Consider the following 112,374-nt stretch of genomic DNA (forward strand, 5'->3'; position numbering starts at 1 on the left):
CGGCAGCGACTTGGTCGACATCAGACGGATCGAGAAATCGATCACCCGTTTCGGCGAGAAGTTCACCGCCCGCTGCTTCACGGACGAGGAGCAGGCGCGCTCGAATGGCCGCAAGGACACCGCTGCCTCCTATGCCAAGCGTTTCGCCGCCAAGGAGGCCATGGCAAAAGCGCTTGGCACCGGAATTGCCGAAGGTGTCTTCTGGAAGGAAATGGGCGTCGTGAACCTGCCGAACGGCAAGCCGGGCCTGGAGCTGACCGGTGGCGCCGCCCGTTGCCTGGAACGGCTCCTGCCGGCCGGCCATCGTCCTGTCATCCATCTCACCATCACCGACGAATTCCCCTATGCCCAGGCATTCGTCATCGTCGAGGCCCTGCCGGAAAGCCGCTGAGTCGACTGGTCGCGCTGGTCCGGACGCCTGCGCGGTTGCCGCGCGGACGCGAACCGACTAGAGAGAGCAGGATTTTCGCAAGAAGGAAAAGATCCGCGTGAGCGAAGAAAAGAAGCAAAGTGCCCTCTGGGAAAACGTCAAGGTCATCATCCAGGCCCTGCTGTTGGCAATGGTGATCCGCACCGTGTTCTTTCAGCCCTTCACAATTCCGTCGGGCTCGATGATGCCGACGCTGCTTGTTGGCGACTACATCTTCGTCAACAAGTTCTCCTATGGCTATTCGAAGTACTCACTGCCCTTCTCGCCGGATCTCTTCGAAGGCCGGATCTTCGAAAGCGAACCGGAGCGCGGCGACATCGCCGTCTTCCGCTTCCCGCCGAACCCGAGCATCGACTACATCAAGCGCATCGTCGGCTTGCCGGGTGACCGGATCCAGATGATCGGCGGCGTACTGCAGGTCAACGGTCAGCCCGTGCCGAAGGTGCAGGACGGTGTCTTCACCTCCGATTACCGGATGGATCCCGGCACCGATGTTCCGGTCTTCCGCGAAACGCTCGACAATGGCGTGAGCTACGACACGCTCGACCAGGCGCAAGGCACCCGCGGAGATGACACGCGCGAATTCATCGTGCCGGAAGGCCATTATTTCGCGATGGGTGACAACCGCGACAATTCGCTCGACAGCCGTTTCGACGTCGGCTTCGTGCCGGCCGAGAACCTGATCGGAAAGGCCTCGCTGATCTTCTTCTCGCTTGGGAATGATACCTCCTTCCGCGAAGTCTGGAAGTGGCCGGCCAACATGCGCTGGGATCGCCTGTTCAAGGTGGTCGAATGACGAACAAGAGCGTGGTCGGCGAAAAGGATTGGGAGCAGCTCGAAGCTGCGATCGGCCACAAGTTCGCCGACCGCGACCGCCTGAAGCGGGCGCTGACACATGCCAGCGCCCAGGTCTCGCGGGGCAAGAAGGGCGACTACGAACGGCTGGAATTCCTCGGCGACCGCGTGCTTGGCCTCTGCGTCGCCGAAATGCTGTTCACGACCTTCCGCGACGCGGCCGAGGGCGAACTTTCGGTTCGCTTCAACCAGCTGGTCAGCGCCGAGGCCTGTGCCTCCGTCGCCGATGAGATCGAGCTTTACCGCTTCATCCGCACGGGCGCGGACGTGAAGAAAATCACGGCGAAGAACATGCTGAATGTCCGCGCCGACGTCGTTGAAAGCCTGATCGCCGCCATTTATCTCGAGGCAGGATTGGAGGCCGCGCGCGGCTTCATCCTGAAATACTGGGAGGGTCGTGCTGCCCGCGCCGATGGCGCCCGCCGCGATGCCAAGACCGAATTGCAGGAATGGACGCATGCCAGATTTGGCAAGCCGCCCACATACAAGGTTGCCGATCGCTCCGGACCGGATCATGATCCCCGCTTCACGGTGATCGTAGAGATCCCGGGCTTGAAGCCGGAGATAGGCATCGAACGTTCCAAGCGTGCCGCCGAACAGGTGGCCGCGACCAAGATACTCGAACGCGAAGGCGTCTGGGCCAAGGCCTCCGACGCGAATTGAATGGATGATATGACCGATACCGAAACGCATGACGGCGGCGAAGCCACCGTCAACACCCCGACCCGATCCGGCTTCGTCGCCTTGATCGGCCCGACCAATGCCGGCAAGTCGACGCTGGTCAACCGCTTCGTCGGCGCCAAGGTGTCGATCGTCAGCCACAAGGTGCAGACGACGCGCGCCGTCATGCGCGGCATCGCGATCCACAAGAACGCCCAGATCGTCTTCATGGACACGCCCGGAATCTTCAAGCCGCGCCGCAAGCTCGACCGCGCCATGGTGACCTCGGCCTGGGGCGGTGCCAAGGATGCCGATATCATCCTGCTCCTGATAGATAGCGAACGCGGTTTGCGCGGCGATGCCGAGGCGATCCTGGAAGCCCTGAAGGATGTGCCGCAGCCGAAGATCCTGGTCTTGAACAAGATTGACCGGGTCCGTCATGAGGAGCTGTTCACTCTTGCAGAGAAGGCGAACGAGTTCGTCAAATTCGATCGCACCTTCATGATTTCGGCCACGACCGGCTCCGGCTGTGACGACATCATGGACTACCTGGCAGAGACCTTCCCGGAAGGTCCCTGGTATTATCCGGAAGATCAGATCTCCGATTTGCCGATGCGCCAGCTCGCAGCCGAAATCACCCGCGAGAAGCTGTTCCTGCGCCTGCACCAGGAGCTTCCCTATTCCTCGCATGTAGAAACCGAGAGCTGGGAAGAGCGCAAGGACGGCTCGGTTCGTATCGAGCAGGTTATCTATGTTGAGCGCGACAGTCAGAAGAAGATCGTGCTGGGCAAGAACGGCGACGCGATCAAGGCGATTTCCACGGCTTCCCGCAAGGAGATGTCCGAGATCCTCGAACAGCCGGTCCACCTCTTCCTCTTCGTCAAGGTACGCGAGAACTGGGGCAACGATCCCGAACGCTTCCGCGAAATGGGCCTCGAGTTCCCCCGCGACTAAGCACATTCAAGCGAAGGGCGCTCAGTCCTTCGCCACGCGCCTTGCCACGAAGTCCGAAATCGTCGGTCCGATCAGGATGATGACGATCAGCCGCATGGTCTGCAGCGCCATGATGAAGGACATATCGACCGGCGTGGTCGCGGCAATGATCGCGATCGAATCGAGCCCGCCAGGGCTGGTCGCGAGATAGGCGGTCAGCGGGTCGATGCCATGCAGCGACCAGAGCAGGAAGGCAAGTCCGCCGCTGAAGGCCATCAATACAAGGATCGAGCCGACGATCTGGGGCAGGGCGCTTGCCGCATGCCTGAGGATCCGCCGCGTGAAGGACAGGCCGATCCGCCAGCCGATCACACCATAGCCGAGCGCCAACAGCCATTCGGGCAGTTGCAGGGTGATATAGCCCATGACATGCAGAACCGTCGTCGCGACCAGCGGCAGGAGCATGGTGCCAGCCGGTATCCGGAACCGTGCGCCGATCATCGCCGCCGCAAGGGCAGCGGCCAGCGTTAGGGACAGATCGAGCCAGTCCGTCTCCGGAAACCAGACGACCGGATGTGCTGCACCACCCTCGATGTTGAAGACAAAGGCCGCCACCAGCGACGCCCCGGTCGCGACGAAGGCCACGCGCAGATACTGCATGAAGGCGACCAGCCTCGCATCCCCGCCATGCGCTTCCGCCATCAGCACCATGGCCGAGGCGGCTCCCGCAGATGTCCCCCAGATTGCGGTTGTGCCCGGAAGGATTTCGGCTTTTGCCATGAAATAGCCGAGCAGGCTGCTCGCCGCGATGATCGCAAGCACGATGGACAGAAAGACCGGCCAGTCGTCTGCCACCGTCGACAGCGTTCCCAGATCGATCGAGCGGGCAATGATGCAGCCGATCAGCGAGTGGGCGAAGATGTAGGGGTAGCGGTGAACGGAAAGCCGTGCGCCGTTGGTGGCCACGAGAATGGCCGCGACCATGGGCCCGAGCAGCAGCGCGCCCGGGATATGCGCCAGGAAAAGCCTGCCGGAGATCGCAACGGATAGGCCAAGCAGTATAAGCCAGCGAAGGACCACCGGAAGCGGTGTCAGCAGGCCGGGTTGGGCAGGCGTCCCATGCTCTTTATCCAAGGACATGACTGTCTCCGTCCTTCGTCTGAGACACCTTTGCCGGAAAGGGCTGGACGAAAGCGCGTTTTCATCAAATAAATGAGGTAGACCTCACAAACGAGTTTTATGAGCATGGCCTCGCAAAAGTCAAGTTCGGCCACGACGCCGCAGGCGACTCCCGCGCCGACCGCCAAGGAGCCCAAGCGCAAGCGCGGCATTGCCCGGGTCGCAAAGCTTCTCGATGCCGGCGCCGCCGTTTTCGCCGAACAGGGCTACAGGGCCGCGACCATGACGGAGATCGCTGCCCGGGCCGAGGCACCGATCGGCTCACTCTACCAATTCTTTCCCAACAAGGATGTGCTCGCCGACGCACTCGTTGCCCGCTATGCCGAGCATGTCGAGGCAGCACTCGACCGAATCAGGGCGCAGGTCGCCGATCTCGACGGAAGCCAGCTCGCCGACCGCCTGCTCGACGTGCTTGTCGCCCATGCTGCCGAGCGCAGCCTGGCGCTCAGCCTGCTCGATGCCCGCTGGGAGCAGCCGGGTGTGCGCCCGGGCGTGCTTCGCGAAAGCCTGCGCAAGCGCATCACCGAGATCCTCACGCTCTGGCGCCCGCAATTGCCCGAGGAACAGGCCGAGGTCATGTCGGTTGTGCTCTTCCAGGCGATGAAGTCACTTGTGCAACTGCATGAAGAAAAACGCTATCCGGGAAAGCCCGAAGCGATTGCCCATTGGCGCGGCTGGGTCCAGCGCTATCTCGCGGACGTCTGACCGCTCGCGAAATCCCTCGCGCTTGCCCAGCCTCTGCGGTAAAACCTGATCATGCAATGGACAGACGAGGCAATCCTTCTCGGGGTGCGGCGGCATGGCGAAACAAGCGTCATCGCCGAGGTGATGACGGCCAGCCGCGGCCGGCATCTGGGCATGGTGCGCTCCGGGCGCTCGCGCACGATGCAGCCGGTGCTGCAGCCCGGCAATCGTCTGGAAGTCACCTGGCGTGCGCGCCTGGACGAGCATCTGGGCGAGTTTCGCATAGAACCTCTGATGCTGCGTGCGGGCCGGTTGATGGAAAGCGCGACCGCCGTCTACGGTGTGCAGGCGCTCGCGGCCCTGCTGCGGCTTTTGCCGGAGCGTGATCCCCATCCGCATCTCTTCCAGGCGCTGGATGTCATTCTCGACCATCTGGAGGATCCTGCGACGGCCGGCGAACTCTTCGTCCGCTTCGAGCTTGGGCTGCTGAATGATCTCGGCTTCGGGCTGGATCTGAGCGAATGTGCAGCGACGGGCACGCACCATGATCTGGCTTATGTCTCGCCGAAGTCGGGCAGGGCGGTCAGCCGCGAGGTGGGCGCGCCCTGGGCGGACAAGATGCTGGCGCTGCCGGATTTCCTAACCCCCGGCACGAACCGGGCGGCTGATCCGGACAGCCTCGCTGCCGCCTTTCGGCTGACATCCTATTTTCTGGATCGGCATGTCTACGGGCCGCGGGGGCTGGAGCCCGGCGCGGCACGCGAGGGGTTCTGTCAGGCGGCGTTGAAAACCTTGCGTTCGCTGGAAGCGCCCGGCGCATTGGCCGCGCCCAGGAACACGGCCTGATCTTCCGGCGCCGATTTCGCCATGTGATCGTGAATGGCGGCCTGCAGCTCGCTGATGTTGCGATAGCTACCGCCGTCGAGGTCGATGACCGGATACTTGACGGCGATGAACTTGACCCTGTCGCCGTCGGGTATGGTGATGCCAACCGGGATTCCGGCATATTCGATAACTTGCTTCTTCATAACGATATTCCCCGCCCATGCGCGCAGCACGGCGTTGTGTAAGGTGTCGATGAAATGGAATCAGTGCTTGCGCAGCGTCACATTCGACAGATGCAGTCGGGATGGCGTTTCACCATCACGAGGCGCGGGGTCGGCTGCCAGGATCGGATGGCATCAAGAAATACAACTTGCATTTCGCTGACCTCCTTCTTTGGCTGCGGCCTTCAATAGCGAGGCCGTACATGGTTCGTCGTCAGGATGCGAACCAACTCGCACAAGGTAGGTGCTGGCTCGGAATCCGTCAACGGGCGGCGCGGGAAAAATAAAATAATTTTCTGTGACAGTCGTGCTCAGCTGAAAACACAGGAATTTTGATCCGGCACGAGCGAAATGCCGAAATATGATCTCAGTTTGGGCAAAATTACGCCACGCCCATTGCCGGGCGTTCGACGGCTTGTTCGCGGATCGGCCAATGCACCACAGCCGCGAAGATGCCGAGTGCCACACCCAGCCACCAGACCTGGTCATAGGTTCCGAAGTGGTCGTAGAGATAGCCGCCCATCCACACGCCGAGGAAGGACCCGATCTGGTGGGAGAGGAAGACCAGGCCTCCGAGCAGGCCGAGGTGGCGCGTGCCGAACATGATCGCCACGAGCCCGTTGGTCGGCGGTACGGTGGAGAGCCAGAGCAGACCCATGACAGCGGCAAAGACAACGACCGAGGCCGGCGTCTGCGGCAGGAGCAGAAAGAGCGTCACCGTGATCGAGCGGCCGATATAGATAAAAGCGAGGAAATAGGGCTTGGAATAGCGCTGCCCGATCCAGCCTGCGGCGAGCGAGCCGATGATGTTGAAGAAGCCGATCAGCGCCATGGCGATCACCGCATAGCTCGCCTCGATGCCGATATCGCCGAGATAGGCGGGGAAATGCGCGGTGATGAACGCGACCTGGAAACCGCAGACGAAGAAGCCGGTCGTCAGCAGAAGATAGCTCTTGTGCGCAAAAGCCTCTTTGAGCGCCTCGGCGATCGTCTGTTGATACTGGTTGCCGGACTGCGTGCCCGACTGCGCATTGCCGCGCAGCGGAAAGGCGAGCAGCGGCACGACGAGCATCATGACCGCGATGATGACGAGGCTGTCCGACCACCCGAAGGCCGAGATGAAACCTTGGCTGAGCGGCGCAAACAGGAACATGCCGGCCGAACCCGCAGCCGTGCCGATACCGAAGGCCATCGAGCGTTGCTCAGGCGTCACGTTGCGGGCAAAGGCCGAAAGGATGACGCTGAATGAACCCGCGCCGATCGCAAGCCCGATCAGCGCGCCCCCGCCCATATGCAGCCAGATGGGTGCCGAGGCATTGGCCATCATCACGAGGCCAGCGGCATAGAGCACACCCGACATGACGAGCACGCGACCCGTACCGTATTTGTCGGCCAGCGCCCCGAAGAACGGCTGGCTCAAGCCCCAGAACAGGTTCTGGAAGGCCATGGCAAGCCCGAAGGTGGAGCGGTCCCAGCCCCGATCGGCGAGCATCGGCAGTTGGAAGAAGCCCATCGCCGACCGCGGCCCGAAGGTCATCACCGCAATCAGCGATCCCGCAAGAATGATAAGCCATGGCATGGCGGGACGGCTGATCGTGTTCATCGCGGATTCTCCTCTGTCGATCACACACTAGTGCAGTCGGATCATGAGCAGAAACGCCTTTTGATGAACTGGCCATCAGGGGATTTGATGGATGTCAGGGGGGGCGGGTCGGTCCGACCGAAGGGGACGCGGGATGTCGCGCCACCTCTCCCCCTTGTGGGAGAGATTACAAAATCGAAGGCTTAGCCCGATTAGGGCTAAACTTCGGATTTTGTTGGTGAGGGGATCAGTTCCGTTGCCACAACATAACGGCCCCCCTCACTTTCGATTTCGATGAATTAGGCGTGGCTTCCGCCATGCCTAATTCATCGAAATCGCTTTCTCCCCCACCAAGGGGGAGATTGGCGCCGCGCGTTTGGCAGCGACCTTTACCGCTGCTTGATCGCCCAAGCCTCCCGGCTGCCAAGCACCGTCACCGCGTCCCCGACCCGTACGAGACCCTCTCCCCGCGGTACCGCGTTCCAGCCGAAAAGCACGCCAGGCACGCGGCGGTCGGCAGACATGCGGATGCGGCCCATGGCCGGCATCGGGTTGGCGCCCTCGCGCGATCCGGTCTGCTGGTCCTGGGTGGTCATGATGCAGCGCGGGCAGGGTTTGACGAAATCGAAGCGGATGCCGCCGATCTCGAGGCCGGTTCAGGCATCTTCCGCCCAGGGCTCGTCGCAGTCGACGACGATGTTCGGGCGGAACCGATCCATGCCAACAGAACCTTCGCCGTGCCGCTCCATGTCCTCGTTCAGCGCGCGCAACGAGCCTGATGTCGTCACCAGGATCTGATAGCCGTCGGCAAAGCCCATCGGCGAGGCTTCTCCGGCCCATTCCGCGCTCGCCTCGCGACGGCTCTCCCCGTCGATGAAGGCAAGTTTCACCGGCCGGCCGAACCAGTCGGAAAGCTTGGCATTAACGCTGTCATGCGCCATCGCCGCGTTGACGGTCGAGCGCCAGATGGTGACATCCATGCGATTGTCGGGCTGCGGCGGCGCGACCATCATTTCACGCCCATCATCCAATCGAAGCGTCAGATAGGCGGCGGCCGGGAGCGCCGTGATACGAGCAAGGTCGGGCATTTCCCGCTGGGTGATGAACTGGCCATCAGGATCTACCAGCATCATGCGCCGGTCGCCGGAGAGGCCCATGGCATCGATGCGCGCCTGGGGAAGCGCAATGCCGCGCCCGCTCTTGAAGGGATAGATGGAGAGCCCGGTCACTTGCATGGTTTAGCGTCCTTCAGATTTCGTCGCGGAAGAGGGTCAGGAACAGGTTGAGCCGCTCGTGCCGCTCCTCAGCCAGCTTGCGGCCGGTCTCGGTCTGGAAGCCGTCGGAGAGCTTCAGGAGCTTGGCCGGAAAGTGGTCGATGGCAAAGCTGCGGTCGTCGAGCGGTCGATGTTCGGCGCCGGGGTCGCCGGGATGATAAAGGCCTGAACCCATGCGCCCGGCAATGTAGAAACAGCGAGCCACCCCGACCATGCCGATCGCATCCAGCCGGTCGGCATCCTGCAACATCTTCGCTTCCAGCGTCTCCGGCTTGATGTTGGCGGAAAAGCTGTGGGTGAGGATCGCATGCGCCACGGCCTCGATCCCCTCCTTCGGCCAGCCGAGTTCCGCCAGAATGCCGCTCGCCTTTTCCGCGGCGAGCCGCGAGGCCTGCGATCGGAGCGGCGAACTTTTCTCGACGGCGACACAGTCATGCAGCAGGACGGCGGCAGCGAGAATTTGGGCATCGCCGCCTTCGCCCGCCTCGATTTTCAAGGCGTTCCTGAAGACGCGATGGATATGGGCGAGGTCGTGAGAGCCATCATCGCCATCCGTTGCATGCGGCAGAAGGCGGGCGGCGAGCGTCTCATGGGGGGCGAAGTCGGCGGCGGTGAGAAGGGCGGTCAAGACAGTTTCCCTATTCTGGTCGGCCCGCATCTAGCCCTGCGAGCGCCCACTGTTCAACCGCCCCCAATCAGATCCCCGTCGGCGCCTCCTCGTCGTCCACATCGGGTGATCGGCTCGACTTGCCGCTCAGGATCCTCTGGTAGAAGAGCCCGATGCCGATCAGCACGAAGCCGAGGCCGATGAAGGACAGCGCGCGCAGCACGCCTTCGAGGTTCGCCATGTCGATCAGGAAGACCTTGGCGACCGTCAGCATCACGATGACGGCAGACGCAATGCGCAGGCTCCTGGCATCGAATCGCGAACCGAGCGCAAGCAGGCCGACGCCGATGGCGAGCCAGGCGACGGAATAGCTGTAGGTCTCCGCCTGTTCGAAGCCCTTCCAGTAGGCAATGAACTCGCCCTGCCAGAAGCGCCGGACCGTGAGCGTCACCCAGGCGAAACCGAGCAGGGCACCGGACAGCGCGAGCAGGATCACATAGGGTAGCGGGCGCTTGTCGCGGGCATAGAAGGCAAGGCCTGCATAGGCGAGACCGGGCAGGAGATAACCGATCAGCAGCAGGTTGATCAGCGGCCAGTTGCCGGTGCTCTCGCCCGAAAAATAGGGGTTGAGCACCCCGAGATGCAGGCTCACTGTCTGCAAGATGGCGATGCCGCCCGCCACCATCGAGCCGTAGCGGAAGACCGGGCTCGGCGATTTGACGTCGAGCGTCATCAGGATGCCGGAGAGGCCGACCACCAGCAGCGTGTAGATCGACTGTTCGCCAAGCGTCGGAGCGGACGCATTGAGCACGCCGCCATTCATCGCGTGGCGGACGAGGATCGCGACTGCGAGCAGGCCGAGAAGGCTTGCGAGGCCCTGCAGCGCGTTGCGAACCCGAAGGCCCGGCCAGTTCCGCATCTCATAGGCCGAGAGCAGGGCGAGCAGTGCCGGAATGCCATAGCCGGGCAGCAACTGGTTCAAGATAGGCGTCCGCGACAGGGCATCCGGCCCGACCAGCGTCGGATCCCAGAAAACGCGGAAGAGCACGCCGACAAGCGCTGCCGCCATCATCCAGGGCAGCCCGCTCCACGCCCGTTTGCGGGTCGCCATCAGATAGGCAAAGCCGAGGAGCGCGAGCAGGATCGTGGTCACAACGCCATCGGTGAGGCAATGCAGCATGAGCGCAAAGGCGGCGAAGCTGCCGAGAATCAGGACGTCGATCCCGCGTCGGAAGCCGGGCAGGACGCCTTGGCGATACAGATACTCGCAGGCCGCGAGCAGCACGGCCCCGAGGCCGAGCGCGAAGAGACCATGCGCCCAGTCCCGGGCATAGGTCCCGTAAAACACGAAGCTGATGGTTGTGAGCATCACCGGCAGCACCGCAACGATCACGGCCCAGACCGTTGCGAACAACGGGTCTTCGGCAAAGCGACGGCGGTTCTGGGCAAGGCCGATAAAGGCGAAGACGGCAGCAAGCCCCAGGAAGATCAGCATGACCGGACCGCCGAGGCTGACCACGGCCGTTTCGTCCCAGCCGAAACCGAGCAGGAGCACCTGCGCCTGGGCGATCAAGCCGGACTTCACCACGGCCCCGATCAGGGCACCCATGGCCGCGAGTGCCGTTGGCCAAAAGGCGCCGTGACGGGCGCTGCCGGCGGCGGCGAGCGCTGCGACCAAGGCCGCGAAGGCAAACAGCGGCAAGGACACCGTAGGGCCGCGATCCAGCATCACGAGGGCCGGCAAAAGGACCGCGAGCGACAGCGTGATGTCGAGCGCAAGCGGACCCGATGCCATCCGCCGTCCGAGCGCATCGAGCGACAGCGGGGTTTCGGGCGTCGCGGGGTCTTCACCCTTCGCGCCTGGCCAGATCAGCATCCAGCTGGCGATCATGGCGATCAGGGAGAGGGCGATCGGGGTTATGTCAGCCGAATCGATGAGTGCCACGAGCGCCCAGAGCCCGAGCAGTACCTGGGCGATCGCCGGCACGATCAGCCAGCCCTTGATCCGTGAGGCGAGCGCCGTCGCGAGCTGTGCGACGGTCAGATAGATGAACAGTGTCCAGAGGCTCGGCGCCGTGGTCGAGATCAGAAGCGGAGTCAGCATGGAGCCGACGAGCCCGAGCCCGGCCAGCGCCTGGCCATGCAGCAGCGAGAGGCCGAGCACACCGAAGGCAGTCAGCCCCAGAAGCAGGAAGGCGAGCGTCGGGCCGATGAATTCATAAATACCATGCGCCGCATAGATCGCGCCGAACAGCGAGACCGCGCCCGCTGCCGTGAGGATGCCGGGCACCATGGCATTGGCATAGAGGGCTTCGGCCTTCGGCAGTGCCTTGCGGCGAATGAGTTCGCCGGCGGCGATCAGGAGGAGGCCGAAGAGCGCGGCAAGCGTCAGTCGCACGCCAGGGCCGAGAAGGCCGCTTTCGATTGAATAACGGATGAGGAAGACCCCGCCGAGCGCCAGAGCCAGGCCGCCGGCCCAGACGGCCCAGCGCGCGCCGAGGAGATTTTCCAGGCTTTCCGCAGGTGCGGCGGCCGTGGCTTCGCCGCGAGCCGCCGTGGCGAGGAGTTCAGTGTTTTCCTCAGGCAGGGAGGCAGGCGCGCTTTGATACGGCGCGCCGTCGAGCGGCGGCTCCTCTGCGGTCACGGTCTCTGCGACCGTCTGTGGCTGGGCAACGTCGGCCGGCTCTTCCGTCTCCATCGGAATGGCAGACGGCGCTGCGGTGGCTCCGCTCACCCTGAGCAGCCGCTCGCGGACCTCTCCGAGTTCCCTCTCGAGGCGATCGATGCGCTTGGCAGCGCCTCGGTTGATGACAAAGAGAACGCCGATCAGGATCAGCGGCAACAGTTCGAACATTTGGCCTCGCAGAGCCTTGCCTCAAGGAGCAGCCAAACTAACGTTTTTCCCGATGAGGGAAAGCGCTTCTCGTCACGCTCCGGTCGTAGCCGAGCTCTAAGGGCCGCATCCGGGGCTAAAACCTCCCTTGCAATCGAGGGCGAAACTTTCTACATCGGCACTACCGGCGATCGCCGGTTTTCTTTGGCGCTTATTGTGCTCAGTTTGAGCATAAATAATGGAGGAGATGGCCATGGAAGCGCAGCATCTGGTGGAAGCCAACAGCACGTCCCGCACAGCAGCCGAGCGTTTCGGCGTCTTGGAGCGTCCGGATCTGACCTATTCGCCCGCCGTCGTCAAAGAGACCGCGCATCTCTATGAGCGCGTCCGCGACTTCATTCCTGCGATCGAATGGCCGGTCTTTGCGCCCTATATCCATGCCATCAACCGGCTGAAGAAGGAACGCGGCGCCGTTATTCTCGCCCACAACTACCAGACGCCGGAGATCTTCCATTGCGTCGCCGACATCAAGGGCGATTCGCTGCAGCTCGCCCGCGATGCCGTCAGCGTCGATGCCGAGATCATCGTCCAATGCGGCGTGCATTTCATGGCCGAGACCTCGAAACTGCTCAACCCGCAGAAGACGGTGCTGATCCCCGATGGCCGCGCTGGCTGCTCGCTGTCGGAATCGATCACCGGCGCCGATGTCCGTCTGCTGCGCGAGCGCTATCCCGGTGTGCCCGTCGTCACCTACGTCAACACGTCCGCCGACGTGAAGGCTGAAACCGACATCTGCTGCACCTCGGCCAATGCCGTCGATGTGGTCAACAGCTTCGACAGCGACACCGTGCTCTGCATCCCCGACGAATATCTGGCGATGAATGTCGCCAACCAGACGAGCAAAAAGATCCTCACCTGGAAAGGCCACTGCGAGGTGCATGAGCGCTTTACGGCCGACGAACTGCTGGAATACAAGAAGGCCGATCCGCGCATCGAGATCGTCGCCCATCCGGAATGCCATCCGAGCGTGCTGGCCGTCTCTGACTTTGCCGGCTCGACCAAGGGCATGATCGACTATGTCAAGACCAAGCGCCCGGCTCGTGTCCTGCTCGTCACCGAGTGCTCGATGGCCTCGAACATTCAGGTGGAAGTGCCCGAGGTCGATTTCGTCAAGCCCTGCAACCTCTGTCCGCATATGAAGCGCATCACTCTGCCGAAGATCCTCGACAGCCTGCTCTTCATGACAGAGGAAGTCACGGTTGATCCGGCAATTGCGGGCCGCGCACGGCTTGCCGTCGAACGGATGATCAATCTGAAGAATTGAAATACCGGCCGGCCGGGGAGGGCTGAATGGCGACCAATCTTGAATCCATGCGGCCGCAATCCTGGCAGGGCATCGACGATATAGTCATCGTCGGTGGCGGCCTGGCCGGCCTCTTCTGCGCCCTGAAGCTGGCGCCACGCCCCGTCACTGTGCTCGCCGCCGCCCCGATCGGGCAGGGCGCGTCCTCGGCTTGGGCGCAAGGCGGCATCGCCGCTGCCATGAGCCCCGGCGACAGCTTCGACAAACATCTGGCCGATACGGTGTCGGCCGGTGCCGGGCTCGTCGAGGAAAAGATGGCGCGGCTGATGATATCCGAAGGGCCGGACCGCGTGCATGACCTGCTGGCTTATGGCGTACCATTCGACCGCGATCTCGAAGGTCATCTTCTGCTGTCCCGTGAAGCGGCTCATTCCGAGCGGCGGATCGTGCGCGTGGCCGGTGACCGGGCGGGTGGCGCGATCATGGAGGCGCTGATCTCTGCCGTTCGTCGCACGCCGTCGATCCGGGTGATGGAAGGTTATGTGGTCGAGGAGTTGATCGCCGAGGGCCGTTTCGTCTCCGGTGTTATTGCGAGGCCCGATGCCGGCCAGTCGAAGACGCGCGTCGCCTTTCCGGCCCGCGCCGTCGTCCTCTGCTCCGGCGGTGTCGGCCATCTCTATTCTGTGACCACCAATCCTGCCGAAGCGCGCGGCACTGGCGTCGGCATGGCCGCCAAGGCCGGTGCAATGATCGCCGATCCGGAATTTGTCCAGTTCCATCCGACGGCCATCGATATCGGCCAGGACCCGGCGCCGCTCGCGACCGAGGCGCTGCGCGGCGACGGTGCTGTGCTCGTGAATGCGGCCGGCCACCGTTTCATGACCGATCTGCATGCCGACGCGGAACTTGCACCGCGCGACATCGTCGCCCGCGGCGTCTTCGCCGAGGTGGCAGCCGGTCGCGGCGCCTTTCTCGACTGCACCAAGGCGATCGGCAAGGAATTTTCGAAACGCTTCCCGACGGTCTTTGCCTCCTGCCTCGCCGCCGGCATCGATCCAGTCAGTCAGCCCATTCCGGTGGTCCCGGCGGTGCACTACCACATGGGCGGCGTGCTCGTGGATGCCGATGGCCGCACCTCGCTGGATGGCCTCTGGGCAGCGGGCGAGGTGACCTCGAGCGGTGTGCATGGCGCAAACCGTCTCGCCTCCAACTCGCTTCTCGAAGCCGTCGTCTTTGCCGGTCGGATCGCCGACTCGATCAAGGGCATGCTGCCGGAATCGGCCCTTTATGAATGGGGCACGAGCGCTGGCGAGAACGACGACCTTGTGACCGTCGAGGATAGTCCCGAGCTCAAGGACCTGCGCGGTCTGATGAGCCGCTATGCGGGCGTCATCAGAGACGAGGCGGGGCTGAAGGTGCTGATCCGTGAACTCGTGGCTCTGGAGCGCAAGCGCCCGCGCGTACGCTTCTCCAACATCACCGCCACCGCCAAGCTGATTGCCGTCGGCGCTTATCTCCGTACGGAAAGCCGTGGAGCCCATATGCGCGCCGACCATCCCAATCCGCAGGAAGCGCTGCGCCACCGCACCTATCTGACGCTGAAAGATGCCGACCGCATTGCCGCCGAACTGGCCGGCTGAGGAGACCACGCCGATGACCACGAGCCTTCGCCCGCAGCTTTCGCCCCTGATGATCGAGGACCTTGTCCGCAACGCGCTTCTGGAAGATCTCGGCCGGGCCGGTGACATCACCACCTATGCAACGATCGGGCGCGAGAAGACGGCGGTGGCCGATCTGAACAGCCGCGAAGACGGTGTCGTCGCCGGGCTGCCCTTGGCCGAAGCCGCCTTCCGTCTGATCGATCCGTCCTTGCGCTTCGAAGCCTTTGTTGCCGATGGTGACACGGTGGCGCCGGGGCAGGCGATCGCCCGCGTTTCAGGCAACGCCCGGTCTGTGCTGTCGGCCGAACGCGTCGCGCTGAACTTCCTCATGCATCTCTCGGGCGTGGCCAGCTACACGGCACGCTTTGCAGCCGAGATCACCCATACCAGGGCGCGGGTGACCTGCACGCGCAAGACACTGCCGGGGCTGAGGGCTGTGGAGAAGTACGCAGTGCGGCTGGGTGGCGGATCGAACCACCGCTTCGGCCTCGACGATGCGATCCTGATCAAGGACAACCACATTGCGGTTTCAGGCGGCGTCGCCTCCGCGATCCATGCCGCACGCGCCTATGCCGGCCATCTCGTGAAGATCGAAGTTGAGGTTGATGGTCTCGACCAGATGCGCGAAGCGCTTGGCGCGCGACCGGATGTGATCCTGCTCGACAATATGGGGCCGGATCTGTTGCGCGAGGCTGTGGCGGTCAATCGCGAGCATCATGACCTGAGCCCGGTCGACTACGCCACGGATGTCCGGCGTGTCGTCCTCGAAGCCTCGGGGAACGTCAACCTGAAGACGATTCGCGCGATCGCCGAGACGGGTGTCGACTATATCTCGACCTCGAAGATCACCATGGCCGCCCCGACGCTCGACATCGGCCTCGACATCTCGCTCCGCTGAACTCACGACAAAGTTTGCGGATTGTTTTGCGTTGCAGCATGCACGGGTACTCCGCGCGCATCGGAAAACCCATGTGTGCCAAGGTCTTGCTGATATATCAGCATTTGCTTCGCTAGTTATTACCCGTGATTCCTGGTTTTTGACCGGCAAAACCGAATCCCCTAGCCCTTTGTCATGCATACAGTTTGTATCGCATCGGGGTAATGCAGACGGAATGACGACTGTGTAAGGGGCAAGTATGACGACGACACTTTTGAAGCCGGACCGCGCACCCCAGGGCAGGGATGCCCGCCATGATGCTTCGATACCTGCATCTTTTACTGAAAATGATCTCGAAGCTGCCTGTGACGAACGTCACTCCGATACGATATCTGCTTGCGACGACATTTCAGCTGTGCGGTCAAGGCTTGTGACGCAAAAGTCCGCGTCCGGTTCTGAACAGGTGCAGGCTGATCAGGAAGCGGAGACCACTGCGGGCATGACCGAGGACGACACTGTCAGCGTTCTGGAAGTGCTCGCCGAAATGCAGCGCATCATCGACCGGCACCTCGAAAAGACTGCAGGGCAGCAGAGCGAAGGCTGACCCACTGCCTCTCATTTCAAAACCTGGGTTGCACCTGTGGCGGCAGGTGATGCTCAGGCTTCCTTCGCCCGAGCGTCGACGAAGCGTTCGGGTAGGGCGACTACTTGCGGCGAGCCGTGATAGGTCACCTGCGGGAACGGGATGGAAATCCCGTTCTCGTCGAAGGACTTCTTCACCTTCTTGATCATCTCGCGTGACGTCAGCCAGAAGTCGGAGGCCGCCGTCCAATACCAGAGCGTGATGACCACGGCGCTGTCACCCAGCTGGTCGACATGGGTGGAGACGGCGGGATCCTGCAAGACCCGCTTATCCGCCTCCGCATGATCGCGCATGATCTTCTCGGCCAGATCGATGTCGTCATTGTAATCGATGCCGATCTTCAGTTCGAAACGGCGGGTCGGCAAGCGGCTGAAACTGGTGATCGGCACATTCCACAGCGTCGAATTCGGAGCGAGCCGATAAAGGCCGTCAGGGGTCTTCAGCTCCGTGGCAAACAGTCCGATCTCGACGATAATCCCCGAAATCGAGCCTGTATCGATAAACTCGCCGACCCGGAAGGGGCGCAGCACCAGAAGCATGATGCCAGCGGCGATGTTCTGCAGCGTGCCTTGCAGCGCAAGGCCGATCGCGAGGCCGGCGGCACCCAACGCTGCGATGATCGAGGCGGTCTGGACTCCGAACTGGCCGAGGACAGTGACGAAGACGAGAATGAGTGCGCCGTAGCGTACGACATTGGCAAAGAAGCGCGCCAGCGTCTCGTCGATGCCGCGCACGCGCATGAGACCGGAATGGGTCCAGCGGCTGAGCAGGGCGGCAAGCCACCAGCCGATGCAGAGGAGAAGAAGCGCTCCGACGATCGAGAAGGAATACTGGACCGCAAGCTGGCTCGCCTGTTCGAGCGCCGCCTGTGTCGCGAGTATCGCTTCGTTCGTATCCAAGTCCATGCCGTGATTGCTCCCTGCTGTTGATATCCACGCCCTAGATGGGGCCGAGGCAGGCGAGGTCAACCGCTGGTCCGGCCTCCGACCTTGAGGCCCGGCGCCGGACGCTCTTCGAGCACCTGGCGACGGAAGCGGAAGAGGGCCGCCGGCCGGCCACCGGTGGCGGCCTGAGTCGATCCCGTCGGTTCGACCAGTTCGGCGCCGTCGACCAGGCGCCGGAAATTCTGTTTGTGTACGTGGTGCCCGGCAATCGCCTCGACCGTGCCCTGCAGCTCGGTGAGAGTGAACTCCGGCGGCATCAGTTCGAATATGACGGGTCGATACTTGATCTTGCTGCGCAACCGGGCAAGCGCCGTCGCGGCGATCCGCCGGTGGTCATGGCGCATCGGACGCCCCAGGGTCACGGTTGTGCGGCAGCGCTCGACCCGGCCGTCCTGCACGGCTTCCTCGACCAGTCCTGCTTCGTAGAGCAGCTCGTAGCGCTCCAGCACGTGTTCTTCGTCGAAGGGGAAGTCATCGAGACCAAAAGCAAGTCGCAGCCGTGAGCGGCGGGAGGAGGCCGATGTCTCTTCTGCCCATGAGGTCAGCGCCGGCAGGATGACACGGTCCAGGAGAGCCGGACGTCCCTGCCGCCAGTCCTCCCAGGGAAGATAGCCATACCAGTCACGCCATCGGGCTCCGGACAGTTCGAGCCGTGCATCGCCGTCGGTGTCGAGCCTCGTCAGCGCAAGATAGCCGACGGAGACGACATGGGGTCCCTGGTCGCCGGGCATCTTGTGGCGGCCGCGATCCCCGAAGGTGTAGAGTTGCTCGATGTAACCCAGTTCGAGCGCCGTTTGTGCTTCGACGGTATGCCGAAGCGACATCTCCATCGTCCGGTGCCGGTTCGGATCGAAGGGGCCGAAGGGCAGCGCATCAAGTGCGTTGCCGTCCTCTCCGACCGCGAGCAGGCGTGGGGTACGGGCGTTGATGGCGACGATCGCGGCATTGAGCCCGATCTCGATCTCCGCCGGTGCCGTCATGACTGGACCGGTTCCCGCGCGGGAAGCGGCAACACGAAGGGTGTGTTGCCGTCGGCATCGGCGCCGCGCCCGAGCGTCTTCACCGCCTTCACAAACCGGCCACCACGACCGAGCATTTCGTCGCCGATCTCCACCAGCCGCATATTGGGCGTGGCAAAGGGCGAGGCTTCCCGCAACCGTTTCGCCAGTGCATCGTCGTCATCGTCGGGAGCAATCGCAAGGCTCGCGATCATCGCAGCTGCCGGAGACCGCGACACGCCCATCCAGCAATGCACGACGAGAGGTGCGGCCTGATCCCACGCCTTTGCGAAACCGATGATCTCGGCGACATGTGCTTCCTGCGGCGCAATCAGATCGCCGGTGCCGGCAAAGCTGATGTCGTTCATCGAAAGCTTCAGATGCCGCTCGGCCTGGATGACCGCCGGCCGGTGAAAATCCTGATTGGCCGCGAGCAGGCTGATCATCTCGCGCGCCTTGTGACGCACGGCCATCTCGGCAATTCGGGCGAGCGGTGAAACGACGATGACGCTCATGCGCGGGCCCAGGTCGTCGACTGCCTGCCGGCCTCGATCTCTTCGAAGCGTTCGAGGAACTTTGCCTGGGCCTGATAGGCGGGCAGCGGTTCGATCAGGATCGTATCGCGGGTGAAGCCCTTGGGCTGGCCGAACAGCTTGCGGGCTTCGGCCTCGGCAAAGCCGGCGAGCACGGTTGCCTCGAAATAGGCAGAGATCATGTCGGCCTTCTTGATCAGGTCCTTCAGCACCGCTTTCGGATGGGCAGGCAGGCCGAAGCGCAGATGGATGGCCGCCTCCAGCCGTTTCTCGACGACCTTGTAGCCGCCACCGACAACGGCCTTGAACGGCGAGATCATGTCACCGATCACATATTCCGGCCCGTCATGCAGCAGCGCGACCATCAGCTCGTCTGCCGTGGCCTTCGTATTGGAGCGGCGGAAAATATCCTCGACGATCAGGCTGTGCTGGGCAACGGAGAAGGCATGATCGCCGGAGGTCTGGCCGTTCCAGCGGGCGACGCGGGCAAGCCCATGGGCAATATCGGTGATCTCGACATCAAGCGGCGAGGGGTCGAGCAGGTCGAGACGCCGACCGGAGAGCATGCGTTGCCAGGCGCGGGCGGAGGGCAGAGCGGCAGCCGAACCCATGTCAGGCCTCCTCGGCCGAGCTGGGGAAAGTCAGTCCCGTCCAGCCGGGAAGGGCAACCGATACCGGCACATCACCGGCTAGGATGGGCTCGCCGACTGCCATGGCTTCGCCGGCCTTGTCGATGCGGACAATCGCAAGCCCGCGCTCGCCAGCGACCGTGCCGAGCGCGCCGATCGCCTTGCCGCCGATGGTGATCTCTGAGCCGGACGCTGGAAGCGGCGCTTCGCCCGAGACGATCACCACGCGGCGCCGCGCGGTCGAGCGATGCTGCATGCGCGACACCACTTCCTGACCGACATAACATCCCTTGCGGAAGGAGACGCCACCCGACTTGTCGAAGAGAATGTCGTGCGGAAAGGCGTCCTGAAGCGCGTAGTCCTGCCCCGATTCCGGCACGCCGTGGAGAATGCGAAGCGCATCGTAAGCGCCCCGGTCGCCAGCACCATCGAACCGGCCGGGTTGGCGGCGAACCTCGGTTCCGGCGAGCGCGAATCGATGGTCGGCGGCGCCATCACTGGCCTCTCCCCAGATGACCGTCGCACCGGTTTCCGGCAGCGTCTCGATCGTCACGGCAGCGCGCAGCTTGTACATCGTCATACGCCTGACGAAGGCTTCCACCTGATCGGCGCGGATGTCGATCATGAAGCCGTCATCACGGTGGGAGATCAGGAAATCATAGAAGATCTTGCCCTGCGGCGTCAAAAGTGCGCCCGGCCGCCAATCATGGTCCGCAAGTGCCCCGAGATCGGTGGTGATCAGATTCTGCAGAAAGTGCTCGGCATCCGCCCCCGTTATTCGGACAAAGGCGCGATCGGGCAGGAAGGCTGAGGGCATGGGGTCCACCGGGCTGTTTCGATGCCGACTGAGTTAGGCGCTGCCAGTCTAGACGACAAGCAGTTCCGATCACAGCCCACAGTTTGCCCCACAATCTGGATCGTGGTCAGTCGCCGACGGAGAGGAACTTCCAGCGGCCGTCGGGTGTGATGCCGACGCGGAAGAAGTTGTAATTCCCGTATTCCTGCATCTCCGCGACGTCACCAGCCGTCACGATTCGCAGCAGTTCGACCTTCTCCTGCGGCGTCAGCAGGCCGAGCGACTTTCCGACGAAATAGGGCCACACATAGGCCTCGTCCGCCGTGCCCTTGTCGACTTGCACGAAGCCGGTGGAGAAAATGTCGAGCAGAATGGCCAGGATCTCGATTCCGTCGCTGTCGCCGGAGATCGCCATGAGCGCCTCGATCGGATCCTGGTCAGGCGTCTGGAGCGGCACCACAGTCTGGTCCGGTCCGGGGTTCATCAGCGGCTTCAGCTTCGAGATGTCGCCGGTCTTTGCGGCCTCAATGATCAGCTCGCGCATCCGCCGCACGGGTTCCGGCGCCTTCTCGATGTCATAGATGACTTCGGCCGGGGGACCGGCGGGCTCCATGTCTTCGATATCCCCGGCCTCTTCTTGCTCAGGAGAGCGGATCAACGGATCCGGGTCGGGGATCACCGGGATCGAATCCTCGATGACATCAAGTTCCTCGTTCGACGCTGGCTCCGATGATTCGGCGGCCGGCGGAGTGATATCCTTGATGTCGGATAGGGCAATGGCTGGCAGGGCCACCCCCGCAGAGGCAAGCATGAGCGTCAGCCCGCTCGTCAAGCGGAGGAGCCTGACCCGCGACGAGATCATCATTGTGTCCCTCGATTGATGTCTTATTGAAGCTGGCGTTCGGGCGAGAACTCGCCGGCGAGCAGCCGGGCCTTGAGCGCGTCGAGAACAGCCTCGGCGCCATGTTCGCCATGAATGCGGATGGTCTCGCGCATCGCGAGCGCAAAGGACGCCTCGGCGATGATCTCGGGCTCGATCCCATCGGCCATGCCATCGGCCCAGGCTTCGTTCTGGTATTCCAGCGCAGCCTGCATCTTCTCGTGAACGATCATCTCGTCGATTTCGTTGCGGCGCGGTTCCATGGGCATTCCTCGAAGCACTTACTCAGTCCTTAACGACCCTATCAGCCTTTTGCCAAAACGACACGGGGCCAGACTAAAAGAGGTGAATTTATCGTTAATTTCCGAAACGTGCGGTAATTTCTGTGGCAAGTGTTGCGCCTTCGATACGGTAATTCTGCTCTGCACGAACTGCGGCCGGCGTGCAAGAGGTGTAGACGGAGGCGAAAGAACGGTAGCCTCGGTTGTAGGCAGCCGTCATCCGTGCCCGGCGCTTCGGCTCGGCGCGTGTTTCGGCGTCCAGCAGTCCCTGCAACGATTGCCGCCATTCCGGTTCCCCATCCGCCTTGCAGAGATTGCGCAGGTAGTGAACCGCTCCGATGATCTCCGAAAGTCGCGCGAGACGGTCATCATAGGGCGTCGGCTTTTCGGTGTCTGCCACGGGCGGAACGATAGCCTCAGTGCTGCCCTGTGCGGCCACCGGACCGGCGATTGCGAGAAGAGCCGCGGCAAGGCAAAGGGGCTTTGTGATCTTGCTCATGCTTCGCCCCCGATCGTGGTCGCTGACGATAGGCGCAGGATGCAGTCGCGCACGCTCTCGGGGATGGGAAGCCCAAGCACTTCTTCGGGAAGAAACCAGCCTGCCTCGAGCGCGTCGCTTCTAGCTTCGGCTTCGCCCGTTCCGTCAGCCTCTACTCTGAAGACCGAAAGCAGGAAGTGGCTGCCCGCGACGCCAGCCTCGGGCAGAAGCTCGACCGTCTCGAAAAGTCGCGGATTGCGCCCGATGATCCCGGTTTCTTCGAACAGCTCCCTGAGCGCCGTCTCCTCCGGCGTTTCCCCCGGCTCGGCGCGCCCCCCGGGAAAGGCAAAGAGGTCCGCCGCCGGCGGATTGCCGCGCCGGACGAGGAGGTAGCGCCCGGCCCGCTCGACGATGGCGGAAGAGGCGAGGCGGGGCATGCTCATGAACAGGAAACTCCGGTCGGAAGATCGCAACGTGGCGACGAAGCAGTGTCGCCCGATTATCGCGAGCTTTGCCGCCCCCTGCAAGCATCGCGTCATGCCTTGACCCTGAAGGGTCGCACTGCCATCTACGTTCCATGTGCGGACGTTTTGCCCTGACTGCGAGCCCGGAAGAAGTGGCGGAGATCCTCGGCGTGATGGAGCTCGAGGGCTTTCCGCCACGCTACAATATCGCGCCGACGCAGCCGATCCTCGTGGCGGTGGCATCCCCGCCCGCCGAGCCCGGTTCGAACCGGCCCGATCGCATGGCGGTGCTGGTGCGCTGGGGGCTCATCCCGTCCTGGGTCAAGGATCCCAAGGAATTCACACTGCTGATCAATGCCCGTTCCGAGACGGCAAACGAGAAGGCGTCTTTTCGCGCGGCGATGCGGCACCGGCGTATTCTGGTTCCAGCCTCCGGTTTTTACGAGTGGCACCGGCCGCCAAAGGAGAGCGGCGAAAAGCTGCAGGCCTACTGGATCCGCCCGAAGAGTGGCGGGATCGTCTGCTTCGGCGGGCTAATGGAAACCTATATGTCGAAGGACGGCTCCGAGCTCGATACGGGCTGTATCCTGACGGTCGGGGCAAACAAGGCCATCGGCGAGATTCATGACCGCATGCCGGTGGTGATCCAGCCGCAGGATTTCAGCCGCTGGCTCGATTGCCGCCACGGCGAACCGCGCGATGTGGCGGATCTGCTGCGACCCGCAGCGGAGGACTATTTCGAGGCGATCCCGGTGTCCGACCTCGTCAACAAGGTCGCGAATGTCGGACCGGAACTGCAGACACCGGTCGCGCTTCCGCCGAAAAAGCAAAAGCCCACCGCGGACAAGTCCGGCGACGGGCAGATGAGCTTGTTCTAGGCAATGTCCGGAACAGGAGGTGAGCCTCTCCTCCGCCGAATCGCCGTCTTGCCGATGATCTTCAGGCGACCTTCGGTGCCGGCTTGGGCTTCAGCATCAGAGCTGCTGCGAGAACGGCCTTGAGGCCGAGCGGGCGGTAATTCGAGGCAAGATTCTCGTTTGCCGGCTTCTGCTGCTCGGCTTGATTCTCAGTCGTCATCATCATGTTCCTTGGAGTGTTTCCTGACCGGTGTTTTTTGTTTGCGGCTCTCTCTGCGGAGATCATGACAAAAGCGTGGCCGTTGCTGTGACTCAAATCAAATTTGAAGAAAAAGAGTAGATATGGAGAGCCCCGCGCAAGCTTTTCGGCTTGGCGGGGCTCAAAAATACTTCAAGCTTGAACGAAAACGCGGGTCAGACGCCCCGATCGATCTCCGACAGCCCCTTTTCGGCTGCTTCCTCGCCAATCGTCAGTGTACCGTAGCGGCGATGCCAGTTGCGGGCGCCGAACGGCAGCGAGCAGAGATAGAGAAGCACGCTGACAACAAGCACTTCCCAGGTAAAGCTCATCAGAAGTGCGACGTAGAGCACGACGCCGAGAATCATCGGAAACACAAGATCGCGGCGAACATGGCTGGTCTCCGACTTGCCGGACCACACCGGGAGGCGACTGACGAGGAGATAGCCGATGACGACGGTGTAGGCCGTGCTGGCATAGGCAAAGATGCCGACCGGTGCCACGCCGAGAAAGCCGAGATAGATCGGCAGCATGACGAGTGCCGCACCCGCGGGTGCCGGCACGCCGACGAAAAACTCCGACTGCCACGGTGCCTTGGTCTCGCGCTCATCCATCACGTTGAACCGCGCGAGCCGCAGGCCGGCCGCGATCGCATAGATCAGCGCTGCAATCCAGCCGAGCGAACGGGCCTGGTCGAGCACGAAGACATAGAGAACGAGGGCAGGCGCCACGCCGAAATTGATGATGTCGGCGAGCGAGTCCATTTGCGCGCCGAATTTCGATGTCGCCTTCATCATCCGCGCGACGCGGCCATCGATGCCGTCGAGAAAGGCGGCGGCCAGCACCATGGCGACCGCCAGTTCGTAACGGTTTTCGAAGGCGAGCCTGATCCCGGTCAGACCGGCACAGATCGCGAGCACCGTGATCAGATTGGGGATGATCAGCCGGAGCGGAATTTCGCGGAGCCTCGGGCCGCGCGCACCCGTATCAGCCTGGGTGCTGCCGCGTAGTTCGGTCGAGGGGGTCTGATCGTCCATCCAAATCTCCTCAGCTGCGGCGGCTGATGACCGGCCCCTTGGCCGAGCCGAACTCGGCGATCACGGTCTCGCCGGCAATCGCGGTCTGACCGAGCGAAACACGGGGTTCGGCACCTGCCGGCAGAAAGACATCAAGGCGCGAGCCGAAGCGGATGAGGCCGAAGCGTTCACCGGCATCCAACGGCTCGTTCATGTTCGTCCAGCAGATAATGCGGCGGGCAACGAGGCCCGCGATTTGAACGACGCCGATGGCACCATGCTTGCTGTCGATGACGAGGCCGTTGCGCTCGTTGTCGGTGCTTGCCTTGTCCAGTTCGGCATTCAGGAACTGGCCTTCCTTATAGGCGATCGTCGTCACCCGGCCGCGCATCGGTGCCCGGTTCACATGGCAATTGAAGACGTTCATGAAGACCGTGATGCGCAGCATCGGCTCGGTGCCGAGATTGAGTTCCTGCGGCGGAACGACCATCTGGACGGAGGACACGCGACCATCGGCCGGGCTGATGACCAGATCGTCGTCCTGCGGCGTCACACGCTCGGGATCGCGGAAGAAATAGGCACACCAGAGGGTCAGGATCAGGCCCACCCAGAAAAGCGGATCCCAGATCCAGCCGAGCACCAGCGATGCAACGAAGAAGGCTGCGACGAAAGGATAGCCTTCCTTGTGCACGGGCACGATCGTCTTGCGGATGGTTTCGAACAGATCCATGGGGTCCTCGGTCTTTTAATTGTGTCGCCCGTGACTACTCTGAAAGCCGCAGATGGGCAATGCCGGCGGTCAAATCAAGGCGCGCTAAAGCATATGTGACAATCCACAGCTGGCCCAAAAAAAGCTCAATTGCGTTCAGGCGTGGCGAGACTTTGTAAATAACTGCACCCTAAAAAAGGGGAGGTGGATTTAAGCAGGATCCGCGATGCGGGACCGTTGTCGGCCCGGTCCGGACAAGGAATGACCGTTGCAGCTCGCCAGGCACATTGAACCGGATTCGGACACGGTAACGCTCGCCACGATATCCTGGCATTCCTCCCGCGGACTGCCGCCGCCGGCCTTCATCGCGTCCCTCTCTCCGTCTCGGATCACCGCTGCAGAGGCGCTGCAAAACTCGTCGCTTTGCTTCCTTGATTGCGCTGACAAGGCCGCAATCGCCCAGGTTGTCCGGCTGCGCGAGATCTGCGGAAATGGCATTTATCTTGTCGCGGTGACGGGGGCAGTCACCGCCGAATTTCAGGCTGAACTCTTCGACGCCGGGGTCGACGATCTCCTGATGGACGATGGCTCGGCCCAGCTGCTGCGCTGCCTCTTGCGCGCCAAGCGTCACCTTACCCTGCTGCAGGCACACCAGAAGACACTCGACGCATTGCAGGACAAGCTCGATGCCTGGCAGGACGGCTTGGACCATCTGCCGACGCCGATCTACCTGAAAGATGTCGGCGGACGCTATCTCGGCTGCAACACGGCGTTCAGCCATTTTGTCGGCACCGAACGTGACCGCGTCATAGGCCAGACCCTCGCTGATTTTCTGCCGCTGGATGTTGCCGAGGCGCATCGGGAATCGGACCTCGAAGTGATGCGCAGAGGCGGCGTCATCAGGGTCGAGACCGATGTCTGCGTGCCCGACACGGGCGTGCGCCATGTCATGCTGCACAAGGCCTGTGTCGCCTCGCCGGAAGGCGGCCTTCGCGGCATTGCCGGCGTGCTGATCGACATCACCGAACGCAAGGAGCTGGAGGCGCGCCTGACGGCCGCTGCCGAGCGCGACCCGCTGACCAATGCTTTTAACCGTCGCAAGTTCTTCCAGGTGGCGGGTTCGGCCATCGAGACGGCGAAAGAAGGTGAGCAGAGCTTTGCCGTGGCTGTCATCGATATCGACCACTTCAAGTCGATCAATGACGAACTGGGGCATGGCGAGGGAGATCTCACCCTCTGTTCGATCGTCGATACCCTCAGAGCGCACGAGGCGGAGGGCGTCCTGGTCGCGCGTGCCGGAGGCGAAGAGTTCTTTGCCTTCTTCTCCGGCGAGAATGCAGCCCAGGCGGAGGACATTCTGGAGCGGATGCGAACCGACATCGCCCGCTACTGTGCGGTTGCGACCGGGATGGGCACCGCCGGCACCATCAGCATCGGCCTTGCCAATTTCGATCCGCTGCAGGAGACGATCGACCACGCGCTTCGTCGGGCCGATCTCGCCCTTTACCGGGCAAAACGCGACGGCCGCAATCGGCTATGCCGGGCGGATTGACCGCCCGGTGTCGCTGACCGCCAGCGTTAGACGGCTGGCGGGCGCCGGACCACGACGCCGAGTTCGTCGCTTTCGCGCACTTGCCGCAGCATTTCTTCGGCCTGAGTCGCCTCCCGCTGACGGTTCCACATTGAGGCATAAAGGCCGTCCTGGGCCAGAAGCTCGCTATGGCTGCCGCGTTCGGCGATCTCGCCGCCCTTCAGCACGATGATTTCGTCAGCGCCAACCACCGTGGACAGACGGTGGGCGATGACCAGCGTCGTGCGGTTCTTCGAGACGATGTCGAGGGCGGACTGGATCTCGTGCTCGGTGGTCGTGTCGAGCGCCGAGGTCGCCTCGTCGAGGATCAGGATCGGCGGCGCCTTGAGCACCGTACGGGCGATCGCCACGCGCTGCTTTTCACCGCCCGAGAGCTTCAGCCCGCGCTCCCCGACCTTGGTGTCGAAACCATCCGGCAGATCCTTGATGAAATGCGAGATCTGCGCGACCTCCGCAGCCTGTTCGATCTCGGCGTCAGACGCGCCGGGTCGACCGTAGCGGATGTTGTAGGCGATCGTGTCGTTGAACAGCACAGTGTCCTGCGGCACCATGCCGATCGCGGCTCTGAGCGACTTCTGGGTCACATCCCGCACGTCCTGGCCGTCAATGGTGATCGAGCCCTTCTGGACGTCGTAGAAGCGGTAGAGCAGGCGGGATATGGTCGATTTGCCGGCGCCCGAGGGACCGACGACGGCCACAGTCTTGCCGGCGGGGACCTCGAACGACACGCCTTTCAGGATCCGCCGGTCCGGATCATAATGGAAATGCACGTCCTTGAAGGCGATGGCACCTTGCGCGATGGCAAGCGGCGTTGCCCCGGGACCGTCGACCACCTCGGCCTGGACTTCGAGAAGATCGAACATCTGCTCGATATCAGTCAGGCCCTGGCGGATTTCGCGGTAGACGAAGCCGATGAAGTTGAGTGGGATCGACAGCTGCATCAGCATGGCGTTGACGAAGACGAAGTCGCCGATCGTCTGTTCGCCGCGCTGCACGGCAAGTGCGGACATCACCATGATGATCGCAGTGCCGACACCAAAGATCAGGCCCTGGCCGAAGTTCAGCCATCCGAGCGAGGTCCAGACCTGGGTCGCGGACTTCTCATACTTCGCCATCGAGGCATCGAAGCGCTTGGCCTCCATCTCCTCGTTGCCGAAATACTTGACCGTCTCGAAGTTGAGAAGCGAGTCGATCGCCTTGGTGTTCGCGTCTGTGTCGCTGTCGTTCATCGCGCGGCGGATGCCGATGCGCCAGTCCGACGCGCGGATCGTGAACCAGATATAGGCCCAGACGGTGAAGGCGGTGACGCCGAGATAGGAGAAGCCGTAGGTCCACCAGAAGATCGCGGCCGTCAGGATGAATTCAATGAGCGTCGGGATCGAGTTGAGGATCGTGAAGCGGACGATCGTCTCGATGCCCTTGGTGCCGCGTTCGATGATGCGCGACAGGCCCCCGGTCTTGCGTTCCAGATGGAAGCGCAGCGACAGCTGGTGCATGTGCACGAAGGTCCTGTAGGCGAGCTGGCGCACCGCATGCTGGCCGACGCTGGCGAACAGCGCGTCACGAAGCTGGTTGAGGCCGACCTGCAGGATACGGGTGAGATTGTAGAAGATGACGAGCGCCACGGCTCCCAGAAGGAAGGTCGGCAGGATGCCCGCCATGTCGATCCGGCCGTCGAGCGCATCGGTTGCCCATTTGAAGAAATAGGGAACGAGGATCAGGACGAATTTCGAGATGATCAGGAAGACGGTCGCCCAGACGACGCGCATCTTGAGATCAAATCGGTCGGCCGGCCACATATAGGGCCAGAGGTTCACGAGCGTCTGCATCGGGTTGCCGTCGTCGGCCGATACCGTCTTCTTCTTCGCCTCTGCCATCCCCGACCCTCTCGCTGCATGCAGATTAAAAAGCGGCGATCCCTTTTGAGGATCGCCGCTCTCATTCACTTAGGTTTTCGCTCGTGCGAATACAATAACGGAACTGTGAAAGCTCAGTTCACCGCCTCGCCACGCAGGCGCTTTCGATGAATTTCTTCCGCATTGGGAAGCGCGTCGCGCGGCACCGTGAAGATCTGGCCGGGTTCGATCAGGTCCGGATTGTTGATCTGGTTCTCGTTGGCGAGATAGATCGTGGTGTAGCGCACACCCTGCCCATAAACGCGCCGCGAAATCTGCCAGAGCGTATCGCCGCGGCGGATGATGACGCTGCTGTCGCTCTGTTCGAGCGGCGCCTGCTGGATTGTCTTCGGCTCGCCGGATGCAGCCGCATTCGTCGGGGATGCTGCCGCCACATTGGTCTCGGACTGAGCCGGTGCCTGCGCTGACGGAGCGGGTGCCGGATCGTTGAGGAGGTCACGGATCAGCGCGACGAGCTGCGGCAGGGCGGCGCCCAAAGCATCCACATTGCCGTTCGGTACAGACTGCAGGAGCGCAAGCGCCTCGCGAGCCTTGGCGCCATGGCTGTTGAAGGCGGCGGCAAGGTCTGGTTCGACATTGGGGCCCGGACGGAAGCCGATGATCGACTGCAATCCGATTTCCGTGGCCGAACGCGCCGCTGCCGCCTGCTCCAGGGCGGGCTTCTGACCGTTGGCGAACAGATTTTCCAGGATCGTCATCGCCTTGGTCAAGGAGATCCGCAGCCGCTCGAACTCAATCTGTTCGGGGGTGGTCGGCGACGACGCAGCACCCGCTCCCGTCTGGGCGACGACGGAGACCTGCTCGCCGGCGGGGCGCTCGAACGGAACCGAGGCGCGGACGACCACCTTGCCGGTGGAATCCAGGAGTTCCACCTCGATGATGTGGTTGCCGACCTCGAGTTTCATTTCGCCTTCGATGACGAAGTTGCCGTTTCCGTCGCTCGCCGCTTCGCCGATGGTGGCCTTGTTGGCAAAGCCACGCACCCGCGCCCCGGCCGGCGCTTTGCCGGCGACGAAGATGCGGTCGCCTTCGATCTCGACCGCAGTGACCTGCACTTCGGTGGCGCCGGGAAGGGCCGTGGGTTCTTCGGCCACGGGTTCATTTGCGGGGGCTGCCGCCGTTTCGCTCATGCCCGGCATCGCAGGCGCTGAGCCGGCAAGTTCGCTGGCGGCAGCGGGAAGTTCCGGCAGGGCAACGCCGCCGGCCGGTGCAGCGGCCGGCTGGCTTGCCGATGCGGGAGCATTCTCGGAATCGGGAAGGGTGATCAGACGGCTCGCCTCGCCAGGCTTCGAGACCATGGCCAAGAGCTCGCCCTTGCCACCTTCCGGCACGGAAATCGTCGCAACCTCTTCCGAGGTGACGACCTTGCCGTCGGGAGCCGTGGCGCGGATCTGCAGCGCGTGATCGCCGGGCGGCAGCGGCTGATCGAGCACGGCGGCAAAATCGCCCGTGCCGTCGACCGTTTGCGAGGAAATGACCTGGTCTCCATTCAGGATCTCGACGGTCGCGCCCGGCACGGCGTTGCCGGCGATCACCGTGGAGCCATTGGGCTCGACACGAAGCACGTCGAAGCGGGGCGCAATCTCCGTCGTCGCTTCAGTGACGGGCGCGGGCTGGGTGACCGGCTTGCCGAGCAGCGCATCCTTGATCGAGGCGATGAGGCCTGCGGCCTTTGCCGGATCGGCCGGTAGCTGCTGGACCATCTCCAGAGCTCGCGCGGCATCGGCCTGTACCGTCTTGATGCCGTTCATGACCGTCGCATCGAGGTCGTCGGGAATCTCGATCGATGAAAGTGCCTGAAGGGCGCCCTGAGCCAGTGTCTTGGCGGCGGTATAGGCTTCGATGCCCGGCGTGCGGCCATCGGCAAACAGCGCCGAGATGCTGTCGACGGCCTTCACGGCCTCTTCTTTCAGGCGATCCATCTTCTGGCTGGCTGCGCTGGCGACGTCTTGCACGGCGCCTTCGGCCGTCGCCTGGGCCTCATCGGCTGCAGACTTCGCCGCGTCGGCGGCAGCATTCACGGTCGGCAGATCGCTCACCGGCGGATTGAGCCGTGGCATGATGACGAACACCATCAGCAGGCTGACGATGGCAAGGACGATCAGGACCACCCAGAGGGCACGGTTCTTCATTTCTCAAGTCTCCCGGCGGATCAGCCGCCATTCCCTTGGAATTGCTAGCGTCAACCCGATGAATCGACAAGCGGCGATGGATCAATCCACCCTGCCGGACAAGGGTTTTCAGCCAATTTTGTTGACCTGCAGCGGCGTAGCCTGTTTTTTGCCCCGCATGAGCGAACAGAAAACCCCGATTCGATCCGTCTGCGTCTATTGCGGCTCCCAGCCCGGACGCGATCCCGCCTTCATGGAAGCCGGCCGAAATTTCGGTCGCGCCCTGGCAGAAAACAACCTTCGCCTGGTCTATGGCGGCGGCACCAAGGGCATCATGGGGGCGGTTGCCTCGGGCGTGCTTTCGGCCGGCGGTCATGTCACCGGCATCATACCCGAATTCCTCGTCGACATGGAAGCGACGCGCCATTCGCTCGGCCAGCTGAACGAATTGATCATCACCAAGGACATGCACGAGCGCAAGCACGCCATGTTCGAGCGCTCTGACGCTTTCGTGACCCTTCCGGGCGGCATCGGCACGCTTGAGGAGATCGTCGAGATCATGACCTGGGGTCAGCTCGGCCGTCATGCCAAGCCGATGGTCTTTGCCAATGTCAACGACTTCTGGAAGCCTATGCTGGAGCTTATGGACCACATGTCGGCCTCGGGCTTTATCCACACCGCCCATCTCGTGCGGCCGCTGGTCATTGACCGAATCGAGGACATTGTGCCCGCCATCGAGGTCCGCTGGGCCGAGGCCGGATCGCCCGAAGGCGACCCGGAGACGATTTCCAAGCTTTGAGTTCAGCGCTGCCGAAGCATCGGCAGCGTATAGATCACCAATGCCGACCAGATAAGCGGGAAGGCAACGGCTTTCGCCACGCTGAAGGGTTCGTTGAAGACGAAGACGGCGGTGATGAAGATCATCGACGGCGCGATGTATTGCATGATGCCTATGGTCGAGAGGCGCAACAGCTTGGCGCCGTTCGCATAAAGGATCAGCGGCACTGCCGTCACCAGTCCTGCCGAGGCAAGCAGGATCGTATCGGTCATGTTGCCCATCAGGAAATGCCCGCCCCCCTGCAGGTTCAAATAGACAAGATAGCCGAGCGCGATGGGCGAAAGCAGCAGCACTTCCAAGAGGAAGCCCTGGTTCGGCCCGATCGGCAATGTCTTGCGGAAAAAGGCGTAGAAGCCCCAGGAGAAGGTCAGCGCCAGCGCCACCACCGGCAGGCGGCCTGCCTCGACGGTCAGGATGACGACAGCGATCACGACCAGCGAGAGGGCCGCAATCTGCGTCTTCTTCAGCTTTTCCTTGAGAATGACAGCACCGAGCAGGATCGAAAACAAAGGATTGATGAAGTAGCCGAGCGCCGTGTCCAGCGCGTGTCCAGTCCCTATCGCCCAGACATAGATGCCCCAGTTGACGCTGATCAGCGTCGCGGTCACGGCGGCCATGCCGAGCATGCGCGGATTGCGCATCGCCTTCTTCAACTCATCGGTGCGCTTGAGGATGATCAAGAGCAGGCCGGCAACCGGGATCGACCAGAGGATGCGGTGAGCGATCACCTCCGCCGGCGAGATATGCGCGAGCGCCTTCATGTAGAGTGGCAGGAAGCCCCACAAAAGATAGGCGGAGAGCGCAAAGAGAAAGCCGTTCAGGCTGTCCCGGTTCTCGGCGGGAGCGGTGACGTCGGCCATGGTGTTTCCTGACTTTTGTTATGCTTGGAAACGGGATTACGCCTGCAAGGTTGCAGGCGCCAATTCATTTCTGTGAAGCATCGTTCAGGCAGACCGATCGTTTGGACGCCTCCGATCTCACTCCGCCGCGATCTTGCCTGCCAGTTCGCGGTTCTTCATCAGCTTGTAGACGATACTGTCCATCAGCGCCTGGAAGGAGGCGTCGATGATGTTCTCGGACACGCCAACCGTCCACCAGCGGGCGCCGGAGGCATCGGTGGACTCGATTAACACGCGGGTGATGGCCTCGGTGCCGCCGTTCAGGATACGGACCTTGTAGTCCGCCAGTTCGAGATCGAGGATTTCCGTCTGGTATTTGCCGAGATCCTTGCGGAGCGCAATGTCGAGGGCGTTGACCGGACCATCGCCTTCCGCAACCGACATCACCATTTCGCCGTCGACCAGCACCTTTACGACGGCTTCCGACACGGTCTTCAGCTTGCCATGGCTGTCGAAACGGCGCTCAACCATGACGCGGAAGCTCTCGACCGCAAAGAAATTGGGCACGGTCCCGAGCGTCTTGAGCGCCAGCAATTCGAAACTCGCATCCGCGCCTTCATAGGCGTAACCCGAGGCCTCGCGCTCTTTGACGATAGAAATCAGCGTGTCGAGCTTCGGATCGTCCTTGGCAACCGTGATGCCGCGACGCTTCAGTTCATTAAGGAAATTTGCCTTGCCGCCTTGATCCGACACCATGACTTTGCGGAAATTGCCGACGCTTTCTGGCTCGACATGCTCGTAGGTCTTGGGGTCCTTGAGGAGCGCCGAGGCATGGATGCCGGCCTTGGTGGCAAAGGCCGAGCCGCCGACATAAGGCGACTGGTGATTGGGCGAACGGTTGAGCAATTCGTCGAAAGCGCGCGACAGACGGGTGAGGCCGACGAGCTTTTCCCGGTCGATCGAGGTCTCGAAGCGCGAGGAATACGTGTCCTTCAGACAGAGCGTCGGGATGATCGTGATGAGGTCGGCATTGCCGCAGCGCTCGCCAATGCCGTTCAGCGTGCCCTGGATCTGCCGCACGCCGGCCTCGACGGCGGCGAGTGAATTGGCAACCGCCTGGCCGGTATCGTTATGCGCGTGGATACCGAGCGAGGAGCCGGGGATGCCCGAGGCTATCACGGCCGAGACAATGTCCCGGATTTCCGGCGGCTGCGTACCGCCATTGGTGTCGCAGAGCACGACCCAGCGAGCCCCGGCCTGATAGGCCTCCTTGGCGCAGGCGATGGCATAATCAGGATTGGCCTTGTAGCCATCGAAGAAATGCTCGCAGTCGACCATGGAAAGCTTGCCCGCTTCGACCACGGCCTTGACGCTATCGCGGATGCTTTCGAGGTTCTCCTCGTTGGTGCAGCCCAGTGCCACCTTCACATGATAGTCCCAGCTTTTCGCAACCAGACAGACGGCATCTGCCTTCGACTGGATGAGTTGGCTGAGGCCCGGATCGTTGGAGGCGGAAATGCCGGCACGCTTGGTCATGCCGAAGGCGACGAAGCCGGCCTTTTGCGTGCGCTTCCTGGAAAAGAACGTCGTGTCCGTCGGGTTTGCGCCGGGATAACCGCCCTCGATGAAGTCGATGCCGAATTCGTCCAGCATCGCCGCGATCGCGATCTTGTCCTCGACGGAAAAATCGATCCCCGGCGTCTGCTGGCCGTCGCGCAGTGTCGTGTCGAACAGGGTGATCTTTTCAAGCGTCATGCTGTTGTCCTTACGAGAACTTCCGCTATGGGGCGTTCACCCCCCTCTGTCACTGCGTGACATCTCCCCCACAAGGGGGGAGAGTAGTGGCCGCGTGCGTTGCGCTCCCCACCTCCCCCTTGAGGGGGTAGGTCGCCGCGAAGCGGCGGGTGGGGGTGAACCACACCGCGAGTTCGACGTGTCGCGACTTTTGTAACCCTCAGCCAGTCACCCCACCCCGGAGTTTCGCTCCGACCCTCCCCCTCAAGGGGAGGGTGGGCCCGAGCCGCAGCGGCAATCCGCTCTCCCCCCTTGTGGGGGAGATGGCCGGCAGGCCAGAGGGGGGTAACCACGGGCGCGAGCATGATCTAGTTCTTCCCCGCAAACCGATCCGTCGCCCGGATCAGCTGGTCGAGGATACCAGGCTCGAGATAGGCGTGGCCCGCCCCCTCGATCAGGTGGAAATCCGCCTTCGGCCAGGCCTTGTGCAATTGCCATGCATACTTCGCCGGGCAGGGCATGTCGTAGCGGCCGTGGATGATCACGCCCGGGATGTCTTTGAGCTTGTAGGCATCGCGCAGGAGCTGACCTTCCTCGAGCCAGCCAGCATGAACGAAGAAGTGGTTTTCGATGCGCGCGAAGGCGAGCGCGAAGTCGGGTTCATAGAAGCGGCCCGTGTAATCCGGGTTCGGCAGGAGCGTGATGGTCTCACCCTCCCAGGAACTCCAGGCAACGGCGCAGCGCAGCTGTTCTTCGCGGTCGGTGCCGGTCAGCCGGCGGCGGTAGGCGGCCATCATCTCGTGGCGCTCATTTTCCGGAATGGGTGCGCAAAAACGCTCCCACTTGTCCGGGAACATCTCGGAGACGCCGAACTGGTAGTACCAGTCGAGCTCGGCCTTGGTCAGCGTATAGATGCCCCGCAGGACCAGTTCGGAGACGCGCTCCGGATGGGTTTCGGCATAGGCGAGCGCCAGTGTCGAGCCCCAGGAACCGCCGAAGACGAGCCAGGTCTCGACGCCCATGAGTTCGCGCAGCCGCTCGATGTCCGCGACCAGATGCCAGGTGGTGTTAGCCTCGATCGAGGCATGCGGTGTGGATTTGCCGCAGCCGCGCTGGTCGAACATCAAGACGTCGTAGAGAGCCGGATCGAAGAGCCGGCGATTGCCGGGACCTGTGGCGCCACCGGGACCGCCATGCAGGAAGACGGCCGGCTTGGCCCCCTTGGTGCCGAAACGCTCCCAATAGATCTGATGCCCGTCGCCGACATCGAGCATGCCGGTCTCGAAGGGTTCGATTTCGGGGTAAACGCCACGCAATTCAGTCGTCATGTCATGTCCTCTTCGGTGGCCAGGCCACCGTATCGTGATCGGGATGCTGCCTAGATGTGGCGGCGATCCCGGCATTGCCCGCCGGAAGGTCCGAACGGTCGGTTTCGTTCTGCGGAAGATTGAAGAGCTTGTCGAAATAGGAAACGCGACTTTCGACGCCGTCTTGCGAAATGGGCTCGGCGATCTCTGGCTTATCGAGGCTGCCGATCGTGACGCTGATATAGGGCGAGCCCTTGGTGCGGAAGAAGAGCGGCGTGCCGCAGTCCTTGCAGAAGCCGCGCCCGCACGGGTCTGATGATTGGAACCAGCTCGGTTCGCCGCGCATCAGGAGAAAATCCTCCTGCCGCGAGCCGGCCAGCGCCATGAAGAAACTGCCGCTCGCCTTCTGGCACATACGGCAGTGACAGATATGCGGGTAACCGAGCTCGCCTGATATCTTGTAGCGGATTGCGCCGCATTGACAGCCACCGGAATGTACCTGTCGGGTCATTGATCATCCTCCGGCGGCCACTGGGCCGTGTCGTGGTCTGGATGCTGAAAACTCTCGATCGAGGCGAAAAAGGCCTCGTATTCGGGGCTCGTATAGACAGGCGTCTCGAACAGCTGATCGATCCAGGGCAGGCGCTGGTGATGGTTGACCTGGATCTGCGGCTCGAAACGCTCCGGATGGTCGAAGGTGCCGATCGCAAGTTCGACGCCCCCGGGATGCTGATAGGTGAGCGGTGTGCCGCACTTGCCGCAGAAGCCGCGCTTCACTTTGGCGGACGAGCGGTAGAGCATCGGCTGCCCGCGCGTCCAGGTCAGATGCGCCTGATCGGCGGTCACAAATGCGCCGAAGAACGAGCCGAACTGCTTCTGGCACATACGGCAATGGCAGATCGACGGCCGCCCAAGCTTCGACGCCTGGAACCGGATCGCGCCGCACTGGCAGCCACCACTCTCGATCTCGCTCATCTCGACGTCCTCATTGCATCGCCATGAAAATCGTGACGCCGATGATCACGGCAGCCACCAGAACGCCCTTGGCGATCAGGCCGTAGAGCAGCCATTTCGGCATTTTGGTGTTGGGTTGAGTCATGCGGTGGCCTCGCGAGTGTGGCGTCACCCCCCTCTGTCCTGCCGGACATCTCCCCCACAGGGGGGGAGAGCGGGAACCCGCCGACCTCGCCTCTGAGATTCAAGGGCCTGGAATTGGTGTGGCACGACGCACGCGGCCCCACTCTCCCCCCTTGTGGGGGACATGGCACGAAGTGACAGAGGGGGGTAATGCGCGCCGCAGCAGACACTGCCATCATCACGACCACCCCTTTCCCGCAACAATCACAATATGCTGGCAAACATTGTCGATGTCCCGCAGCACGTCGTCGTTCCAGAACCGCAGCACCGTCCAGCCATCCTGCTCCAGCCGCCTCGTGCGGGCCGCATCATATGCGATATCGGCATCGTTCCCGTGCCGAGACCCGTCCACCTCCACAATCAGCTTATGATCCGAGCAGGCGAAATCGACGATGAAGCCGGCAATCGGCACCTGTCGGCGAAAGCCAAGGCCCATCAAGCGATGCGCGCGCAGGCAGCCCCAGAGCTTGCGCTCGGCATCTGTCATTTCGTGGCGCATGCGCTTTGCATGGGCGCGCCGTTGCGGTGGAACGGGTGCATGCGGCATGGCAGCTTCCATCACCGGTTTGAACTGGTGGGAAGACTGTCTCTGGTTGTGTGTTCTGGCAAGGGGCTTGGTTGGCGTTGCGTGTGCGGCACCCCCCTCTGTCCTGCCGGACATCTCCCCCACAAGGGGGGAGAGCGGGAACCCGCCGACCTCGCCTCTGAGATTCAAGGGCCTGGAATTGGTGTGGCACGACGCATGCTTCCCCACTCTCCCCCCTTGTGGGGGAGATGTCACGAAGTGACAGAGGGGGGTAATCTGCACCGCAGCCGAAACCATTTTACCGCTTGACCTCCCAGGTCGTCACCCGCTCGCCGGTCTCCTTGTCCTTGCCGTCCTTGAGCTGGATGCCTTTGGCGGCAAGTTCGTCCCGGATCTTGTCCGCTTCGGCAAAATTCTTCGCCTTCAGCATTTCGAGCCGCATGTCGACCAAGGCCTGGACCGCGGCGGAGAGATCGTCGCTGAGTTCTGCCTTCTTCGGCGCAACACCGAGCAAGGCTGCCGAGGCGACAAAGAGCGGCAGCTTCGACGGATCCGCATTCGCCGCCTGCGCGAGTGCATGAATCGCCTGAACGGCCGCAACCGTGTTGAGGTCATCAGAGAGGGCTTCTAGAACGGCTGCATCCGGGGCCACGTCACCGGCATCACCTGCCGGCCACTTTGCCAGCAGACGTTCTGCCTCTTCCAGCCGCTTGACCGAAAAATCGATCGGCTCGCGGTAATGCGTCATCAGCATGGCGAGCCTCAGCACTTCGCCCGGCCACTTCCGCCCGCCGAATTTCTCCGTCGCCAGCAACTCGTTGATCGTGACGAAATTACCCTCCGACTTCGACATCTTCCGGCCTTCGACCTGCAGGAAGCCGTTGTGCATCCACACGGTCGCCATCAGGTCGTTGTCGAAGGCGCAGCAGGACTGGGCGATCTCGTTTTCGTGGTGCGGGAAGATCAGGTCCAGTCCGCCGCCATGGATGTCGAACTGGTGCGGCTTGGCCTTCGCCTTGGGGGACAGGCGATCCTTGATCTCTTCCCAGAGATAGCGGTCGGACATGGCAGAGCATTCGATATGCCAGCCGGGACGCCCATAGATCGGCGTGGTGATCTTCTCGAAGGTGAAGCTCGCCGGCCAGCCTGGCTCTGTGTCAGCGGACTGCTTCCACAGCACGAAATCGGCTGGGTTCATCTTGTGGCTTTCGACCGCGACGCGGGCGCCTGCCTGCTGGTCTTCGAGCTTGCGCTTTGACAGCATGCCGTAATCGGCCATCGAGGCGGTCGAAAACAGCACTTCATGGCCTTCCGAACCGCTGGCGACATAGGCATGGCCCATGTCGAGCAGCCGCTGGATGATCGTGATCATCTGCGGAATGTTGTCGGTGGCGCGTGGCTCGACGGTGGGCTTCAGACAGCCGAGCGAGGCCACGTCCTCGTGGAACTGGCTTTCCGTCTTGCCGGTAACAGCCCGGATCGCCTCGTTGAGGCTCATCGAACCATCGGCGATCTGCCCGCCGAAATCGCGCAACGCCCGCGCGTTGATCTTGTCATCGACGTCGGTGATGTTGCGGACATAGGTCACCTTGTCGGCGCCATAGGTGTGGCGGAGCAGCCGGAAGAGCACATCGAAGACGATGACGGGGCGCGCGTTGCCGATATGGGCAAAGTCGTAGACCGTCGGGCCGCAGACATACATGCGCACATTGTCGGGATCGATCGGCTCGAAGTCGACCTTCTCGCGTGTGAGCGTGTTGTAAAGCTTGAGGCCGCCGGCCATGTGAAACTCCCAGAATGATTGACCCGGCTGGACCGGGTCGTTTGTCATCTGGGGCTATGCAGGAGACGAAAACGGCCAGGCCAGCGAATACGCTAGCGAATAATGATCCCGCAAATGGTGCAGAAGCTCGTTTTCATGCTGGGTGTTATGGCGCGGGTCGTGATTTTGGTCAAGGGCGCTTGCGGCGTCCCGAAACAGGCCACCCGCCAGCTGCCAACTGTGGATAGTCACTCTTCGGGTTAAGTCTTTTTCAAGGTAACTCCCCCAATTCTAGCGTGGTAATCCCCCGCCCTCGGAGATGATCTTCGGCATGGACCACAGCCTGCATCTGCCAACAGTGATGATCGTCCATGCGTTGATCACACTGATATCAACGGTCGTGACGATTTATATGTGGCTGCGAAACCGGGACAGCCGCATCCTGCCGATGCTGGTCGCGGCGGGGCTCGCTGGCTGCACGGCCATGTTTCTGCATTCGGCGCGCAGTTCGCTGCCGCTGTTCTTGTCGTCGGGCGTCGGTCTCGGGCTCGGCGTTTTCGCCGTCGGCCTCTACTGGCAGGCGGTCGTTGTGTTCGAGGGCGGCAAGGCCTCTTTAACAAAGGCCTCCATCGGGCTGATTGTCTGGACGGCGCTCTGGCTGATGCCGGTCGTCTATCAATCGGTAGAGCTGAGAACCACGATTCTTGGCCTCCTGATTGCTGGCTACTGCTTCCTTACGGCGGAAGATATCTTGCGCAAGGCAAAGCGAGAACCGTTGCCGTCCAGGTCGATTGCTGCCGTGGCAAACCTCATTCGAGGCGCGGTTTGGCTGGCGCCGGTGCCGCTGTCGCTCTTTGTCGGGCCGGCCTACGCGGCCGATGGCACGACGGCACCCTGGTTTGCCTATATCGTGCTGGCCAACTCCATGATGATCGTGCTGACGCTCGTCGCTCTGCTGATGCTGGCGAAGGAGCGCGACGAACTCCGTTATCGACTGGCCTCGGAACGGGATCCGCTGACCAATCTCGCCAATCGTCGCACCTTCGTGACGAGTGCCTGCAAGATGCTGCAAGAGCAGGAGGGCGCCAGCCTGCTCTTGCTCGATATCGACCACTTCAAGGTCGTCAACGATACGCACGGCCATGCGGCAGGAGACCAGGTTCTGCTAGCCTTCTCCCGTACCATCGAGCAGCGGATGCCCAAGGGCTGGCTTTTTGCGCGCATCGGCGGCGAAGAGTTTGCCTGTCTGATGCCCCGGATGAGTGCCCAGAAGGCCGTCGCCGTAGCGGAAAACCTGCGGCTTGCCGTGGCCGACATGCTTTTGCCGGCCTCTTCCCCGCTGCGGGTCACGGTCAGCATCGGCGTCAGTGAAGCGAAGGAGCGGGGTGCCGATCTGGACGAGCTTCTCGCCACCGCAGATGCTGCGCTCTACCGAGCGAAGGCTGATGGTCGAAACTGTGTCCGTCTCTATGAACCGGTGGCCTTGCTTGCTGAGACCGGCAATACTCTGGCATTGGCTGTCGAACAGCCTCGCCGGCGTTTGGCGCGCATGCGGCGACGGGCGGGCTGATCAGGCCACCCGGCGCGGCGTCCTCACGATCCCGAGTACGAGCGCGCATCCGACGATGATCACGGCGCCACCCATCAGTTGCAGCACTGTCAGCGGTTCGTCGAGTATCAAAGCCCCAACCAGCACGGCCACGACTGTCACGACGAACTCGACACTGATCGCGGCCGTCGCACCGATGCTTTTGACCAGACCGAAATAGAGCACGTAGGTGAGCGCACTCATCAGGGCTGCCAGCGCCACAAGATAGAGGTAGTCGATCGCAGCAGGCGTCGTGGGAACCGGAACGAACCACAGAAGCGGCAGCGTCAGGATACCACCGGCGATGAAGGAGCCGATCGTGACCTCCCAGGGGCCGGTGCCGGAAAGATATCGGCTCGCATAATTGCTGCCAAAGGCGGCCGAGAAGGTTGAGCCGACCATGGCGGCACAGCCGAGCAGGAAGGCGAAGGTCACGGGAACTGCCGGAAATCCCACCAGCATGATGATGCCGATCGTGCCCAGCGCAAGGCCGAGCACTCGCGCCTGTGTGATCCGCTCCAGTCCCCACAGCTGCGCGATGACCATGGAGAAAAGGGGGATGGATGCGACGAAAATCGCGGCCATCGCCGTGCCGATCAGCGGCGTCGCGTAGGAGAGGCCCACAAGCTGCCCGGCCACAGTGGTTGCACCGACGATCGTGAAAGGCAGCCAGCCTGCACGGAAGTCGAGCCGGCGTCGCATGGCCCTCGCAATCAAGTAAAGCAGGGCGCCGGCAATGAAGCAGCGAAATGTCACCGCGCCGATCCAGCCGAAGGCATCCACCACGTGCAGAAGCAGGACGAACGAAAGCCCCCAGGCCAGAGACAGATAGGCGTAAGCGGCAAAATCTCTGGGCGACATGGATGATCCTGATATGGAATGGCTGCCGGTAGGTAGGAGATCCTGCTCCTACTCCGGCATGCGGTAGTCGACCATCTTGCCTTCGCGAACGATGAAGAGCTTGCCGGTTTCCGTCTGGTCCGGGCCGACGAGCGGCAGAAGCTTGGCGGCAACTTCGGACGGATGCGGCAGAGTGGCTGGATCTTCACCCGGCATGGCCTGGGCGCGCATGGCGGTGCGGGTAGCGCCAGGATCAACGGAGAGCACGCGCAGAGGCAGGCGCTGGGTCTCGGCCGCCCAGGTGCGGGCGAGCGCCTCGACGGCTGCCTTGGAGGCGGAGTAGGGGCCCCAGAACGGACGGCACTTGTGGGCGGCACCCGAGGACAGGATCAGAGCACGACCCTGGTCGGACTTGACGAGAAGCGGCTCGAGCGAGCGGATCAGCCTCCATGTGGCGGTGACGTTGATCGTCATCACCTTGTCGAAGACCTTCGCCTCGACATGGCCGATTGGCGAGATGACACCGAGCACACCGGCATTCAGGACCGCGATGTCGAGCTTGCCCCAGCGCTCGAAGATGTGGCCGCCGAGCTGGTCGATCGCGGCCATGTCCGAGAGGTCGAAGGGCACCAGCGTTGCCGTGCCGCCAACCGCCTTGATGGCGTCATCAAGCTCTTCCAGGCCGCCGACGGTGCGGGCACAGGCAATGACATGCGCGCCGGCCTTGGCAAGTTCGATCGCGGTGAAATAGCCGATGCCCCGCGAGGCGCCGGTGACGAGCGCAAGCCGTCCCTTGAGGTCGATGGTCATGGTCTGTCCTGTATCCCTAGAGCATGTCCGGCTCAAGCCGGATCACATGCTCTATCTCCTTGTTTTAACGCAGTCCGGACGCAAAACCGCTGGCGCACTTTTGCTGGACTTGCTCTGGAGCTCAGCCGTTGGCGGCGAGCATGCTTTCCTTGCGGCCCGGCTTCTCGCTTTCCTTGTCGACGAGGCGCGTCGGATAGTCGCCGGTGAAATAGTGGTCGGTGAATTGCGGGTTGGCCGGATCGCGCGGGGCGCCGCCGACCGCGGTGTAGAGGCCGTCGATCGATAGGAAAGCCAGGGAATCCGCGCCGATATACTTCGCCATCGCCTCGTCGCCGGCATACTGGTTGGCAAGCAGCTTGTCCCGATCCGGCGTATCGATGCCGTAGAAATCCGGATGGAAGATCATCGGCGAGGCGACGCGGATATGCACTTCCTTGGCGCCGGCATCGCGGATCATCTGCACGATCTTCAGCGAGGTCGTGCCGCGTACGATGGAATCGTCGACCAGAACGACGCGCTTGCCCTCGATCATCGCCCGGTTTGCCGAATGCTTGAGTTTGACGCCGAAGGCGCGGATCTGCTGCGTCGGTTCGATGAAGGTACGGCCGACATAGTGGTTGCGGATGATGCCGTATTCGAAGGGTATGCCGCTTTGCTGGGCATAGCCGAGCGCGGCCGGCGTGCCGCCATCCGGCACGGGCACGATAACATCCGCGTCGACAGGAGCCTCCTTGGCGAGGTTCATGCCGGCATTCTTGCGGGTGGTGTAGACGTTTCGGCCGGCAACGACCGAGTCAGGACGGGCGAAATAGACATATTCGAACAGGCAGACCCGTTCTGGCAGGGGACGGGCCGGCATGCGGGACTCGACTGTCACCGAGCCATCGGCCTGCGTTTCGCAGATAATCACTTCGCCGTTCTTCACGTCACGCACGAATTTGGCGCCGATAATGTCGAGCGCACAGGTCTCCGAACAGAAGATCGGCTTGCCATCGAGTTCACCCATGACGAGCGGACGGATGCCGATCGGGTCGCGGGCGGCAATCAGCTTGGTGCGGGTGAGCGCGATCATCGCATAGCCGCCTTCCATCTGGCGGATCGCATCAATGAAGCGGTCGGTGGTCGAGGCATGGCGCGAGCGGGCGATCAGATGCAGCACCACTTCGGTATCCGAGGTCGACTGGCAGATCGCGCCGGTGGCGATGATCTGGCGGCGCAGCGTCAGACCGTTGGTGAAGTTGCCGTTATGGGCGATCGCGATGCCGCCTTCTTCGAGCTCGGCAAAGAGTGGCTGGACGTTGCGGAGCGCAACTTCCCCTGTGGTCGAGTAGCGCGTGTGGCCGATCGCCTGCGGGCCGGGCAGTTTCGCGAGGGTCGCCGGATTGGTGTAGTGGTCGCCAACGAGGCCCATATGCTTTTCGGTGTAGAACTGGCGCCCGTCGAAGGAGACGATGCCGGCTGCCTCCTGGCCGCGATGCTGGAGCGCGTGCAGACCGAGCGCGGTCAGGGTTGCAGCATCTGGATGACCGAGAATGCCGAACACGCCGCATTCCTCGTGGAACTTGTCGTCCTGGCTGCCATAGACGACGTAAGAAGGGCTGATCTGCTTCATGGCGAGGGCCTTTGCTCCGGGGACAGACGCGGGATGCTGCGCTTTGAACAGGGAAGCCGCCGGTCTGTCCCGATCCGGCGGCATCTGTGTCTTGTCTCATGTCGCGCGGCCGAAGCCGCGAGAGGATCAGTTGTTCTGGGCCGGAGCCTGTTCGGGCGCCTGCTCGGCGGGAGCCGTCTCGCCGGCCGCACCGGCTTCCGGTTCGTCGCGGCCGAGGATGCGCTCGCGGATCTGCGGCTCGATGTCTTCCGGCAGGACTGCCTCGAGTTTCTGCACGAGCGAATCGAGGAAAGGCTTGGACTTGGAGTTGTTGACCCAGTCCGGTCGCTGCGGCTCGTTGATCAACCAGTTCCAGAAGGCCACCGCAACGACGAGCAACAGCAGGCCGCGGGCTGCGCCGAAGAGGAAGCCCAGCGTGCGGTCGAGTGCGCCGATGCGACTGTCGATGATGAAGTCGGCAATGCGCGAGGTAATGAACGAAATGATGATCAGCGCGATCAGGAAGATGATGCCGGCAGAGCCTGCCATCGCGATCCGCGGATCATCGGTATAGCTCATCACATAGGGAACGAGCAGGGGATAGAGGTAATAGGCAGCGGCGACCGAACCCGCCCAGCTCGCGATGGACAGCACTTCACGCGAGAAGCCGCGTACCATCGCCAGCACCGCTGAAAACAGAACGACGCCGATGACGATACCGTCGAAAATTGTGATGGGCATAAATACCAACTCCAAGGCTGCCGGAAAAGACCGGCATTGATGTCACCGCGATTCCGCCGGAACGCGTGAAACCACGCGTCGGACCGGATCAACCGTCCTCCTGACCCGTGGGGGCTTTCAGCCGGGAACCGGCGATCCGCGCCACGAGATCGGGAAGGCTGTCCACTTCCCTCCATTTGCCAGCCGAGCCCTTTGGAAGGTCCGGGGAGGCAGCCGGCAAGACCGCAGCGGAGAAACCGAGCTTTTCCGCCTCTTTCAGCCTTTGGGCCGTATGGGCCACCGGCCGCACCGCCCCCGACAGGCTGACTTCGCCGAAATAGACGCAATCGGCCGGAAGGGCAATACCGGCCAGCGACGAAACCAATGCCGAAGCAATCGCCATGTCGGCTGCCGGTTCACTGATCCGGTAGCCGCCGGCGACATTCAGATAGACGTCGTGTTGACCGAGCCTGATCCCGCAATGCGCCTCCAATACCGCCAAAATCATGGCGAGGCGGGACGAATCCCATCCGACGACAGCACGACGCGGGGTGCCGAGCGAGGTTGCGGCCACCAGTGCCTGCACCTCGACCAGAACGGGCCGCGTGCCTTCCATGCCGGCAAAGACGGCAGCACCTGGGGCTTTCTCGTTGCGTTCGCCGAGGAAGAGCTCGGAGGGATTGGCGACTTCGCGCAGACCCTTGTCCGACATTTCGAAGACCCCGATCTCGTCGGTCGGTCCGAAGCGGTTTTTGACCGTGCGTAGGATGCGATAGTGATGGCCGCGATCGCCTTCGAAATAGAGGACGGCATCGACCATGTGCTCCACGACGCGGGGACCGGCGATCTGGCCCTCCTTCGTGACATGCCCGACCAGCACCATGGTCGCACCGGTCTGCTTGGCAAAGCGGATCATCGCCTGGACGCCGGTGCGCACCTGGGTCACGGTCCCCGGCGCACTGTCGGCGGTGTCGCTCCACAGCGTCTGGATCGAATCGATGATCACGAGATCCGGCCGCTTGCCTTCCGAGATGGTGGCGAGGATGTCCTCGACATTGGTTTCGGCGGCGAGCAGCACATCTGTATCGGCAGCACCCAGTCGCTGGGCGCGCAGCCTAACCTGCGCGACAGCCTCTTCGCCCGAGACATAGATCACCCGATGACCACGCCGCGCCAGCGCCGCAGCCGCCTGCATCAGTAGCGTCGATTTGCCGATGCCGGGATCACCGCCGATCAGCACCGCCGAACCGCGTACAAAACCGCCACCGGTGGCGCGATCGAGTTCGCCCATGCCGGTTGGAATGCGTGGCGCTTCCTCGATCTCGCCGGACAGCGAGGTGAGAGTGACGGGACGGCCCTTCTTCGGCGCCTTGCCGGGGCCCGACCCGATCCCGCCCATCGGATCTTCCTCGACGATGGTGTTCCACTCGCCGCATCCATCGCATTTGCCCGCCCAGCGGGAATGCACCGTGCCGCAGTTCTGGCAGATGAATTGAGTCTTAGCTTTGGCCATGAATTACAGGTCGCTTTCGGGGAAATCGTCTGGGGAGATGTTCTGACGGCCGTGCTTCACACGAAGGACGGTTATCGTCTCGTCGGACACACGAATGAAGAACCGGCGCTCCTTGAACGTGAAGGCACGAATATCGTCACGCAAATGGTCCGTCTTTGTCCCGGTAAGACCGAGTTGCGCCAATGCTTCGATCTTCTGGTAGAGTCCAGTGACGAATGCATCCGCCAAGGCAGGATCGAATTGGGCTATGTAGGAATAAATCGAACGGAGATCGTCTCTGGCGGTGGTGGTCCACTTCACCTTACGGCTGGTGGGCATCGATCAGACCGCGTTTGATGTCCGCGAGCAGATCCTCCGCGTTCTCGTAGGTGTGAACTCGACCGGCCTCGACATCATCAAGCCCCTCCTGAATAAACTGACGAAGTTCGGCATCGTCCCGTTCACGCAGCAGTTCCAGACCGGCAGCAACCACCGCATCGACTGTCTCATAGACGCCGGAACTAAGTTGCTCCGCCACGAACTCCGCGTCTCTGGCGCTCAATTGAATGCGCTGCATCGTCTGAACTCCATTCTGAACAAGACCGACAGGGCTGGAACAATAGCAGAACAAATCCCTCCGCGCCAGACCTCAGTCTTCTCCCTCCAGATAGATCCGCTCATAGCGCAGCCCGAGCCCGGTAAGCATTTCGTAGCCGATCGTGCCGGCAGCGCGGGCGACGTCATCGAGAGGCATGGAGGGGCCGAGGAGTTCGATATAGTCGCCGCTGCGCACGGCATTTTCGGACAGATCGGTGACGTCGAAGATGGTGAGGTCCATCGTCACCCGCCCAACGACAGGAACGCGTTTGTCACCAATCACGCCCTCGGCGCCGGGGAAACCAGTGTCGCGCAGGGCAATCCCCGAGCCGGACAGATTGCGCAGATAACCATCCGCATAACCGACGCTGGCGACCGCAAGTCGGCTGTCGCGGGACAGCAGATGGGTCGCACCGTAGGAGACGCTTTCGCCGGCCTTGGCGTCGCGGATCTGCAGAATGCGCGCCTCGGCCTTGACGACCGGCTGCATCGGGTTTCTGGCGCCGTTCACTGCCTCGCCGCCGTAAAGCGCGATGCCGGGCCGGGTGAGGTCGAAGTGGTAATCCGAGCCGAGGAAGATGCCGGCCGAGGCCGATAGACTGGAATCAACACCTTCGAAAGCCTCACTAACCTCTTGGAATTTCTCGAGCTGCCTCCGGTTCATCGGCGAGGTTGGATCGTCGCCACAGGCGAGATGGCTCATCACGAGAACCGGGTCGAGGCTTGCCGGACGCGAGACGTCGTCGACAAGCGCCATCGCATCGGCCATCGGTAGTCCCAGCCGGTTGAAACCGGTATCGACATGAAGGGCGCAAGGGTAGGGGCCGCGCTCGGTGAGCACGGCCATCCAGAAGGCGAGCTGCTCCTCGGACGCGATGACCGGGACCAGGTCGTTCTCGAAGAAGATTTCTTCCTGACCGGGCCAGATACCCGAGAGCACGAAGATGCGGGCTTCAGGGGCATAGGGGCGCAATGTCGCCCCTTCGGCCGGCACGGCGACGAAGAAATCGCGGGCGCCCGCCCTGTAGAGCGTTTGCCCCACATCCTCGATCCCGAGGCCATAGGCATCCGCCTTGACGACGGCCGCCGCCCGCGCCTTGCCCGATCGCCGCGCCATCTCGCGCCAGTTGTCGGCAATGGCCGAGAGGTCAGTGGTCAGGCGCAGCGGTGCCGAAAGAAACTCCTCCGGCGCATCGAGGATGGTGAAACGGTCTGTCATGAAGGCTTCGGGTCGGTTGATCGGACGGCCGACCCTAGCACTTTTCTTCAAGACGAAAATGCGGAGGCCCGATATTATGCTGCTATGCACAGTGTTTCGCAGCAGGAGGCCGCCGAGGCCAATCCGGTCTCACGCAAGGAGCGAACCCGCTTCTGGCGGGACGGGCGCTTCCGCGACATGGAGTGCCTCACCGCCTCCTTCATCACCCATGAATTCTCGCCCCATTCGCACGACACCTTCTCGATCGGTGCGATCGAAGTCGGCTGCCAAGTGGCAAACATCCGTGGCACGCGCGAACATACGGGCCCTGGCGCTCTCTACCTCATCAATCCCGGTGAGATCCATGACGGTCAGCCGGGCGCGCCGGATGGTTATCGCTACCGGATGATCTATCCCGAGGTGGCACTGCTGACCGACATCATTGAGGACGTGACCGGCCGCGCCTTCCACGGCATGCCGAGCTTCGGGCGACAGCTCCTGACGGATCCGGAACTCGCCAAGGCCTTCAACCTCGCCCATCGCCGGATCGAAAGCGGTGAGGTTGCGGCCCTCGAAGGTGAAGAGAGCATGTATTGTGTTCTCGCAACGATGTTCGCCCACCATGGCCACGAGATCATCCGTGCGCCCGATCACAACGAGCCGCTCGCCATGCGCCGCGTCCGCGATCATATCGCTGCCCACTTCGATGAGGAGATCGGCCTCGAGACGTTGGCGAAAGTGGCAAACCTCAGCCGTGCCCACATGATCCGCGCCTTCCGCAAGCAGTATTTCATCACCCCACATGCCTTCCAGACCGATATGCGGATCCGCCACGCGCGTCATCTGCTCCGATCAGGCGCCACCCCATCGGACACCGCTGCTGCCTGCGGTTTTGCCGACCAGGCGCATATGACCCGGCAGTTCAAGGCGCGCACGGGCCTCACCCCTGCTGTCTTTCGTGCCGGCTGATCACTTTCCTTCAAGACCCTGGACGACTGAGGCCTTATCCCGGCGTGACACTCGCGTGAGGGACCATGCATGCCACCCAAAGTCACCGCCGAAATCCGTCAGGGTTTCCGATCGATTCTGCCGCTCACTGTCGCCGTTGTGCCGATCGGTCTCGTCTTCGGTGCTGTCGCCGCCACCAAAGGGCTCTCGGCGCTGGAGGCCCTTCTGATGAGCGCCCTGGTCTTTGCCGGCGGTTCGCAGTTTGTCGCGATGGATCTCTGGAGCCACCCCGCGAGCATCGCAGCACTCGGCATGGCGGCCCTGCTCGTCAATGTCAGGCATGTGCTGATGGGCGCGTCGATCTCACGCCACATGGCGGCGTTCTCGCTCCGGCAGAAGATCATTTCCATGCTCTTCCTCGCCGATGAGATCTGGGCCGTCGCCGAATTCCATGCTCGGGATCATCTGTTGACGCCGGCCTGGTTCGTCGGTGCCGCCTTGCCCTTCTATGCTGCCTGGGTGCTGTCAGGGCTGGTTGGCGCCTCGCTCGGAGGCCTCGTCGGCGATCCTGCCGTGATCGCCATGGACTTCGTCTTTCCCGCTGTCTTCGTGATCCTCATCGCCGGCTTCTGGCGCGGCCCACGCACCGGTCTGATCCTCGTCGGCAGCGGTATCAGCGCCTTGCTGGTTCACCAGTCCGTTCCGGGTGTCTGGTACATCCTCGCCGGCGCGCTCGGGGGTGTCGCCGTCGCGGTGGTTTCTTCGCTGCGCGGGGAGGCGAGGGCATGACGATCGACATGAACACGCTGCTTGCGATCCTCGCCATGGCGGCCGCAACGATTGCGACGCGTCAGGCGGGATTGCTGGTCGGTCGGCTCCTGCAACTGTCGCCGCAAGCCAAAGAGAGCCTGGCAGCGATCCCGCCCTCGGTGCTGATGGCTGTGGTGACGCCGACTGCCTTTGCCACCGGCTGGGCGGAGACCGCGGGCTGTGCGGTGGTGGCCTTCTCCGCAACCCGCCTGCCGCTTCTGCCAGCCGCTGCCGCCGGCGTCGTGACCGTTGCCACCTTGAGGGCTGCAGATCTCTAGCCATGGAAAGGAAAGGGCGCCTCTCGGGCGCCCTTCGAATTCACGGTTCTTCGTATTGGATGAAACTCGGTTCGGCCAGATCCGCAAAGCGAGTGAATTCCGACTGGAAGGCGAGCTTGACGGTGCCGGTCGGTCCGTGACGCTGCTTGGCGATGATGACGTCGGCCGTACCCTTGACCTTCTCCATATGCGCTTCCCATTCCGGATACTTCGGATCGGCGATGTCGCGGGGCTCGAGATTCTTCACATAGTATTCCTCGCGGAACACGAAGAGCACCACGTCGGCGTCCTGCTCGATCGAGCCCGATTCGCGAAGGTCGGAGAGCTGCGGGCGCTTGTCTTCGCGGTTTTCGACCTGACGGGAGAGCTGCGAGAGCGCCACGATCGGCACGTTCAGTTCCTTGCCCAGCGATTTCAAGCCCGTGGTGATCTGGGTGATTTCCTGCACGCGGTTTTCGCCCGATTTGCCGGAGCCGGTCATCAGCTGGATATAGTCGATGACCAGGAAGTCGAGACCGCGCTGACGCTTCAGACGACGGGCACGGGCCGCGAGCTGGGCGATCGAGATACCACCGGTCTGGTCGATGAACAGCGGCACCTTCTGCATGGTCTGGGAAAAGCCGACCAGTTTTTCGAATTCGTGCTCGGTGATGTCACCGCGACGGATCTTTGAGGAAGAGACTTCCGTCTGCTCGGACATGATACGGGTGGCCAGCTGTTCGGCCGACATTTCGAGCGAGTAGAAGCCGACCACACCACCATTCTTGGCCTTGAAGGAGCCGTCGGCCAGGACTTCCGGCTCGTAAGCCGCCGCAATGTTCCAGGCGATGTTGGTGGCAAGCGAGGTCTTGCCCATACCCGGACGGCCGGCGAGCACGATCAAGTCGGAACGCTGCAGACCGCCCATCTTGGCATCGAGCGACATGATGCCGGTGGAGACGCCCGAGAGGTTGCCGTCACGCTCGAAAGCAGCCCCTGCCATGTCGACGGCCTGGGCAACCGCATCCGAGAAGGACTGGAAGCCCCCGTCGTAACGGCCGTTTTCGGCGAGCGCGAACAGACGGCGTTCCGTGTCTTCGATCTGCGCCTGCGGCGGCATGTCGAGCGGCGCGTCATAGGCGATGTTGACGACATCTTCACCGATCTGGATCAGCGAGCGACGCAATGCGAGGTCGTAGATCGCTCGACCATAGTCTTCCGCATTGATGATGGTGACGGCTTCGGAAGCGAGGCGCGCGAGATATTGCGCGACGGTCAGGTCGCCGACCTTCTGGTCGGCCGGCAGGAAGGTCTTGATCGTGACCGGGTTTGCCGTCTTGCCCATACGGATGATCTCGGAGGCCACCTCGAAGATCTTCCGATGCAGGGGCTCGTAGAGATGCTCGGGCTTCAGGAAGTCCGAAACGCGATAGAAGGCATCGTTGTTGACGAGAATGGCGCCAAGCAGGGCCTGTTCGGCTTCGATATTGTTCGGAGCCTCCCGATAGAGCGGCTCAGCCGCTTGGACCGGGCTCAGTTTGCGCGCAGCATCATTCATTCGTTCGCATCCGTTCAGTGTGTCGGCGGTGGCTGCACCATAGCGAGAACTTCGGCCAGCGGAATGGCCCGCACAGCAACCCACATTGATTCACAGGCGGCCAATCGCGACTTTAGAAAAAGCTGAGCAATCCGATCTTTTCGGTTGACTGTGACATCAGCCGAATCGGCGAGCTGGAGTGTTCATTTTAACAGAGCGCGAACGAAAAACGCCCGGAAAAATCCGGGCGTTCCGTCTCCGCGATGGCGGAAAAATCAGTCGTCTTCGCCGTCCATGTCTGCGTCCGGATCGAAGAAGTCTTCCGGACGAAGAGCGTCTTCGTCAACGCCGTAGATGGCGTCGGCCGAGGTCAGGCTTTCGCCCTTGGCCTGGCGCTCGGCTTCTTCAGCCGAACGGGCAACGTTGAGCTCGACGGACAGTTCGACTTCAGCATGCAGGTGCAGGGTGACCTGGTGGATGCCGATGGCCTTGATCGGGGTGTTCAGTTCAACCTGGTTGCGGCCGATGTTGAAGCCTTCGGCGCCCAGGATTTCGACGACGTCACGAGCCGCGACCGAACCGTAGAGCTGGCCGGTTTCGCCAGCCGAACGGACGACGATGAAGGACTTGCCGGAGAGAGCGTCGGCAACGGTCTGGGCTTCCGACTTGCGCTCGAGGTTGCGGGCTTCGAGCGTTGCGCGCTCGGCTTCGAAACGCTTCTTGTTGGCTTCGTTGGCGCGCAGCGCCTTGCCCTGCGGCAGCAGGTAGTTACGAGCGAAGCCGTCGCGAACCTTTACGGTTTCGCCCATCTGGCCGAGCTTTGCGATGCGTTCGAGGAGAATGACCTGCATTGTCGTGTTCCTTTCAGTGTCAATCAGTTTCGGAATGGTCTTTGTCGGCCTTGGCGGCCGGCGTCAGGGCAACGGTCCGTCGGGTGTCCGAGAGGCCGATGATGAGGGGGATCATGAGCGGCAAGAGCATGATCGAAGAGAGATAGGCGAGGATGAGGGCCGGCAGACGCCAGTCCTTGCCCCGCGTCTTGAGATGCATGGAGGCAAAGCCAGCCATCAGGAAGCCCGCGCCGAAGGTGCCGCAGACAACAGCGCCGATCATCGCAGGCACACCACCCAGGAAGCAGGCGATGATGCCAGCGAGGAAGATGAAGACAGTGTTACGGTTCATCCGGAGCGCCGACGGAAAGTCCTCGCGCGGACGCTTGTTGCGGCCGGAAGCCGTGACGATGCGCATGGCGATGTAATACATCATCGTCAGCAGCAGAACCCAGGTGCCGCCCTGGATGATCGGCAGCAGGATGACCATGGTGCGCTTCAACTGCTCGAGCGCCACGGCATCGGGCATCATCGCCGGATCCTGCGTGCTCATCGCCTGCGTCATCGCGTCAACAAGCTGGCCCGTGAATTCCGGACCAAAGCCAATGATCACACCCAGCACGACGACGGCGATCGACACGAAAGCACAGAGCTGGAGAAGAATGTCGGAAAGCGGATACCAAGCCATCAGGTGGTCGGGGCCACCGATTTCAGACGCGGGGCGCGCCAGGCTCGACAGATGCGCGAGCCAGCCGGCCGGCGCCAGCGTGAAGATCGCCATGCCGAAGGCGAACATCGGCGAGACGCTGACCATGCCGAGCAGGGCGGCCGTCACGATCGCGGTGATGGCGGCGGCATTGCCCCAGCCGAGGCCGACGATCAGAACGGGAAGCGCAGAAGCCGCATAGAGAATGGAGGCAAGCGTCGGCTGCGCCGCAGCGCCCAGCACGAGCAAAGCGGCGGTAATGCCGGCAACAAAGCCGGTCGTCAGCGATTTCGCATCCAGTTTGTTCAACGTCGCTGTCCTGCTGTTTTAGCAGTTAGGGGAAGGGCTCGAGCGATCTCGCAAAAGCATCCCCAACATGGGATTTCACCTGATGTCGCGGGAGCGCGCCATCTGGCAGTCGGTTCCGATCCGCGCCCAACGCGGAAGGGATGAAGCCCGCCGACAATGTCGGCAGGCTCCGTATCGGATTACGCTACGACGTAAGGCAGCAGGCCGAGGAAACGGGCGCGCTTGATGGCCTGGGCCAGTTCGCGCTGCTTCTTCTGGGAAACTGCGGTGATACGCGAAGGAACGATCTTGCCGCGCTCGGAAATGTAGCGCTGCAGGAGACGGACGTCCTTGTAGTCGATGCGCGGAGCGTTTGCGCCCGAGAAGGGGCAAGTCTTGCGACGACGATGGAAAGGACGGCGGGCCTGAGAAGAGGATGCATCAGCCATTGTGTGTTCTCCTATTGCTCAGATTACGCGCGGTCTTCGCGCGGACGACGCTCGAAGCCACCTTCACGGGGGCCACGGTCCGGACGCGGACCACGATCGCCGAAGTCGCGGCGCGGGCCACGATCGTCGCCGTCACGACGCGGACGGTCGTCACGGTCGCGCTTCTGCATCATGGCAGACGGGCCTTCTTCGTGAGCTTCGACAGCGATGGTCATGTAACGAAGAACGTCTTCGTTGATGCGCATCTGGCGCTCCATTTCATGAACGGCCGGTGCCGGAGCATCGATGTCCATGAGGGCGTAGTGAGCCTTGCGGTTCTTCTTGATGCGGTAGGTCAGGGACTTGAGGCCCCAGTTTTCTACGCGCCCGACCTTGCCGCCGTTAGCTTCGATAACACCCTTGTACTGTTCGACGAGGGCATCAACCTGCTGAGCGGACATATCCTGCCGGGCAAGGAATACGTGTTCGTAAAGAGCCATGTAAGCTTTGCCTTTTCTTGCGGTTGTCGTCACCCGGATCCGGCGCTAAGCCTCACAGACTGCTCCTGTGCGGCGTGTGCCGCGGCAAGAAAAGTAGTGTGTTCGAGACGGTCGAGAGCGGAGACACGGGAGACCGGAAACCCTTATGGTTCCTGCTGCAGACCTTGTGAGCCTGCCAGCCCTCCGTTCAGCCACCAGCCAGAGGACCGGGTGTTGTGAACGGCGCGCTTATACGCGTATCCCGGCGAAAAGCAAGTGCCGCGCGGGAATTTCTAACAGTGGCATCAGCCGATCCTGAGGACCGTGCGCCCCTGATCGAGCGCGAATTGGTAGGCCAGCCCCTTGCCGGATAAGGCCGCCTCATCGATCGTCAGGCTGATCTGGTCATCCGATCCGGCAAAAGTCGCGGTGAGCGTGTTGCCCCTGACGGTCACGCTCACATCCTTCTCCTGATAGCCATCGAACCGCAGGGTGAGTGCACCATTGCTGGTAATCGTGTCCACGCCATCGCCGCGGGCAAAGCCATATTCAGCAATGGCATTGGCAGATTTCATGTCGGTCCGCTTGATGGTGACCGTGTCGTTTCCAGTGCCGCCGGAGGCAAAGATGCGGGTGCCCTCCAGGATCATGGTGTCATCGCCAGCACCGCCGTCTATGCCAATCAGGGCTTCCCCTGCGATCGTCAGACGGTCATTGCCCTCTCCACCCGTCACGTTCATGACGAGCCGACCGGAGAGTTTCATCTTATCGTCACCCTCGCCCATATCAATATCACTGATATAGCGGGCGCTTGCGGCAAGGCTGTCGTCGCCAGATCCGGTCGACAGGCCAACAATGGCAGCCGCGCGGGCGGAGACCTTGTCGGCGCCACCACCGGTAGTCACATTGTAGACAGCGGTGGCATCGAAAGTCAGCTTGTCGTCAGCCTCGGTACCCTGCGCTGCCGTGATAAAGCCGAGGCTTTCTTCGACAGAAGCCTGATCGCCGGCAGAGGCGTCACGTAGAGCCAGGATCTCTGCGATCCGTGCAAGGGCCTTTTGACCTGCTGTCTCCGTGAATGTTGTATCGTCCCGTCCGGCCAATGACCGTGCAGGTTCGGACAGCGGACGAACCGGTGAAGACGCAGAAAACAGCTGGATCGCATATGCCTGCGCATTCGGATTGCGATAGAAGCTATTGATGACCGTCATATGGAGCATACCTCGTGGCCGCAAAAGGGGCCGCTTGCCCTGCGAAGCTAGCATTCGTGCATTGCGAAAAGCTTACATGACCTGATCCGATGCGGAAAATGGCATGGGCAAACTCAGTGAGCAGAGGGTTAACCTCTGCTCACGCTTTTCTGTTGGGCTTGTATGTCTTGGGCGTCGGAAGCAGGCTTTCCGCGCCGACAATCTGCGTCAGGTCACGCCTCAGACCTGAACCAGTGCCAGCGTATATCCGACATAGGCGACGAGCATCGCACCAGCGGTCAGTCTGCGGACGCCAAGATGGGCGAGAAGCAGGAACGCGAAGCCGAGCGTGATGCCGAGCATGACGGGGACGTCGAAACTGCCGAATCGCGGATCGACGGAGATCGGCTGGATGACGGAGGTGACGCCCAGAATGAACAGGATGTTGAAGATGTTCGATCCGACGATGTTGCCGATCATGATGTCGGAGTGCTTGCGCATGGCCGACATGATGCCGGTTGCGAGTTCCGGAAGCGAGGTGCCGACCGCAACCACGGTGAGGCCGATGACCGCTTCGGAAATCCCGAAATCGCGGGCAAGATTGGTCGCACCGCGGACCAGCAGTTCGGCACCGACGAACAGCGTGGCCAGACCGCCGACGATCAGAAGGGTCATGAAGCCGGTTCCGAGTATCTCGTGCTTCACATCTTCATTCGCCAGTTCCTCGATCGTGCCCTTGCCCTGAATATAGGCATAGAGAATGTAGGCGATGAGAACCGCGACCATGACCAGGCCGGCAAGCCGCCCTATGGCCTCGAACTGCACGAGACCCAGAAGCAGGACCGCCGCGCCGATCATCACATAGGTGTCGCGCTTCACGCCCTTGTCCCAATGGGTGATCGGGAAGATCAACGCGCAGGTGCCGACGATCAGCAGGATGTTTGCCGTATTCGAACCGACCACATTGCCAAGCGCGATGTCCGAGGAGCCGGTCAGCGCGGCGCGGACGGAGACCAGCAGTTCCGGCATCGACGTGCCGAAGCCGACGATGACCAGCGAGACGATCAGCGTCGGTATGGCGAGTTTCTGCGCCACTCCGATGGCGCCGCGAAGGAGCCACTCGGCACCGAAGTAAAGACCGACCAGGCCCCCGGCCACGAAAAGATAATCCAAGACAATCCCCCATAAAACATGGCCCGCGAGCCGGCGTTAAACCGCAGTCGCAAATGGTGACGAGCCGCGACATTGTGTAGGCCCGGCTCACTGATTTTTTGCATGCCGGGCGGGGCTGCGAAGTCTGTGTCGTCAGATTGGCATCGGATAGAGACGATGGATCTTGGCGATCTCCTGCATCACCTCATCCGAGAGCGTCAGTTCTGCGGCACCGATATTGGTCTTCAACTGCTCCAGGGTCGTTGCACCAATGATCACGGAGGCCATGAACGGGCGCGTCAGGCAGAAGGCAAGCGCCATGGCGGAGGGGTCGAGGTCATGAGCTTTGGCGAGCTCCACATAGGCGCGCGTTGCCGCTTCCTGATGCGGCACGAGGCGGCCGCCGATGTCGCCGTTGATCGAGCCGCGCGAACCGGCCGGCTTGTTGCCGTCGAGATATTTGCCCGAGAGAATGCCGCCTGCGAGCGGCGAATAGGCAAGCAGACCAACATCTTCGTGATGGGACAGTTCAGCCAGATCGAGATCGTAGTGACGGTAGAGCAGGTTGTACTCGTTCTGGATCGTCGCGACCCGCGGGAGCCCCTTGGCTTCGGCAAGCGTCAGGTATTTCTGTGTGCCCCAGGTGGTCTCGTTGGACAGACCGACGGCCCGAAGCTTGCCGGCCTTCACGCAGTCACCGAGGGCATCCAGGATCTCCGCGATCTCGACAGAGGCCTTTGCCTTGTCCTGCTTGTAGGGATTGTAGTTCCAGGCGCCGCGGAAATGGAAATGCCCGCGGTTTGGCCAGTGGATCTGGTAGAGGTCGACATAGTCGGTCTTCAACCGCTTCAGGCTGGCGTCGAGCGCTTCCTTCACCACTGCGCCGGTGATCGGCTTGCCTTCGCGGATATAGGGGCGGCCTGGGCCGGCAACTTTCGTCGCCAGCACCACCTTGTCGCGATTGCCGGTCTTTTCGAACCAGTCCCCGATCAGCCGCTCGGTATCGGCATAGGTTTCCGCCGAGAGCGGCGTCGTCGGATAGAGCTCGGCCGTGTCGAAGAAGTTAACGCCGTGCTCCAGCGCGTAATCCATCTGCGCATAGGCTTCCTCGCGCGTGTTCTGCGAGCCCCAGGTCATCGTGCCCAGGCAGATTTCGGAAACAAGGATATCGGTTCGGCCGAGCCGGTTCATCTTCATGGGAGAAGCCTCTGATGTGGAGGGATTGCCATGGGAGGCGGGATGAGTTCGGAAGCAATCTAGTCAGAAATTGATGCATCGCAAGATGGCGATAGCTGTGGAACAGCCTTGTCCTAAGGTCGTTTCGAGGGGCAGCCAAAGGGGTGCAAGACTTGACTCGCAAGGGCCAACTGTGAATTGACAGGAAAAAACCAAGGGAGAAACGCCCATGTCAGTCGCATTCACCTTTCCCGGTCAGGGCAGCCAGGCCGTCGGAATGGGCAAGGACCTTGCCGACAATTTTGCCGAAGCTCGTGCCGTCTTCGAAGAGGTCGACGAAGCGCTCGGCCAGAAGCTGTCCGACATCATGTGGAACGGCCCGGAAGAAACGCTGACGCTGACGGCCAATGCCCAGCCGGCATTGATGGCGGTTTCCATGGCCGTGATCCGCGTACTGGAAGCCAAGGGTCTCGACCTCAAGTCGAAGGTTGCCTACGTCGCCGGCCATTCGCTCGGCGAATATTCCGCGCTCTGCGCTGCCGGCACATTCTCGATTGGCGACACCGCGCGTCTCCTGCGCATTCGTGGCAATGCCATGCAGGCAGCCGTCCCGGTGGGTGAGGGCGCGATGGCTGCGATCATCGGCCTCGAGCATGGCGACGTGCAGGCGATCTGCGCGGATGCCTCTGCCGTCGGTCCGTGCCAGATCGCCAATGACAATGGCGGCGGTCAGCTGGTCATTTCGGGAGCGAAGGCCGCCGTCGAGAAGGCTGCAGCACTCGCCACCGAAAAGGGTGCCAAGCGCGCCATCATGCTGCCGGTTTCTGCGCCTTTCCATTCCGCCTTGATGGGCCCCGCGGCAGACGCCATGCGCGAAGCGCTTGCCAAGGTCGAGAAAAAAGACCCCATCGTGGCGCTCATCGCCAATGTGCGTGCAGCCCCTGTCACGTCGGCGTCCGAAATCGCCGATCTGCTCGTCGAGCAGGTGACCGGTCAGGTCCGCTGGCGCGAGACGGTCGAGTGGTTCGGCGCCAATGGCGTGACCACGCTTTATGAAGTGGGTGCCGGCAAGGTCCTGACTGGGCTTGCCCGTCGCATCGACAAGAACATCAACGGTGTGGCCGTCAACGGCCCGGCCGACATTGACGCTGCGATCGCCGCCCTGAATGGCTGATCGCCCCAACGAACAACAAGGAACCCGACCATGTTCGATCTGACCGGCCGCAAGGCCCTCGTGACTGGCGCCACCGGTGGCATCGGCGAAGAAATTGCCCGCCAGCTGCATGCCCAGGGCGCGATCGTCGGCCTGCACGGCACACGCGTCGAAAAACTGGAAGCACTGGCCGCCGATCTCGGCGATCGCGTCAAGATCTTCCCGGCCAACTTGTCCGACCGTGACGAAGTCAAGGCGCTCGGCGAAAAGGCCGAAGCCGAACTCGAAGGCGTCGATATCCTGGTCAACAACGCCGGCATCACCAAGGACGGCCTGTTCGTCCGCATGTCCGATGCCGACTGGGATGCGGTTCTGGAAGTCAACCTGACCGCCGTCTTCCGCCTGACGCGCGAGCTGACCCATCCGATGATGCGCCGCCGCTTTGGCCGCATCATCAACATCACCTCCGTCGTCGGCGTCACCGGCAATCCCGGCCAGGCCAACTACTGCGCCTCCAAGGCTGGCATGATCGGCTTCACCAAGTCGCTCGGTCAGGAGATCGCCACCCGCAACGTGACGGTCAACTGTGTTGCCCCGGGCTTCATCGAAAGCGCCATGACCGGCAAGCTGAACGACAAGCAGAAGGAAGCGATCATGGGCGCCATCCCCATGAAGCGCATGGGCACGGGCGCCGAAGTCGCCTCCGCCGTCGTTTACCTCGCCTCCAATGAAGCCTCCTACATGACGGGGCAGACGCTGCACGTGAATGGCGGCATGGCGATGATCTGATCTCATTGCCGGAAACAGCCCCTGCGCAATAGGATGTTGAGCAAGGCAAGGGGGCGAATTTCTGGCTTTGCGGCGCGCTTAAACCGTGTTAAGCGGGCCATGACTGTGAGCAGTCGCTCCGTCTCATGAGCCGAAGTTTATGCTTTTGTTTGCATAAACCGCTCTGGGTCAGGGCCGAACAGGTTTGCTGGTGGGACGAAAGCGTCACTGGCTGAATGCAGGGTAGGGATGCCATTAAGGCTCCCTCTGAATTTTAGAAGGTCGAGGATACCGACATGAGCGATATCGCAGAACGCGTGAAGAAAATTGTAGTTGATCATCTCGGCGTTGACGCTGAAAAGGTCGTCGAAGGCGCGAGCTTCATCGACGATCTGGGCGCTGACTCGCTCGACACCGTCGAACTCGTCATGGCCTTCGAAGAAGAATTCGGCGTCGAGATCCCGGACGATGCAGCTGACTCGATCCTGACGGTCGGCGACGCCGTCAAGTTCATCGAGAAGGCCCAGGCCTGATCGATCAAACTGCTGCGGAAGGCGGGCGCGAGCCCGTCCTGTCCGCTTGGGCCCGCGATGAGCGGGCCTTGTTGTATCTGGACCTTTGTTTACAATGACTTCGGTCAAATAAATTGGGTGGGCTTCGCACGATGAGACGTGTCGTCATCACCGGTACCGGCATGGTATCGCCTCTTGGATGTGGAACGGAACTGACCTGGCAGCGGCTACTGGCCGGCCAGAGCGGTGCCCGCCTGGTCACGGAATTCGAGGTTGAAGATCTGCCGGCCAAGATCGCCTGCCGCATCCCGACCGAGGGCGAGGGTGCCTGGAACCCTGACGACTGGATGGAGCCTAAGGACCAGCGCAAGGTCGACGCCTTCATCATCTATGCCCTGGCAGCCGCCGACATGGCATTGAAGGATGCCGGCTGGGAGCCCAAAAACTATGAAGAAGAGTGCGCCACCGGCGTCCTGATCGGCTCCGGTATCGGCGGCCTCGAAGGCATCGTTGAAGCGGGTCACATCCTGCGCGACAAGGGCCCGCGTCGCCTGTCGCCCTTCTTCATTCCGGGCCGCCTGATCAACCTCGCCTCAGGCCAGGTTTCGATCCGCCATAAGCTGCGCGGCCCGAACCATTCCGTCGTGACGGCCTGCTCGACCGGCGCCCATGCGATCGGAGATGCCGCCCGTCTGGTCGCGCTCGGCGATGCCGATGTCATGGTGGCCGGCGGTACCGAATCGCCGATCAGCCGCATCTCGCTTGCGGGCTTTGCCGCCTGCAAGGCGCTGTCGACCGCTCGTAACGACGATCCGACGGCTGCCTCACGTCCCTATGACAAGGACCGTGACGGTTTCGTCATGGGCGAGGGTGCCGGCATCGTCATTCTGGAAGAGCTGGAACACGCCAATGCCCGCGGCGCCAAGATCTATGCCGAAGTGGTCGGCTACGGCCTCTCGGGCGACGCCTTCCACATCACGGCTCCCTCCGAGGATGGTGACGGTGCGTTCCGCTGCATGACCATGGCGCTGAAGCGTGCCGGTCTGACGCCGTCCGACATCGACTACATCAACGCCCATGGCACCTCGACCATGGCCGATACGATCGAGCTGGGTGCCGTCGAGCGCCTGCTCGGCGATCACGCCGAAAATGTCTCGATGTCGTCGACCAAGTCGGCCATCGGTCACCTGCTTGGTGCGGCCGGTGCGGTGGAAGCGATCTTCTCGACGCTGGCGATCCGCGACAACGTCGCACCGCCGACCCTCAACCTCGACAATCCCGATGTCGAGACCAAGATCGATCTCGTGCCGCACAAGGCCAGAAAGCGCGAAATTAATGTCGCCCTGTCGAATTCCTTCGGCTTCGGCGGGACCAATGCCTCGCTGGTCCTGAAGCGCTACGAGGCCTGATCGCACCCCGGCGGCCGGTCGCGGATCTGCCGCCCGCGTTTGCACTGGATGACGGCAGGGCGCTCTTGCCCGCCACCACTTTTAGCGGGTAGAAATCATGCCAACGCCCGGCGCGACTGCGCCGGACGATGACCCGGATTTTTGCCGCATTGCTGGATAAAACAGCCGCGAGTGCGAAACAAAGAAGGATTGCCGGTGACCGACAACAGCCAGAACGGCGGTAGCCAGAACAACGGTGTCTCCTTCGGCCGCGATGCCGATACCCAGCCGGGCAAGGGACCCTTCATTCCGAAGTCGCCGAACGAGGCCCTGCGCCCCGAGCGCGTGCCGCAGCCGCCGCGCCGCTCGCGCAAGGCGCGCAGCCAGCTGGTGATTTTCCTGAACTTCCTGATGACCATGGTGGTCTTCGTCAGCGTGGTGGCGGTTGCCGGCTTCTTCTATGTGATGGACAGCTATCAGAAGCCCGGTCCGCTTGTCGCCAACACCAATTTCGTTGTGCGCAGCGGTGCTGGCCTGGCCGAGATTGCCAACAATCTGGAACGCAACGGCATCGTTACTGACGCCCGGATCTATCGGTATGTGACGACAACCTACCTCACCGACGGCCAGACGCTGAAGGCCGGCGAATACGAGATCAAGGCCGGCTCTTCGATGAAGGAGATCACGACACTTCTCGAATCCGGCAAGTCCATCCTGTATTCCGTATCCTTCCCGGAAGGCCTGACCGTCAAACAGATGTTCCTGCGGCTTGCCGCCGATCCGGTGCTAGAAGGCGATCTGCCTGCAGAGCTTCCGCCAGAAGGCAGCCTGCGTCCGGACACCTACAAGTTCACGCGCGGCACAAACCGTGCCGAGATCGTTGCCCAGATGCGGGCCGCCCAGGAACGCCTGATCGATCAGATCTGGGAAAAGCGCGATCCGGATCTGCCGGTCACGACCAAGGAAGAATTCGTCACGCTGGCGTCGATCGTCGAAAAGGAAACCGGCAAGGACGACGAACGCGCCCATGTTGCCTCGGTCTTCATCAACCGTCTGAACAAGCGCATGCGGCTCCAGTCCGACCCGACGATCATCTACGGTCTCTTCGGTGGTGACGGCAAACCGGCAGATCGCCCGATCTATCAGTCTGATATCCGCAAGGAGACGCCCTACAACACCTATGTGATCAGGGGGCTACCGCCGGGCCCGATCGCCAATCCGGGCCGCGCTGCACTCGAAGCGGTCGCCCATCCGTGGAAGACGGATGATCTCTATTTCGTCGCTGACGGAACCGGCGGTCACGCCTTCGCCAAGACGCTCGACGAGCACAATGCCAATGTGCGTCGCTGGCGCAAGATCGAGGCCGAGCGTGCGCAAACGCCGCCAGCAACCCTCGATGTTGAGCCGGAAGTCGATCCGTCGGCCAATAACTGAGACCGGCGGTAAGGGGCGGGGACATGACACTGCAATCCATGACGGGCTTCGCCCGGGTCGAGGGCTCGTCCGGTCGTTATCGCTGGGCCTGGGAACTGCGCTCGGTGAACGGCAAGGGGCTCGACCTGCGCACCCGCCTGCCGCAGGGCCATGAGGCGCTGGAAACGGATATCCGTCGTCTGGCCGGAGAGCGGCTGATGCGTGGCAATCTGCAGATTGGCCTTAACGTGACGGTCAGCGAAAACCGCGTCGAGGCTGTGTTGAACCACGACGCACTGGCGGCGGTGCTGGCGCTCAGAAACGAACTCGGCCCCCATATCCTGGACCCGGCTCCGCTCAGGCTTGATACACTCCTGTCGATCCGGGGGCTCGTCGACATGCGCGAGGCGACAGACGACGCCGAAGCGATTGCCGCGCGTGACGCGGACATTCTGGCTGGCCTCGAACGCGCCATCTCCGCACTGGTCGACATGCGGACAACCGAGGGCGCGGCGCTACGCCGGATCCTCGAAGAACAGATTACCAGGATCGAAGAGCTCGCGCTGCAGATCGAGGCCGATCCGTCGCGCTCCCCGGAAGAGATTGCGCGCCGCCTCGAAGCCCAGCTTGCAAGCCTGATGGACGGTACGAGCGGCCTCGACCGCGACCGCCTGCATCAGGAAATCGCCCTGATCGCGACCAAGGCGGATCTGCGCGAGGAAATCGATCGTCTCAAAGCCCATGTGACGGCGGCGCGCGAACTCTTGTCCGTGGGTGGTCCCGTCGGCCGCAAGCTCGATTTCCTGGCGCAGGAATTTAACCGAGAATCAAATACTATCTGTTCCAAGTCCAATGCCGTCGCAGTCACTGCCGCCGGCATCGAATTGAAGGTCGTCATCGACCAGTTCCGCGAACAGGTTCAGAATCTGGAGTAGTCCATGGCCGCTGCCGCCCCCACTTCCGTCAAGATCGCAAGGCGCGGCCTGATGCTCGTCATCTCCTCGCCCTCGGGCGCCGGCAAGTCGACGATCGCGCGCACCCTGATGGATCGCGACCAGCAGATTAGCCTCTCGGTCAGCGTCACCACCCGTCAGCGCCGCCAGAGCGAAATCGAAGGTGTGCACTACCACTTCGTCTCCCAGCGCGAATTCGAACGCCTGCGCGACAGCGACTCGCTCCTCGAATGGGCGCAGGTCCACGGCAACTACTACGGCACGCCGCGTGAAGCCGTGGAGACGGCCATGGGCGAGGGGCGTGACATGCTCTTCGATATCGATTGGCAAGGCGCCCAGCAGCTGCAGGAAAAGATGTCCGCAGACGTCGTTTCGATTTTCATCCTGCCGCCGACAATGGCCGAGCTGCAGTCGCGCCTGCATCGCCGCGCCGAGGACACGGAAGAGGTCATCCAGACCCGCCTCAACAATTCCCGCGCCGAGATCAAGCACTGGCGCGAATATGACTATGTCATCGTCAACGACGACCTGAACTCGGCCTTCGATGCCGTGCAGTCGATCGTCAAGGCCGAGCGCCTGCGCCGCGACCGTCGCCACGGCCTCTTCGACTTCGTAGAAGGCCTAATCGCCTGAGATTGAATCTCATCCACTGAAAAGGGCGGCGCGAGTATCTCGGCCGCCCTTTTCAGTTTTCATTCGCCTCTTGGGAAGCGCTGACTTTCCTCGAGGATGTTCAGATCCATATGGTTGCGCATGTAGCGCTCCGAGGCCTTCTGCAGCGGTTGGTAATCCCAGGGGAAATAGGCGCCGTTGCGCAGTGCCGTATAGACGATGTGGCGACGCGCCTGGCTTTCCCGGACGGCGGCATCGAAGCGTGACAGGTCCCAACGCTGGGCTGCTTCCTCGCACAAAGCATTGAATACGCGAGCCGCCGCCAGATCGTCCACGAGGTTGGTCATCTCGTAGGGGTCGGCTTCGAGATCGGTCAGGATCGGTGGATCCGCCGCGCAGAGCGTCAGCTTGTAACGTTCGTTGCGAAGCCCAACCATGGGGCTCACCGTGCCTTCGGCGGCATATTCCATAGGCACGATGCCACGGCCACCAGTCCCGGTCGCAAGCGGCATCAGGTCCTCGCCATCGGTCCAGTCGGAAATCGTCGAGATGTCGATGCCGGCGAGACCGGCAAGCGTCGGAGTGACGTCGAGCGTCGAGACCGGCGTCGTCACCAGCCGTCCCTCGACGCCAGGGACCGCCATCATCATCGGTACCCGTGCCGAGCCCTCGAAGAAGTTCATCTTGAACCAGAGGCCTCGCTCGCCAAGCATGTCGCCATGGTCGGAGACGAAGAGAATGATCGTGTTCTCCGCCATCCGGGTGCGCTCGAGCACGTCGAGGATCTCGCCGATCTTGTCGTCGACATAAGAGATATTGGCGAAGTAGCCCTGACGAGCCCGCGCGACGTTCTCGTCGGTAATGTCGAATGCGAGGTGATCGCAGGCATCCATGAGGCGGCGCGAATGCGGATCCTGTTCGTCGTAAGGTATGGCCGGAACGCTCGGCTGAAGCGCCTCGCAACCTTCATAGAGATCCCAGTATTTCCGCCGCGCCACATAGGGGTCGTGCGGATGGGTGAAGCTGACGGTGAGGCACCAGGGCCGCTCGTCATGGCCGCGCGACAGGTCGTAGAGACGCCGCGTGGCGTTGTAGGCCACCTCGTCATCATACTCCATCTGGTTGGTGATCTCGGCGACCCCGGCACCCGTGACGGAGCCCAGATTGTGATACCACCAGTCGATACGCTCGCCCGGCTTACGATAGTCTGGGGTCCAGCCGAAATCGGCGGGATAGATGTCGGTCGTCAGCCGCTCCTCGAAACCATGCAGCTGGTCCGGCCCGACGAAATGCATCTTGCCGGAAAGGCTGGTCTGGTAACCGGCAGCCCTCAAGTGATGCGCATAGGTCGGAATGTCGGAGGCGAATTCGGCGGCGTTGTCGTAGACGCGCGTGCGGCTCGGCAATTGCCCGGACATGAAGGACGCCCGAGCCGGCGCGCAGAGCGGGCTTGCCGTGTAGGTGTTGGCGAAGCGCACGGAGCGCTTCGCCAGAGACTTGAGATGCGGGGCATGCAGGAAATCAGCGGGACCGTCGGGGAAGAAGGTCCCGTTGAACTGATCCACCATCAGGATCAGGATATTGGGGCGCGATGTCACGGGATGCGACCTTAAAGACCGAGAGCCGATTTGACCGCAGCGTCACCCGGCTGGCCGTCGAAAGTGGTCACGCCTTGCAGCCAGGCATCCATGACGGCAGGATTGGCCTTCAGCCACTCCGTTGCCGCTTCCTTCGAATCCTTGCCGCCGAGGATCTCACCCATCAAAACGTTTTCCATCGAGACGTCGAAGGTCATCTGCTTGAAGAGGGTTGCGGCATTCGGGCAGTTGCCGCTCCAGCCGGTGCGGGCCAGCGTATAGACTTCGGCACCGCCGTAATTGGCGCCAAAATAGGCGTCGCCGCCCGAAAGATAGGTGAGGTCGAAGCGTTCGTTCATCGGATGCGGCGCCCAGGCGAGGAAGACCACGCCCTTGCCTTCCTTCGTGGCTCGCTCGACCTGTGCCAGCATCGCCTGTTCCCCGGATTCTACCAGTTCCCAGCCCTTCAGCCCGAACTCGCCAGCATCGATCATCTTCTGGATGTTTGCATTGGCCGGTGCACCAGGCTCGATGCCGTAGATCTTGCTTTCGAACTCGTCGGGGTTCTTACCGAGATCGGCGAAATCCTTGACGCCCTTCTCTGCCACTGCGGTCGGGACAGCGAGCGTGAACTTTGCACCTTCCAGGTTCTTCGCCAGGACTTCGATCGCCTGTGCACCGTTCAGGTCGTCGATGAAGGCCTGCTGAGCGGGCATCCAGTTGCCGAGAAACACATCGATCTCGCCGTTCTTCATCGACTGATAGCCGATCGGCACGGAAAGCGTCTTCACGTCCGGCTCATAGCCGAGCGCCTCAAGAACAACTGCGGCGACGCCATTGGTCGCCGTGATGTCTGTCCAACCCGGATCGGACAACCGAACGACCTTGCAGCTTTCGGCATCCGCAGCGGCGGCCGCGGTGGTGATGAACAGCATTGCCAGAGTGGCCAGCCCGCCAAGGCGGGTGCCGGACGTGAGTGTCTTGCGCATGATGGTTCCCTCTTGTTGTGATATTGGTTACCCTTATTCAAGAGGTGCGCCATTCACCTGTGAAGCGGGAGAATTTTGATGTTTCGCATAGAAAATATTTATGTCTGAAGCGCTGATCGATCTCGCCTGGATGCGTCTGCTGGTCGAGATCGACCGGAAAGGCTCCCTGTCGGCAGCTGCCGAAGCCCTTGGCCTGACACAGCCGGCTGTGAGTTATCAGATCCGCCTTCTGGAGCAGCGATTTGGTCAGCCTGTGCTGCATCGCCTGCACAGGGGCGTAAGGTTCACCGAGGAAGGGCGGCGGCTGCTGGCAATTGCTGAGCGCACGGTGTCGGAGGTGGATGCCCTGCAACGCAGCGTGCGTGCAGCGCGCAGAAGGCCTGCGGTGCGGCTCGCGACAGATTACGCTTTCTCGAGCCTTTGGCTTATTCCGCGCATGCACGCCTTTCGACAAAGCCATCCGGAAATCGATTTGCAGATCGTCGCCACCCAGCGCCTCAGCCATCATTGGCGCGAGGATGCGGATCTCGCCGTCGCCTTCGGCTCTGGCAGCGAGTTCGGCAGCGACGCCCGCTTGCTGATGCCGGAACGCGTGGTGCCAGTCTGCACGCCCAGCCTGGCGCGCAACCTGACGGATGGACCGGACCTGGTCCTCCAACAATGTCCTCTAATCCATCTCGAAGCCGAGCAACTGTCGCCCTGGCTCGACTGGCCAGCCTACATGTCACGGCAGCGACTGGGCGAGAGCCTGCGGGACAGTCCGGGTGACCTCCGCTTCAACACCTATGCGCTCGTCGTTCAGGCTGCCATGGCAGGGCAGGGCGTGGCTCTTGGCTGGCTGGGTATTGTTGATCACCTCCTCGACGCCAACCTACTGGTCATGGCCGGTGACATGGTCTCCGTTGCGGGACGTGGTTACTGGCTCGTACCGGGCAGCGACAGCGAAGCCGTGACTTTGCTTGCCGCATGGCTGATCGATGAGGCGGCCAGCTCCGTGGCGGAACGGCTCCAGAACTAAGAGGACAAATAAATCGTCTCTTCATTCAATTTGCCAAATTCAACAATGACTAATGTTTAACCATTGCATTGCATGATCCCAATGACGCTATGGTTGCATAGCCGTGTTGAATATTAGTTCAATGCTGGGGATTGAGATGCGATTGACGGATGTTTCAGTGACTTGGCGCCTCGCGTTGGCGCTTGCCATACCGCTCGTGGCGCTGGCCGGTCTGGCTTATGTCGAAATCAATACGACGTTTACTGCCTATCAACATGCTCGCCATCTGAACATCGTCAGCGCCGATCTCGGCGTGATCGGTGATTTCGTGCATGCGCTCCAGGCGGAACGCGCCGAAGCGGTGGGCCTGCTCGCCTCCAAGGGGCGGGAGCATGGCGCCGAACTTGAGGCCGCCCGAACCGCCGGTGCGCCCGCCCTCGACAAGATGGATCAGGTTCTCGCCGACATGAAGGCCGAGGGCGATCCGACGCTGATGCGCCACGAACAGGAGCTCGAGGCCGTGCTGGCGAAGCTTCCACAGATCCGGGCCTCGACAGACAATCTGGCCTTGGAGCCCACGGAGGTCTTCGTCTACTACACCGATCTCGTTCACCGGCTGATGAATGTCTCGCGCGAGTTCTCGCTCGCGGCAGGCGCCAGAGGCGTGGTCGGCAAGATGATGGCCTACAGTCTTCTGATGAATGCCAAGGAAGTCGCAGGCCAGGAGCGCAATCTGGGTCACGCCTTCATCTCGGAAGGCAAGTTCGACGAGGCACATTATCTCGATTTCGTCGGCATGTTCGGCTCGCAGAAGTCGCTGATCGATCAGTATCTCGAACTGCTGCCGGACGAGGATCGGGAGCACTATCGCGAATCGCTGCATACGCCGGATGCAGACGCGGTCGAAGATATCCGCTCGAAGATGATGGTGGGCGGCCTGTCGGCTGACCTCTCTGCGATCGACAGCGGCGAGTGGCTGGAGCGCTCGGCGCGCCGCATCGAGCGCCTGAAGGAACTCGAAAACGAGACGCTGGCGACCATTGTCGTGGATGCACAAGGGATGGCAGATGAAGAATACCATCACCTTCTGCGCGTGGCCGGTATCACGAGCACGGTGCTCACCTTTGCCTGCTTCTTCGCCGTTTCGCTGTCCCTGACTGTCGTGCGTCCGCTCCGGCGCCTGACGAAGACGATGAATGATCTGGCAGCCGGCAATGTCGAAGTCGACCTGATCCGTTCCGAGAGCAAGGACGAGATCGGCCAGATGGGGCGCGCCGTCACCGAATATATCGCGCTTGCCAAGGCCCGCATGGTCAAGGAGCGCGAAGAGCAGGAGGCAGCCGAACGGATCAAGCGTGCCGCCGAGCTTGAAGCCGAACGCGAACGGGCCGAGCGTGCCGCGGAGATCGCATTTGCGGTGGAACAGCTCGCCAGTGGCCTGGATGCGCTGTCATCGGGTGAGATCGGCTACCGTCTGTCCAACCCCTTCGCGCCCTCTCTCGATCCGCTTCGCATGAGCTTCAACAGCTCGATGGAGCGGCTCTGCGGCGTGATGGCGACCATCCGCGAGAGCACCGGACAGTTGCATGGCGGCTCGCAGGAACTGCAACTGGCAGCCGATGATCTTGCTCGCCGCACCGAACGCCAGGCCGCGGCTCTGGAGGAGGCGGCAGCCTCTATCACGCAGATCACCACGACCATGACGAGCTCGGCGCAGCGTGCGGAAGAGGCGGGCCTCCTGGTGCGCGAAGCAAGCGTGACCGCCCAGAAATCCGGTGCCGTCGTATCGGATACGGTCAAGGCGATGCAGCATATCGAACAGTCCTCCGGGCAGATCAGCCAGATCATCTCGGTCATCGATGAAATCGCTTTCCAGACCAACCTTTTGGCACTGAATGCCGGCGTCGAGGCCGCTCGTGCAGGGGAGGCCGGTAAGGGCTTTGCCGTCGTTGCCCAGGAAGTCCGCGAACTTGCTCAGCGGTCTGCCAACGCCGCCCGCGAGATCAAGGCATTGATCAATCGTTCGGCGCAGGAGGTAGAGGCCGGGGTCCGGCTGGTCAACGAAACCGGCGACACGCTGAAGGGCATCGAAGATCATGTGATGAAGATCAACGAACGCGTCACGGCCATCGTTTCGGCTGCAAAGGAGCAATCGGCTGCCCTCAACGAGATCAGCCAGGCCGTCAGCCAGATGGACCAGGTGACCCAGCAGAATGCGGCGATGGTCGAGGAGGCGAGTGCAGCGACGTCGAGCGTGGCGACTGAAGCTGACCGGCTCAACGGTCAGATCGCCATGTTCAAGCTGCCCGGCAACGAGAACCGTCAGCGCGGCCGCGAGGCCGCCTGACGAGGAACCGGGTACTCAGAGCAGATTGGCGATCCGGCAGAATTCCTCGACGCTGAGCGTTTCCGCCCGGCGTTGAGGATCGATCTCGGCGCGGGCGAGCAATGCTTCGCCGCCGATCGGCTTGAGGCTTTGCCGGAGCATCTTGCGACGTTGGCCGAAAGCAGCCTGCGTGACTTTTTCGAGCTTGTCCGGATCACAGGGCAGGGGCTTTTCGATCGGCACCAGATGGACCACGGTCGAGGTCACCTTTGGCGGCGGTGTGAAGGCCTGCGGGGGGATGTCGAAGGCCATGTGCGCCTCCGTTCGCCAGCCGCAGAGCACGCCGAGCCTGCCATAATGGTTGTCGTCCTCACGTGCCACGATCCGCTGCCCGACTTCCTTCTGGAACATCAACGTCAGGGACTGCCAGAAGGGCGGCCATTGGCCTGGCAACAGCCAGTTCACCAGCAACTGCGTGCCGACATTGTAAGGCAGGTTCGCGATGATCTTGACCGGCTCGCCCGGGGCGAGGCTCGCAAAATCGGTCTTCAGCGCATCACCTTCGATCACCTCAAGGCGACCGGGATAATGGTCGGCAATCTCCTGGAGAGCCGGCAGGCAACGCGGATCACGCTCGATGGCAATGACCTTCTTCGCGCCTAAAGCCAGGATCGCACGGGTCAGGCCGCCCGGACCCGGCCCAACCTCGATCACCGTCACCCCATCGAGCGAACCGGCATTGCGGGCCACCTTCTGGGTCAGGTTCAGGTCGAGGATAAAGTTCTGTCCGAGCGCCTTCTTGGCATCGAGGCCGTGACGCGCGATCACGTCGCGCAGCGGCGGCAGTCCATCGAGCGCGGCCATCAGCGGGATGTATCCTTGCCCTGCGCCATGCGATCGGCCATCCGCAAGGCTGCGACGAGGCTGGTTTCCTTGGCAAAACCGCTGCCCGCGAGGCCAAAGGCCGTCCCGTGGTCCGGTGAAGTACGGATGAAGGGAAGCCCGAGCGTCACGTTGACGCTGTCGTCGAAGCCGAGTGCCTTGGCCGGAATCAGTGCCTGGTCGTGATACATGCAGATCGCCACGTCGTAGCGGCTGCGTGCATCGTCGTGAAACATGGTGTCGGCGGGCAGAGGGCCGAAGGCATCGATGCCCTCATCGCGCAGCCGGCGGATTGCCGGATGGATGATGTCGTCGTCCTCATGGCCGATCGCGCCATTCTCGCCCGCATGCGGATTGAGGCCGGCGACCGCCAGCCGCGGGGAGGCGATCCCGAACCGATCGGCGAGATCCTTCGCGACGATCCGGCAGGTGTCGACGATCAGGTCTTCCGTCAGCGCGCCCGGAACATCCTTCAGCGGAATATGGATGGTCACCGGCACGGCCTTGAGCTTCGGGCCGGCAAGCATCATGACAGGCATGACGGAGCCACCCTTTGCCCGCGCCGCGAGATCGGCGAGAAACTCGGTATGGCCAGGAAAACCGAAACCGGCCTCGTACAGCACGGATTTCGCGATCGGATTGGTGACGACAGCACGCACCGTACCTTGGAGGCAAAGCGCAACGGCAGTCTCGATAGCTGCGATCGTGCCGCGGGCATTCGCCACATGCGGCTTGCCAGCCAAGACGTCGACGCCGGTGGGAATGGGAAGAACCGGAAGCGCCCGGGCGAAGACGCCGCTTGCATGCGCCGCATCAGTCTCCTCGACAACAACCTCGAGTTCCAACTGGCGGGCCCTGACCTTCAGGACCTCGGGATCGCCGATATAGAGGAACGGCGGGAGCGCCAGTTCCCCCCGTTTCAGCCACGCCTGAAGAGCGATATCCGGCCCGATACCGGCCGGATCGCCCTGGCTGAGCGCCAGCGGAAGGACGCCATTGGTCATGGATCGGCCTTTCGAGGCTTATTGCATTACGATCTGGGCCTTCGAGCGCAGTTCTTCCAGATATTTGTCGGAATTCGGGTTCTCGCCCTGCTGTTCCTTGCCGATATCCTCGGCGCGGAAGACGACCTCTGCCGCCACGTCGTCGGAGACCTGACGCTGGTTGCAAATGGCAAGATACTCGACACCACGGTCGGTCACGCGGGTTGCCGTCGTGCCACCCTTTGCCTTTTCGACCAGCGGCTTCCATTCCGGCGGCATCTCGGGCTCAAGAACGCGGCCGAGATTACGGATCGACACATCGAGATAGTTCTTGGCGAATTCCATGGCCTGATCGCAGCCCGGGAACGAGGCGCGCGACTTTTCGGCTTCCGCCTTGCGCTTGCCGACGATGCCCTTCTTCGAGGCTGGCACCACGAAGATCACCTGCTTGAGGAAATATTCCGTCGTCACCGGCTTCTCTTTGTTTTCGAGAAGACGGGTCACGAGATCCTGGTTCGACAAACGGCCACGTGCGCCTGCCCCGTAACGCGCGTTCACGAGGCGCGGCCAGCTCATCGAGACGGCGATGAAGGACTTGAAGTGGGCAGCACCCACGCCCGCCTGATCGAGCACGGAATTGAGCTGCGATACGGACATCTTGTTCGATGACGCAAAGCGTTCGAACGAGGCATCCACATCCGCCGTGCTGACGGACATGCCGACGCGCGCGATTTCCTCGCGCTTCAGCGTCTCGTTCACGAGCTCTTCCCGGGCGATCTGCTGGAGATTGCCGCTGCGACGCTGCAGCCTGAGGAAGGCCACGCGGCGCGCGACGTCAGCGCTGGTGATCGCGGTCTTGTTGACAACGGCTGCCACCGATGTTGCTGCCTGAGCCGGCGCAAAGATTGGCGTCGGGCTGACGCTTAAGGACAGCGCGATGACGCCGGCGAGCAGCAGACCGGTGCCTTTTTTTGCATGAGCCATCTGTCATCCTTTCTCCGAACTGCAGAAGCCTGCTCCGGACTTAGATCATGTAACGGATTTTAGAACCGCCGCACGGATTGCACAATCCATGCGGCGAAACAATGACCTGCATCGCAGCGGCTTTGCCTCACTCGAACGAGGTGTCGCTGAGATTGATCTCTCCGAGGGTGCGGAACACCAGCTTTCCACCGATCGTCCAGTCGTTCGCGGTCTCGGCATTCGGGTCATACTTGTCCGAATAGGCGATCGAGAAGACCGTGCATTCGTCGGCATAGGAGATGCCAACACTGCGGCGGTTGAACTTGTCGGCATCGATGTCGTAGTTGACCGAGCCAAACACCGACCAGTTCTCAGTGACCTTCACGGTCGTGGAGCTGGTGACCGTCTGGTTGTCGTTGCTGAACGAGTAGGCCGGGCGAGCGTCAACCTGGGTAAATGTCAGGCTTGTTTCAAACCGGTCCTGAGCATAGGTCGCGTTGACGTCGGTACGGCGGACATCGAGCGTTTCCTCGTCGAGCCGCACACCGGCACTCAGCGAAAGCCCGATCGGCAGTTCGAAGCCAGCCGATGCGACGTAGTCGGAAACGTCAGTCTCAAGGCCGGAATCGGAGCCCACGGCCAGCAGGTCCTGTGTCGCATAGGAATTCAGGCCCGCCAGATGGTAGGACTGGCCGATGACAGCACGAACGCCGATCCCGTTGTCGAAGCTACCGGTGTAGCGCATGCCGACATTGGCGCGTGTGCCGCCCTCGACACGATCAAACCCGGAAAACTTGTTGCGCGAGAAGAGGTTGCTCGCATCGAACACCAAGCTCTGCGCGTCTTCGTTCGGCAACTGGCCAGCATAGCCCTCGTTGTTGCGGGCATAGATCTGCGCGATCGGCTCGATGATATGCGAGCTGTTGGCAGTCGTGATAAGCCACGGGTAGCGGGCTTCGATACCGGCAGTCAGCAAATAGCGAGCAGGTGCGTCATTGCTCGTGTAGCCGCCGGTGTAGTTGCCGGGCGCGTCCATGGCGAGGCCATAAACATCGCCGCGCGCAGCCAGAAGCGGCGTGATCTGCAAACCGCCCGGACCGTCGAAAGTGCGCTCCCATTCGAGCTCGCCCGTCAGGCGGTTCATGTGGCCCTTCAGCCCGCGATAAACATCAAATGCGCCGTCCCTGTTTGTGTCGGCAAACTCGCTCGAGAAGCGCGACAGGGAGGTGAAGTTCAAGGTGCCAGCCAGCTGGCCACCGGCGACCAGTTCGGGCGCGTAGTAGCTGTAGTCGATGACCGGCAGGACAGTGGCCTGCTTCTTTTCGGCTGTATTGTTCAGGTCCGCATCCTGAACGTCGAAATAGTAACCGCGCATGTCGAAGAAATTGCGTTCGCCGATGCCGGTCAGATAGACGACATTGGTGTTCGTTGACGCATTCAGCCCATCGATGCCGTAGGTGCGTGCGAAATTGTTGTCGCTCTGCACCATGACATCCCAGCCGAATGACCAGCGCGGATTGATCTTGAACTCGCCCTTGGACGCGATGAGGCCGCGCGTGTCGCGCTCGGCGTCGCTCGTGCCGGCGGTGAACTCATCCGTATTCATCTGGCTGATGCCAGCGATCCGGATATTGGCTTGCCCCTTCTCGAAGCGCTGGCGGACCTCTGCTTCGAGCAGCACGCCTTGCGCGCTGAAGCCTGTCGTGGTGATCGTCGCGTCGCGGTCCGGTGCAATGGCGATGTAGTAGGGGACCGCAATGCCGAAACCGACATTTTCGCCCGAGCGGAACTGCGGGAACAGGAAGCCCGACTTCCGCTTGACGGTATTATCAGGCACCTCGATGAACGGCAGCGTCACAAGCGACTTGCCGAACAGTTCAAACCGGGCCCTTTCGAGCCGCACGGTCTTCTTCGTGCCGTCCTGTACGACGCGTTCTGCCTTCACCTGCCAGAGCGGCGGACGGGACGGGTTTTCCGCGCAGGGAAGACATGCCGTGTACACGCCCTTGTGCAGAATCATCTGCGTGCCGCCGACGCGCTGAGCGCTTTCGGCAACGAGGCGTGTGTTGTCGGTGCTCTCCACGCGCAAGGCACGCAGGAAGCCGTCGGAGAAATTGTCGGTGACATCGAGCGAATCCGCATAGATGCGGTTTCCGGTCGGCTCGACCAGCTCGATATTGCCCGCCGCTGTGACGCGGCCCGTTTTCTGGTCGTAAACGACCTGACGGGCCACCATCTGGTAGCCGGCATAATTGATCTGCACCGCGCCGTTCGCGACAACGCGCTCGGCATCACGGTCATAAACGAGTTCATTGGCTGCCAGAAGCAGCTTCGCGTCATCAGGGACGTTACCTGCCATCGACGCTGAGTCGGACAGGCTCTGCGCATGCACGAGAGGCGCAGCGGGCGCCATAGCGCACACAGCGACACTGGTCAGCAGGGCTACTGAGAGCCTCCTGATATTCCCGCGGTCTTTTACCGCCACTAACCATCCTCCTTGTGAAGCAGAATCGTTGCCCCCAGTGCCATGGCTACGACAACTGGGACCCAGGCCGCAACATATGGCGGCATGACGCCGCTGCTTCCGAATGCTCTGACGAGCACAGAGACAACATAAAGCACGAAGCCTGACAATATTCCACCGAGAATCACCGTTCTCGATTGGTTGATACGGCTGAATTTCAGCGACACGGTTGCTGCAATCAGCGTCATTGCAATCATCAGGAATGGCAGTGAAAGCAGCGAGTGAAACTGCGTTTCCAGCGCATGAGGTGCGATCCCGAAGGATCGGGCAACTTCAATTTTCTGAAAAAGATCATAAAAAGCAACGCTTTCCGGTCGGGCAAGGCGCTGCTGAACGAATTCCTCGTTGAGATTGGTCGCAACCCGCGCCTCAGCGAGTCGCGTCTGGATCTCTCCCGGACGCGTCTCGAGAACGTCGGTAAGCATCCAGTAACCATCTTTCAAAGAAGCCGTGCGTGCATCCTGACGCAGCACGATGCGTCCGTCCTGGTCGAAATGCAGCAGAACGGCATCGACGAGCAGCGTGCCATCCTCAAGAACGGCGCGCGCACCGAGCGCCACGTCATTGTCGCCGCTCGACTGGCGCAGCCACGGAATCGGCGCCGGTTTCGCGCTGCCGGCCGTTTCACGCCACTTCGTTTCGATTTCGGTGCCCTGGCGTTCACCCCAGGCGGCGAGGGGATTGATCACCAGAGTCGTCGTCAGGCCGATCAGGGTGGCGCCGATCAGGAAGGGCGCCATGAACTGCCAGACGGAAATGCCAGCCGCCCGCGCGACGACCAGTTCGGACTTGCGGTTGAGGGCAATCAGCGTCGCCATGCCGACGAAGAGGCCGATAAACGGCACCGTCTGTTGGAGAATCAGAGGCAGCCGCAAGGCAGTGAGGTAGAGCACGCCGGTCACGGAATAGCCCGGCAGGTCGTCATAGCGGCCGGAGGTTTCCGTGAAGTCGATAAGATAGGTTATCGAGACGACGCCAAGGAAAAACCACAGCGTCGTCATCATGTAGCGCCGGAAGAAATAGAGCCCGAGAGTCCAGATCATGCGGCGCTCCCGGTGCCTGTGCCAAGCCGCTTCTGCGTCATGGTGATCACCATACCCACAAGCGCCGAAACTGCGCGCGGCAATCGCGGACTGCGATTCGTCGCCAGCATGAAGGCAGCGACCGCGCCGCTGCCAAGCGGTACCAGATATTGCAGGGGCACGAAGGCTGGGGATGTCTCCACCAACGAGGTGACGTAGTTCGACGCCCAGAAGATGGTGAGCGACATCAAGAGCGCCGAGGCCATGGGATGCAATCGCGCCTCACGGTGGGACCGCGCATCACCGCAGATCATCAGACTGATCAGGGCAAAGACCATCGGGAAGAAGGCCGCGCTGATGCGGCGGTGGAGCTCGGCCGTGAAGTCGTTGGGATTGCTGACATAGCGCTCGTCGAGTGGATCGGGATCCATCAGGTAGAACAGGTCGCGATCCTTGGCGCCGAAGCGGGCCTGGCCGCGCTCCTCCGAAAGGTCCGAAAGATCGAAGGCGTAGCGGTCGAAGCGGATGACGGTCACATCGCCGTTCGGCGCTTTGCGCTGCACTTCGCCATCCTGCATCACGAGCGCCTTGCCGGTCTCTTCGACCGCGCCCTCACGGGCATAATAGATGAGCTCGGATGCGGGGTCGCGGGAATCGGCAACCAGCAGTCCCTTCATCTTGCGGCCAGCCTGCCGCTCCGAGATCTGCACGTAAAGGCCGGGCTCGATCTGACGGAAGGTCTTTTCCTCGATGACCGAAGAGAGAAGATCGGCATAGGCGGTCGCGATCATGGTCCGCACATTGACGCGCATCGCCGGCTCGACGAAGCCGAGCATCACCAGCGAAAAGATGCTGAGACCGCCGGCCAGCATCAGAAGCGGACGCTGGATCGTTCGTCTCGGTGCTCCGGCGGCATCGATGACCGCGAGCTCCGAATCATTGTTCATCGTGGTCAGCGTGTGGGTGATGCCGATGACCAGCGCGAAGGGCAGGACGGTCGCGATGATGGTCGGCAGGATCATCGTCGCCAGCAGCATGAAGGACCCGACCGACTGGCCACTATCGGTGACGAGGTTGATACGTCGCAATACCTGCGTCGTCCAGATGATCGCCAGCACCGGCAAAAGCGCTGTCGTGAACATCAGGACGACCCGCCGCAGGATGTATTGTTCGAGTATCTTCATAGGGTTCCCTTGCAGGCGCGACACGCAGACGTCGCGCCGAGGATTGGCGTTCTCTACAATGCTTGCGGCATTTTGGCGACCGAGGGATGGCAATTTCCCCGGCTTCCTGATCCTGTTTTTTCTTTCACCGCGATAAATCGGACACGCTGGCGCGACCATGGCCGCAATCGGGGGATTGGATGAGGAATGCCCGGTCAAACTCTTGCCATCGTTCGCGAAAAGACCATGATCCCAACAAGTCTTCTCATCACGTATCTAGGATGCCCTTCATGTCGCTGAAACTCGCCGTCTCCTTCGCCAAGTCCCAAGCAGCAACGGAAGGCCTTGCCATTCTGTTGACGACATCAGGCGCCGACAAGCCGGCTGGGGCTGCTGAAGCGGATCCGGCGGGCGTCTATGCTCGTGCCGCGAAGTCCGGCAAGTTCACCGGCAAGTCCCTTTCGACCCTCGATATCGTCGCCCCGCACGGCTCGACGCTCGACCGTCTGGTCGTCCTCGGTCTCGGCAAGGGCGACAGCCTGTCCGCGCATGATTGGTTGAAGGCAGGGGGCGTTGCCACGGCGGCGGTGAAGGGGGCTGACACCGTAACCGTCTACGTCGATGTCCCCGGACTTCAGGTCTCGCCGAAGGCTGTCGCGGATTTCGCGCTTGGAATGCTGCTCCGCGCCTACAAGTTCGACACCTACAGGACCAAGAAGAAGTCGGAAGACGAGGAAGACAAGGCTGAAAAGACGGTGAAGGTGACGATCGTCACCGCTGAGGCCTCAGCCGCCAAGAAGGCCTTCGCCGAAACGGAAGCGGTCGCGGACGGCGTGATCCTCGCCCGCAACCTCGTCAATGAGCCTGCGAATGTTCTCGGTCCGCTCGAATTCGCCGCCAAGGCGAAGGACCTCGAAAAGCTCGGTGTCGAGGTCGAGATCCTGACGGAAGAAGAGATGAAGAAGCTCGGCATGGGCGCGCTTCTCGGCGTCGCCCAGGGCTCGGTGCGTCCGCCGCGCCTCGTCGTGATGCAGTGGAAGGGCGGAAAGTCGAAAGACAAGCCGATCGCTTTTGTCGGCAAGGGCGTGGTTTTCGATACTGGCGGCATCTCGATCAAGCCGGCTGGCGGCATGGAGGACATGAAGGGTGACATGGGCGGTGCTGCCGCCGTCGCGGGCTTGATGCATGTGCTTGCCGCCCGCAAGGCAAAGGTCAATGCCATCGGCATCCTCGGCCTCGTCGAAAACATGCCCGACGGCAATGCCCAGCGCCCGGGCGATATCGTGACATCGATGTCGGGCCAGACGATCGAGGTGATCAACACGGATGCGGAAGGCCGCCTCGTGCTTTGCGATGCCCTCTGGTATTGCAACGATCGTTTCCAGCCTGCCTTCATGATCAACTTGGCGACGCTGACCGGGGCGATCGGCGTAGCCCTCGGCAGTGTGCATGCGGGCCTGTTCTCCAACGACGACGAACTGTCTGAGAAGCTTCTCGCTGCGGGCCTGACGACCAACGAGCGCCTGTGGCGCATGCCGCTCGGCAAGGAGTACGACAAGCTCATCGACTCCAAATTCGCCGACATGAAGAACACCGGCGGTCGCCAGGCAGGTTCGATCACGGCCGCTCAGTTCCTGAAGCGCTTCGTCAAGGATACGCCCTGGGCGCATCTGGACATCGCAAGCACAGCGATGGGTTCGGCGCACGATGAGATCAACCAGTCCTGGGGTTCGGGCTATGGCGTTCGCCTGCTCGATGAACTCGTTCGCGCGAATTACGAATCCTGATGGCGGTGACTGCCTCTGTGGCCGATGTTCTCTTCTACCATCTGACGGAATCGAAGCTGGAAGACGCGCTCCCGCCGCTCCTGGAAAAGAGCGTCGAGCGCGGCTGGCGCGTGGCCGTCCAGACACGTGACCCCGAACGGCGGGATGCGCTCGATGCGCATCTCTGGACCTATCGGGACGAGAGTTTTCTGCCGCATGGCACGGAAGACGGCGCCTCTCCGGATCGCCAACCGGTGCTGCTGACGACGGGTACCGAAAACATCAACCAGGCGAGCGTGCGCTTTTTGGTCGATGGCGCCGAGCCGCCGGATGAGCTGCCCTATGACCGCGTCGTCTTCGTCTTCGACGGCTACGACACGGAACAACTGGAGGGGGCCCGCTCGCAATGGAAACGTCTGAAGGGCCAGGGGCACACGCTGACCTACTGGCAACAGAGCCCAGAGGGGCGCTGGGAGAAAAAGGCCTGATTGGGGCGCGCCGGCTCAGCGGCGCCCTTTATCGATATCAGGCTTTCATGATCGTCTGGCGCAAGAAGCTGTAGCCCATGGCGGTCCGTCGCGCCATTTCCGCCGAGTTGCCGGCCCCGCCATGGCCACCGGAACCGTATTCATGGAAGAGCGGCAGGTGTCCGGCCTCTTCCAGCCGCATCGCAAAGCGCCGCGCATGCGACGGATGCACTCGGTCGTCGTTGCTGGAGCTTTCGATATAGACGGGCGGATAGGCTTGGTCCGATGCCGGTTTAACCTGATGCAGCGGTGAGTAGGCGAGGAGATAGGTGCGGTCGTCCTCGTCGTCGGGATTGCCGTATTCGTCCATCCACGCCCGTCCGGCCGGGAAGAGATGGAAGCGGGTCATGTCGAGCACCGGAACCCGGCACCAGACGGCGCCGAAATCATCAGGATAACGCGTCAGCATGACCCCAGTAAGCAGGCCGCCATTGCTGCCGCCGGTGCAGGCAATGCGCGATGGATTGGTATAGCCACGCTTCACCAGATCGCGGGCGATCGCGACGAAGTCCTCGTATGCCTTGTGGCGGCCTTCACGCTTTACGGGGGTGTGCCAGTCCGGCCCCAGTTCTGAGCCGCCGCGGATATAGGCCTGCACATAGGCGCCACCCTGCTCCAGAAACCGTCCGGTGGTCCCGGAATAATGCGGCGCAAGCGGAACGGCGAAGCCGCCATAGCCATAGATCAGAACCGGAAGCTCGCCCTTCGTCCACGCCTTCGGCAGCACCAGATGGTAAGGCACCTTGGTGCCATCCTCTGATGTCGCTTCGAGAAGTTCGCTGCTCATGCCCTCAGCGTCGAAAAAGGCGGGCGATGTTTCCTGCGGCACCAGGGCAAGCGGGTCCTTGGTCGGATTGCGGTCCTGATCGGAAAGGGCGAGCGTGTAGCGGGTCGGCGGCACCAGGAAGCCGGAGCCGATCACGTGAAGTGTATCGTCTCCCAGATGCAGGTCGGCATGCAGCGGCGTGAAATAGAGGGCCTCAATGCCGGCTGGCAGGTCGATGCGCTGAGGCACAGCGTCCTCTCGCGTCAGATCGAGTGCATAGAGTTCCGGCGAGAGGCGATCGTCGACCGTGTAGACCGCCCAGTGGCGGAGCAGGGTGAAGTGATGCACCGCGCGACCGGGTGAAGGCTCCACTAGAACGCGCCGATTTGGCGCGAGAGGTTCAGAATCGAACGGTGTCAGCGCCTGCAGGACGAGGCTGCCGGACGCCACCTGCTCGTCGCTCTTCGCGAGCCAGAGGATGTGGCTGTGGTTGATGTCAAAGCCGATTTCCCGTGGCAGCGGCAGCCGGCGGGCAACGCCATCGGCATCTTCGACATGAAGGCTGAGCTTGCCGATCTCGTGGTTCGCCATGAATACGCGGATCTGTCGCGTGTCGGGCCCTGTGTAGCCGCCGAGTTCGGGATCGATGATAAAGCCATAGCCGGTGACGTCGCTCGGTGCGGCTTCAAAGAGGATCTCAGCCTCTGCCGGCTCTTCGCCCCGACGCAATCGCCGCCCGACCCTTGGCCAGCCGGATTGCGTGGCGGAAAAGGCGTCGATCGATCCGAAATAGGCGATCTCGTTGGCACTGAGCCATGACGCCTGCGCCCGAACCGCCGGCGTGTCGAAGCCGCCGTCCACCACCCGTTTGGTTTCGAGATCGAACTCGAGAAAACGCGTCAGGTCTGAGCCACCGTCAGACAGGCGCAGCAGAACGCGCGTCGGCTCGAAGGGGCAGGTGACACAGCCGCCGAAGATCCAGCGTTTTCCCTCTTGCGCACAGAAAGCATCGACATCGAACACCGTTTCCCACGCGGCATCGGCCCGCGGCGCATCCGTCGCCGGGAGTCGGCGCAACACGCCGAGCGGATTGTCCCGGGAACGGTTGAAGTCGAACAGCCAGTCGCCGCGCCGCGTTGGCACGATCAGCCTGTCCTGGCGCTCCATCATGGACCGCAGCGCCTCGGCGTCTGCCTCCATTTCAGGTGTCGCCAGCGCCTCGTGAGAACGTGCGTTCCGTGCGGCAACAAAGGCCAGCGTCTGCGGATCGTCATCCTTTTCAAGAAAGAGATCCATGGCGCTGCTCCTTTGCATTTTCGTCAGTTCATTCGATCAGGCGAGATCGGTGCGACGGAAGTCCTCGCCCACATAGAGAAGGGGTCCACCGGATGCCTTGGCACCTGCATAGGAAAAGCAGTCGCCGAAATTGAGGCGGGCCGGATGGCGCCCCTTGCCATAACGCGAAAAGGCGTCGATGGCGGCAAGCGCAGTGTCGCGGGTGGCCGGCAAGATTTCGGCATCAAGCTCGGCGAGGAAATCGAGGACGAGTGCCGCCGCCTCATTGACTGCGATCTGACGTTTGCCAGCAAGGACAGTCGTCGCCTCAAAGATTACCGTCGGCGACACGAAGTAACGGGCTTGCGGGTTAGCCAAGGCCATCGCGACCCGGTCGTATTCCGGCCCCTCCAGAAAATACTCGATGATCGCCGATGTATCGAGAAACATCAGTTATCGTCCCACATTTCGTCCAGGAATGCTTTCTCGTTAAAATTGGGATCGACTTTTCCCATGCCCTGGTAGCGCTGCTTGATCTTCTCCAGCCGCTCGGCGAGCGGCGGCCGCTGCTCTTCCGCTTCGACCACGCGCTCGAGCGCCTGGCGGATGGCATCCGTCTTGGTCGGGGCTTTCAGGATCTTCTGCGCCTGTTCGGCGAGCTGGTTCACTCGTTCATCACGGACATAGAGTGGCATGGCTTCACCTCGTGAATATACGCTCTCAAGATAGTGTATATTCAAAGGTTCAACAAGAAAGGCGAGCTTCAGCCGGCCATGCCCTCTTCGTATTCGGCGGAAAGCTCCAGCCATTGCTCTTCCGCCGCCGAGAGCTTTGCCGCCGCTTCTCCGCGCTGCTTGGCCTTTTCAGCCGCCTTGGCTGGCGCTTTTTCGTAAAGCGCCGGATCGGCAAGCTCCTTGTCGAGCGCCTGAATCAAAGTCTCCAGCTTCTTCGTCAAGGCCTCGACTTCGTTGATCTTTTTCTTGAGTGGTGCAAGGCTCGCGCGCCTGTCGGCAGCCGCCTTGCGCTGCTCGGCCTTGTTGACGGTATCAGCGCCGCCGTCGCCCTTGTCCTTCTCCACCGGCTTCTTGCCCGAGGCGATGATCAGCGAGCGATACTCTTCCATGTCGCCGTCGAAGCTGGTGACCGTGCCGTTGTTCACAAGCCAGAGCCGGTCGACGGTCGCCTCGATCAAGTGGCGATCATGGCTGATCAGGATAACGGCGCCCTCATAGTCGTTGAGCGCCTCGATCAGCGCCTTGCGGCTGTCGATGTCGAGGTGGTTCGTCGGCTCGTCGAGGATCAGCAGGTTCGGGGCGTGGAAGGCGGCAAGCCCCATCAGCAGGCGGGCCTTCTCGCCGCCCGAGAGATCCTTGGCAGCCGTCTCCATCTTTTCCGTCGCAAGCCCCATCTGCGCGACGCGGGCACGCACCTTGGCTTCCGGCTCGAGCGGCATTAGCCGGCGCACATGGGCAACCGGGCTCTCATTCGGGATGAGGTCGTCCAGCTGGTGCTGGGCGAAGAAGCCGATCTTCAGGCTTGAGGCCGTTTTCAGCTGGCCGCCCTGGGCCTCCAGCCGGCCGGAAATGAATTTGGCGAAGGTCGACTTGCCGTTGCCGTTCGAACCGAGCAGCGCGATGCGGTCGTCATTGTCGATGCGCAGGTTGAGGTTCTTCAGGATCGCCTTGCCCGGCTCGTAGCCGACCACGCCGCCGGAGATTGCAACGATCGGGGAGGCCGGCTGCTTTTCGGGCTTCGGGAAGGTAATCGGATGAACATGGTCTTCGATGACGGCGGCGACCGTGCCCATGCGCTCTAGCGCCTTGATGCGGCTCTGGGCCTGCTTGGCTTTGGTGGCCTTGGCGCGGAAGCGGTCGATGAAGCTCTGCAGATGTTTGCGCGCGGCGTCGTTTTTCGCCTTGGCCTTCATCTGCAATTCGTCATTCTCGGCCTTCTGCCGCTCGAAGCTGTCATAACCGCCGCGATAGAAGGTCAGCTTCTTCTGATCGAGATGGATGATCGAATTGACGGCGGTGTTCAGGAGATCCCGGTCGTGGCTGATGATGATGACCGTATGCGGATAGCGCCGCACGTAATCTTCGAGCCACAGCGTGCCTTCGAGGTCGAGATAGTTGGTCGGCTCGTCGAGCAGCAGCAGATCGGGCTCGGCAAACAGCACCGAGGCGAGCGCCACGCGCATGCGCCAGCCGCCGGAGAAGGACGAGGCCGGGCGCAACTGCGCCTCATGGTCGAAGCCGAGGCCGGAGAGAATGGTTGCCGCACGCGCTTCCGCCGAATGCGCGCCGATATCGGCAAGCCGGGTCTGGATTTCGGCAATGCGATGCGGATCCGTCGCCGTCTCGGCCTCGGCGAGCAGGGCTGCGCGCTCCTTGTCTGCGGCAAGTACGATGGAGATCAGCGAGTCTTCCGTTCCCGGCGCTTCCTGCGCCACCTGGCCGATGCGCGCGTTCTTCGGGATGGAGATATTGCCGCTTTCGGAGGCCAGATCGCCCGTGATGATGCGAAACAGCGTGGATTTCCCCGCACCGTTCTTGCCGACAAGGCCAGCCTTGGTGCCGGCCGGCAGCGCGACGCTGGCGTGGTCGATGAGCAGGCGGCCTGCAATGCGGGCGGAGATATCGTTGATCGTGATCATGGCTCTGGCTTTTGGCCGATGTCACGGCCAAAGGCAAGCGGGCGAGGGGTGCCGAGCGTTACGCGACCTGGCGCTGTCCGGGCTTGTAGCCGATGATCGGCTGGCGCGGGTTTTGTCGTGCCAGGATCGTGGCGGTCTTGGCAATGGCGAGCCAGCTTGTTGGATCGGCGGCTTCGTGTGCCATGGCGTGACCGATCGCCAGCGGCAGCCCGCCGGAACCCGGCGAAGTCTCGGACGCGAAGACCAGATTGTTATCCGCCGTCGTGAACAGCCGTTCGGCGATGATGTGTGCCTCGTCGGCATTGATGCCATCAAAGACGAAGGCAAAGGTGTCAGCCTCGATCCGGGCGATGAAGTCGTGCTTCTTGATCGCCTTGCGGAAGATGGTCGCCAGACCACGTATGAGTTTGCTGACCGCTTCGTCGCCATACTGGTGCTGCAGTCCGGGAAGATCGAGAACTTCGATCAGCACAAGCGCGCTCGGCTTGGCCGCCGAGGCGGCCGAATGGACCTCCTCCAGTGTCTGGAAGAGGCTGATGCGGTTCGCAAGCCCGGTCAGGTGATCGCGCTTCATCGCAGCCTGCGCCGCGCGAATGGCGCGGTCTGCAGCATTCAGGCTGTCCAGCCCCTCTGCCACATCGGAGGAGAGTGCGGTTTCCGCCTTGATCATGTCCCCGGCAATCGAGGAGAGCAGATCCAGCTCGCCGAGCAACTGGTCGATACCGACGGTGACATCCTCGCGGATCGAGCGGATAACGCCTTCCACCGAGTTCGTGAACGCCCGCTTCTGCGTCAGCCCGAGCGACAGTTGGTCGCTGAGCCACGTCAGCGTTTTCAGCGTTTCGTCCTGCAGGCGCTCGGCGGAGACTCCGCAATGGCCGGCAAGCCGGTGCTTGAGGCCGAGCTGGTCGAGCGCCGATTGTGTCGGGCGGGCACCAAGGGCTGCAAGCTCACGCGCAAGATCCGATTTGCCGCCGGCAAAGGCTTCATGGACAAGTTCGAAGTTGCGGGGGAGTCCTGCGATCTGATGCTTCATCATGAAGATTGTGATCTTCTGGAGATCGTCTGGAAGTCCGCTCATCAAAACCGTCCTGATCATGCGATGAGTTGCGTTCTATCTGCGGGAAGCCGGAGCTATACCCGCAGAGTTCAGGTCTCGTAACACGGCATCACATACGAAACGGTTAAGGCAGAGGCGTGCTTCAGGGCTTCCGTTTGCATTTTGCCAAATCTGAATTGCCCTGAAAAATAGGGGGGTTGCGCACTTCGGTTAATTATATTTTAGAGATATGTGTGGCTTGCTGATGCTCTGAAAAACTGCTGGGGAATAACCTCCTCAGCACACGAACGGCGAACATACGTAGGCACCATGAAATCCCTTATTCCTGCGGTCTACTTCTCCCTGGCGGTTGCCACTGTCGCTGTCATAGCCGCGAAACCATCCGGCCCCTTTGTCCTCGTCGTGACCTCACCGGCTGAAAATGCGGCCGGTTCGATGGCCGTCATCGACCGGGCAGAGGGAGCATTCGTCTGGGCCGGAAGAGTGCCCTGGATGTCGGTCGCCTATTCACAAGCCCCCGACTTCCCGGAGCGGCTTCTCGATGCGGGCGCTTTGCTCGTCATCAACCATGATCTGGCGCTTGGTTGCCTGCAAGGAATGAACACATGAATGAACTGAATAAGCTCAGAGATAGGATCTCCTACGGCATCGTCGGACTGCTCTGGATCAACTTTGCCCTGATCGTCATCCGCAATCTCGTCCGCGAGCAAGGTGTCGACTGGACTATGATCCTGGCGACTCTCGCCTTGTTGGTGCCGGCCACACTGTTGTGGACAAGGGATCGTACCGGCGCGACCACCCGCATGGTTACCTCCATGGCGAATGCGGCGACGGTCGCTATTCTCGTTTTCGCCTTCCAGGGCTCGCCGCTCCAAATCGACATCCACATGTACTTCTTCGCGAGCCTGGCGATCTGTGCCGCCTGGATCGATTGGAAGGCCATTATCGGCTACGCCGCGCTCGTCGCGGTCCACCATCTGCTGCTGTATGTCGCGATGCCCTTGGCGGTCTTCCCGGGTGATTCCGACTTCTCGCGTGTCGTCCTGCATGCAGTGGTGCTGATCGTCCAGAGCATCGTCCTGATCGCTCTGACCTCGGCCGTCGTCAAGGCGTTCGATGTCTCCGACAAGGCTGTTGCCGAAGCAGTCGCCGCCGAGCGCGAGGCCGTAGAGATGGCCGATCACGTCAAGCGAACCGATGCCGCTGCCGATGCTGACCGCCGCAAGCGGGAAGCGGAAAAGGCGCGGGAAGCCGAAGCGGTGGACTACGCCGTTTCCGAACTCGCCAAGTCGCTGCAGAAACTGGCGGAGGGGGACCTCTCCTGCCGCATCGACAGCGCCTTCTCAGGCCCGCTTGATGAACTGCGCACGTCCTTCAATACCTCCGTGCAGAAGCTCGAAGTCGTCGTTTCTCAGGTCGGTCAGGTGGCCTCCGTCCTCCGCAACGGTACGGGCCAGATCGGCCAGGCCAACAACGATCTCTCCGCCCGCAGCGAGCGCCAGGCCGCGTCGGTCGAGGAAACCGCGAGCGCTCTGTCCAGCGTGATGGCCACCGTGAAGGAAACCGCGTCTGTCGCGGATTCGGTCGGCAAGTTGGTCAACCAGGCAAGGATGGGTGCGGAACGATCCGGCACGATCGTAACCGACGCGGTCTCTGCCATGAGCCGTATCGAGCAGTCCTCGCAGTCGATTTCAAACATCATCGGCGTCATCGACGAGATTGCCTTCCAGACCAATCTTCTGGCGCTGAACGCCGGCGTCGAAGCCGCACGTGCCGGTGAGGCCGGGAAGGGTTTTGCCGTCGTCGCACAGGAGGTCCGCGAACTCGCTCAGCGCTCCGCCAACGCAGCGAAGGAGATAAAGACCCTCATCAACGCATCCGGGGAAGAAGTGCGCAACGGCGTATCGCTGGTCGATCAGGCCGGCGAGGCTTTGAGCACGATCGCGACCGAGGTGCAGTCGATCAGCCGCGAGATCTGCAAGATCATCGACGGTGCCAAGAGCCAGGCGCAGGGCCTTGCCGAGATCGATCAGGCGGTCGGGCACATCGACAAGAACACTCAGCGGAATGCTGCGATGGTGGAGGAGTCGAGCGCTGCGATCCAGCAACTCGTCCAGGAGGCCACCACGCTGGACCACCTGATGGCGCAGTTCAAGACCGGATCGAAGACGGGTTCCGGAACCCGTCGCGCCGCTTGACCGCAGGCAACCCATATTCGCACGAAAGACTTGGGGCCACGATCGTCGTGGCCCCATTTCCGTTTCAGGGCTCCGTCAGGCCTCTGTCGCGTCTCAAAGCCACTGCTGGCCCTCGCCGCGGACGAAATAGATCAGGTCGAGGCTGAGGCTCGGCTTGCCCAGTCCTGTCAATCCGGCATGCACCTGTCCGCGATGATGGGTCTGGTGATTGAAGACATGGGTGAGTGCCGGCCAGAGCTTCAGCGCCAGGACCTCGGATGAACCGACCGGCGAATAGGTGAACGGCCGCTCGATTTTCTCCGCGGTCAGGCTCTGCGCATAGCGGATGATCCGTGTGTCTTCTTCCAGCCGAGCCGCTCGCAGATCCTCGAAGTCATCATAGGGGCGCTCATCCAGCGCGCGGGGCATCGGGCCTTCGCCGGTGAACCGGTTCAGCCAGATCCGGTCTGCGGTTAGGATGTGGCTCAGCGTGGCGAAGATCGATCCAAAGAAGGCGCCGGTATCGCGGTGGAGTTCTTCGGTCGAGAGGTCCGCGACGGCAGAATAAAGCAGCCTGTTGGCCCAGGCATTGTAGTCCGCGAGCATCTGATAGTTCTGCATGGTGCACTCCTGAATTTGGTCCTGCACCCAGTCTAGCCGGGTTCGACCGAAATGGGTGTGATGAGTTCCATGAAAAATGCTGATTTGCATCCAGCCCCGGGATCGGCTTGTCTGGCGCAAAATCAGGAGAACCCGATGACGATGACCCTCTATTCGCTGTGCGGCGCCGATGCCGCGCGTCCCTTCTCGCCCCATTGCTGGAAGGTCGTGATGGCCCTTCATCACAAGGGACTGGACTTCGAAGAGCGGCCGCTCGCCTTCACGGCGATCCCAACTGTCGAAGGCGGGTTCTCCAAAACGGTCCCGATCCTCCGGGACGGCCAGGAACTGATCTCCGACAGCTTTCGGATCGCGCTCTATCTGGAGGAGGCCTATCCCGAGCAGCCGAGCCTGTTCGGCGGACAGGGCGGGGTCGCCGCGGCACGCCTGGTCGAGGGCTATTCGCAGCATGTGGTCCACGGCGCGATCACGAAGATCGCCCTCGTCGACATCCACGACATGCTCGCGCCCACCGACCAGGCCTATTTCCGCAAGAGCCGTGAGGAAAGACTCGGACGGACCTTGGAGGACATGGCCGCCGGTCGCGACGCCGCAATTGCCGCCTTGCCCGCAGCGCTCCAGCCACTCCGCCACATGCTGGCCTTCCAGCCCTTCGTCGGTGGAGCAACCCCGCTCTTTGGTGACTATATTCTGTTCGGTGCCTTGCAATGGCTGAGGGTCACCACGGGCGCCATTCACCTGCCGGCGGATGATCCGGTGAGCCTCTGGTTCGACCGCTGTCTCGAACTCCATGACGGCGTCGCCCGTGAGGTCGCCTGACAGGGCAAAAACCGGCCGATTGTGACGTCGCCGTGAAATTGTCGAACCCCTCTTGTCTTCGTGATTCGGGGCGGGTAGATACCGCCCACTTTCCCTGACAGACAAAAGGATGAGACAGATGGCGATTGAACGCACCTTCTCGATGATCAAGCCCGACGCCACCAAGCGCAACCTGACCGGCGCCATCACCAAGGTCTTCGAAGACAACGGCCTGCGCGTCGTTGCTTCGAAGCGCGTTTGGATGAGCCAGCGCGAAGCCGAAGGCTTCTACGCCGTTCACAAGGAACGCCCTTTCTTTGGCGAACTGGTTGAAGGCATGACCTCGGGCCCGACCGTCGTTCAGGTTCTCGAAGGCGAAAACGCCATCCTCAAGAACCGCGAAATCATGGGCGCCACCAACCCGGCCAATGCTGACGAAGGCACCATCCGCAAGATGTTCGCCCTCTCGATCGGCGAAAACTCGGTTCACGGTTCGGACGCTCCGGAAACCGCTGCCCAGGAAATCAGTTACTGGTTCGCCGACACCGAGATCGTCGGCTGAATCAGGTCCTGAGGCGAAGGTCTCAATACACTGGAAGAATTGAAGAACCGGGGCCGAAAGGCTCCGGTTTTTTATGCGAGCCGGCTATCGGCTCCACCGATCCCACGCGCTGTCGTCGGCATCCTTGGCCGCGACCCAGTCGCCGCTCGACCCATCCTGATTGTGTTCCTTCTTCCAGAAGGGCGCGGAGGTCTTCAGGAAATCCATGACGAAATTGGCGCCGTCGAAGGCGGCCTGACGATGGGGGGCGGCGGCAATGACGAGGACGATCTGTTCTCCGGCCTCGACCCGCCCGAAGCGGTGGATGGCGGTGAGCCCTAGAAGCGAGAAGCGCTCGATCGCCAATCTGCCGATCCGCATCATCTCGGCTTCAGCCATGCCCGGATAATGTTCCAGTTCGAGCGCGGAAAGCGTGCCCGCCTCGTCGCGGCAAAGGCCAACGAAGGAGACGATGGCGCCGATATCCTTGCGGCCGGCTGTCAAGCCGCGCGATTCTGCTGCGGCATCGAAATCGTCCCGCTGCACGCGGATGGTGGGGGCAGGCTTGGCCGTCACGGCTTGTCCTCCAGCGGGATGCTTCTCAGCCGCCGGTCATCGGCGGAAAGATCCCGATCTCACGGGCGCCCGCGATTGCTTCATGGTGTTCGACATGTTCCTGATTGACCGCAACGCGGATTGCCTTGGGGAAGCGCAAGGCCTCCTCATAGCCTTCGCCGAGCGTTGCAAGCCAGGATACAAGATCGCCGGCCGTTTTGACCTCGGCCGGGATGTCGAGTTCTTCCTCACCCTTGCCGATACGCTCGCGAACCCAGGCGAAGTAGACGAGCTTCACCATCTCAATCGACCATGTGCTTCGCGCCGGCGCGGAAATAGTCGTAGCCGGTATAGATGGTCAGGATCGCGGCGATCCAGAGGAGCGTGATGCCGGCCTCCGTCGTATAGGGCAGCACCTTGTCGCCTGCGGGACCGGCGAGCAGGAAGGCGAGCGCAAACATCTGCGCGGTCGTCTTCCACTTTGCAATCTGGGTCACAGGCACGGACACCTTCAGCGCCGCCAGATATTCACGCAGCCCGGACACCAGGATCTCGCGGCACAGAATGGTGATGGCAGCCCAGAGCGACCAGCCCGCGATCGTGCCGTCTGCTGCCATCAAGAGCAGAACGGAGGCGATCAGCAGCTTGTCGGCGATCGGGTCCAGCATCTTGCCGATATTCGAGGTCTGGTTCCAGATCCGGGCGAGATAGCCATCGAGATAGTCAGTGATCGAGGCGACGACAAAGATCGTCAGCGCTGACCACCGCGCAAAGTCGGAGCTCTGCAGACGGCCTTCGAGGAAGAAGCAGACAACGATCAGCGGCACGGCCAGGATGCGGGCGTAGGTGAGGAGATTGGGGATGTTGTATGCGCGCGAAGCCATGATGCCCTGTCTTTGAAGTCTGGTGCTCTGAGTGATGTGATGGGTTTCCGTCGGGGCCGTCAACTCAAGAATTCTGAACCGTCTGTATCATCATCTTGACCCCGGATGCGTCGTTTCCGTGTCAGTCACCGCTGCTTTCGTGAAAATGGTTGTAGATCAGCCGCGCCACGGCTTCCGAGATGCCCTCGACGGCCATCAGATCGCTGACCGCCGCCCGGGACACGGCCTTGGCTGTGCCGAAATGCTGCAGCAGCGCCCGCTTGCGCGTCGGGCCGATACCGGAGATCTCGTCGAGCGGGTTCTTGACCATTTCCTTCTTGCGCCGCGCCCTATGCGAGCCGATCGCAAACCGATGCGCTTCGTCGCGCATGCGCTGGATGAAATAGAGGACCGGGTCGCGCGGCGGCAGCGTGAAGTCGGGCTTGCCGTCAACGAAGAAGCGCTCGCGCCCCGCGTCGCGATCCACACCCTTGGCAACGCCGATGGCGATCACGCTCTCGGTGATGTCGAGATCGGCAAGGATCTTGCGGACTGCCGACATCTGGCCCTGACCACCGTCGATCAGGATCACATCCGGCCAGGCAGGGAAGGGGGTGTCCGCACTGTCCTCGGGCGCCACACTGCGATCCGGCTTGCCCTCTTCCTTCAGCAGGCGCGAGAAGCGCCGGGTCATCACTTCGCGCATCATGCCGAAGTCGTCGCCCGGCGTGATGTCGGTCGATTTGATGTTGAACTTGCGGTACTGCCCCTTCACGAAGCCTTCAGGCCCGGCGACCACCATGCCGCCGACGGCATTGGTGCCCATGATATGGGAGTTGTCATAGATCTCGATCCGGCGCGGCACGTAAGGCAGCTGGAAGGTTTCGGCGAGACCGGCCAGCAGCCGTGACTGCGAGGCGGTTTCGGCGAGCTTGCGGCCATGCGCCTCTCGCGCATTGGCATTCACATGATCGACGAGATCCTTCTTTTCCCCGCGTTGTGGCACACTGATCGCCACCTTGTGGCCGGCCTTTTCGGAAAGCGCAGTCGCCAGCAGGTCCTGTTCCTCGACCTCTTCGGACAGAAGGATCAGACGGGGCACGGGCTTGTCGTCATAGAATTGCGCAAGGAAGGAGTTGAGCACTTCGGCTGCGCTGAGCTGCGGATCGGCCTTGGGGAAATAGGCCTGGTTGCCCCAGTTCTGACTGGCGCGGAAAAAGAACACCTGAATGCAGGACAGCCCGCCTTCGTGATGGATAGCAAAGACGTCGGCCTCGTCCACACCCGCCGGATTGATGCCCTGATGGCTCTGGACATGGCTGAGGCCCGCAAGCCGGTCGCGAAACACGGCGGCGCGCTCGAAGTCGAGATCCTCGGCCGCCTCGTTCATGGCGCGCGCCATGGCTTCCTTGACGTTCTGGCTCTTGCCCGACAGGAAGTCCTTCGCCTCGCGCACGAGGCCGGCATAATCCTGATCGCTGATCTCATGCGTGCAGGGGCCCGAACAGCGCTTGATTTGATAGAGTAGGCAGGGCCGTGTGCGGCTTTCGAAGACGCTGTCGGTACAGGTGCGCAGAAGGAACGCGCGCTGCAGCGAGTTGATCGTGCGGCCGACAGCACTCGCCGAAGCAAAGGGGCCAAAATAGTCGCCCTTGCGGGCACGGGCGCCACGATGCTTGTAGATCGCGGGCGACCGGGTATCTCCGGTGATCAGGATATAGGGAAAGCTCTTGTCGTCGCGCAACAGCACGTTGAAGCGTGGACGCAGGCGCTTGATCAGGTTGGCTTCGAGCAGCAGGGCCTCGACCTCGGTTCGGGTCGTGACGAATTCCATATGCACCGTGTCCCGCACCATGCGTGACAGGCGGTTCGAATGCACACGGCCCTGGGCATAATTGCTGACGCGCTTCTTCAGGCTGCGCGCCTTGCCGACATACATGACCTCGCCGGCCTTGTTCAGCATGCGATAGACGCCAGGCGCATTGGGCAGCCGCTTGACGAATTCGGCAATCAGATCGGCGCCGGTGAGCCCTGTTTCATCAAGGCCATCGACATGCCAGTCGATCTCGACGCCGGGGCGGGAGGCTTCCACCTCGACCGCAACTTCGTCGTCATCGTCTTCCGTGCCGTCATAGAGAATGCCGCCGTCGGGCAGCTTTCCTCCATTCATTCATTGATCTCCGTGCCGTGCCAAATCAGATGCTGGCCCCCATCCAAGGCGATCATTTGGCCGGTGATCGACGGCGTGTCAAAAAGAAAGCGGATCGTTCGCCCGAATTCGTCGAGCGACGGGCCTCGTTTCAGCGGAAGGCTGTCCACCTGCGCCTGGAAATCTTCCGGCCGCTGCCTCTCCGAAATCAAGGTGGGGCCGGGGCCGATCGCATTCACCCGCACCCGCGGAGAGAAGGCCTGGGCGAGCGTCTGGGTGGCTGTCCAGAGCGTCGCCTTGGACAGCGTATAGGAAAAGAAGGTCGGCTTCAGCGCCAGCACGCGCTGGTCGATGATGTTGACGATTAGGCCCGATCGACCCTCAGGCAGCGCCTTGACGAGGGCGCCGCTCAATATCGCCGGAGCCCGGACATGCAGATTGAAGTGGCGGTCGAAGATTTCGGGATCGAAATCGACCGCAGAGTCGTCTTCGAAGATCGAGGCATTGTTGACGAGCAGCCCGACAGGCCCGAATTCGGCCTCGGTCTGCGGAATCAGAGATCCGGTCTCGAAAATGTTACCAAGGTCCGCCTTCAGCGCAATGGCGCGTTTTCCCTCGGATCGCAAGTCGCGGGCCACCGCCTCTGCCGCATCCAGCGAACCGTTCGCATGCAATGCCACGGCAAAACCATGAGCGGCCAAGTCTTCGGCGATGGCGCGGCCAAGTCGTTTTGCGGATCCAGTGACCAAAGCCACCTTCGGGATGCCGTTTTGCATCTGTCTTACCTTGTTCTGTCAGTGGTGTTGCGCTGCATATATGGCGCCAGCGCGATATTTAAACGGGGCATATCTGAAACTTCTTGCGGTCTTTGCTTGGCGGCGTCTGCGTATAGCGCAAGTATAATTTTATGAAATCTTCAGTAAATCGCGTAAAACATTTGTTATGGTTAACGAATCGTTTGTGTCTTTTAAGCAACGTCCCGATTTGGTCATGGCTGCGCCACAAAGAATTCACATTTCCGCTCTTTCATTTCCTCAATTTCTATTCATCTAGACAGTCGGAACGGACAGATTACCCACTAACGTTCAGGCCGCCGTTGGTTCTTAGTGAAGAGCGGCCGGGAACCGAAAGGAGACTAACATGCGTAACCTCAAGATCATGCTTCTGGCATCCGCCACCTCGTTCGCAGCTTTCGCCGCCCAGGCAGCCGACGCCATCTACCAGGCACCGGAAGCCCCGATGGCGACCGAATCCTACTCTGCACCGGCCGGCAACTGGTCGGGTGCCTATGTCGGTGGTGGTCTGACCTACGACTTCGGCAAGTTCACCGGCTCGGACAACGGCCGTGACGCCAAGGACCTCGGCGGCACCCTTTACGGTGGTTACAACATGCAGAACGGCTCGATCGTTTACGGTGCAGAAGCTGACATCAGCTACGCCGGTGAAGACGGTTCGGCCGGCAGCCAGGCTCCGGTCGGTGCGCTCAAGGGCACCCAGGGCGTCAACGGCTCGGTCCGTGGTCGCGTCGGTTACGATCTGAACCCCTTCATGGTCTACGGTACGGCTGGTCTGGCTGTTGCCAACCACGAGCTGGAAGGCGGCGGCACCAACGACGAGAAGCTGGCAGCCGGCTACACGGTTGGTGCTGGTGTCGAAACCTTCGTCACCGACAACATCACGGCTCGCGTCGAATATCGCTATAGCGACTACCAGAAGCGCGACTTCAACCTCGGTGGTTCGACCATTTCCCGCGGCTTCGACGACCATTCGGTCAAGGTCGGCATGGGCGTCAAGTTCTGATCCACGTGATCGAGAATAAGAGAAAAGCCGGGGCATCGTCCCGGCTTTTTTGATTCTGGCGGAAAGCTGTATGAGGTCAGGCTTTCGGCCTGAGGGCCGGGTAGGGCTCGAAATGCTTGGCGAACTTTGCCGGCCATTCGGTGAGCGCGGCCCGACCATTTTCCCATTCGCCGGGGAAGCGCAACATCAGGTAACCGAGGGTGGATGCCAGCGCAAAGTGGCCGCCATGCAGCTTCTTGCCCATCTTTGGCAGGTGCTTGTCGAGATGATCGAGGCTACGATTGATCTTCGCCCATTGCCGGTCGATCACATCCTGGCTGACGAGTTCCGGCGGCCGGAAGCGCTTCTCGTAGACGATGGCGAGCAGGCAGTCGGCGATCCCGTCGGCCAGGGCCTCGAGCACATCGGCTTCGGTCCGCTTCTCGTCCTTCTTCGGATAGAGACGCTTGTCGGACAGGCGGTGCAGATATTGCATGATCGCCCGGCTGTCGAAGATGGCCGTGCCATTGTCGGTGATCAGCGTCGGGATTTTGCCGAGCGGATTGGCGTCGACGAGTTCCGACGGGTTCTCCGCCGTGTTGACCCTGACCTCTTCCAGTTCGATGCCGAGATGGCGGGCCGCCATGCGAACCTTGGACGAATAGGGCGAGGCGGGCGCGAAGAGCAGCTTCATGATGGTTTCCTGTGGCTCTCGTGGCGAGTTAACGCGTAGGCGGGATCGTGATCTCGGAGCGGCGGCAGGACCGGCTGTCGACCTCAGGGCAGGCGCGGAAGCCAAGCGACCGGTCGAGGCAGATCCTGACTTCGTCGACTCTCTCCCTATCACAGGTCACGGCGACTGCCGAGCGGGTGAGCCCCGGATTGCTGCGGATGAAGGCTGCCTCCACGGCCTGCGGCGATGTCCGGCTTTCCGTGGAGACCGTGGCGAGTTCCGGCGGGATGCGAATGCGCTCATGGGCCTCGCGCACCAGCGTGAAATAGTCCTGCATGCCAAGCCCGGAACACGAACCATGCGTGCGCCATTGGTGACCGATCAGCCCCATGCTCGGCATGATGTCGATCACGGTCCGTCCGATCCGCTCGGGCACGCGACTGCCTTCCGGTGTGGGGCAGTTCTCCGGCCAGCCTTTTTCGTTCTGCGGCCAAAGCCCGTGCACCACCCAACCGAAGTCTTTGGCCCCGCCGCATTGCTCGCGGTTGCGGCCGGCAGCTTCGCCGTCACAGAAGGTCGGCGACCAGGAGAGGGAGAGCACGTAGAAATCAAAGCCACTGCCTTGCGGGACATTGCTCGCGGCAGATGTGCCCAATTCCTTCGCTTCGTCGCGCGAAGTCGAAGGCATCTCTGTCTGCGGAGAGGCTGATGGCGAAGCCCGCTCGACCGGCGCATCCGCTGGCAGGAAGCTGTAAACGGCTGCCGCCGCGATCATGAGGCCGAGGGCGATGAAGCCGGTATAGCGTCCCATGCGCTGCTCGGCTCCCGCTCAGTCTTCGCCGCGCAGCCAGAAGCAGCGATGCGAGGCGTAACGATCCTGCGCCATCAGTCGCTTCAGTTCCGGCAGCACCAGATGCATCTCGTCCTTCAGCGTGAAGGGCGGATTGACGATGACGAGGCCGGTGCCGGAAAGTCCGGTCTGCTCGCGGTCGCTTTTCACATGCAGCTCGGCGCAGAGCATTTTGGGGATCCCAAGCGCCTGCAGTGCCTCGTGGAATTCCTTGATCGGCGCGCCCTTCTTGATCGGATACCACAGGCAATAGACGCCGTTGGCAAAGCGGCGATGCGCCTTGGCAAGCCCGTCTACCAGCCGCTCATATTCGCCCTCGATCTCGAAGGGCGGATCGACCAACACGATTCCGCGTTTCTCCTTCGGCGGCAGATGCGCATTCAGCGTCAGCCAGCCATCGAGCTCGGTCACGCGAACCTGAAAATCGCCTTCGAACTGCCGGGCGAGCGCCCGCGCGTCTTCGGGATGCAGCTCCATGGCGGAGAGCCTGTCCTGCGGGCGGAAGAGATCGCGGGCGAGCTTCGGCGAGCCGGGATATTTCTGCAAGGGGCCACCGGCCTCGCGATCCGGGTTCAGCGCCTTCACCGCATCCATATAGGGCGCCATGATCTCGGCGACCTTTTCCGGCAGCTCCGCATCGATGACTTTGGCGATGCCCTCCAGCCATTCGCCAGTCTTCTGCGCTTCGCTAGAGGAGAGGTCGTAGAGCCCGATCCCGGCATGGGTGTCGAGCACGCGGAATGCCTTGTCCTTCTGCTGCAGGTAGACGATCAGCCGCGACAGGACGAGATGCTTCAGGACATCGGCAAAATTGCCCGCGTGATAAATGTGGCGATAATTCATGAAGGCTTCCGATGGCAGTGATGATTTCTTTGAATGGGGCTTTTGAGCGTTCCGGCCATGGCCTATAACGGCCCCATGAACATCCAGAGCCCCATCCGAAACCGGTCGCTTGGTCATACGGCCTGTCCGCATGACTGTCCATCCACCTGCGCGCTTGACGTCGAACTGACCGAGGACGGCCGCATCGGCCGTATGCGCGGGGCAACGGAGAACAGCTACACTGCTGGCGTCATCTGCGCCAAGGTCGCGCGTTATGCCGAGCGGCTCTATCATCCCGACCGGCTGATGAAGCCGGTGCGCAGGGCAGGGGCCAAGGGTGCGGGGCAGTGGCAGGATGTCACCTGGGAAGCCGCCCTCGACGAGATCGCCGACGCTTTCGTCAAGGCCGAGCAGCGCCATGGCTCGGAAGCCGTCTGGCCATACTTCTACGCTGGCACCATGGGGCTCGTTCAGCGCGATTCCATCGAGCGCCTGCGCCACGCCAAGAAATATTCCGGCTTCTTCGGCACGATCTGCACCAATATGGCCTGGACCGGCTATGTCATGGGCACCGGCACGCTGCGCGGCCCGGACCCGCGCGAAATGGCCGTCTCCGATTGCGTCGTGATATGGGGCACCAATGCGGTTGCGACCCAGGTCAATGTGATGACCCATGCGATCAAGGCCCGCAAGGATCGTGGCGCGAAGATCGTCGTCGTCGATATCTACGACAATCCGACGATGAAGCAGGCCGATATGGCCCTTATCCTCAGGCCCGGCACGGATGCGGCGCTTGCCTGTGCTGCCATGCATGTCGCCTTCCGCGATGGTTATGCCGACCGCGAATACTTGGCGAAATTCGCCGATGATCCTGCCGGTCTCGAAGCGCATCTCGAGGACAAGACGCCGGCATGGGCGTCAGCCATTACGGGCCTTTCCGTTGAGGAGATCGAGGCCTTCGCCGGTCTCGTAGGGGAAACCAGGAAGTCCTACTTCCGCCTCGGCTACGGATTCACCCGAAGCCGCAATGGCGCCGTCTCCATGCATGCGGCGCTGTCGCTCGCGACCGTGCTCGGCGCCTGGCAATACGAGGGCGGCGGTGCCTTCCACTCGAACAGCGACATCTTCCAGCTCAATAAGGCCGAACTGATGGGCACGGCCATGGTCGACCCTGAGATCCGCATGCTCGACCAGTCGCAGATCGGTCGTGTCCTGACGGGGGATGCGGAAGCCCTCCGCCATCGCGGTCCAGTCGACGCGCTGATCATCCAGAACACCAATCCCGTGAATGTCGCGCCCGAACAGCGGCTGGTGAAACAGGGCTTCCTGCGCAACGATCTCTTCGTTGCCGTCCACGAGCAGTTCATGACCGAGACGGCGGAACTCGCCGATATCGTCCTGCCCGCCACCATGTTCGTTGAGCACGACGACATCTATCGCGGCGGAGGACAGAGCCATATCCTGCTCGGGCCGAAGCTCGTCGATGCACCGCCTCTGGTGCGCACCAATCTCTTCGTCATCGAGGAACTGGCGAAACGCCTCGGCGTCGCCGACCGCCCCGGCTTCGGCAAGACCGAGCGCGAGCATATCGAGCGCATGCTCTATGTCAGCGGCAAGCCGGATTTCGATACGCTGATCGAGGACAAGTGGCTCGACTGCCAACCGGCCTTCGATGACGCGCATTACCTGAACGGCTTCGCCCATCCGGACGGCAAGTTCCGCTTCAAGCCGGATTGGGAAGGAACACCCGCCCCCAACAAGCCGCCGGCAAGGCTCGGCTCGCTCGGGCCGGTGAAGCAGCTCCCGACCTTCCCCGATCAGGTCGATCTGATCGAAGTGGCCGATGCCGAACATCCCTTCCGGCTGGCGACATCGCCGGCGCGCAACTTCCTCAACTCCACCTTCGCCGAAACCAAGACCTCGCGCGACAAGGAGGGACGTCCGGAAGTCATGGTGAACCCCGCCGATGCCCTAAGCCTCGGCCTCGCCGATGGCGATGTCGTCCAACTCGGCAATGTCAGGGGAGAGCTGCGAATCCACGCCAAGATCACCGAGGCCGTGAAGCCGGGCGTCCTGATCGCCGAAGGCCTCTGGCCGAACAAGGCCCATCTCGACGGCGAGGGCATCAACGTCCTGACCGGTGCGGACCCGGCGGCACCCCATGGTGGTGCCGCCTTCCACGACAACAAGGTCTGGATGAGAAAAGCCTAAAAACATGAGTATTTTCGACAAGGCCCGGATCGCGATCCTGGAAGACAAGACGCTGTGGAAGGGCTGGAGCCACCTGCGCGGCATCACCTTCGATTTCTTCCGCGAGGGCAGGGCGCCGCACCGGCTCTCCTGGGAAGTGTTCGAGCGCCGCAATGCGTCAGCTATTCTCCTGCACAATGTCGAGCGCGACACCGTCACCCTGGTTCGCCAGTTGCGCATCGCGGCTCATCTGAGCGGTGAGTATCCCTATCTGCTCGAGGTCCCCGCGGGATTCATCGACGATGGCGAAACGGCGATGCAGGCGGCCCTGCGCGAAGCGCTGGAAGAAACCGGCTACAAGATCGCCAAGGCAATCCCCGCCTTCGCCGCCTACATGTCGCCCGGTTCGGTCACCGAAAAGCTCCACGGCTTCTACGCCGCCGTGACCGATGCCGACCGTATTGCCGACGGTGGCGGGCTCGATGACGAGCAGGAAGATCTCGAAGTCGTCGAGCTTTCGTTCGCAGAAGCCATGGAGATGGTCGAAGCCGGCGAGATCATCGATGCCAAGACGATCATGCTCTTACAATGGGCGTCGTTGAAGCGAAGAGACCAGCCCGGCTAGAAGCTCCCTTTTACGCCGGCCGAAAGAGTGATCGACTGGAAATCGGCCGCTGCACCATCCTCAAAACTACCGCTGGCACCGGTTACGGTGTGGCGGACATGGGCGTCGCCCCGAGTCTTAAAGATCTTCTGGAAGTCGCCGCCGACATAAAGCGATGCTGATTGCAGGATCTTGTAGTCGGCCGTGACCGTCGCTCCGACCATCGGCGCCGGGTCAAGCGTGTCGGTGAAGCGCAGATTTCTGAGCCAGTGGTCATCGACGCCTTTGTAGCTGATGGCTGCACCGCCGCGCAGAACGCCCGATAGCGTCAAGGCGCCGATTTTCTGCTCGGCATTGGCGCTGAGGAACACGGTTGGAATACGCTGCTCGTAGGTTATGCCCTTCAACCCGTCGGCAAAATTGCCGACCGTGTCATGCAGTGTCGTATCGCTATAGATGTAGCTGCCGCCGCGGGCCGTCCATTTGACATTGGTGTAGCCGATGCCGCCGCCGAGGCCGAGGCGGGTGGCACCCGTATCAACGAGCGCCTTTTCGGCTTCGAGGAGCACGTTGATGTAGCGGTCGAGCTCGGTATCCGGATGCAGGGACTGGTGGGTCCAGCCGGAATAGGAGGTGCTCAGCCAGTCGCGGTCTTCCATGTAGCCGTTGCCGCCGAGACCGACATCGAGCCGCCCCTTGAGCTTCCAGGCATAGCCGATATCGACGTCGCCTCCGAGCGTGCCGGTCACGACGCCCTTGCTCTCCCAGTCGAGCTGGCTGATCTTGCGGTCGCCGCTATAAACGTATTCGCCGGCCTTGATGTTGGCCATCCCGACGCCGGCATAATAGCGCACAGAGCCGGCGGTCGAGCCGCCAGAGGCATCCTGTCCGGAGGCGGGTGTGGCGAGCAAAAGGGCGCCGCCGACAAAGAGAACGGGATTGATCTGGGACTTGAACATGAGCTGACCGTATCGATTGAATAATCGTCACGGTTGCATGGTTATGGTTAAGGGATTGCTACCTCGCGCCGGCTAACCCTCAGCGGGTGTCAGGCGCTGATCAGCCTTGCCGCTGGATCTGTCTTGGACGCGAGCCTTTCGACGCTGCCATCGGCACGCATCGAGACGTTGCCGGAGGCGACTAGCTTCAGTGCTGCCGCATAGGTCTGGTGCTCGACGGTCAGTACGCGCGCGGCCAGCGTCTCGGAGGTGTCGTCGATCAGGATCGGCACCACCGACTGTGCGATAACAGGGCCTTCGTCCATGCCTTCGGTAACGAAATGCACGGTGCAGCCCGCGACCTTCATGCCGGCCTCGATTGCCCGCTGATGGGTGTGCAGGCCCGGGAAGAGCGGCAGAAGGGACGGGTGGATGTTGAGGATCCGGCCTTCATGCGGGCGAATGAAGTCGCCGGATAGTAGGCGCATGTAACCGGCAAGGCAGATCAGGTCGGGGCCGATCTCGGCAAGTGCGGCGAGGATCGCCGCCTCGTGCTCGGCCTTGGAGCCATAGGCCTTGCGCGAGAAGACGTGTGTCGGAATGCCGAGCGCTTGCGCCTTGGCAATGCCGCCGGCCTCCGGCTTGTCGGAGAAAACAGCGACGATCTCGGCCGGATAGTCGGCCGCTTCGCATGCTTTCGCAAGCGCCAGCATGTTCGACCCGCCGCCGGAAATGAAGGCGACGACGCGTTTGCGGCTGGCGCTCATAGGGCGAGCGTGCCCTTGTAGGTTACGCCATGCGCGCCTTCTTCGCGGGCGATCATGCGGCCAAGACGGGCAACGGTTTCACCTTCGGCCTCGAGAGCCTTGTTCACGTCTTCCACCTTGTCGGCGGAGACAACGACGATCATGCCGATGCCGCAGTTGAAAGTGCGCAGCATTTCGTTCTGGGCAACGCCGCCAGTCTTGGCGAGCCAGGAGAAGACAGCCGGAACCTGGAAGGAGGAGAGATCGATCTCGGCCGCCAGATGCTTCGGCAGCACGCGCGGGATATTCTCAGGAAAGCCGCCGCCGGTGATATGGGCGAGCGCCTTCAGCGACTTGGTTTCCTTGATCGCCTTCAGGAGCGGCTTCACATAGATACGGGTTGGGGTCAGCAGGGCTGCACCGAGCGACTGTCCCTCAGCGAAGGGGGCGGGGGCATCCCAGGCAAGGCCCGAGACTTCAACGATCTTGCGTACCAGCGAAAAGCCGTTGGAATGCACGCCCGAGGAGGAAAGGCCGAGGATTACGTCACCTTCGGCAATGTCGCCCGCCGGCAGCAGTTCGCCGCGCTCGGCAGCACCCACGGCAAAGCCCGCGAGGTCATAATCGCCCTTGGAATACATGCCCGGCATTTCGGCGGTTTCGCCTCCGATCAGCGCGCAACCTGCTTCGCGGCAGCCGGCAGCAATGCCCTGAACGATGGCCGCACCCTGGTCGGGGTCGAGCTTTCCGGTGGCGAAATAGTCGAGGAAGAGCAGGGGTTCGGCACCCTGAACGACCAGATCGTTGACGCACATGGCCACCAGGTCGATGCCGACGGTGTCGTGGATATCGGCGTCGATGGCGATCTTCAGCTTGGTGCCGACGCCGTCGTTTGCCGCAACCAGAATCGGGTCCTTGAAGCCGGCAGCCTTCAGATCGAAGAGCCCGCCGAAGCCGCCGATCTCGCCATCCGCACCCGGACGGCGCGTCGACTTCACGGCCGGCTTGATCTTCTCGACCATCAGGTTGCCTGCATCGATATCGACGCCTGCATCGCTATAGGTCAACCCGTTCTTGCCAGCCTGGCTCATGCCTGCCTCCGATCCTGCGAGAATTTCGGCTGGCCATGGCATGAAGAGCCCTCGGATGCAAGCTGCGAGCCGCAGAAGCCCACGATTTCCCGGGCATTCTGGCCCGCGATTGCATCTTGTCGCTGCGGAACGGGCGGGAGTTCTTGACCAAGGCTTCTGCGGTAACCTATCTCCTACCGTGGCGGCGCAGCATGGTTTGCGGGCCTCCGCAGGGCTCGAACTTCGAACGGAGACTCACATGGGTCACAACATCAGTGCAATCGGCCTCCGCCGCCAGGTCTTCTTCTGGCTGGTGACGCTTGCGATATTCGTCGCCTTCCTGATGTTGTTCTCATCGATCCTTCTGCCCTTCATCGCCGGCATGGCGCTCGCTTACTTCCTCGATCCGGTCGCCGACCGGCTGGAGCGCATCGGTCTGAGCCGCCTGATGGCGACGGTAGTCATTCTCGTATCCTTCGTTGTCGTCTTCGTGCTGTCCCTGATGATCATCATCCCTGTGCTTGCCAGCCAGCTCAACGAGTTCATCCAGCGCGTGCCCGCATATGTCACACAACTGCAGACCTTCATCGCAACGTCGAATGCCGCCTGGCTGCCGGATTGGGTGGATGGTCAGATGGGCACGATCCGGGAGAACTTCACCCGTTATCTGAGCGAGGGGGTCGGCTTCCTCGGCACGCTCGTCGAACAGATCTGGAATTCCGGCAAGGCGCTACTCGACATCGCCTCGCTGCTGGTGGTCACACCGGTTGTTGCCTTTTACCTGCTGCTTGACTGGGACCGCATGATCGAGAAGGTCGACAGCTGGGTGCCGCGCCACCAGCTCGGCACGGTGCGCCGGCTCGCGACCGAACTCGACAGCACGATTGCGGGCTTCGTGCGCGGCCAGGGTTCGCTCTGCCTGATCCTCGGCATATTTTACGCGATAGCGCTCTCGGCTGCTGGCCTCAATTTCGGTCTGCTGATCGGTTTCTTTACCGGTATGATCAGCTTCATTCCCTATGTCGGCTCGACGGTCGGTCTGCTCCTGTCGCTCGGTGTCGCACTTGTGCAGTTCTGGCCTGATTTCATCTGGGTCGGTGTCATCGCCGGCATCTTCTTCTTCGGGCAGTTCATTGAGGGCAACATCCTGCAGCCAAAGCTGGTCGGCAAGAGTGTCGGTCTGCACCCGGTCTGGCTCATGTTTGCCCTCTTCGCCTTCGGTGCGCTTTTCGGCTTCGTCGGCGTTCTGGTGGCGGTGCCCGCAGCCGCAGCCGTCGGCGTGCTTGTTCGTTTCGCGATCTCGCGTTATCTTGACAGCGATCTCTATTACGGAACCTCGGTCGTCCTCGCGCCGCCTTCCCAGCCCGTTGGCGAGATCGCATCCCCAAGCTCCAAAGACGTGCCCGAGGCATGAATGACTGACGCCAAGATGGCTCCCGACAAGCGTGGAGCCGCCGAACAATTGCCGCTCGCCTTCGAGCATGGCTCGGCGACCGGCCGTGACGACCTTCTGGTCTCCGAGCGCATGGCCGCCGCCGTGTCGATCGTCGATGCCTGGCCGAACTGGCCGTCGCCGGTGGTGATCCTGACCGGGCCGGAAGGCTCGGGAAAATCCCATCTCGCCCAGATTTTCCGCGACACCAGCGGTGCGACGGATATCCTGCTGCAAGCCGGGCAGGGCGCATCGCAGGCCGCAGCCGCAGGTCCGGTGCTCTTCGAGGATGCCGACCGCACCGGCTTTGACGAAGTCGAGCTCTTCCATGTCATCAATGCGGTCCGCCAGCACGGCACGACGCTGCTGATAACCTCGCGCAGCTTTCCCCCGTCCTGGAACGTCGCGCTCCCGGATCTGAATTCGCGCCTTAAGGCGGCCACGGTCGTGGAAATCGGAGCGCCGGATGAAGACCTGCTCGGGCAGCTGATCACCAAGCTCTTCGCCGACCGCCAGCTTTACATCGATGACAAGATTGTCAGTTATATCGTCAGCCGCATGGAGCGTTCCTTCTTGGCCGCTCAGGTGGTCGTCGATCGCATGGACAAGCTGGCACTGGCACGCCGGGCCAAGATCAGCCGCAGCCTGGCCGCGGAGGTTCTGGAAACGCTGGAGGCGGCAGACGCCCAGGAGTAGTCGTCACAGATCTGTCGTTAAACTGTTATAATCGGCACTAACGATAACCAAGGGGCGAATCATGGACAGCGCAGTACACGGCACAGATGGCGAAACCGGTCTGGAGGTGGCGCCGGCCGAGGACCTGCTGACCAGCCCGCTGCGCTTCATCAATCGCGAATTCTCCTGGCTGCAGTTCAACCGGCGTGTCCTCGAAGAAACCCTCAACACCGCCCATCCACTGCTGGAGCGTATTCGCTTCCTGTCGATCTCGGCAGCGAACCTCGACGAATTCTTCATGGTCCGCGTCGCCGGTCTCGAAGGGCAGGTGCGGCAGGGCATCGTCATCAAGAGCCCCGACGGCAAGACGCCGGCCGAGCAGCTCGACGACATCCTGAAGGAAATCGACAATCTGCAGATGGAGCAGCAAGCCTCGCTTGCCGTCCTGCAGCAGTATCTGGCCCAGGAAGAAATCCTGATCGTCCGCCCGGCGGCCCTGTCAGAAGCGGATCGGAGCTGGCTCGAAACGACTTTCGAGGAAGCGATCTTCCCGGTTCTCACCCCGCTTTCGATCGATCCGGCGCATCCATTCCCGTTTATCCCGAACCTTGGCTTTTCGATGGGGCTTCAGCTCTGCTCGAGCCGCACCGGCGAGCCGATGACGGCATTGCTGCGTCTGCCGCCGACGCTCGACCGCTTCATCCGCCTGCCGGACGAAGGTGTCACGATCCGTTACATTACGCTCGAAGACGTGGTCGGCCTCTTCATCAACCGGCTTTACCCGGGTTATGAAGTCAAGGGCTACGGCACCTTCCGGATCATCAGAGACAGCGATATCGAAGTCGAAGAAGAAGCCGAGGATCTGGTGCGCTTCTTCGAGACGGCGCTGAAGCGTCGCCGCCGCGGCTCGGTCATCCGCATCGAGGTGGACTCCGAGATGCCGGTTGCTCTGCGCCAGTTCGTCGTTCACGAGCTCGGTGTTGCCGACAATCGCGTCGCCGTTCTCCCCGGCCTGCTCGCCCTGAATACGATCTCGGAAATCACCAAGGCACCGCGCGACGATCTGCGCTTCGAGCAGTACAATGCCCGGTTCCCCGAGCGTGTCCGCGAACATGCCGGCGACTGCCTGGCCGCGATCCGCGAAAAGGACATGATCGTCCATCATCCCTATGAGAGCTTCGATGTCGTCGTGCAGTTCCTGCTGCAGGCCGCGCGCGATCCTGACGTTCTCGCGATCAAGCAGACGCTTTACCGCACCTCGAACGACAGCCCGATCGTCCGCGCCCTGATCGATGCCGCCGACGCGGGCAAGTCCGTAACGGCGCTCGTCGAACTCAAGGCGCGCTTCGACGAGGAGGCCAATATCCGCTGGGCCCGCGACCTCGAACGCGCCGGCGTCCAGGTCGTCTTCGGTTTCATCGAACTCAAGACCCACGCCAAGATGTCGATGGTCGTGCGCCGCGAAGACGGCAAGCTCCGGACCTACTGCCATCTCGGCACGGGCAACTACCATCCGGTGACCGCGAAGATCTATACGGACCTCTCCTTCTTCACCTGCAATCCGAAGATTGCCCATGACATGGCGAATGTCTTCAACTTCATCACCGGCTATGGTGAGCCTGAAGAGGGCATGAAGCTTGCCGTCTCGCCCTACACGTTGCGTCCTCGCATCCTCAAGCACATCAACGAGGAGATCGCCCACGCAAAGGCCGGTCGCCCGGCACAGATCTGGATGAAGATGAACTCGCTCGTCGATCCCGAGATCATCGATGCGCTTTATGCGGCAAGCGGCGCAGGCGTCGAGATCGATCTGGTTATCCGTGGCATCTGCTGCCTGCGGCCGCGCGTGCCGGGTCTCTCCGACAACATCCGGGTCAAGTCGATCGTCGGCCGCTTCCTCGAGCACAGCCGCATCTTCTGTTTCGGCAATGGTCATCGACTGCCGTCGGAAAAGGCGCTGGTCTATATCGGCTCCGCCGACATGATGCCGCGCAATCTCGATCGCCGCGTCGAGACCCTGGTGCCGCTCATCAACCCGACTGTGCATGAGCAGGTTCTGTCACAAATCATGCTGGGTAACCTGATTGACAATCAACAGAGCTACGAGATATTGGCCGACGGCACCTCAAGGCGCATCGAAGTGCGGCAGGGTGAGGAACCTTTCAACGCCCAGCACTATTTCATGACCAATCCGAGCCTGTCTGGCCGCGGAGAAGCATTGAAATCAAGCGCACCGAAACTGATCGCCGGTCTGATATCCGGCAGGAAACGATAACTCTGGTACCTCATGACAAGATCTGAAGCGCAGGGGCGTCTTCCCGGTATCGCCCCTGTCTCCGTTGTCGACATCGGCTCCAACTCGATCCGCCTGGTGATCTATGAGGGGCTGTCGCGCGCGCCGACGGTGCTCTTCAACGAAAAGGTTCTCTGCGGCCTCGGCAAGGGTGTCGCCACGACCGGCCGGATGGATGAGGACGGCGTGGAGCGGGCGCTCGTAGCCCTGCGCCGCTTCCGGGCGCTGTCCAATCAGGCTCAGGCGACGCGCATGTATGTGCTGGCGACGGCAGCCGCCCGCGAAGCCTCCAACGGACCGGACTTCATTCGTCGGGCCGAAGAGATCCTCGGCCACGAGATCCAGGTGCTGACCGGCGAGGAAGAGGCAAAATACTCCGCGCTCGGTGTTGTCAGCGGCTTTCACGATGCCGACGGCATAGCCGGCGACCTGGGCGGCGGATCTCTGGAACTCATCGATATCAAGGGTAAAGGCTTCGGCAAGGGTGTCACGCTGCCGCTCGGCGGTCTGCGCCTGTCGGAAAGTGTCGAAGGGTCGTTGCCCAAGGCCCGTGCGCTTGCCAAGAAACTGGTGGGTGACGTGTCCCTTCTCAAGAAAGGGCAGGGGCGCACATTTTATGCAGTCGGCGGTACTTGGCGCAACATCGCCAAACTGCACATGGAAATTCGGAAATACCCGCTGCACATGATGCAGGGCTATGAACTGCCCTATGACGAGATCGCCTTCTTCCTGGACGAGATCATCTCCGGCGCCAACAACCGTGACCCGGCCTGGTCGACCATTTCCAAGAGCCGCCGTAACCTGATCCCCTTCGGCGCCGTCGCCATGCGCGAAGTGATCGAGATCATGCAGCCGAAAAGCGTCTGCTTCTCGGCACAAGGTGTGCGTGAGGGTTACCTCTTTTCGCTGCTTCTCGATGAAGAACAGTCGCTCGATCCGCTGATCGAGGCCGCCGACGAACTGGCGATCCTGCGTGCTCGCTCGCCGGAACATGCCCGCGAACTGGCCGACTGGACGGGCCGAATGATGCCCTTCTTCGACATCGAAGAGACCGAAGAGGAAAGCCGCTATCGCCAGGCCGCCTGCCTGCTGGCCGATATCAGCTGGCGTGCTCATCCCGATTATCGCGGGCTGCAGGCGCTGAACGTGATTGCCCACTCCTCCTTCGTCGGCATCACCCATCCGGGCCGCGCCTTCATTGCGCTCACCAACTACTACCGCTTCGAAGGCCTGCATGACGACGGTCAGACGGGACCGCTCGCGGCCATCGCCACCGAGCGCCTGCTCGACCGGGCAAAGCTCGTCGGCGGCATGCTGCGCGTCGTCTACCTCTTCTCGGCCTCAATGCCCGGCGTCGTCAACAACCTGACCTTCCGGCGTTCCGACAATCCCGAACTCGACCTCGAATTCGTCGTACCCAAGTCCTACGAAGAATTTTCAGGCGAACGGCTGGACGGGCGCCTGATGCAGCTGTCGAAGCTGACCGGCAAGCGTCTGGCGTTTGTCTACGAATAGGCCAGACCAGGCATCAGATATGAAAAGAGAGCGGGCCGAAACCCGCTCTCTGCGTTTCAGGCGCCCCCGCTTACTTCGCCGCGAGGAAGTCGCCCACCTCGAGCAGGACGAATTCGTTGTCGTCGGCTTTGTCGAGAGCACGACCGGCCGAGAAGGGCAGGTTGTTGTCGTTACCGACGACGATATGCGTACCATCGACCACATCGACATTCTCGATGGTGACGAAAGGCATGTCGTAGAAGCCTTCGCCGCCGCCCTGGCGCTTCTTGTTGTCGGGATCTTCGATCTTCATCAGGTCGATATAGCCGATCTTGCGCACGGCCTTGCCGGCATTCTCTTCCGTCATCTCGATCTTGTAGATCCGCTTGTGTTTGGCCGGAACGGCAAAGCAATCGGCGGCCGGTGCCTTCGGATCGGCGCAGGCTTGTGTCTCCACGCCCGCACCGTTGTCACGTTCGATGACGAGTGCCGTCGTTTCGTCGATCATGTTGAAATCGCCGATCGCCTCGCCGCCTTCAGCCAGCGGATAGAGCCAGGTCTTCCCCGTCCAGGACTTGGAGGCGGCATCGAGCTCGATGATGCGCAGGGCCGTCAGGCCGTCGGCCTTTTCCACCGAGCCGTCTTCGAGGTAGAGCGGTCCCTCCAGCATGGCATAGAGTTTCGAGCCATCCTTGGAAATGGCGAGACCCTCGTAGCCGCCAGAGCGCTTGAGGTTGAACACCGGCATCTTGGCGGTCGGATTGGCCGGCACGACCAGCGTCGGATTGTCGGGCGACTTCACCTCGATCTCGCCGGCCTTGGTGGCGATGACGTCGGTCAGCACGCCTTCGGTCGAAAACTTCAGCATATAGGGGCCGAATTCCTCGCCAACCCAGAAACCGTCCGCGACCGGCTGGATCGACTCAAGGTCGAAGTCAGCGCCGGTGAGATAACGGGTGTCGGACGCTTCCATGGCGATTGGGAACGGGGCTTGCTTGTCCGGGTCCGAGAGGAAGAGAGTCTTTTCGACGTTCACGCTGCCGGCATTCCAGTCGAAGGTGAGTTGATGAACCATCAACATGGCATCAGAGGAATTGGCCTTCGAGCCGAAGCCGTTGTCCGAAAGGCTCCAGAACGTGCCGTCTTCCATGGCCTTGATACCGGAGAAGCCCTGCAGGGGCTGGCCGTCGAAGGGCAGCGAAAGGCCTGTCAGGCGCACGCCGTCCTTGCCGGGGACGCTGCCGAGCGCGTCTGCGCGCTTGCGATCGGCTGTCGTGAACTTGCCGGAGGTCTTCAGATAGTCGGGAGCATCTTCCGGTGCAGGAATGATGGTATTGGCCGGCAGGATGGCGTGGTTTGCCAGCTTGGCCGGGAAGGCCTTCTCCTCGGCCGAGGCCTGGGAGACGAAGAGAACGAAGAGGGCGGCGGAAGTCAAAAGGGCTTTGGTCATAGCGTCACCTTGTTGGAAGGGAGGAAACGCCGCTGTCCTTAAGGAGCCTTCATGTCGCAGCTGTTGCCGTTGGGTGAAGTTTCCATGACGTCACCCGTTACCCACAGGCTAGCCGAGCCAAGCGGGCAGAACGCCGCGGTCTTCCCCGGCCACGGCCGCCTCCACACAGGCGGCGAGACTGCCGAAGCGCATGGTCCGCCCGGTAAGGCCTGGGCCGTAATGGGCATACTTGCCGGAATTGGTCATGATGACCTCGGCATCGACCGGAATGATCGGCTCGGTCACCATGCACCAGCAGGTGTCGTTGACGAGGGTGACGCCGAATGCGGTGAGCGCTTCGATGTCGCCTGCGGCTTCTGCCTTTGCCATCTCGGCGCGCCCGCAGGTGACGACGATCGGCACATTCGGAGCCCGCGTCTTGTTGCGACAGAGCGCCGCGAGGGCGGCGAGCTCGGTGGCCGAAAAATGCGGATTGCCGAGCGATACAAGCTGTACCGGGCCAGCCTCTGCGCCGTTCAGCTCACGCCAGGCCCGCTGCAGGTCGTCCTGGGTGAGTGCAATCGTCGGCAGATCCAGTGCGGCGAAGGCCGTTGGGTCGAGTGCCTCTGGCGTGACGCTAGCGACATGGAACATCGGCGCCGCCGAGGTGGTGGCAAATGCTGCACCGAAGGCCTTGAGGGCATCCGTGTCAGGACTGTGCGCGGATACCCCCTCGACCAGCGGAATCGCATCGGGTGAGATTGTCCCGATCAGATAACCGAGCAGTGGCCAGAAGCTGTCATCCACGCCATCGAGCGGGGGTACGGTGACCCGAACCTGCGGTGCCCGTTTTTCCAGCAGGTGACAGCCCGCCTTGGGGGCCCGTCCCGTCAGCGCAATCGCGATGTCGAGATAGTCAGGATACTTCATCGTTCGTGCGCCAAGCACGCTGTTGGCATAGACGACCGCATTCGATTCCGCCCAGACGATCTGCTCGTCGCGCGCGGGCCGGTCATCGAGCAGATAGGGGGCGCAGGTGAAGGTGGCCTCAGCCCCCATCGCCACATAGGCATCCGCCACTGCCGCCGCCGGACGCCCAAGCGCTTCCGGAACACCCTGCGCCTGCCAACGCCGGTGATCGACCGAAATCGCATTCAGCGTCGTCGGCACCACGACGCGACCGCCGAGATCGCGCAGCTTTTCGGCAAAGGCGAGGCCGCCAGGACCGGTGTATATGCAGCCGTCGATGTGGGCGCGGGTGATGTCGATGAGTTCCGTCGCGCCCTCGAGCGCCGCCATCCGCAGTACGATCCGCATGGCAACGGCAGCCGCTTCGCCCCGCTCGCCAGCAAGAATGGCCTGGTCCCGATCCGTGAGCGTGATGTCCGAACCGATGCCTGCAACGGCATCGCTGATCCGGACGCGTTTCGCGGTCCGCAGCCCTGCAAACGCTTGCTTGCCCACAGCGATCACCGGAATCGACCGCCCGAAGACTTCCTCGGCGACGATGACGCCGAGGGTGATGATCGCTTCTGGATGTTCGAGCACGATCGCGGCAGGCCCTTGTCCATTGAGGATCAGTTCGAGGATCACGCCGCTGCCGGTGCAGGAACCA

107 protein-coding genes and 2 pseudogenes (2 of these 109 running past the window's edge) are annotated in these 112,374 nt (G+C 62.0%); 39 read left to right on the forward strand and 70 right to left on the reverse strand.

The genetic code is table 11. The annotated features are described in order from the left end of the window. The 4 genes from acpS to era form a co-directional block, all read left to right on the forward strand. A protein-coding gene (gene acpS / locus D4A92_RS14160; protein ID WP_203014293.1) for a holo-ACP synthase crosses the window boundary here: on the forward strand, positions 1-391 show its 3' portion. It extends 14 nt beyond the left edge of the window; the window shows 391 of its 405 coding nt (coding positions 15-405); its start codon lies beyond the left edge, outside the window; it ends in the stop codon at positions 389-391. Between the two features lie 97 nt (positions 392-488). Further along, positions 489-1,226, forward strand: coding sequence for a signal peptidase I (lepB, locus tag D4A92_RS14165; RefSeq protein WP_203014295.1), 738 nt, complete (start codon positions 489-491; stop codon positions 1,224-1,226). After that, complete coding sequence (gene rnc, locus D4A92_RS14170; RefSeq protein WP_203014298.1) at positions 1,223-1,948, forward strand: ribonuclease III; 726 nt, start codon at positions 1,223-1,225, stop codon at positions 1,946-1,948. The genes lepB and rnc overlap by 4 nt, the downstream gene beginning before the upstream one ends. Further along, positions 1,949-2,899, forward strand: coding sequence for a GTPase Era (gene era, locus D4A92_RS14175; RefSeq protein ID WP_425957721.1), 951 nt, complete (start codon positions 1,949-1,951; stop codon positions 2,897-2,899). Between the two features lie 21 nt (positions 2,900-2,920). On the opposite strand, the gene D4A92_RS14180 is transcribed toward era, so the two are convergent. Continuing rightward, positions 2,921-4,018: an AbrB family transcriptional regulator gene (locus D4A92_RS14180; RefSeq protein WP_203014304.1), complete on the reverse strand. Its 1,098-nt coding sequence runs from the start codon at positions 4,016-4,018 to the stop codon at positions 2,921-2,923. Between the two features lie 105 nt (positions 4,019-4,123). On the opposite strand from D4A92_RS14180, the gene D4A92_RS14185 reads away from it, so the two are divergent. Then, the gene (locus D4A92_RS14185; RefSeq protein WP_246753952.1) at positions 4,124-4,762 is read left to right on the forward strand and encodes a TetR/AcrR family transcriptional regulator; all 639 of its coding nucleotides are present in this window, start codon (positions 4,124-4,126) and stop codon (positions 4,760-4,762) included. A 51-nt stretch (positions 4,763-4,813) separates the two neighbouring features. Beyond that, positions 4,814-5,587, forward strand: coding sequence for a DNA repair protein RecO (gene recO, locus D4A92_RS14190; protein ID WP_203014309.1), 774 nt, complete (start codon positions 4,814-4,816; stop codon positions 5,585-5,587). Between the two features lie 2 nt (positions 5,588-5,589). Here the strand turns inward: recO and D4A92_RS14195 are convergent. From D4A92_RS14195 to D4A92_RS14215, 5 genes and pseudogenes are all read right to left on the reverse strand, one after another. Further along, positions 5,590-5,769, reverse strand: a pseudogene (locus D4A92_RS14195) (hypothetical protein); the annotation flags it as partial. Between the two features lie 400 nt (positions 5,770-6,169). Beyond that, complete coding sequence (locus D4A92_RS14200; protein WP_203014312.1) at positions 6,170-7,390, reverse strand: MFS transporter; 1,221 nt, start codon at positions 7,388-7,390, stop codon at positions 6,170-6,172. A 368-nt stretch (positions 7,391-7,758) separates the two neighbouring features. Further along, positions 7,759-8,604 (reverse strand): annotated as a pseudogene (locus tag D4A92_RS14205) (MOSC domain-containing protein). Positions 8,605-8,617: 13 nt separating this feature from the next. After that, positions 8,618-9,271 carry an HD domain-containing protein gene (locus tag D4A92_RS14210; protein ID WP_425957725.1) on the reverse strand — a complete coding sequence of 218 codons (654 nt, stop codon included), beginning with the start codon at positions 9,269-9,271 and terminating at the stop codon, positions 8,618-8,620. 67 nt (positions 9,272-9,338) lie between these two features. After that, positions 9,339-12,104, reverse strand: a complete 2,766-nt coding sequence (locus D4A92_RS14215; protein WP_203014317.1) for a DUF2339 domain-containing protein — start codon at positions 12,102-12,104, stop codon at positions 9,339-9,341. 232 nt (positions 12,105-12,336) lie between these two features. Between D4A92_RS14215 and nadA the strand changes: the two genes are divergently transcribed. From nadA to D4A92_RS14235, 4 genes are all read left to right on the forward strand, one after another. Continuing rightward, entirely contained in the window at positions 12,337-13,407 is a 1,071-nt protein-coding gene (nadA, locus tag D4A92_RS14220; protein WP_203014320.1) for a quinolinate synthase NadA, read from the forward strand. Between the two features lie 26 nt (positions 13,408-13,433). Next, positions 13,434-15,026, forward strand: a complete 1,593-nt coding sequence (locus D4A92_RS14225; protein ID WP_203014323.1) for an L-aspartate oxidase — start codon at positions 13,434-13,436, stop codon at positions 15,024-15,026. Positions 15,027-15,039: 13 nt separating this feature from the next. Further along, on the forward strand, positions 15,040-15,945 hold the full coding sequence (nadC, locus tag D4A92_RS14230) for a carboxylating nicotinate-nucleotide diphosphorylase (protein WP_203014326.1): 906 nt from the start codon (positions 15,040-15,042) through the stop codon (positions 15,943-15,945). A gap of 238 nt (positions 15,946-16,183) precedes the next feature. Continuing rightward, positions 16,184-16,528, forward strand: a complete 345-nt coding sequence (locus tag D4A92_RS14235) for a hypothetical protein (protein WP_203014329.1) — start codon at positions 16,184-16,186, stop codon at positions 16,526-16,528. Between the two features lie 53 nt (positions 16,529-16,581). Here D4A92_RS14235 and D4A92_RS14240 read toward each other — a convergent pair whose 3' ends face one another. The 9 genes from D4A92_RS14240 to D4A92_RS14280 all read right to left on the reverse strand — a co-directional run bounded on the left by D4A92_RS14240 (position 16,582) and on the right by D4A92_RS14280 (position 22,549). Then, positions 16,582-17,472, reverse strand: a complete 891-nt coding sequence (locus D4A92_RS14240; RefSeq protein WP_203014332.1) for a mechanosensitive ion channel family protein — start codon at positions 17,470-17,472, stop codon at positions 16,582-16,584. Positions 17,473-17,531: 59 nt separating this feature from the next. Then, positions 17,532-18,491, reverse strand: a complete 960-nt coding sequence (locus D4A92_RS14245; protein WP_203014335.1) for an NUDIX hydrolase — start codon at positions 18,489-18,491, stop codon at positions 17,532-17,534. Continuing rightward, positions 18,488-19,024 carry a tyrosine phosphatase family protein gene (locus tag D4A92_RS14250; protein ID WP_203014338.1) on the reverse strand — a complete coding sequence of 179 codons (537 nt, stop codon included), beginning with the start codon at positions 19,022-19,024 and terminating at the stop codon, positions 18,488-18,490. The genes D4A92_RS14245 and D4A92_RS14250 overlap by 4 nt, the downstream gene beginning before the upstream one ends. Beyond that, complete coding sequence (locus D4A92_RS14255) at positions 19,021-19,653, reverse strand: HD family hydrolase (RefSeq protein ID WP_203014340.1); 633 nt, start codon at positions 19,651-19,653, stop codon at positions 19,021-19,023. Before D4A92_RS14255 ends, D4A92_RS14250 begins: the two co-directional genes overlap by 4 nt. Before the next feature lies 1 nt (position 19,654). Continuing rightward, positions 19,655-20,488, reverse strand: a complete 834-nt coding sequence (locus tag D4A92_RS14260; RefSeq protein ID WP_203014342.1) for a YgfZ/GcvT domain-containing protein — start codon at positions 20,486-20,488, stop codon at positions 19,655-19,657. A 106-nt stretch (positions 20,489-20,594) separates the two neighbouring features. Continuing rightward, complete coding sequence (locus tag D4A92_RS14265) at positions 20,595-21,332, reverse strand: hypothetical protein (RefSeq protein ID WP_203014343.1); 738 nt, start codon at positions 21,330-21,332, stop codon at positions 20,595-20,597. A 20-nt stretch (positions 21,333-21,352) separates the two neighbouring features. Then, a complete protein-coding gene (locus D4A92_RS14270) occupies positions 21,353-21,610 on the reverse strand; it encodes a hypothetical protein (RefSeq protein ID WP_054150473.1) in 258 nt (85 codons plus the stop codon). A gap of 94 nt (positions 21,611-21,704) precedes the next feature. Then, positions 21,705-22,127: a TIGR02301 family protein gene (locus D4A92_RS14275; protein WP_203014345.1), complete on the reverse strand. Its 423-nt coding sequence runs from the start codon at positions 22,125-22,127 to the stop codon at positions 21,705-21,707. Next, a complete protein-coding gene (locus tag D4A92_RS14280; protein WP_203014348.1) occupies positions 22,124-22,549 on the reverse strand; it encodes an NUDIX hydrolase in 426 nt (141 codons plus the stop codon). Before D4A92_RS14280 ends, D4A92_RS14275 begins: the two co-directional genes overlap by 4 nt. Positions 22,550-22,683: 134 nt before the next feature. Here D4A92_RS14280 and D4A92_RS14285 point away from each other — a divergent pair, with 134 nt between their 5' ends. Continuing rightward, complete coding sequence (locus tag D4A92_RS14285; protein ID WP_203014351.1) at positions 22,684-23,448, forward strand: SOS response-associated peptidase; 765 nt, start codon at positions 22,684-22,686, stop codon at positions 23,446-23,448. Positions 23,449-23,509: 61 nt separating this feature from the next. Here the strand turns inward: D4A92_RS14285 and D4A92_RS14290 are convergent, their stop codons facing one another. The 3 genes from D4A92_RS14290 to D4A92_RS14300 all read right to left on the reverse strand — a co-directional run bounded on the left by D4A92_RS14290 (position 23,510) and on the right by D4A92_RS14300 (position 25,411). Continuing rightward, a complete protein-coding gene (locus tag D4A92_RS14290) occupies positions 23,510-23,647 on the reverse strand; it encodes a hypothetical protein (RefSeq protein WP_167539703.1) in 138 nt (45 codons plus the stop codon). 194 nt (positions 23,648-23,841) lie between these two features. Continuing rightward, positions 23,842-24,702 carry a CDP-alcohol phosphatidyltransferase family protein gene (locus D4A92_RS14295; protein ID WP_203014354.1) on the reverse strand — a complete coding sequence of 287 codons (861 nt, stop codon included), beginning with the start codon at positions 24,700-24,702 and terminating at the stop codon, positions 23,842-23,844. Positions 24,703-24,712: 10 nt separating this feature from the next. Next, complete coding sequence (locus D4A92_RS14300; protein WP_203014357.1) at positions 24,713-25,411, reverse strand: phosphatidylserine decarboxylase; 699 nt, start codon at positions 25,409-25,411, stop codon at positions 24,713-24,715. 247 nt (positions 25,412-25,658) lie between these two features. Between D4A92_RS14300 and D4A92_RS14305 the strand changes: the two genes are divergently transcribed. Continuing rightward, the gene (locus tag D4A92_RS14305) at positions 25,659-26,942 is read left to right on the forward strand and encodes a GGDEF domain-containing protein (protein WP_203014360.1); all 1,284 of its coding nucleotides are present in this window, start codon (positions 25,659-25,661) and stop codon (positions 26,940-26,942) included. A 26-nt stretch (positions 26,943-26,968) separates the two neighbouring features. Here D4A92_RS14305 and D4A92_RS14310 read toward each other — a convergent pair whose 3' ends face one another. Together D4A92_RS14310 and D4A92_RS14315 are read right to left on the reverse strand one after the other, a co-directional pair. After that, the gene (locus tag D4A92_RS14310; protein WP_203014363.1) at positions 26,969-28,858 is read right to left on the reverse strand and encodes an ABCB family ABC transporter ATP-binding protein/permease; all 1,890 of its coding nucleotides are present in this window, start codon (positions 28,856-28,858) and stop codon (positions 26,969-26,971) included. A gap of 113 nt (positions 28,859-28,971) precedes the next feature. Beyond that, on the reverse strand, positions 28,972-31,029 hold the full coding sequence (locus D4A92_RS14315; RefSeq protein ID WP_203014384.1) for a LysM peptidoglycan-binding domain-containing protein: 2,058 nt from the start codon (positions 31,027-31,029) through the stop codon (positions 28,972-28,974). Between the two features lie 157 nt (positions 31,030-31,186). Here D4A92_RS14315 and D4A92_RS14320 point away from each other — a divergent pair, with 157 nt between their 5' ends. Then, positions 31,187-31,807: a TIGR00730 family Rossman fold protein gene (locus D4A92_RS14320; RefSeq protein WP_203014396.1), complete on the forward strand. Its 621-nt coding sequence runs from the start codon at positions 31,187-31,189 to the stop codon at positions 31,805-31,807. A 2-nt stretch (positions 31,808-31,809) separates the two neighbouring features. Here the strand turns inward: D4A92_RS14320 and rarD are convergent, their stop codons facing one another. From rarD to cysS, 7 genes are all read right to left on the reverse strand, one after another. Continuing rightward, complete coding sequence (gene rarD, locus D4A92_RS14325) at positions 31,810-32,706, reverse strand: EamA family transporter RarD (protein ID WP_203014411.1); 897 nt, start codon at positions 32,704-32,706, stop codon at positions 31,810-31,812. Positions 32,707-32,823: 117 nt separating this feature from the next. After that, on the reverse strand, positions 32,824-34,440 hold the full coding sequence (gene cimA, locus D4A92_RS14330) for a citramalate synthase (protein ID WP_203014415.1): 1,617 nt from the start codon (positions 34,438-34,440) through the stop codon (positions 32,824-32,826). Positions 34,441-34,787: 347 nt separating this feature from the next. Beyond that, positions 34,788-35,747: a prolyl aminopeptidase gene (pip, locus tag D4A92_RS14335; RefSeq protein WP_203014418.1), complete on the reverse strand. Its 960-nt coding sequence runs from the start codon at positions 35,745-35,747 to the stop codon at positions 34,788-34,790. A gap of 1 nt (position 35,748) precedes the next feature. Continuing rightward, positions 35,749-36,237: a GFA family protein gene (locus tag D4A92_RS14340; RefSeq protein ID WP_203014434.1), complete on the reverse strand. Its 489-nt coding sequence runs from the start codon at positions 36,235-36,237 to the stop codon at positions 35,749-35,751. Continuing rightward, complete coding sequence (locus D4A92_RS14345; protein WP_203014437.1) at positions 36,234-36,701, reverse strand: GFA family protein; 468 nt, start codon at positions 36,699-36,701, stop codon at positions 36,234-36,236. The genes D4A92_RS14340 and D4A92_RS14345 overlap by 4 nt, the downstream gene beginning before the upstream one ends. 340 nt (positions 36,702-37,041) lie before the next feature. Then, positions 37,042-37,410, reverse strand: a complete 369-nt coding sequence (locus D4A92_RS14350) for an endonuclease domain-containing protein (RefSeq protein ID WP_203014439.1) — start codon at positions 37,408-37,410, stop codon at positions 37,042-37,044. Between the two features lie 277 nt (positions 37,411-37,687). After that, a complete protein-coding gene (gene cysS, locus D4A92_RS14355; RefSeq protein WP_203014442.1) occupies positions 37,688-39,172 on the reverse strand; it encodes a cysteine--tRNA ligase in 1,485 nt (494 codons plus the stop codon). A 310-nt stretch (positions 39,173-39,482) separates the two neighbouring features. On the opposite strand from cysS, the gene D4A92_RS14360 reads away from it, so the two are divergent. Then, positions 39,483-40,721, forward strand: coding sequence for a GGDEF domain-containing protein (locus D4A92_RS14360; RefSeq protein ID WP_203014445.1), 1,239 nt, complete (start codon positions 39,483-39,485; stop codon positions 40,719-40,721). Here the strand turns inward: D4A92_RS14360 and D4A92_RS14365 are convergent, their stop codons facing one another. From D4A92_RS14365 to alr, 8 genes are all read right to left on the reverse strand, one after another. After that, positions 40,722-41,600, reverse strand: a complete 879-nt coding sequence (locus D4A92_RS14365) for a DMT family transporter (protein WP_203014447.1) — start codon at positions 41,598-41,600, stop codon at positions 40,722-40,724. It lies immediately after the preceding gene. 48 nt (positions 41,601-41,648) lie between these two features. Further along, complete coding sequence (locus D4A92_RS14370; protein WP_203014462.1) at positions 41,649-42,389, reverse strand: SDR family NAD(P)-dependent oxidoreductase; 741 nt, start codon at positions 42,387-42,389, stop codon at positions 41,649-41,651. Between the two features lie 121 nt (positions 42,390-42,510). Continuing rightward, on the reverse strand, positions 42,511-44,001 hold the full coding sequence (gene purF, locus D4A92_RS14375; RefSeq protein ID WP_203014465.1) for an amidophosphoribosyltransferase: 1,491 nt from the start codon (positions 43,999-44,001) through the stop codon (positions 42,511-42,513). A gap of 126 nt (positions 44,002-44,127) precedes the next feature. Next, on the reverse strand, positions 44,128-44,721 hold the full coding sequence (locus tag D4A92_RS14380; RefSeq protein WP_006727416.1) for a CvpA family protein: 594 nt from the start codon (positions 44,719-44,721) through the stop codon (positions 44,128-44,130). An 88-nt stretch (positions 44,722-44,809) separates the two neighbouring features. After that, the gene (radA, locus tag D4A92_RS14385) at positions 44,810-46,213 is read right to left on the reverse strand and encodes a DNA repair protein RadA (protein WP_054150494.1); all 1,404 of its coding nucleotides are present in this window, start codon (positions 46,211-46,213) and stop codon (positions 44,810-44,812) included. 3 nt (positions 46,214-46,216) lie between these two features. Beyond that, positions 46,217-46,531, reverse strand: a complete 315-nt coding sequence (locus D4A92_RS14390; RefSeq protein ID WP_203014468.1) for a type II toxin-antitoxin system RelE/ParE family toxin — start codon at positions 46,529-46,531, stop codon at positions 46,217-46,219. Beyond that, complete coding sequence (locus D4A92_RS14395) at positions 46,515-46,769, reverse strand: ribbon-helix-helix domain-containing protein (protein ID WP_203014470.1); 255 nt, start codon at positions 46,767-46,769, stop codon at positions 46,515-46,517. The genes D4A92_RS14390 and D4A92_RS14395 overlap by 17 nt, the downstream gene beginning before the upstream one ends. Before the next feature lie 72 nt (positions 46,770-46,841). Then, a complete protein-coding gene (gene alr / locus D4A92_RS14400) occupies positions 46,842-48,008 on the reverse strand; it encodes an alanine racemase (RefSeq protein ID WP_203014499.1) in 1,167 nt (388 codons plus the stop codon). Between the two features lie 84 nt (positions 48,009-48,092). Here alr and D4A92_RS14405 point away from each other — a divergent pair, with 84 nt between their 5' ends. The 3 genes from D4A92_RS14405 (at position 48,093) to D4A92_RS14415 (ending at position 50,023) form a co-directional block, all read left to right on the forward strand. Further along, the gene (locus D4A92_RS14405) at positions 48,093-48,956 is read left to right on the forward strand and encodes an AraC family transcriptional regulator (protein ID WP_203014502.1); all 864 of its coding nucleotides are present in this window, start codon (positions 48,093-48,095) and stop codon (positions 48,954-48,956) included. A gap of 69 nt (positions 48,957-49,025) precedes the next feature. Next, positions 49,026-49,724: an AzlC family ABC transporter permease gene (locus D4A92_RS14410; RefSeq protein WP_203014505.1), complete on the forward strand. Its 699-nt coding sequence runs from the start codon at positions 49,026-49,028 to the stop codon at positions 49,722-49,724. Continuing rightward, on the forward strand, positions 49,721-50,023 hold the full coding sequence (locus D4A92_RS14415; RefSeq protein ID WP_203014517.1) for an AzlD domain-containing protein: 303 nt from the start codon (positions 49,721-49,723) through the stop codon (positions 50,021-50,023). Before D4A92_RS14410 ends, D4A92_RS14415 begins: the two co-directional genes overlap by 4 nt. 40 nt (positions 50,024-50,063) lie before the next feature. Here D4A92_RS14415 and D4A92_RS14420 read toward each other — a convergent pair whose 3' ends face one another. From D4A92_RS14420 to D4A92_RS14455, 8 genes are all read right to left on the reverse strand, one after another. Further along, on the reverse strand, positions 50,064-51,560 hold the full coding sequence (locus tag D4A92_RS14420) for a replicative DNA helicase (protein ID WP_203014519.1): 1,497 nt from the start codon (positions 51,558-51,560) through the stop codon (positions 50,064-50,066). A 254-nt stretch (positions 51,561-51,814) separates the two neighbouring features. Beyond that, on the reverse strand, positions 51,815-52,390 hold the full coding sequence (rplI, locus tag D4A92_RS14425) for a 50S ribosomal protein L9 (protein WP_203014522.1): 576 nt from the start codon (positions 52,388-52,390) through the stop codon (positions 51,815-51,817). Positions 52,391-52,409: 19 nt separating this feature from the next. Then, the gene (locus tag D4A92_RS14430) at positions 52,410-53,384 is read right to left on the reverse strand and encodes a DUF2232 domain-containing protein (protein WP_203014524.1); all 975 of its coding nucleotides are present in this window, start codon (positions 53,382-53,384) and stop codon (positions 52,410-52,412) included. Between the two features lie 179 nt (positions 53,385-53,563). Then, positions 53,564-53,812, reverse strand: coding sequence for a 30S ribosomal protein S18 (gene rpsR, locus D4A92_RS14435; protein WP_006727431.1), 249 nt, complete (start codon positions 53,810-53,812; stop codon positions 53,564-53,566). 23 nt (positions 53,813-53,835) lie between these two features. Continuing rightward, complete coding sequence (gene rpsF / locus D4A92_RS14440; protein WP_006727432.1) at positions 53,836-54,291, reverse strand: 30S ribosomal protein S6; 456 nt, start codon at positions 54,289-54,291, stop codon at positions 53,836-53,838. 284 nt (positions 54,292-54,575) lie between these two features. After that, a complete protein-coding gene (locus D4A92_RS14445) occupies positions 54,576-55,481 on the reverse strand; it encodes an RTX toxin (protein ID WP_246753953.1) in 906 nt (301 codons plus the stop codon). 219 nt (positions 55,482-55,700) lie between these two features. Continuing rightward, positions 55,701-56,633, reverse strand: a complete 933-nt coding sequence (locus D4A92_RS14450) for a calcium/sodium antiporter (RefSeq protein ID WP_203014541.1) — start codon at positions 56,631-56,633, stop codon at positions 55,701-55,703. Positions 56,634-56,765: 132 nt separating this feature from the next. Continuing rightward, the gene (locus D4A92_RS14455) at positions 56,766-57,809 is read right to left on the reverse strand and encodes an aldo/keto reductase (RefSeq protein ID WP_203014543.1); all 1,044 of its coding nucleotides are present in this window, start codon (positions 57,807-57,809) and stop codon (positions 56,766-56,768) included. 208 nt (positions 57,810-58,017) lie between these two features. Between D4A92_RS14455 and fabD the strand changes: the two genes are divergently transcribed. The 7 genes from fabD (at position 58,018) to gmk (ending at position 64,608) form a co-directional block, all read left to right on the forward strand. Next, entirely contained in the window at positions 58,018-58,962 is a 945-nt protein-coding gene (gene fabD, locus D4A92_RS14460) for an ACP S-malonyltransferase (RefSeq protein WP_006727436.1), read from the forward strand. Between the two features lie 30 nt (positions 58,963-58,992). Then, positions 58,993-59,730 (forward strand): 3-oxoacyl-[acyl-carrier-protein] reductase, encoded by a 738-nt coding sequence (gene fabG, locus D4A92_RS14465; RefSeq protein ID WP_006727437.1) that lies wholly within the window; start codon positions 58,993-58,995, stop codon positions 59,728-59,730. A gap of 275 nt (positions 59,731-60,005) precedes the next feature. Further along, the gene (locus D4A92_RS14470) at positions 60,006-60,242 is read left to right on the forward strand and encodes an acyl carrier protein (protein ID WP_006727438.1); all 237 of its coding nucleotides are present in this window, start codon (positions 60,006-60,008) and stop codon (positions 60,240-60,242) included. Positions 60,243-60,373: 131 nt separating this feature from the next. Further along, the gene (fabF, locus tag D4A92_RS14475) at positions 60,374-61,630 is read left to right on the forward strand and encodes a beta-ketoacyl-ACP synthase II (RefSeq protein WP_203014556.1); all 1,257 of its coding nucleotides are present in this window, start codon (positions 60,374-60,376) and stop codon (positions 61,628-61,630) included. Positions 61,631-61,819: 189 nt separating this feature from the next. Next, entirely contained in the window at positions 61,820-63,043 is a 1,224-nt protein-coding gene (mltG, locus tag D4A92_RS14480; RefSeq protein ID WP_203019974.1) for an endolytic transglycosylase MltG, read from the forward strand. A 23-nt stretch (positions 63,044-63,066) separates the two neighbouring features. Continuing rightward, positions 63,067-63,957 carry a YicC/YloC family endoribonuclease gene (locus D4A92_RS14485; protein ID WP_203014559.1) on the forward strand — a complete coding sequence of 297 codons (891 nt, stop codon included), beginning with the start codon at positions 63,067-63,069 and terminating at the stop codon, positions 63,955-63,957. 3 nt (positions 63,958-63,960) lie between these two features. Next, positions 63,961-64,608: a guanylate kinase gene (gene gmk, locus D4A92_RS14490; RefSeq protein ID WP_006727442.1), complete on the forward strand. Its 648-nt coding sequence runs from the start codon at positions 63,961-63,963 to the stop codon at positions 64,606-64,608. Between the two features lie 59 nt (positions 64,609-64,667). On the opposite strand, the gene betC is transcribed toward gmk, so the two are convergent. Together betC and choX are read right to left on the reverse strand one after the other, a co-directional pair. Continuing rightward, entirely contained in the window at positions 64,668-66,155 is a 1,488-nt protein-coding gene (betC, locus tag D4A92_RS14495; RefSeq protein WP_246754114.1) for a choline-sulfatase, read from the reverse strand. A gap of 41 nt (positions 66,156-66,196) precedes the next feature. Then, positions 66,197-67,099, reverse strand: a complete 903-nt coding sequence (gene choX, locus D4A92_RS14500) for a choline ABC transporter substrate-binding protein (protein ID WP_246754115.1) — start codon at positions 67,097-67,099, stop codon at positions 66,197-66,199. A gap of 154 nt (positions 67,100-67,253) precedes the next feature. Between choX and D4A92_RS14505 the strand changes: the two genes are divergently transcribed. Further along, positions 67,254-68,171, forward strand: a complete 918-nt coding sequence (locus tag D4A92_RS14505) for a LysR family transcriptional regulator (protein ID WP_203014587.1) — start codon at positions 67,254-67,256, stop codon at positions 68,169-68,171. Positions 68,172-68,328: 157 nt separating this feature from the next. Continuing rightward, positions 68,329-70,497, forward strand: coding sequence for a methyl-accepting chemotaxis protein (locus D4A92_RS14510; protein ID WP_203014590.1), 2,169 nt, complete (start codon positions 68,329-68,331; stop codon positions 70,495-70,497). A 15-nt stretch (positions 70,498-70,512) separates the two neighbouring features. Here D4A92_RS14510 and rsmA read toward each other — a convergent pair whose 3' ends face one another. From rsmA to lptF, 6 genes are all read right to left on the reverse strand, one after another. Continuing rightward, positions 70,513-71,340, reverse strand: a complete 828-nt coding sequence (gene rsmA / locus D4A92_RS14515) for a 16S rRNA (adenine(1518)-N(6)/adenine(1519)-N(6))-dimethyltransferase RsmA (protein WP_203014593.1) — start codon at positions 71,338-71,340, stop codon at positions 70,513-70,515. Beyond that, positions 71,340-72,362 (reverse strand): 4-hydroxythreonine-4-phosphate dehydrogenase PdxA, encoded by a 1,023-nt coding sequence (pdxA, locus tag D4A92_RS14520; RefSeq protein WP_203014602.1) that lies wholly within the window; start codon positions 72,360-72,362, stop codon positions 71,340-71,342. Before pdxA ends, rsmA begins: the two co-directional genes overlap by 1 nt. A gap of 18 nt (positions 72,363-72,380) precedes the next feature. Beyond that, entirely contained in the window at positions 72,381-73,325 is a 945-nt protein-coding gene (locus D4A92_RS14525; RefSeq protein ID WP_203014605.1) for a peptidylprolyl isomerase, read from the reverse strand. Positions 73,326-73,452: 127 nt separating this feature from the next. After that, positions 73,453-75,789, reverse strand: coding sequence for an LPS-assembly protein LptD (locus tag D4A92_RS14530; RefSeq protein ID WP_203014607.1), 2,337 nt, complete (start codon positions 75,787-75,789; stop codon positions 73,453-73,455). Then, the gene (lptG, locus tag D4A92_RS14535; RefSeq protein ID WP_203014610.1) at positions 75,789-76,871 is read right to left on the reverse strand and encodes an LPS export ABC transporter permease LptG; all 1,083 of its coding nucleotides are present in this window, start codon (positions 76,869-76,871) and stop codon (positions 75,789-75,791) included. The genes D4A92_RS14530 and lptG overlap by 1 nt, the downstream gene beginning before the upstream one ends. After that, the gene (gene lptF / locus D4A92_RS14540) at positions 76,868-78,034 is read right to left on the reverse strand and encodes an LPS export ABC transporter permease LptF (protein ID WP_203014613.1); all 1,167 of its coding nucleotides are present in this window, start codon (positions 78,032-78,034) and stop codon (positions 76,868-76,870) included. Before lptF ends, lptG begins: the two co-directional genes overlap by 4 nt. A 269-nt stretch (positions 78,035-78,303) precedes the next feature. On the opposite strand from lptF, the gene D4A92_RS14545 reads away from it, so the two are divergent. Together D4A92_RS14545 and D4A92_RS14550 are read left to right on the forward strand one after the other, a co-directional pair. After that, positions 78,304-79,800, forward strand: a complete 1,497-nt coding sequence (locus D4A92_RS14545; protein ID WP_203014617.1) for a leucyl aminopeptidase — start codon at positions 78,304-78,306, stop codon at positions 79,798-79,800. Between the two features lie 17 nt (positions 79,801-79,817). Continuing rightward, positions 79,818-80,267, forward strand: coding sequence for a DNA polymerase III subunit chi (locus tag D4A92_RS14550; protein WP_203019976.1), 450 nt, complete (start codon positions 79,818-79,820; stop codon positions 80,265-80,267). A 37-nt stretch (positions 80,268-80,304) separates the two neighbouring features. On the opposite strand, the gene D4A92_RS14555 is transcribed toward D4A92_RS14550, so the two are convergent. The 5 genes from D4A92_RS14555 to D4A92_RS14575 form a co-directional block, all read right to left on the reverse strand. Continuing rightward, a complete protein-coding gene (locus D4A92_RS14555) occupies positions 80,305-82,368 on the reverse strand; it encodes a prolyl oligopeptidase family serine peptidase (RefSeq protein ID WP_203014621.1) in 2,064 nt (687 codons plus the stop codon). Between the two features lie 36 nt (positions 82,369-82,404). Further along, a complete protein-coding gene (locus D4A92_RS14560; protein WP_203014624.1) occupies positions 82,405-82,797 on the reverse strand; it encodes a type II toxin-antitoxin system VapC family toxin in 393 nt (130 codons plus the stop codon). Further along, entirely contained in the window at positions 82,797-83,042 is a 246-nt protein-coding gene (locus D4A92_RS14565) for a type II toxin-antitoxin system VapB family antitoxin (protein ID WP_203014627.1), read from the reverse strand. The genes D4A92_RS14560 and D4A92_RS14565 overlap by 1 nt, the downstream gene beginning before the upstream one ends. 68 nt (positions 83,043-83,110) lie before the next feature. Then, positions 83,111-85,000 (reverse strand): ABC-F family ATP-binding cassette domain-containing protein, encoded by a 1,890-nt coding sequence (locus D4A92_RS14570; protein WP_203014630.1) that lies wholly within the window; start codon positions 84,998-85,000, stop codon positions 83,111-83,113. A 58-nt stretch (positions 85,001-85,058) separates the two neighbouring features. Beyond that, entirely contained in the window at positions 85,059-86,081 is a 1,023-nt protein-coding gene (locus D4A92_RS14575; protein ID WP_246753954.1) for a diguanylate cyclase domain-containing protein, read from the reverse strand. 288 nt (positions 86,082-86,369) lie between these two features. Between D4A92_RS14575 and D4A92_RS14580 the strand changes: the two genes are divergently transcribed. Together D4A92_RS14580 and D4A92_RS14585 are read left to right on the forward strand one after the other, a co-directional pair. Next, positions 86,370-86,669: a hypothetical protein gene (locus D4A92_RS14580; RefSeq protein ID WP_203014642.1), complete on the forward strand. Its 300-nt coding sequence runs from the start codon at positions 86,370-86,372 to the stop codon at positions 86,667-86,669. Next, positions 86,666-88,258 carry a methyl-accepting chemotaxis protein gene (locus D4A92_RS14585; RefSeq protein ID WP_203014645.1) on the forward strand — a complete coding sequence of 531 codons (1,593 nt, stop codon included), beginning with the start codon at positions 86,666-86,668 and terminating at the stop codon, positions 88,256-88,258. The genes D4A92_RS14580 and D4A92_RS14585 overlap by 4 nt, the downstream gene beginning before the upstream one ends. 93 nt (positions 88,259-88,351) lie before the next feature. On the opposite strand, the gene D4A92_RS14590 is transcribed toward D4A92_RS14585, so the two are convergent. After that, a complete protein-coding gene (locus D4A92_RS14590; RefSeq protein ID WP_203014648.1) occupies positions 88,352-88,858 on the reverse strand; it encodes a DinB family protein in 507 nt (168 codons plus the stop codon). A 135-nt stretch (positions 88,859-88,993) separates the two neighbouring features. Between D4A92_RS14590 and D4A92_RS14595 the strand changes: the two genes are divergently transcribed. After that, positions 88,994-89,677 carry a glutathione S-transferase family protein gene (locus D4A92_RS14595; protein ID WP_203014650.1) on the forward strand — a complete coding sequence of 228 codons (684 nt, stop codon included), beginning with the start codon at positions 88,994-88,996 and terminating at the stop codon, positions 89,675-89,677. A gap of 118 nt (positions 89,678-89,795) precedes the next feature. Continuing rightward, a complete protein-coding gene (gene ndk, locus D4A92_RS14600) occupies positions 89,796-90,218 on the forward strand; it encodes a nucleoside-diphosphate kinase (RefSeq protein WP_076395569.1) in 423 nt (140 codons plus the stop codon). Positions 90,219-90,302: 84 nt separating this feature from the next. Here the strand turns inward: ndk and D4A92_RS14605 are convergent, their stop codons facing one another. From D4A92_RS14605 to D4A92_RS14625, 5 genes are all read right to left on the reverse strand, one after another. Beyond that, positions 90,303-90,773 carry a molybdenum cofactor biosynthesis protein MoaE gene (locus D4A92_RS14605; RefSeq protein ID WP_203014653.1) on the reverse strand — a complete coding sequence of 157 codons (471 nt, stop codon included), beginning with the start codon at positions 90,771-90,773 and terminating at the stop codon, positions 90,303-90,305. A 25-nt stretch (positions 90,774-90,798) separates the two neighbouring features. Then, positions 90,799-91,053, reverse strand: coding sequence for a molybdopterin converting factor subunit 1 (gene moaD, locus D4A92_RS14610; RefSeq protein WP_203014656.1), 255 nt, complete (start codon positions 91,051-91,053; stop codon positions 90,799-90,801). A 1-nt stretch (position 91,054) separates the two neighbouring features. Further along, complete coding sequence (pgsA, locus tag D4A92_RS14615) at positions 91,055-91,636, reverse strand: CDP-diacylglycerol--glycerol-3-phosphate 3-phosphatidyltransferase (RefSeq protein WP_006727465.1); 582 nt, start codon at positions 91,634-91,636, stop codon at positions 91,055-91,057. 121 nt (positions 91,637-91,757) lie between these two features. Further along, positions 91,758-93,785: an excinuclease ABC subunit UvrC gene (gene uvrC / locus D4A92_RS14620; protein WP_203014664.1), complete on the reverse strand. Its 2,028-nt coding sequence runs from the start codon at positions 93,783-93,785 to the stop codon at positions 91,758-91,760. Then, entirely contained in the window at positions 93,782-94,540 is a 759-nt protein-coding gene (locus tag D4A92_RS14625; RefSeq protein ID WP_203014666.1) for an SDR family oxidoreductase, read from the reverse strand. Before D4A92_RS14625 ends, uvrC begins: the two co-directional genes overlap by 4 nt. Positions 94,541-94,904: 364 nt before the next feature. On the opposite strand from D4A92_RS14625, the gene D4A92_RS14630 reads away from it, so the two are divergent. Next, positions 94,905-95,564 carry an outer membrane protein gene (locus tag D4A92_RS14630; protein ID WP_203014668.1) on the forward strand — a complete coding sequence of 220 codons (660 nt, stop codon included), beginning with the start codon at positions 94,905-94,907 and terminating at the stop codon, positions 95,562-95,564. A 76-nt stretch (positions 95,565-95,640) separates the two neighbouring features. Here D4A92_RS14630 and D4A92_RS14635 read toward each other — a convergent pair whose 3' ends face one another. From D4A92_RS14635 to D4A92_RS14645, 3 genes are read right to left on the reverse strand one after another with little or no spacing between them, the layout of a single operon-like run. After that, positions 95,641-96,237: a glutathione S-transferase family protein gene (locus D4A92_RS14635; protein ID WP_203014670.1), complete on the reverse strand. Its 597-nt coding sequence runs from the start codon at positions 96,235-96,237 to the stop codon at positions 95,641-95,643. Between the two features lie 28 nt (positions 96,238-96,265). After that, on the reverse strand, positions 96,266-97,027 hold the full coding sequence (locus D4A92_RS14640; protein ID WP_203014672.1) for a ribonuclease T2 family protein: 762 nt from the start codon (positions 97,025-97,027) through the stop codon (positions 96,266-96,268). Positions 97,028-97,045: 18 nt separating this feature from the next. Continuing rightward, positions 97,046-97,909, reverse strand: a complete 864-nt coding sequence (locus D4A92_RS14645; RefSeq protein WP_203014674.1) for a 23S rRNA (adenine(2030)-N(6))-methyltransferase RlmJ — start codon at positions 97,907-97,909, stop codon at positions 97,046-97,048. A 33-nt stretch (positions 97,910-97,942) separates the two neighbouring features. Between D4A92_RS14645 and D4A92_RS14650 the strand changes: the two genes are divergently transcribed. Both D4A92_RS14650 and D4A92_RS14655 read left to right on the forward strand, forming a co-directional pair. Then, positions 97,943-100,099, forward strand: coding sequence for a molybdopterin-containing oxidoreductase family protein (locus D4A92_RS14650; RefSeq protein ID WP_203014676.1), 2,157 nt, complete (start codon positions 97,943-97,945; stop codon positions 100,097-100,099). Positions 100,100-100,103: 4 nt separating this feature from the next. Then, positions 100,104-100,703: an NUDIX domain-containing protein gene (locus D4A92_RS14655; protein ID WP_203014678.1), complete on the forward strand. Its 600-nt coding sequence runs from the start codon at positions 100,104-100,106 to the stop codon at positions 100,701-100,703. On the opposite strand, the gene D4A92_RS14660 is transcribed toward D4A92_RS14655, so the two are convergent. The 3 genes from D4A92_RS14660 to purM form a co-directional block, all read right to left on the reverse strand. After that, the gene (locus D4A92_RS14660) at positions 100,700-101,641 is read right to left on the reverse strand and encodes an omptin family outer membrane protease (protein WP_203014680.1); all 942 of its coding nucleotides are present in this window, start codon (positions 101,639-101,641) and stop codon (positions 100,700-100,702) included. The genes D4A92_RS14655 and D4A92_RS14660 overlap by 4 nt on opposite strands. 89 nt (positions 101,642-101,730) lie before the next feature. Further along, positions 101,731-102,387, reverse strand: a complete 657-nt coding sequence (purN, locus tag D4A92_RS14665; RefSeq protein ID WP_203014682.1) for a phosphoribosylglycinamide formyltransferase — start codon at positions 102,385-102,387, stop codon at positions 101,731-101,733. Then, positions 102,384-103,457 (reverse strand): phosphoribosylformylglycinamidine cyclo-ligase, encoded by a 1,074-nt coding sequence (purM, locus tag D4A92_RS14670; RefSeq protein WP_203014684.1) that lies wholly within the window; start codon positions 103,455-103,457, stop codon positions 102,384-102,386. Before purM ends, purN begins: the two co-directional genes overlap by 4 nt. A 238-nt stretch (positions 103,458-103,695) precedes the next feature. Between purM and D4A92_RS14675 the strand changes: the two genes are divergently transcribed. From D4A92_RS14675 to ppx, 4 genes are all read left to right on the forward strand, one after another. Next, positions 103,696-104,850, forward strand: a complete 1,155-nt coding sequence (locus D4A92_RS14675) for an AI-2E family transporter (RefSeq protein WP_203014692.1) — start codon at positions 103,696-103,698, stop codon at positions 104,848-104,850. Further along, the gene (gene hdaA, locus D4A92_RS14680; protein ID WP_203014694.1) at positions 104,851-105,564 is read left to right on the forward strand and encodes a DnaA regulatory inactivator HdaA; all 714 of its coding nucleotides are present in this window, start codon (positions 104,851-104,853) and stop codon (positions 105,562-105,564) included. Between the two features lie 61 nt (positions 105,565-105,625). Next, positions 105,626-107,818 (forward strand): RNA degradosome polyphosphate kinase, encoded by a 2,193-nt coding sequence (locus D4A92_RS14685; RefSeq protein ID WP_203014696.1) that lies wholly within the window; start codon positions 105,626-105,628, stop codon positions 107,816-107,818. A 12-nt stretch (positions 107,819-107,830) separates the two neighbouring features. After that, positions 107,831-109,351 (forward strand): exopolyphosphatase, encoded by a 1,521-nt coding sequence (ppx, locus tag D4A92_RS14690; protein ID WP_203014698.1) that lies wholly within the window; start codon positions 107,831-107,833, stop codon positions 109,349-109,351. Between the two features lie 70 nt (positions 109,352-109,421). Here the strand turns inward: ppx and D4A92_RS14695 are convergent, their stop codons facing one another. After that, positions 109,422-110,780 carry an esterase-like activity of phytase family protein gene (locus tag D4A92_RS14695; protein WP_203014700.1) on the reverse strand — a complete coding sequence of 453 codons (1,359 nt, stop codon included), beginning with the start codon at positions 110,778-110,780 and terminating at the stop codon, positions 109,422-109,424. 108 nt (positions 110,781-110,888) lie between these two features. Further along, positions 110,889-112,374 carry the 3' portion of a cis-3-hydroxy-L-proline dehydratase gene (locus D4A92_RS14700; RefSeq protein WP_203014702.1) on the reverse strand. Its footprint extends 203 nt past the window's final position, so only the last 1,486 of its 1,689 coding nucleotides appear in the window; the start codon falls outside the window, past its right edge; it ends in the stop codon at positions 110,889-110,891.

The sequence above is a fragment of the Rhizobium rosettiformans genome, assembly GCF_016806065.1.
Classification (GTDB): domain Bacteria; phylum Pseudomonadota; class Alphaproteobacteria; order Rhizobiales; family Rhizobiaceae; genus Allorhizobium.

What these genes read in the sequence shown, in the direction of transcription:
- D4A92_RS14240 (WP_203014332.1), bottom strand. Translation starts at nt 17,472, where the DNA reads ATGGACTTGGATACGAACGAAGCGATACTCGCGACACAGGCGGCGCTC.
- D4A92_RS14415 (WP_203014517.1), top strand. Translation starts at nt 49,721, where the DNA reads ATGACGATCGACATGAACACGCTGCTTGCGATCCTCGCCATGGCGGCC.
- D4A92_RS14660 (WP_203014680.1), bottom strand. Translation starts at nt 101,641, where the DNA reads ATGTTCAAGTCCCAGATCAATCCCGTTCTCTTTGTCGGCGGCGCCCTT.
- rpsR (WP_006727431.1), bottom strand. Translation starts at nt 53,812, where the DNA reads ATGGCTGATGCATCCTCTTCTCAGGCCCGCCGTCCTTTCCATCGTCGT.
- D4A92_RS14380 (WP_006727416.1), bottom strand. Translation starts at nt 44,721, where the DNA reads ATGCCCATCACAATTTTCGACGGTATCGTCATCGGCGTCGTTCTGTTT.
- fabD (WP_006727436.1), top strand. Translation starts at nt 58,018, where the DNA reads ATGTCAGTCGCATTCACCTTTCCCGGTCAGGGCAGCCAGGCCGTCGGA.
- D4A92_RS14215 (WP_203014317.1), bottom strand. Translation starts at nt 12,104, where the DNA reads ATGTTCGAACTGTTGCCGCTGATCCTGATCGGCGTTCTCTTTGTCATC.
- gmk (WP_006727442.1), top strand. Translation starts at nt 63,961, where the DNA reads ATGGCCGCTGCCGCCCCCACTTCCGTCAAGATCGCAAGGCGCGGCCTG.
- D4A92_RS14455 (WP_203014543.1), bottom strand. Translation starts at nt 57,809, where the DNA reads ATGAAGATGAACCGGCTCGGCCGAACCGATATCCTTGTTTCCGAAATC.
- D4A92_RS14200 (WP_203014312.1), bottom strand. Translation starts at nt 7,390, where the DNA reads ATGAACACGATCAGCCGTCCCGCCATGCCATGGCTTATCATTCTTGCG.
- D4A92_RS14485 (WP_203014559.1), top strand. Translation starts at nt 63,067, where the DNA reads ATGACACTGCAATCCATGACGGGCTTCGCCCGGGTCGAGGGCTCGTCC.
- D4A92_RS14300 (WP_203014357.1), bottom strand. Translation starts at nt 25,411, where the DNA reads ATGGATCTGTTCGAAACCATCCGCAAGACGATCGTGCCCGTGCACAAG.
- nadA (WP_203014320.1), top strand. Translation starts at nt 12,337, where the DNA reads ATGGAAGCGCAGCATCTGGTGGAAGCCAACAGCACGTCCCGCACAGCA.
- D4A92_RS14505 (WP_203014587.1), top strand. Translation starts at nt 67,254, where the DNA reads ATGTCTGAAGCGCTGATCGATCTCGCCTGGATGCGTCTGCTGGTCGAG.
- D4A92_RS14420 (WP_203014519.1), bottom strand. Translation starts at nt 51,560, where the DNA reads ATGAATGATGCTGCGCGCAAACTGAGCCCGGTCCAAGCGGCTGAGCCG.
- D4A92_RS14315 (WP_203014384.1), bottom strand. Translation starts at nt 31,029, where the DNA reads ATGAAGAACCGTGCCCTCTGGGTGGTCCTGATCGTCCTTGCCATCGTC.
- ndk (WP_076395569.1), top strand. Translation starts at nt 89,796, where the DNA reads ATGGCGATTGAACGCACCTTCTCGATGATCAAGCCCGACGCCACCAAG.
- D4A92_RS14555 (WP_203014621.1), bottom strand. Translation starts at nt 82,368, where the DNA reads ATGGATCTCTTTCTTGAAAAGGATGACGATCCGCAGACGCTGGCCTTT.
- choX (WP_246754115.1), bottom strand. Translation starts at nt 67,099, where the DNA reads ATGCTGTTCATCACCACCGCGGCCGCCGCTGCGGATGCCGAAAGCTGC.
- purM (WP_203014684.1), bottom strand. Translation starts at nt 103,457, where the DNA reads ATGAGCCAGGCTGGCAAGAACGGGTTGACCTATAGCGATGCAGGCGTC.
- D4A92_RS14640 (WP_203014672.1), bottom strand. Translation starts at nt 97,027, where the DNA reads ATGGGACGCTATACCGGCTTCATCGCCCTCGGCCTCATGATCGCGGCG.
- D4A92_RS14645 (WP_203014674.1), bottom strand. Translation starts at nt 97,909, where the DNA reads ATGAATTATCGCCACATTTATCACGCGGGCAATTTTGCCGATGTCCTG.
- D4A92_RS14685 (WP_203014696.1), top strand. Translation starts at nt 105,626, where the DNA reads ATGGACAGCGCAGTACACGGCACAGATGGCGAAACCGGTCTGGAGGTG.
- D4A92_RS14235 (WP_203014329.1), top strand. Translation starts at nt 16,184, where the DNA reads ATGACGACGACACTTTTGAAGCCGGACCGCGCACCCCAGGGCAGGGAT.
- D4A92_RS14525 (WP_203014605.1), bottom strand. Translation starts at nt 73,325, where the DNA reads ATGGCTCATGCAAAAAAAGGCACCGGTCTGCTGCTCGCCGGCGTCATC.
- purF (WP_203014465.1), bottom strand. Translation starts at nt 44,001, where the DNA reads ATGAAGCAGATCAGCCCTTCTTACGTCGTCTATGGCAGCCAGGACGAC.
- D4A92_RS14260 (WP_203014342.1), bottom strand. Translation starts at nt 20,488, where the DNA reads ATGCCCTCAGCCTTCCTGCCCGATCGCGCCTTTGTCCGAATAACGGGG.
- D4A92_RS14470 (WP_006727438.1), top strand. Translation starts at nt 60,006, where the DNA reads ATGAGCGATATCGCAGAACGCGTGAAGAAAATTGTAGTTGATCATCTC.
- D4A92_RS14395 (WP_203014470.1), bottom strand. Translation starts at nt 46,769, where the DNA reads ATGCAGCGCATTCAATTGAGCGCCAGAGACGCGGAGTTCGTGGCGGAG.
- D4A92_RS14250 (WP_203014338.1), bottom strand. Translation starts at nt 19,024, where the DNA reads ATGAGCGTCATCGTCGTTTCACCGCTCGCCCGAATTGCCGAGATGGCC.
- D4A92_RS14310 (WP_203014363.1), bottom strand. Translation starts at nt 28,858, where the DNA reads ATGGCAGAGGCGAAGAAGAAGACGGTATCGGCCGACGACGGCAACCCG.
- purN (WP_203014682.1), bottom strand. Translation starts at nt 102,387, where the DNA reads ATGAGCGCCAGCCGCAAACGCGTCGTCGCCTTCATTTCCGGCGGCGGG.
- radA (WP_054150494.1), bottom strand. Translation starts at nt 46,213, where the DNA reads ATGGCCAAAGCTAAGACTCAATTCATCTGCCAGAACTGCGGCACGGTG.
- fabG (WP_006727437.1), top strand. Translation starts at nt 58,993, where the DNA reads ATGTTCGATCTGACCGGCCGCAAGGCCCTCGTGACTGGCGCCACCGGT.
- fabF (WP_203014556.1), top strand. Translation starts at nt 60,374, where the DNA reads ATGAGACGTGTCGTCATCACCGGTACCGGCATGGTATCGCCTCTTGGA.
- D4A92_RS14545 (WP_203014617.1), top strand. Translation starts at nt 78,304, where the DNA reads ATGTCGCTGAAACTCGCCGTCTCCTTCGCCAAGTCCCAAGCAGCAACG.
- rplI (WP_203014522.1), bottom strand. Translation starts at nt 52,390, where the DNA reads ATGCAGGTCATTCTCCTCGAACGCATCGCAAAGCTCGGCCAGATGGGC.
- D4A92_RS14595 (WP_203014650.1), top strand. Translation starts at nt 88,994, where the DNA reads ATGACGATGACCCTCTATTCGCTGTGCGGCGCCGATGCCGCGCGTCCC.
- moaD (WP_203014656.1), bottom strand. Translation starts at nt 91,053, where the DNA reads ATGGTGAAGCTCGTCTACTTCGCCTGGGTTCGCGAGCGTATCGGCAAG.
- D4A92_RS14570 (WP_203014630.1), bottom strand. Translation starts at nt 85,000, where the DNA reads ATGATCACGATCAACGATATCTCCGCCCGCATTGCAGGCCGCCTGCTC.
- D4A92_RS14625 (WP_203014666.1), bottom strand. Translation starts at nt 94,540, where the DNA reads ATGCAAAACGGCATCCCGAAGGTGGCTTTGGTCACTGGATCCGCAAAA.
- rarD (WP_203014411.1), bottom strand. Translation starts at nt 32,706, where the DNA reads ATGGCCGACGTCACCGCTCCCGCCGAGAACCGGGACAGCCTGAACGGC.
- recO (WP_203014309.1), top strand. Translation starts at nt 4,814, where the DNA reads ATGCAATGGACAGACGAGGCAATCCTTCTCGGGGTGCGGCGGCATGGC.
- D4A92_RS14340 (WP_203014434.1), bottom strand. Translation starts at nt 36,237, where the DNA reads ATGACCCGACAGGTACATTCCGGTGGCTGTCAATGCGGCGCAATCCGC.
- D4A92_RS14695 (WP_203014700.1), bottom strand. Translation starts at nt 110,780, where the DNA reads ATGACCAAAGCCCTTTTGACTTCCGCCGCCCTCTTCGTTCTCTTCGTC.
- D4A92_RS14265 (WP_203014343.1), bottom strand. Translation starts at nt 21,332, where the DNA reads ATGATGATCTCGTCGCGGGTCAGGCTCCTCCGCTTGACGAGCGGGCTG.
- pgsA (WP_006727465.1), bottom strand. Translation starts at nt 91,636, where the DNA reads ATGGCTTCGCGCGCATACAACATCCCCAATCTCCTCACCTACGCCCGC.
- D4A92_RS14345 (WP_203014437.1), bottom strand. Translation starts at nt 36,701, where the DNA reads ATGAGCGAGATCGAGAGTGGTGGCTGCCAGTGCGGCGCGATCCGGTTC.
- D4A92_RS14255 (WP_203014340.1), bottom strand. Translation starts at nt 19,653, where the DNA reads ATGGGTTCGGCTGCCGCTCTGCCCTCCGCCCGCGCCTGGCAACGCATG.
- nadC (WP_203014326.1), top strand. Translation starts at nt 15,040, where the DNA reads ATGACCACGAGCCTTCGCCCGCAGCTTTCGCCCCTGATGATCGAGGAC.
- rnc (WP_203014298.1), top strand. Translation starts at nt 1,223, where the DNA reads ATGACGAACAAGAGCGTGGTCGGCGAAAAGGATTGGGAGCAGCTCGAA.
- D4A92_RS14575 (WP_246753954.1), bottom strand. Translation starts at nt 86,081, where the DNA reads ATGAGCGGACTTCCAGACGATCTCCAGAAGATCACAATCTTCATGATG.
- lptF (WP_203014613.1), bottom strand. Translation starts at nt 78,034, where the DNA reads ATGAAGATACTCGAACAATACATCCTGCGGCGGGTCGTCCTGATGTTC.
- D4A92_RS14445 (WP_246753953.1), bottom strand. Translation starts at nt 55,481, where the DNA reads ATGACGGTCATCAATAGCTTCTATCGCAATCCGAATGCGCAGGCATAT.
- D4A92_RS14365 (WP_203014447.1), bottom strand. Translation starts at nt 41,600, where the DNA reads ATGTCGCCCAGAGATTTTGCCGCTTACGCCTATCTGTCTCTGGCCTGG.
- rsmA (WP_203014593.1), bottom strand. Translation starts at nt 71,340, where the DNA reads ATGGCCGCGCTCGATGGACTGCCGCCGCTGCGCGACGTGATCGCGCGT.
- D4A92_RS14590 (WP_203014648.1), bottom strand. Translation starts at nt 88,858, where the DNA reads ATGCAGAACTATCAGATGCTCGCGGACTACAATGCCTGGGCCAACAGG.
- lptG (WP_203014610.1), bottom strand. Translation starts at nt 76,871, where the DNA reads ATGATCTGGACTCTCGGGCTCTATTTCTTCCGGCGCTACATGATGACG.
- D4A92_RS14565 (WP_203014627.1), bottom strand. Translation starts at nt 83,042, where the DNA reads ATGCCACTCTATGTCCGTGATGAACGAGTGAACCAGCTCGCCGAACAG.
- D4A92_RS14675 (WP_203014692.1), top strand. Translation starts at nt 103,696, where the DNA reads ATGGGTCACAACATCAGTGCAATCGGCCTCCGCCGCCAGGTCTTCTTC.
- betC (WP_246754114.1), bottom strand. Translation starts at nt 66,155, where the DNA reads ATGGTGGATCAGTTCAACGGGACCTTCTTCCCCGACGGTCCCGCTGAT.
- D4A92_RS14655 (WP_203014678.1), top strand. Translation starts at nt 100,104, where the DNA reads ATGAGTATTTTCGACAAGGCCCGGATCGCGATCCTGGAAGACAAGACG.
- D4A92_RS14405 (WP_203014502.1), top strand. Translation starts at nt 48,093, where the DNA reads ATGCACAGTGTTTCGCAGCAGGAGGCCGCCGAGGCCAATCCGGTCTCA.
- cysS (WP_203014442.1), bottom strand. Translation starts at nt 39,172, where the DNA reads ATGGCCGGCGGCCTCAAGCTTTACAACACGCTCACACGCGAGAAGGTC.
- D4A92_RS14280 (WP_203014348.1), bottom strand. Translation starts at nt 22,549, where the DNA reads ATGAGCATGCCCCGCCTCGCCTCTTCCGCCATCGTCGAGCGGGCCGGG.
- D4A92_RS14580 (WP_203014642.1), top strand. Translation starts at nt 86,370, where the DNA reads ATGAAATCCCTTATTCCTGCGGTCTACTTCTCCCTGGCGGTTGCCACT.
- ppx (WP_203014698.1), top strand. Translation starts at nt 107,831, where the DNA reads ATGACAAGATCTGAAGCGCAGGGGCGTCTTCCCGGTATCGCCCCTGTC.
- cimA (WP_203014415.1), bottom strand. Translation starts at nt 34,440, where the DNA reads ATGACGCTTGAAAAGATCACCCTGTTCGACACGACACTGCGCGACGGC.
- alr (WP_203014499.1), bottom strand. Translation starts at nt 48,008, where the DNA reads ATGACAGACCGTTTCACCATCCTCGATGCGCCGGAGGAGTTTCTTTCG.
- D4A92_RS14320 (WP_203014396.1), top strand. Translation starts at nt 31,187, where the DNA reads ATGAGCGAACAGAAAACCCCGATTCGATCCGTCTGCGTCTATTGCGGC.
- D4A92_RS14360 (WP_203014445.1), top strand. Translation starts at nt 39,483, where the DNA reads ATGGACCACAGCCTGCATCTGCCAACAGTGATGATCGTCCATGCGTTG.
- D4A92_RS14410 (WP_203014505.1), top strand. Translation starts at nt 49,026, where the DNA reads ATGCCACCCAAAGTCACCGCCGAAATCCGTCAGGGTTTCCGATCGATT.
- D4A92_RS14350 (WP_203014439.1), bottom strand. Translation starts at nt 37,410, where the DNA reads ATGCCGCATGCACCCGTTCCACCGCAACGGCGCGCCCATGCAAAGCGC.
- uvrC (WP_203014664.1), bottom strand. Translation starts at nt 93,785, where the DNA reads ATGAATGGAGGAAAGCTGCCCGACGGCGGCATTCTCTATGACGGCACG.
- D4A92_RS14370 (WP_203014462.1), bottom strand. Translation starts at nt 42,389, where the DNA reads ATGACCATCGACCTCAAGGGACGGCTTGCGCTCGTCACCGGCGCCTCG.
- D4A92_RS14245 (WP_203014335.1), bottom strand. Translation starts at nt 18,491, where the DNA reads ATGACGGCACCGGCGGAGATCGAGATCGGGCTCAATGCCGCGATCGTC.
- D4A92_RS14185 (WP_246753952.1), top strand. Translation starts at nt 4,124, where the DNA reads ATGGCCTCGCAAAAGTCAAGTTCGGCCACGACGCCGCAGGCGACTCCC.
- D4A92_RS14295 (WP_203014354.1), bottom strand. Translation starts at nt 24,702, where the DNA reads ATGGACGATCAGACCCCCTCGACCGAACTACGCGGCAGCACCCAGGCT.
- pdxA (WP_203014602.1), bottom strand. Translation starts at nt 72,362, where the DNA reads ATGACCAATGGCGTCCTTCCGCTGGCGCTCAGCCAGGGCGATCCGGCC.
- D4A92_RS14630 (WP_203014668.1), top strand. Translation starts at nt 94,905, where the DNA reads ATGCGTAACCTCAAGATCATGCTTCTGGCATCCGCCACCTCGTTCGCA.
- D4A92_RS14635 (WP_203014670.1), bottom strand. Translation starts at nt 96,237, where the DNA reads ATGAAGCTGCTCTTCGCGCCCGCCTCGCCCTATTCGTCCAAGGTTCGC.
- D4A92_RS14290 (WP_167539703.1), bottom strand. Translation starts at nt 23,647, where the DNA reads ATGACGACTGAGAATCAAGCCGAGCAGCAGAAGCCGGCAAACGAGAAT.
- D4A92_RS14285 (WP_203014351.1), top strand. Translation starts at nt 22,684, where the DNA reads ATGTGCGGACGTTTTGCCCTGACTGCGAGCCCGGAAGAAGTGGCGGAG.
- D4A92_RS14560 (WP_203014624.1), bottom strand. Translation starts at nt 82,797, where the DNA reads ATGTTTCTCGATACATCGGCGATCATCGAGTATTTTCTGGAGGGGCCG.
- D4A92_RS14390 (WP_203014468.1), bottom strand. Translation starts at nt 46,531, where the DNA reads ATGCCCACCAGCCGTAAGGTGAAGTGGACCACCACCGCCAGAGACGAT.
- D4A92_RS14180 (WP_203014304.1), bottom strand. Translation starts at nt 4,018, where the DNA reads ATGTCCTTGGATAAAGAGCATGGGACGCCTGCCCAACCCGGCCTGCTG.
- D4A92_RS14270 (WP_054150473.1), bottom strand. Translation starts at nt 21,610, where the DNA reads ATGGAACCGCGCCGCAACGAAATCGACGAGATGATCGTTCACGAGAAG.
- D4A92_RS14585 (WP_203014645.1), top strand. Translation starts at nt 86,666, where the DNA reads ATGAATGAACTGAATAAGCTCAGAGATAGGATCTCCTACGGCATCGTC.
- D4A92_RS14275 (WP_203014345.1), bottom strand. Translation starts at nt 22,127, where the DNA reads ATGAGCAAGATCACAAAGCCCCTTTGCCTTGCCGCGGCTCTTCTCGCA.
- era (WP_425957721.1), top strand. Translation starts at nt 1,949, where the DNA reads ATGGATGATATGACCGATACCGAAACGCATGACGGCGGCGAAGCCACC.
- D4A92_RS14650 (WP_203014676.1), top strand. Translation starts at nt 97,943, where the DNA reads ATGGGGCTTTTGAGCGTTCCGGCCATGGCCTATAACGGCCCCATGAAC.
- rpsF (WP_006727432.1), bottom strand. Translation starts at nt 54,291, where the DNA reads ATGGCTCTTTACGAACACGTATTCCTTGCCCGGCAGGATATGTCCGCT.
- pip (WP_203014418.1), bottom strand. Translation starts at nt 35,747, where the DNA reads ATGACGACTGAATTGCGTGGCGTTTACCCCGAAATCGAACCCTTCGAG.
- D4A92_RS14225 (WP_203014323.1), top strand. Translation starts at nt 13,434, where the DNA reads ATGGCGACCAATCTTGAATCCATGCGGCCGCAATCCTGGCAGGGCATC.
- hdaA (WP_203014694.1), top strand. Translation starts at nt 104,851, where the DNA reads ATGACTGACGCCAAGATGGCTCCCGACAAGCGTGGAGCCGCCGAACAA.